Origin of the sequence: Streptomyces sp. NPDC091682 (assembly GCF_044756625.1) — a bacterium.
GTDB lineage: Bacteria > Actinomycetota > Actinomycetes > Streptomycetales > Streptomycetaceae > Streptomyces.
The window spans coordinates 395,816-511,158 of sequence record NZ_JBIVTH010000003.1 but is presented as its reverse complement, the minus strand read 5'-3'; the positions used below and the strand labels follow the sequence as shown (position 1 = coordinate 511,158).

Genomic DNA, 115,343 nt, shown 5'->3' with positions numbered 1-115,343 from the left:
TGCTGCGCCAGAAGCAGATCGACGTGGGCGTGCTCGGCGGGATCCTGCGCGACAAGGCCGTGGCGGGCGGCGGGATCAGACCGCTGTTCAGCGACTTCGACCTGCTCGGCAAGTTCAGCGCCGGCTCCTACATCATGACCGAGCGGTTCATCAAGGAGAACCCGGACACCGTACGGACCTTCGTGACGGGCGTGGCCAAGGCCATCGAGTGGGCCCGCACCACCCCGCGCGAGGAGGTCATCGCCCGGCAGACCGAGATCGTCAAGAAGCGCGGCCGCAACGAGGACACCGCCACCCTCCAGTACTGGCGCTCGTACGGCGTCGCCGAGACGGGCGGCCGGATCGAGGACAAGGAGTTCCAGCTCTGGCTCGACTGGCTCGGCGAGCGCGGCGAGATCAAGCAGGGGCAGCTCAAGGCCGCCGACCTCTACACGAACGAGTTCAACGACTTCGGGAAGGGCTGACCCGACATGGCGAAGATCGTGTTCGAGCACGTGACCAAGACCTTCCCGACCAAGGACAAGAGGAACAAGGGGCGGTTCACCGCGCTCGACGGCATCGACCTGGAGATCGAGGCGGGGGAGTTCGTGGTGGTCGTGGGCCCCAGCGGCTGCGGCAAGTCCACGCTCCTGGACCTGCTCGGCGGGCTGACCCGGCCGTCGTCCGGGCGGATCCTGCTCGACGGGAAGCCGATCACCGGGCCGGGCCTGGACCGGGGCATCGTCTTCCAGCAGTACGCCCTGCTGCCCTGGCGGACGGCGCTCGGCAACGTCGAGTTCGGTCTGGAGGCGACCGGCGTCCCGCGCCGCAAGCGGGCGGCGAGGGCCCGGGAGTTCCTCGACCTCGTCGGCCTCACCGGCTTCGAGGACCGGCACCCGCACGAACTCTCCGGCGGCATGCGCCAACGCGTCGCCATCGCCCGCTCGCTGGCGTACGACCCGGACGTGCTGCTGATGGACGAGCCGTTCGCCGCCCTCGACGCGCAGACCCGCGAGTCCCTCCAGGACGAGCTGCGGCGCATCTGGCAGCGCACCGGCAAGACCGTCGTCTTCATCACGCACGGCATCGAGGAGGCGGTCTACCTCGGTCAGAAGGTGGCCGTCATGACGTCCCGCCCCGGCCGGGTGAAGGAGATCGTCCCGGTCACGTTCGGCGCCCGCGGCGCCGGCTTCCAGGGCGAGGACCTGCGTTCCAGCCCCGAGTTCGCCCGCTACCGCCACGAGATCTGGACGCTGCTCCACGACGAGGTGGCCCGCGCCCAGCAACTGGAGAAGGAGGAGGCCTCCGTATGAGCACCGACATCACCGCGCCCGCCGATGCCGAAGCCCCGGCCGGGCAGGAGACGCTACGGGAGGACCCGGCGCCCGCGGCTCCCGCACCCGCCGACCGGAAGCCCCGCAGCCCCCGTCGTCCCGGCGTTCCGTCCCTGCTGGCACGCCGGCTGCGCCGCGCCGGCCGCTCCACGACCCTTCCCCCGACTTCCGCGGCTACCGCGGCCCCGGACGCTTCGGCCGCGCCTGCGGGCCCAGCGGCCCCTGCGGCTTCCGTCGCTCCGGTGGATCCCGCGGTCGCTCCTGCCGCTCCTGCCGCCCCGGAGGCCCCCGCGACTCCGGCCGCCCCGGACGCCCCTGTGGCTCCGGCGCCTCCCGCCATCCCGGAGGCCCGGGAGGCTCCCGCCGCTCCCGCCGCTCCCGCGGCCCCCGCGGGCCCGGTGGGTTCCGGCGCCGGACCGGATGCAGGGTCGGCGCCGGAGGGTACCCGCCGGGACCCGTCCAGCGTCCGCAAGGCCGCCGGGGCGCTCGGTCGTTGGTTGCGCGCCGCCGCCCTCCGCTCCGCGGCCCTCGTCGTCCTGCTCGCCCTCTGGGAGACCGCCCCCCGCCTCGGCCTGGTCGACTCCACCTTCCTGCCGCCGGTCAGCGAGGTCGCCACGGCCTGGTGGGACCTCCTGGGCAACGGACAGCTCGGCCAGCACACCCGGGCCAGCCTCGCCCGCTCCTTCGGGGGCTTCGGCATCGCCGTCGTCATCGCGGTCCCGCTCGGCCTGCTCATCGGCTGGTACCGGCCGGTCGCCGCGCTGCTCGGCCCACTGCTGGAGGTGTTCCGCAACACCGCCGCACTGGCCCTGCTGCCGGTCTTCGTCCTGCTCCTGGGCATCGGCGAGACCTCGAAGGTCTCGATCGTCGTCTACGCCTGCCTCTGGCCGGTCCTGCTGAACACCATCAGCGCGGTGGGCAACGCCGACCCCACCCTGGTCAGACTGGCCCGCTCGATGGACCTGTCCACCCCGAGGCTCTTCCAGAAGGTGATCCTGCCGTCCTCCGTACCGGCCGTCTTCACCGGCATCCGGCTGGCCGGCGCGGTCTCCATCCTCGTCCTGGTGGCCGCCGAGATGATCGGAGCCAAGGCGGGTCTCGGCTACCTGATCAACGCCTCGCAGTACAACTTCGCGATCCCGCAGATGTACGCGGGCATCATCACCATCTCCGCCGTCGGCGTGGCCTTCAACCAGCTGCTGGTCACGATCGAACGCCGCCTGAGCACCTGGCGCGTCCCCGCCTGAGGCCCGCCCCGCCCCGCCTGACGCCCGCCCCGCTTGACGCCCGCCCGGCCCCGCCCCGCGACGGGCCGGCCGCCACCACACGCAGTGCCACCGAACACAGGGAACAGCCATGACCGCGAACCGCACCCTCCACCTCAACGCCTTCCTGATGAACGCCGGTCACCACGACGCCGCCTGGCGCCACCCCGACAGCCGGCCCGAGCTGATCACCGACCTGCGGTACTTCCAGGACCTGGCCCGCACCGCCGAACGCGGACTGCTCGACTCCATCTTCTTCGCCGACGGGGTCGCCCTCTGGGGCAAGGCCCGCCACAACGCCCTCGGCGGATTCGAGCCGCTCACCCTGCTCTCCGCGATCGCCGCCGTCACCGAGCACATCGGGCTCATCGCCACCGTCTCCACCACCTTCAACGAGCCCTACAACCTGGCCCGCAAGTTCGCCTCCCTCGACCACATCAGCGGCGGCCGGGCCGGCTGGAACATCGTCACCTCCGGCACCGTCGACGAGGCCCGCAACTTCAACCGCGACGAGCACCTGGAGCACCACCTCCGCTACGAGCGCGCCCGCGAGTTCCTCGACGTCGCCACCAAGCTCTGGGACAGCTGGGAGGACGACGCGATCGTCCTCGACAAGGAGCGCGGCATCTACGCCGACACCGACAAGCTGCACCCCGCCGCCCACCGCGGCGAGCACTTCGGCGTCGCCGGACCGCTCAACGTCCCGCGCTCCCCCCAGGGCTACCCGCTGCTCGTGCAGGCCGGTTCCTCCGAGGACGGCAAGGAGTTCGCGGCCCAGTACGCGGAGGCCGTCTTCACTGCCCAGCAGACCCTCGCCGACGGCCAGACCTTCTACAAGGACCTCAAGTCCCGCCTCGCCAAGTACGGCCGCGCCGAGAGCGATCTCCTCGTCCTGCCCGGCATCGCCCCCGTCATCGGATCGACCGAGGCCGAGGCGAAGGCCCTGGAGCAGCAGCTCACCGACCTCCAGGTGCCGGAGTACGGCCTCGCCCAGCTCTCCGGGATGCTGAACGTGGACCTCACCGGCCTGCCGCTGGACGGTCCGCTCCCGGATCTGCCCGAGGAACGGGACGTCAACGGCAACAAGAGCCGCTTCACCCTCGTCGCCGAGCTCGCCCGGCGCGACGGCCTGACCCTGCGCGAGCTGATCGCCCGCCTCGGTGCAGGCCGGGGCCACCGCGTCTTCGCCGGCACCCCCGAGCAGATCGCCGACCAGCTCGAGGAGTGGTTCACCCGGGGAGCCGCCGACGGCTTCAACATCATGGCGCCGGTCCTGCCCACCGGCCTGACCGCCTTCGTCGACCACGTCGTGCCGATCCTCCAGCGGCGCGGGCTCTTCCGCACCGAGTACGCCGGCACCACCCTCCGCGAGAACTACGGCCTCGCCCGGCCCGTCAACCGGCACACCCGGGAGGGCGCATGAGCGACCACGCCACCGACGTCCTCGTCGTCGGCGGCGGACCGGCCGCCACCTGGGCCGCCCTCAAGGCCGCCGAGGCGGGGGCCCGGGGCGTCCTCGCCGACAAGGGTTACTGCGGAACCAGCGGCGCCACGGCCGCGGGCGGCACCGGCGTCTGGTACGTCCCGCCCGAGCCCGCCGCCCGGGAGGCCGCCATGGCCTCCCGGGAGGGCCTCGGCGGGTACCTGGCCGACCGCCGCTGGATGGCCCGGGTCCTCGACGAGACCTACGACCGGATGAACGAGCTGGCCGTGCAGGGCCGGTACCCGTTTCCCACCGGCCCGGACGGGCAGCCGCTCCGGGGCGGGCTGCAGGGCCCCGAGTACATGCGGCGGATGCGCATCCGGATCCGCCGGGCGGGGGTCCGCATCCTCGACCACAGCCCGGTCACCGAGCTGCTCACCGACGCGGACGGGGCCGTCGCGGGTGCCGACGGCTACCGCCGTCAGCTGCGCGAGTCCTACCGGGTCCGGGCCGGCGCCGTGGTTCTCGCCACCGGCGGCTGCGCCTTCCTCAGCGGAGCCCTCGGCACCAACACCAACACCGGCGACGGCGCGCTCTTCGCCGCCGAGGCCGGCGCGGTGCTCTCCGGAATGGAGTTTTCCAACGCCTACGGGATCGCCCCCGAGGGCACCTCCGTCACCAAGACCGCCTTCTACTCCTTCGCCACCCTCTACCAGGAGGACGGCAGCGTCCTGGAGGGCGCGGCCAGCCAGGGCGGCCGCTCGGTGATCGCCCGCGAACTCCTCACCGGGGCCCGGGTCCACGCGCGCCTCGACCGCGCCGACGAAGGAGTCCGGGCCGCGATGCGCCTTGCGCAGCCCAACTTCTTCCTCGCTTTCGACCGGCTGGGCATCGACCCCTTCACCGACCGGTTCGCCGTCACCCTGCTCGCCGAGGGCACGGTCCGCGGCACCGGCGGCATCCGGATCACCGGCGACGACTGCGATACCGGCGTCCCCGGGCTGTACGCCGCCGGGGACGCGGCCACCCGCGAGGAGATCTGCGGGGGCTTCACCGGAGGCGGCAGCCACAACGCCGCCTGGGCCATCTCCTCGGGGAGCTGGGCGGGCCGGGGCGCCGCCGGACATGCCCTGTCCCTCGGCCCCGACCGGGCCGCGGGCCGCCCCGTCACCGGCGCCGGCGGTGCGGGCCTGCGCCCGACGGGGAGCGCGGCCGACGGACCGCACCACCGTGAGGCCGTGGCGCTCGTTCAGCAGGAGGCGCTCCCCTACGACAAGAACTACCTCCGCCGCGGCGACGTCCTGGCGGCTTCCCTGCGCACCCTCGACACGGCGTGGTCGCAGCTGCGCGCGGGCCTGCACGGGGCGGGGGCCGACCTGGTCAGGGCCCGGCAGGCGGCGGCGATGACGGCGCACGCGCGGTGGATGTACGCGGCCGCCCTCGCCCGGTCCGAGACTCGGGGGATGGCCAAGCGCCTCGACCACCCGGACCAGGACCCTGCGCAGCACCACCGGATCCTGGTCGGCGGGCTGGACCGGGTGTGGACCGGGCCGGCGCCGAGGGCGGGGGCGGCGGCGTGATCGAACTCGTCTCGGCGGGGCGCTGCATAGCCTGCGACAAGTGCGTGGAGGTGTGCCCGACGGACGTCTTCGAACGGGGGCCCGAGGGGATTCCGTTGCTCGCACGGCAGGAGGACTGCCAGACTTGCTTCCTGTGCGAGGCGAACTGCCCGGTGGACGCGCTGTTCGTGGCCCCGCTGACCCGCCCCCTTCCGGAGGATCCGGCCGTACGGGACGAAGCGGGGCTAGTGAGCCGGGGGCTGCTCGGCAGCTACCGGCGCCACATCGGCTGGGGCGAAGGGCGGACACCCGGATCGCTGCGGGCGATCGGGCCGGCACTGGGCGGGTCCGCGCCGCCGATCACGTCCTGAGCGGGTGCGCGCCGCCGGATCCCCGTGCTCCGGCGGCGCGCACGTGTGCCGCCGGAGCAGGTCAGCAGCTCAGCAGGTGGGTGTGCAGGCCTTCAGACGGTCAGGACGATCTTGCCGCGGGTGCGGCCCGCGGCGCTCAGCTCCCAGGCCCCGGCGGCCTCGGCGAGCGGCAGCGCATGCGCCACGTTGACCGTGAGCTTCCCCGCGTCGGCCAGTTCCGCCAGGAAGGTCAGGTCGGCGGTGTCCGGGCGCACCCACAGCTGGTGGGCGCCCTTGGCGGCCGCGTCGTAGTCGGCGATGGAGACCACCCGGTGGCGTTCCTTGACCAGGGACTGGAGCGTCTCGATGACGCCGTCGCCGTAGAAGTCCAGGCCCGCGTCGATGCCGTCGGGCGCGAGCTCGCGGATCCGGTCCGCCATCCCCTCCCCGTACAGCACCGGCTCCGCGCCGAGGGAGCGCAGGTACTCGTGGTTGTGCGCGCCCGCCGTGCCGATGACCCGCAGGCCGAGCGCGACCGCGATCTGCACGCCGAAGGATCCGGTGCCGCCGGCCGCGGAGTGGATGACCACGGTCTCGCCGGCCTTGAGGCCGGCGCGGGTGAGCGACTGGTAGGCGGTGAGGCCGGCCAGCGGGAGGCCCGCGGCCTGCTCGAAGCTCAGCTCGCGGGGCTTGCGGGCGAGGGTGCGGACGGGGGCGGACACCAGCTCGGCGTACGTCCCGAGTTCGACCCATTCCTTGCGGACGTAGCCGTAGACCTCGTCGCCGACGGTGTAGTCGAAGGTGTCCTCGCCGACCGCTTCGACGACTCCGGCCACGTCCCAGCCGGGTATGACCGGGTAGCGGACCTCGAGGATCGGGTCGAGGTATCCGGCGGCGAGCTTCCAGTCCACCGGATTGACCCCGGCGGCCTTGACGCGGACGAGCACCTCGCCCGGCCCCACCTTGGGCTTCGGTAAGTCAACGAGCTGGAGCGTGGCGGGAGTTCCGTACGTGCTGTATGTGATGGCCTTCATGATCGTCCCCAACGCGGTTCCGCGGCCGGGTATTCCGGTCCGTCAGGCCGGCAGGGTGTTGCGGTGCGAGCTCCGCCGGGCCGCGCTGAAGAGCGCCTGGATCTGCGTACCGGCCTGCTCGACGTCGTCCAGGGGCGAGGGGAAGGGAAGCCGTACGTCGCGGTGGCCGCGCCGTTCCTCCAGCCGCAGGGTGATCCCGTACCGGTCCATGGCGACCGGCAGCGCGCGGAGCACCGCGGCGGTGGGCAGCGGCCGGACCAGTCGCAGCAGCAGGGTGACCAGGTCGTGGTGGTCGTCGAGGAGGTGCGTGAGCATGCCCGCCTCGTACGGGGACAGCGGGTCGGGGCAGGACGCGTCCAGCTCCTCGAGGCCGACGTGCGAGATGCCTTCCGGCGTCTCCAGGACGGCCCGGTCGAACTCCATGCAGGTGGAGTCGGCGCCGGAGCCCTCGGCCAGGTCCGCGTAGGGGGTGAGCAGGCGGCCCAGCACGGTGACGCGGGCGCGCACCCGGTCCCGCACGGGGGTGGGGGCGACGTCGGTGAACTCCAGCCGGATCGACGGCCGGTACTCGGACTCGCCGCCGGGCTCGGCGGGGTGCAGGTGGAGCCGTCCCATGGGGTCGCTGCCGTCGAGGTGGCGGACCTCGGACCGCTGTCCGTCGGTGATCACGGTCATGGAGTGGGCGGCGGTGAGGATCGACCGGATGCGCTCGGCATCGGTGGGCCGGTCGGCCGGGGTGGCGGGGGCACCGAACAGGCGCATGCGGATCTCTCCTCGTCCGAGTGACTTAGGTATGCCTAACCTAACCTATCTGGCCCGTCGAGAGTACCCGGCGTGCTCGTGTCGTAGTTGGGCTGAACGGGTGAAACGCGAGAGGATGGGGGGATGCACATGAAGCGCACGGCCGAGGCGGCCCGGTGAGCAGGTACGACGTCACCGACGAACAGTGGGAGGGACTCGCGCAGGTGGTCCCCCTGCGCAGTCGCAACGAATGGCCCTCCCGGGTGGACCACCGCACGATTCCGAAGGCGCCCGGCGCGTCGGCGGCGGAGCAGCGGCGCTTCGTGGTGATCAGAGTCCAGATCTTCGCGGACGCGCGGGAGGTGGCGGAGTACCTGATCGCGCAGATCCCGGTACTGCTCGACCTCACCGGGGCGGACAGCGAAGTGGCCAAGCGGATCCTGGACTTCAGCAGCGGCGTGGTCTTCGGCCTGGGCAGCGGGATGCACCGGGTGGACCGGAACGTCTTCCTGCTCGCGCCGGTGGGGACCGAGGTCGAGGGGATCGCGGCCGCGGCCGTCCCCCGATCGTAGGAAGGTCCCCGCGAGGGAACGGTTCGCCGGAGCCGCGGGGGGTCCGGCGGGCCGTACCGTCCCGCGCATGGACGCCACCTTGGACGCGACGGCGGAGCGCACCGCCGTCGTCGTCGCGTTAGCCGACACCCGCACCGATCCCCCCGAGGCCGGACCGGCCGGCGAGCAGCCCGCCGCGGAGCCCCCGGCCGCGCCCGCCCCACCCGAGCCCGCCCCACCGGCTGTGCCGACCGCTTCCGAGACTTCCGAGACTTCCGCGGCCGATACGGCCGATACGGCCGACGCGGCCGGGGCCGTCGGCGGCCCGACCGTGCCGGCGCAGGCGGGCCCCGGCGGCTTCGGGCGCCCTGCCGAGCCCGCGCAGCGGCAGCCCCGGCCCGTCCTTACCGAGCTGCGGCTCTCCGCCTTCGGGACGCACCGCTCGGCGGTCTTCCCGCTCGGCCCCCTCACCCTCTTCGCCGGGCCGAGCGGCAGCGGCAAGTCCCAGGCCCTGGCGGCCCACGAGGCGCTGGCCGGGCTGGGGTCCGGGGCCTTACTGGAGGAGGTCTTCCCGGATCCGCGCGCCCGCATCCCCGACCGGGCCGTCCCCGACGCGCAGCGCCGGCGCGGGTTCCGCCTCGGCTGCACCGTGGACGGACCCGTCGGCCCGGTCCGGCTCGACCTCGCCGTCCAGGCCGAGCCCACGCTGCGCATCGTCGGCGAACGGCTCTCGCAGGACGGGCAGGTCCTGCTCGCCACGGCCCTGCGCGACCCCGGCCGGCGCTCGGTCCAGGCCGCCTGGCTGACCGGCGGCGCCATCGGCGTCACCAGGGCCCCGCTGCCCGACGACCGGCTCGGAACGGCCCTGCTCCCGCTCCGCGTCGCCGGTTCCACCGCGGGCCAACGCCAGGTCCTGGCCGCCGCCGAACAGGTGGTCGTGGCCCTGCGCGCGGTGTTCCCGTGCGACCCCCGCCCGGACCTGATGCGCGCCGCGGTCCCGCCGGGCGAGGGCCGGCTGCTGGGCGACTGCGCCAACCTGGCCGACGTGCTGCGCCGTACCCGCAGCGAATGCGGCACCCGTTACGCGCTGCTGGCGGAGGCGGCCCGCACCGGCTGCGCGGGGCCCGTCGCGGGGCTGGACGTACGGGCTCCCGCGGGCGGCGCACCCGTCGCGGCGGTACTGGACCGGGGCCCCGGCCGGCCCGCCACGGAGCTGGCCCGACTGGGCGCGGGCGAACTCCGCTTCCTCGCGCTGGCGCTGGTCCTGCTGACCGGGCCGGGGGTGCTGGCCGTGGACCCGGCGGCCGAACTGCTCTCCGCGCGGCAGGCGCTGACGGTGCTGGCCGACGACTTCGACCGGGGCCTCGATCGGCGCCAGAGCGCCGAACTGCTGCGCCTCGCCCTGCTGTCCTGCGGCCGCGGTCACATCCGGTTGGTGGCGGCCGTGGGGGAGGGGACCGCAGCCACCGCCCGAGACCTCCCGGGCGTCGCGGTGGTAGACCTGGGGGCATGAACGAGACGCAGCAGCCGCCCCAGCCGCCCCAGCCGTCCGAGCAGTGCCCCGAGGAGCGGCTGGACCGACTGCAGCGCCGGCTCGCGCAGTTCGCGGCGGCGCGCGGCTGGGAGCCGTACCACACGCCCAAGAACCTGGCAGTGGCGCTCAGCGTGGAGGCGTCCGAACTGGTGGAAATCTTCCAGTGGCTGACGCCCGAGCAGTCGGCGAAGATCATGGAGAAGCCGGAATCGGCCCACCGCGTGGCCGATGAGGTGGCCGACGTGCTCGCGTATCTGCTGCAGTTCTGTGAGGTTCTCGGGGTGGATGTGCTGGATGCGCTCGCCGCGAAGATCGAGAGGAATGAACTCCGCTTTCCCGTGCCGGGTACATCGACACCAAATGGTCACTCTTCGGAGTGATGGACTCATCCACAATCACGTTTCTGTCCACATTTTCCGAATACCCCTGGCTTTACTGACTCATTGCCCTCACTCTGGGTAGTGGTGAGGATGGCGGGATGTCGTGCGGACGGGGGACGGCATATGGATGCGGTACGGCTCATCGCGGCCGGCCGGCACGCGCTGGCACAGAGTGGGGCCGCGTGGGACATCGTGGGCGAGGCTTGGCAGGCCCAGGCGCTCGCGCAGGGTATAGGGAGCTATCTGGCGGTCACCGGGCCGCCAGAGCTGAGATCGGAGGCGCGGGGACTGGGGGAAGCGGGAGGCAGAGGCTGCGGGGTGCTCGATCGGGCGGCCCTGAGCGGCGAGGGAAGTGCGCCCGAACATCCGCCGCGGGCAGCGCAGTTGAGCGAGGTGTCGGATGTCCGGCAGGCGCTGCTCGGACTTCAGGAGCTGCTGGGTGAAGTGGGGATAGCGCTGGTCGGGGTGGCCTGCGGGACGGACGACGAGGCCCTCTACTGGCAGTGCATAGAGTCGATCGACGCGGCCGACGAGTCGAGCGACCGGGTACGGGCGATCCTGCGTCGCATGGTGGTTCGTGAGCGGGGATCGGCCTCGGGCGTGGCCTGAGGGCGGCACAGGTGGGGTCCCGCCGTGCGCGGCGGGACCCGAACGGTCAGGAAGACCGGTGGGACGGGCGGCCTAACCCTCGGGCGTGCGGTCCGTGGAGGTCTGGAGTTCGGCATCGAGCTGCGACAGGTCGGCGTTCAGCGCGGCCATCAGGTTCTCCATCTGCTGGAGCGGGCCGTTCGGCGCATCGCCGCCCTGGGCGGCTGCCTCGGGATCCTGACCTGCTCGGTCGCGCGGTGCCTGCGCTGCCCGTCCGGTCGGTCCGGTCGGTCCGGTGTGTCGGCGGGTCTCCGGCACGGCCTCGTGGGACATGGCGGCCTCCTCGGCCCTGTGGCCCTTCCGGGGCGGAAGGGGGAGGTGGACGCACCAGCGGGACGTCGCCGGCGCGCGGGCCGGGCGGTCCGGCTCCGTCCGAGCCAACGATCCCCGTACGGGCCGGTCACTGGCGGGCCCGGGGGTGGGTCGTCCGGTTGACGAAGGTTCACCCTGCCGAGGCGGGAAGTGCAGGATGGGGGTATGGATCTGCGCATTTTCACCGAGCCCCAGCAGGGTGCGAGCTACGAGACCCTCCTGACCGTCGCCAAGGCCACCGAGGACCTGGGCTTCGACGCGTTCTTCCGCTCCGACCACTACCTGAGCATGGGCGCCGCCGACGGTCTGCCCGGACCCACCGACGCGTGGATCACCCTCGCGGGCCTGGCCCGGGAGACCAAGCGGATCCGCCTGGGCACGCTGATGACGGCAGGAACCTTCCGGCTGCCCGGAGTCCTCGCCATCCAGGTGGCCCAGGTCGACCAGATGTCCGGCGGCCGCATCGAACTGGGCCTCGGCGCGGGCTGGTTCGAGCAGGAGCACAAGGCGTATGGGATCCCCTTCCCGGCGGACCGGATGTCCCGGCTGGAGGAGCAGCTGGCCATCGTCACCGGCATGTGGGCCACCGAAGCCGGCGCCTCCTTCGACTACGCGGGCAAGCACTACCAGGTGGAGAACTCACCCGCGCTCCCCAAGCCCGCCCAGACCAAGGTTCCCGTCCTCATCGGCGGCCACGGAGCCAAGCGCACCCCGCGGCTCGCCGCCCGCTACGCGGACGAGTTCAACATGCCCTTCGCGTCGATCGCCGACAGCGAGCGGCAGTTCGCCCGGGTCCGGCAGGCGGCCGAGGAGGCCGGTCGCAAGGCCGATGACCTGCGCTACTCCAACGCCCTCGTCGTCTGCGTGGGCAAGGACGACGCCGAGGTGGCCCGCCGGGCCGCCGCCATCGGCCGCGACGTCGACGAGCTCAAGGCCAACGGCCTGGCCGGCTCCCCGGCCGAAGTCGTGGAGAAGATCGGCGCCTACGGCGCCGCCGGCTCCTCCCGCGTCTACCTCCAGCTCCTCGACCTCGACGACCTGGACCACCTGGAGCTGATCTCCGCCCGAGTGCTCTCCCAGCTCCGTTAGGAAGGCGGCCAACCGATGCCACGCGCGTCCGGCCCGCTCGCCGAAGCCCTGGCCCGCAGGGCCGTGCTCCTGGACGGCGGGCTCAGCAACCAGCTCGCCGCCCAGGGCTGCGACCTCTCCGGCGACCTCTGGTCGGGCCGGGTGCTCGCCGAGCACCCGGACCAGGTGGCGGCCGCCCACGCGGCGTACACCACCGCCGGCGCCGAGGTGCTGATCACCGCCAGTTACCAGGTCGGCTACGCGGCCTTCGCCGCCCACGGCCACGACCGCACGGAGACCACCGCCCTGCTGCGCCGCAGCGTGCACCTGGCCGCCCGGGCCGCCGAGGCCGCCGACCACGAGGTGTGGGTGGCCGCCTCCGTGGGACCGTACGGAGCGGTGCTCGCGGACGGCTCCGAGTACCGCGGCCGGTACGGGCTGGGCGTGCGCGAACTCGCCGCCTTCCACCGCCCCCGCATCGAAGCCCTGCTCGCCGCCGGCCCCGACGTCCTGGCCGTGGAGACCGTCCCGGACAGCGACGAGGCCGAGGCGCTGCTCACCGTCCTCGCCGAGACCGGTGCACCCGCCTGGCTCTCGTACACGGTGGCCGAGGGCCGCACGCGGGCCGGGCAGCCCCTGCGCGAAGCCTTCGCCCTCGCCGCCGCGGCCCCGCAGGTCATCGCGGTCGGCGTCAACTGCTGCGATCCGGCCGATGTCCTGCCCGCCCTCGAAGCCGCGGCCGCCGTCACCGCCAAGCCGCTGCTGGCCTACCCCAACGACGGCTCGATCTGGAACGCCACCACCCGCACCTGGCACGCCCCCGAAACCCCCGCCCCCTGGCCCGCACAGACCTGGTACGCGACCGGCGCCCGCCTCGTCGGCGGCTGCTGCCGGATCGGACCGGACCGGATCGCCGCCCTCGGAGCGCTGCTGCCGGACCGGTCGCGGTGAGCCGGGGGCACCCGCCGGGACGAAAAACCAGGGGCACCCCGAGGAGGTGACCAGCGATAATCGGTCACGTGTTCCTGACGATCTCCACCACCGGCTCCCCCGAACGACCCGCCACCGACCTGGGCTACCTGCTGCACAAGCATCCCGGCAAGACGCAGGCGTTCTCCACCTCCCACGGCACCGCCCACGTGTTCTATCCCGAGGCCTCGGTCGAACGGTGCACGGCGGCCCTGCTGCTGGAAGTGGACCCCGTCGCGCTCGTGCGGCGCGGTCGGGGCAAGGGCCGGGGCGGAGCGCCGGACGCCGCGCTCGCGCAGTACGTGAACGACCGGCCGTACGCCGCGTCCTCGCTGCTGGCCGTCGCACTCAGCGGAGTGTTCCGCACCGCGCTCAAGGGGCAGTGCACCGCCCGCCCCGAGCTCCCGGAGCAGGCCCGGCCGCTGCGCGTCGAGATCCCGGTGCTGCCCGCCCGCGGCGGCGCCGCCCTCGTGCACCGGCTGTTCGGCCCGCTCGGCTGGGACCTCGTAGAAGCCGAGGCCGTAGCGCTCGACGAGCAGTTCCCCGAATGGGGGGACTCCCGCTACGTACGGCTCGTCCTGGAGGGCGAGCTGCGCCTCGCCGACGCCCTGCGGCAGCTCTACGTGTTGCTGCCGGTCCTCGACGACGCCAAGCACTACTGGATCTCCCCCGACGAGGTCGACAAGCTGCTGCGGGCCGGAGACGGTTGGCTCGCCGCCCACCCCGAGCACGGGCTGATCACCTCCCGCTACCTGGCCCGCCACAAGCGGCTGACCCAGGACGCCATCGAGCGCCTGGAACTGGTCCGCCTCGCCGAGGCCGACGGCAGCGAGGTCGAGGAGCTCGACAACGCGGTGGACGAGACCCGCGACACCGAGGAGCGGCCCGTGCCGCTCGCCGTGCAGCGGCGCGAGGCGATCCTCGCCGCCCTGCGGCTGGCCGGCGCCCAGCGGGTGCTGGACCTCGGATGCGGTCAGGGGCAGTTGCTCCAGGCGCTGCTCGGGGACCCGGCGTACTCCGAGATCGTCGGCATGGACGTGTCCGTGCGGGCCCTGCAGATCGCGGCCCGCCGGCTGCGGCTGGACCGGATGGGCGAGCGGCAGAGCGCGCGACTGAAGCTCATCCAGGGCTCGCTCGCCTACACCGACAAGCGGCTGGCCGGCTATGACGCCGCCGTGCTCAGCGAGGTCATCGAGCACCTGGACCCGGAGCGGCTGCCCGCGCTGGAGTACGCGGTGTTCGGTTCGGCCCGCCCCCGCACGGTCCTCGTCACCACCCCGAACGTCGAGTACAACGTGCGCTGGGAGACCCTGCCCGCCGGGCACGTCCGCCACGGCGACCACCGCTTCGAGTGGAACCGCGAGGAGTTCCGGGCCTGGGCCGAGGACGTCGCGCAGCGCCACGGCTACGGGGTCCGGTACGTGCCCGTCGGCGACGACGACCCCGAGGTCGGGCCGCCGACCCAGATGGCCGTCTTCACCCAGCACGACGGCGCTGCCGGCACCGACTCGGCCGGCACCACCCACCCGACCGCCACGGCCGGTACCACCGAAGCGGCCGGCACCACCGGCACGATCCACACCACCGACACCCCGAAGGAGGGCGAGGCAGCATGACCAGCACCGAGACCCCCCGTACGCGCACCCTTCCCGTCACCGACCTGTCCCTCGTCGTTCTGATCGGGGCCACCGGATCGGGCAAGTCCACCTTCGCCCGCAAGCACTTCAAGGCCACCGAGGTCATCTCCTCCGACTACTGCCGGGGCCTGGTCTGCGACGACGAGAACGACCAGAGCGCCAGCCGCGACGCCTTCGACGTCCTGCACTACATCGCCGGCAAGCGCCTCGCCGCCGGCCGCCTGACCGTCGTCGACGCGACCAGCGTCCAGCCCGAAGCCCGCCGGCAGCTGGTCGCACTCGCCCGCGAGCACGACGTCCTGCCGATCGCCATCGTGCTGGACATGCCCGAGCAGGTCTGCGCCGAGCGCAACGCCACCCGCCCCGACCGGGCCGGCCTGCCCCGCGCCGTCATCCAGCGGCACCGCCGCGACCTGCGGCGCTCGCTGCGCGGTCTGGAGCGCGAGGGCTTCCGCAAGGTCCACGTGCTGCGCTCCGTCGAGGAGGCCGAGACCGCCGAGGTGGTCCTCGAGAAGCGGTTCAACGACCTCACCCACCTCGCCGGCCCCTTCGACATCGTCGGTGACATCCACGGCTGTTCCTCCGAGCTGGAGACCCTGCTCGGCAAGCTCGGCTACGAGGACGGGGTCCACCCCGAGGGCCGCACCGCCGTCTTCGTCGGCGACCTCGTCGACCGCGGCCCCGACAGCCCCGGCGTCCTGCGCCGCGTCATGGGCATGGTCAAGTCCGGCAACGCCCTGTGCGTGCCCGGGAACCACGAGAACAAGCTCGGCCGTTACCTGAAGGGCTCCAAGGTCCAGCGGACCCACGGCCTCGCCGAGACCATCGAGCAGCTGGAGGGGGAGCCGGAGGAGTTCGTCCAGGAGGTACGGGAGTTCATCCGCGGCCTCGTCAGCCACTACCTCCTCGACGGCGGCAAGCTGGTGGTCTGCCACGCCGGGCTGCCCGAGAAGTACCACGGCCGCACCTCCGGCCGGGTCCGCTCGCACGCCCTCTACGGGGAAACCACCGGCGAGACCGACGAGTTCGGCCTGCCCGTGCGCTACCCGTGGGCCGAGGACTACCGGGGCAAGGCCGTGGTGGTCTACGGCCACACCCCGGTCCCCGACACCACCTGGATCAACAACACCATCTGTCTCGATACCGGCGCCGTCTTCGGCGGCCGGATGACCGCCCTGCGCTGGCCCGAGCGCGAACTGGTCGACGTACCGGCCGAGAAGGTCTGGTACGAGCCGGTCAAGCCGCTCGTCGCCGAAGCGCCGGGCGGGCCATGGGGGTCCCCCCGGACGGAGTCTGGGGGTGGCCGGCCGCTCGACCTGGCGGACGTGCACGGCCGCCGGGTCGTGGAGACCCGGCACCTGGGCAACGTCAACGTGCGCGAGGAGAACGCCGCGGCGGCCCTGGAGGTCATGAGCCGCTTCGCGGTGGACCCGCGCCTCGTCCCGTACCTGCCGCCCACCATGGCGCCCACGGCCACCTCCCGCGAGGAGGGCCATCTGGAGCACCCGGCCGAGGCCTTCGCCCAGTACCGGAAGGACGGCGTCGCCCAGGTGGTGTGCGAGGAGAAGCACATGGGCTCCCGCGCCACCGTCCTCGTCTGCAAGGACGCCGACGCGGCCCGCACCCGCTTCGGGGTCGACGGTCCGACCGGCTCCGTCTACACCCGCACCGGGCGGCCCTTCTTCAAGGAGCCGGAGGTCACCGAGGAGGTCCTCACCCGGCTGCGCGCCGCGATCACCGACGCGGGCCTGTGGGAGGAGCTCGACACCGACTGGCTGCTGCTCGACGGGGAACTCCTGCCCTGGTCCCTGAAGTCCGGCGGCCTGCTGCGCAACCAGTACGCCGCCGTCGGCGCGGCCTCCGGCGCCGTCTTCCCGGGCGCCATCGCCGCCCTGGAGGCGGCCACCGCCCGGGGCGTCGACACCGGCGAGCTGCTGGAGCGCCAGCGCGGCCGGGCCGCCGACGCGGCCGCCTTCACCGACTCCTACCGGCGCTACTGCTGGACCACCGACGGTCTGGACGGCGTACGGTTCGCGCCGTTCCAGCTGTTGGCGGTGGCCGGGCGGTCGTTGGCCGCGGTGCCCCACGACGAGCAGCTGTTCTGGCTGGACCGGCTGGTCGCCGCCGACGAGGCGGCCGGTACCGGACTGCTCCGGCGCACCGGCCGGATCCTGGTGGACACCGCGGACGAGGACTCCGTACGGGCCGGCACCGACTGGTGGCTGGCGCTGACGGCCGCCGGCGGCGAGGGCATGGTCGTCAAGCCGCTCCAGGCGTACGCCAAGGACGGCAAGGGTCGACTGGTCCAGCCCGGGGTCAAGGTGCGCGGGCGCGAGTACCTGCGGATCATCTACGGCCCGGAGTACACCCGTCCCGACCAGCTGGAGCGGCTGCGCGACCGGTTCCTCGGGCACAAGCGCTCGCTCGCGCTGCGTGAGTACGCGCTCGGGCTGGAGGCGCTGGACCGGCTGGCGGCCGACGAGCCGCTGTGGCGGGTCCACGAGGCGGTCTTCGCGGTGCTCGCGCTGGAGTCGGAGCCGGTCGACCCGCGCCTGTGAGCCGGCGCCGCCGCGCGACCGGGCCGCGTCAGCACGGTCCGTAAAGGGGTGGCCCCCGTACGGCCTCGAATTAGGTCGTATGGGGGAACTTTCGCGGAGAACTCCGGGAAAACCACCGGCGGGATCGTTCATCCAGGGCAGCGGAATGTCCGCGACACTGGAAGGACGGAACGTCACCTATGAAGATGACCGCGCGCGGAAGCATTGCGGCACTCATGACCTGTATGGCTGCGGCCGGAGCGGCCACCCCGGCCATGGCCCAATCGGTGCCGGTCGATCTCCCGCTCGACGCCTTGAAGACCACGCTGGGCGTGGACACCCCGCGCGTGGGCACGGGCGTGCCGATGCCGGTCGTGGGAGCACCCGAGTCGCCCCGCTTCCACAAGGGGAACATGCTCCCGACCCCACTGCTCCCGTCGGTGCCGGTCGGCACCGAGCTCGGCAGCACCCTCGTCACCTCCCCGCTGCCGAACCTGTTGGGCAAGCCGGAGACGGACGGCGAGGGTTCCGTCGAGGCGCCGGCCACCAACCTGCTCGCCCGGACCCCCGGCCTGGTCGCCGGCGGCCTGCTGACGATGCCGGACTCCTCCAACTCCGGGGTGCCGAACCTGACCGCGCCCGAACTGGGCCTGACCACCCCGGAGCTCACCGGCGCCCCCTCGGCGCTTCTCGGCCTCGGTACCCCTCGCTGAGCGGACGCCACGTCAAAAAGCCGTTCGGTCTGGGAATGTGTACGGCATGGGATTCCACGTCGACTCCGAGACCGGGCGGCTTCGCCGCGTCATCCTCCACCGGCCCGACCTGGAGCTGAAGCGGCTCACACCGAGCAACAAGGACGCACTCCTCTTCGACGACGTGCTGTGGGTGCGCCGGGCCCGCCAGGAGCACGACGGCTTCGCGGACGTGCTGCGAGACCGGGGCGTGGAGGTCCACCTCTTCGGTGACCTCCTGTGCGAGGCCCTCGACATCCCGGAAGCGAGACACCTCGTACTGGACCGGGTCTTCGACGAGAAGGAGTACGGGCCGCTCGCCACCGACCACCTGCGGTCGGCGTTCGACGGGCTGACCTCGGCCGAGCTGGCGGAGGCGCTGGTCGGCGGGATGACCAAGCGGGAGTTCCTGGAGCGGCACGCCGAGCCGGTGTCCGTGCGCTTCCACGCCCTGGACCTGGACGGGTTCCTGCTGGGCCCGCTGCCCAACCACCTCTTCACCCGGGACACCTCCGCCTGGATCTACGACGGGGTGTCCATCAACGCGATGCGCTGGCCCGCCCGGCAGCGCGAGACGGTCCACTTCGAGGCGATCTACAAGCACCATCCGCTCTTCACCACCTCCGGCGCCTTCCACTACTGGTCGCAGGGGCAGTCCGACTACCCCTCGACGATCGAGGGCGGGGACGTCCTGGTCATCGGCAACGGGGCGGTGCTGATCGGGATGAGCGAGCGGACCACCCCGCAGGCGGTGGAGATGCTGGCGCGCGGCCTGTTCGCGGCCGGTTCGGCGACGTCCATCGTGGCCCTCGACATGCCCAAGTCGCGGGCCTTCATGCACCTCGACACGGTGATGACGATGGTCGACGGAGATACGTTTACTCAGTACGCCGGGCTCGGGATGCTCCCCTCGTACACGATCGAGCCGGGCGGCGGGCCGCACGAGCTCAAGGTGACCGACCACCCGGAGGACCACATGCACCGGGCCATCGCGGGGGCGCTCGGCCTGGACTCGATCCGGGTGCTGACCGCGACGCAGGACGTGCACTCGGCCGAGCGCGAGCAGTGGGACGACGGGTGCAACGTGCTCGCCGTGGAGCCGGGGGTGGTGGTCGCCTACGAGCGGAACGTGACGACCAACACGCACCTGCGCAAGATGGGCATCGAGGTGATCGAGATCCCGGGCAGCGAGCTGGGACGGGGCCGGGGCGGGCCGCGCTGCATGAGCTGTCCCGTCGAGCGGGACGCGGTCTGAGGCGGGCCGGGCCGGGGGAGGCGTCCCGGGTCCGGGGGGAAGACCCCGGGCCCGGTCTGTATATCAATACAGGGGATCGTATAGACTTCCAACATCCCCTGTCACCGTGACGCTGGAGCGACCCCATGGCCACCGACCTCGCCGGCCGCAGTTTTCTCAAGGAGCTGGACTTCACGGCCGCCGAGTTCCGCGGCCTGATCGAGCTCGCCGCCGACCTGAAGGCGGCCAAGAAGGCCGGGGTCGAGCGGCGCCTGCTCGAGGGTCGGAACATCGCGCTGATCTTCGAGAAGACCTCCACCCGGACCCGCTGCGCCTTCGAGGTCGCCGCTGCGGACCAGGGCGCGCACACCACCTACCTCGACCCCGCCGGCTCCCAGATGGGCCACAAGGAGTCGGTCAAGGACACCGCCCGGGTGCTCGGCCGGATGTTCGACGGGATCGAGTACCGGGGTGACAGCCAGCAGGCCGTCGAGGAGCTCGCCGTCCACTCGGGCGTCCCCGTCTTCAACGGCCTTACCGACGACTGGCACCCGACCCAGATGCTGGCCGACCTGCTCACCATGACCGAGCACACCACCAAGCCGCTGGACCGGATCGCCTTCGCCTACCTCGGCGACGCCCGCTTCAACATGGGCAACTCCTACCTCGTGACCGGTGCGCTGCTGGGCATGGACGTGCGGATCGTCGCGCCCCGGTCCTACTGGCCCGCCGAGTCGGTGGTGGCCGCGGCGCGGGAGCTCGCGGCGCGGAGCGGAGCCCGGCTCACCCTGACCGAGGAGGTCGCCGAGGGGGTCGCCGGGGCGGACTTCGTCGTGACCGACATCTGGGTGTCCATGGGGGAGCCCAAGGAGGTCTGGGACGAGCGGATCGCGGTCCTGTCCCCGTACGCGGTGACCATGGACGTGCTGCGCGCCACCGGGAACCCGGACGTGAAGTTCATGCACTGCCTGCCGGCCTTCCACGACCTCGGCACCAAGGTGGCCCGGGAGATCCACGAGCGGCACGGGCTCGACTCCCTGGAGGTGACGGACGAGGTGTTCGAGTCGGAGCACTCGATCGTCTTCGACGAGGCCGAGAACCGGCTGCACACCATCAAGGCCGTGCTCGTCGCCACCCTCGGTCGACCCGGACGGTCCGGCCAGTCCGGCCAGTCCGGCCGGGGTGACGCATAGTCATACGCCGCGCCGTGCGCCGCGCCCTGCGCGGGCGGGGCGGGGCGATCGCCGCAGTCGCTCGAGGTCGGGGCCTCCGCCCCACAGGGCCCCACGGGGCCGCTGACGGAGCGCATATGTTGCGCTTCTGTGACGGCAGTCACGATCTGGTGATACCGTCGGTGGCGTGAGCCCCTTCACCGGTTCCACACCAGCGACCGAACGGTGGCACCACCTCCGGGTCACCCGGCAGGACGGCGTCGCCACCGTCACCTTCGACCGCCCCGAGAAGCTGAACGCGCTCACCTTCGGCGCCTACGCCGACCTGCGCGATCTGCTCGGCGAACTGTCCCGCGAGCGCTCCGTCCGCGCCCTCGTGCTCGGCGGAGAGGGGCGCGGCTTCTGCTCCGGCGGGGACGTCGACGAGATCATCGGCGCCACCCTCGCCATGGACACCGCCCAGCTCCTCGACTTCAACCGGATGACCGGCCAGGTGGTGCGCGCACTGCGCGAATGCCCCTTCCCGGTGATCGCAGCCGTACACGGGGTCGCCGCCGGGGCCGGCGCCGTCCTCGCACTCGCCGCCGACTTCCGGATCGCCGACCCCACCGCCCGCTTCGCCTTCCTCTTCACCCGCGTCGGTCTCTCCGGCGGGGACATGGGCGCGGCCTACCTGCTGCCCCGGGTCGTCGGCCTCGGCCACGCCACCCGCCTGCTGATGCTCGGAGAGCCCGTACACGCGGCCGAGGCCGAGCGGATCGGCCTGCTCAGCGAGCTCACCGAGGAGGGCAAGGCCCACGTACGGGCCGCCGAACTCGCCGCGCGCCTGGCCTCGGGCCCCGCCCTCGCCCACGCGCAGACCAAGGCGCTGCTCACCGCCGAGCTCGACATGCCGCTGGCCGCATCCGTGGAACTGGACGCCAACACGCAGGCCCTGCTGATGCACGGCGAGGACTACGCGGAGTTCCACGCGGCCTTCACCGGGAAGCGGCCGCCGGAGTGGAAGGGCAGGTAGTCACATGACTCCTGGTGTCATGCGGGTCGCCGTCGTCGGCGGGGGACCGGGAGGGCTGTACGCCGCCGCGCTGCTGGCCCGCCAGGGCCACACGGTGGAGGTCTGGGAGCGCAACGCCCCGGACGACACCTTCGGTTTTGGCGTCGTCCTCTCCGACGAGACCCTCGGCGGCATCGAGCGGGCCGACACCGTCGTCCACACGGCCCTGAGCGCGGAGTTCGTGCGCTGGGACGACGTGGACATCGTGCACCGCGGCCGACTGCTGACCTCCGGCGGCCACGGCTTCGCGGCCATCGGGCGGCGCCGGCTGCTGGAGATCCTGCACGAGCGCTGCGCGGGCCTCGGCGTCCGCCTCCGCTTCCGCTCCGAGGCCCCGCCGGCGGCCGAACTCGCCGCCTCGTACGACCTGGTGGTCGCGGCCGACGGCGTGCACAGCGCGATCCGGGAGGCCGGCGCCGCGCACTACGGGCCGACGCTGACCGGCGGACGCTGCCGCTACATCTGGCTCGCCGCCGACTTCGCCTTCGACGCCTTCCGCTTCGAGATCGCGGAGACCGAGCACGGGGTCATGCAGCTGCACGCCTACCCCTACGCCCGCCCGTCGCCCGACCACCACCCCTCATCGGGGCCCTCCGGGCCGCAGAACCAATTCGGCGCCTCCACGGTGATCGTGGAGATGCGCGACGAAGTGTGGCGGGCGGCCGGCTTCGACCTGTGCGACGAGGGCGAGTCGGCCGCCCGCTGCGCCAAGATCTTCAGCGAGGCCCTGCGCGGACGGCCGCTGCACGGCAACCGCTCCGCGTGGACACAGTTCCGCACCGTCGTCAACGCGCGCTGGTCGCACCGCAACACGGTGCTGCTCGGCGACGCGGCCCACACCGCCCACTTCTCCATCGGGTCGGGGACCAAACTGGCGGTGGAGGACGCGCTCGCGCTCGCCGAGGCAGTCGGCGCCGTGCCGGACGACGTGCCGGCCGCCCTCGCCGCGTACGAGGCGGCCCGCCGGCCGGCGGTCGCCAGTACCCAGCGGGCCGCGGCCGCGAGCCGGCACTGGTTCGAGGAGATCGCCGGTTACGTCGACCAGCCCGCCCGGCAGTTCGCCTTCAACCTGCTCACCCGCAGCCGCCGGGTCACGCACGACAACCTACGGCTGCGCGACGCACGGTTCACACGGGCCGTGGAAAGGGACTTCGGCTGCCCGGACGGCACCCCCGCGATGTTCACGCCCTTCAACCTGCGGGGGCTGACCCTGCGCAACCGGGTCGTCGTCTCACCGATGGACGTGTACTCCGCCGAAGACGGGGTGCCGGGCGACTTCCACCTCGTACACCTGGGCGGGCGCGCCCTCGGCGGGGCCGGGCTGGTGATGACGGAGATGGTCTGCGTGTCCGCCGAGGGTCGCATCACCCCCGGCTGCACCGGCCTCTACACCCGGGAACAGACGGCCGCCTGGAAGCGGATCGCCGACTTCGTCCACGCCTCGGCGCCCGGCACCGCCCTCGGCGTCCAGCTCGGGCACGCCGGCCGCAAGGGCTCGACCCGGGTGATGTGGGAGGGCATGGACGACCCCCTGCCCGAGGGCAACTGGCCGCTGGTGGCCGCCTCCGCCCTGCCCTACCGGCCGGGCGTCTCGGCGCTGCCCCGCGCCCTCGCACACGGGGACCTGGAGGCGCTGCGCTCCGATTTCGCGGCCGCCGCCGTCCGCGCCGCCGACGCGGGATTCGACCTGCTGGAACTGCACTGCGCCCACGGGTACCTGCTCTCCGGCTTCCTGTCCCCCCTGACCAACCACCGTGACGACGAGTACGGCGGCTCCCTGGAGAACCGGCTGCGCTTCCCGCTGGAGGTCTTCGACGCGGTGCGCGCCGTCTGGCCCGAGGACCGCCCGATGACGGTCCGGCTCTCGGCCACCGACTGGGCACCCGGAGGAACCTCGCCCGAGGACGCGGTGCGGATCGCGGCCGCCTTCGCCGACCGTGGCGCGGACGCCATCGACGTCTCGACGGGCCAGGTCGTCGCGGACGAGGCCCCCGAGTACGGGCGCTCGTACCAGACCCCGTACGCCGACCGGATCCGGGCCGCGCTCGGCGTCCCCGTCATCGCCGTCGGAGCCATCTCCTCCTGGGACGACGTGAACTCCCTGCTGCTGGCCGGCCGCGCCGACCTCTGTGCCCTCGGCCGCCCCCACCTCTACGACCCCCACTGGACCCTGCACGCGGCCGCCGAGCAGTCCTACGAAGGCCCCGGCGCGCCCTGGCCGGCCCCGTACCGCGCGGGCAGCCGCACACCGCCGACGGGCCGCGGCTAGGCCGCGGCCCGTACGGGGAGCCGAGTGGTGCGGGGCGTGCCCCTACGGCTGCGGGATCGGGACGAACAGGGCGTTGATGGTCCGGTTCGCGTTCATCGTGAGCTGGTAGTTCGGGTTGTTGCCCTCCAGCTCGATGCCGTCCACCGCCCAGGCGTCGAACTGGAAGCCGGGGTTGGGGACGGCGGTGACGGTGACCTGCGTGCCGGGGTCGTACGGGCCGTACTCGCTGACCCGGACCGTGCCCGCGCCCACGGGGTCGTGCAGCAGGGTGAGGGAGCGGCGGTTGGTCACGAGCGAGGCGCGGTATCCGGCCAGCGTGTCCGCGTTCTGCAGCGCGACGGCGGCGTTGTTGTTCTGGGCGTTGCCCAGGATCTGGCCGTTCCAGGTGCGGTCGGGGGTGGAGTACGAGTTGACCACGTTGCACGCCTGGGGGCAGGCGGTGGAGTACGCCATGAGCGTGCGGTGCTGGCCGTTGGGCGTCACCCAGCCGTAGTTGAACGTGCCCGCGGGAGTGGCGCCGCCCTGGCTGATGACCGTCGCACGGTCGTGCTTCATGCCGAAGTTGTGGCCGATCTCGTGCGCGAGGTTCTCCCAGGCCGTCACGGAGCCGATGCTGGTGACCGAGAACGCGGCACTGTCGGTCGTCGCGGTCGGGCCCGGGTCGGGCAGGCTCGCCGCTCCGGAACTGTCCTCGAAGGGGACGGCGGCCAGGAGCGCCACCAGGTCGCCGCCGTACTGGTTGCGCCGGGCGGCGGCCGTGGCACCGAGGACCGTGTTCGCGGGGTTGCTGATCATGCTGAGCAGGGTGTTGACGTTCTCGTTGGGAACGCCCGTGGCCGCGGTCTGGTAGGTGTGCACGACGTGCACACTGGCCGGCACGTTGTCGGTGGCGAGGGCCCGGTTGAGCTGGTTCACGCCGTAGGAGATGCGGGACTGGACCGCCTGCACACTGCCCATCACCGCGACGGTGGCCGGCGTATAGGCGACGACGATGTCGATGGCGGCCGGGTCGTTGGGCGTGGCGGCCCGCAGACCCGGCTTGTGCGGCTTGTGCGGGTGGTGCGGCTTGTGCGGCTTCTTCGCGGGGACGTTGACCGTGTCGACTCCGATCCCGCTGGGCGGCAGTGCGAGGGAGTCGATCTCCTGCAGCTCGTACCAGCCCGGACGCTCGGCCAGCGGCTGGTAGGCGTACTGGCGGAAACCGATCGTGATGACGCCGGAGAGGGTCACCGGTCCTTCGGTGCAGGCCCCGATGGCGGACACGGAGATGGTGTTCTCCGGGTTCTTCGGGTCGTGGCCGCCCCAGTACACCGTGCCGTCCGGGTCCTGGCGCTGGAAGTCCTGCACCGCGGTGAAGCCCTTTTTGTGGCCGAACAGCGGGAACGTGCGGCGCTCGGGTCTGCCTTCCTTCTGCTCGCCGCACAGCGAGCGGAACGCCTTGGCGTCCGTGCGCTGTGCGGCGGAGCGCACCACCCAGGGCTCGTGCTCGTCCCCGCCCGTTCCGGCGGAGGCGGCGGGTGCGGTGGCGGCGAGTGACAAGGTGGCGGTGAAGGCGGTCGCCGCGGCGGAGGCGGCGAGCAGGAAACGACGGCGCATGAGGGACATTGGCCCCTCTGTGGGGTTTGTCCCGCCGTGTATTCCGTGGCAGGGGCCACGCCACGCCGGTACGACCGCCCCCCGCCCGCCGACCGGGCCGAGGTTCACCCGAATACGGGGCGGGCCCACAAAGGATGCGGCGTCCGGTCAGGCGGCCTGCGCCTTGGGCACCTGCGTGTTCTGGCAGACGGTCAGGAGCCAGCGGCCGTCGTCGTCCTTGGTCATCACGTACGTGGGGACGCCCTCGTCCCCGGGGCCGTCGGCCGAGTGGTAGAGCTGACGGACCTTGACCGCGGCCACGTCCGGGCGGAGGAACTGGAGGTGGGTGACGGTGTAACTGACCCGGCCGTCCCAGCTCGCGCCGGGGAGGACCGCGCGGGTGAACTCGGAGATGGCGTCCAGGCCGATGAGGACCTTGCCGCCGCCGGTGGTCCACAGGGCGTCGGGATGGAAGAGGGAGAGGAAGGCGTCGGGATCCTTGGCCTGCTGGGAGGCCTCGACGGCGGCCACCACCTGGTGAATGGCCTCGATGTCAGCGGTACGGGCCGTGCTTTCGGTCGTCATGTGGATCATCATCGGACCTCAAGGGTGCTTGAGGTCAAGACCCGGCTCGCCCGTCGGTACGGACCCCGCCGCGGGCCGGCCCGTCACGCCGCGACGATCTCGGCGCGGTCCTCGACCGGGGTGTAACCCAGGCGCAGGTAGACGCCGTTGCTGGTGGGGTTGGCCAGGTCCGTGAAGAGGAGGACCTCGGTGGCGCCGGCCGCGTACGCCGCTTCGCTCACCGCGTGCGTGACCCCGGCGGCGTAGCCGCGGCCGCGGTGCTCGGGCGGGGTGTAGACGGGGCCGACGCGGGAGGTCGAGCCGATCGGGCGGGAGAAGCCGGCCAGCGATACGGGGGTCCCGGCGTGCTCCCACAGCCGGAGCCCGCCGTAGGAGATCCGGTCGCGCAGCGCGGCCTCGGAGGGGCTGCCTTGAAGGCCGACCTCCGCTCTGAAGGCCGTGGTCCACTCCAGCAGCAGCGGGAGGTCCGACCCGGTGGCGGACCGGGCCCGTCCGGCCGGAGCGGGGTCCGGGGCGACCAGGCCGGCCAGCCGGTACAGGCGCAGTTCCTCGGCGATCCGGTTGGGGCGCCCCCAGACTTCGGCCAGCGCCTCCGCGTCCGGGCGGCGGGCGTTGAACCGGTGCGTCCCGGCGAGCAGCGGCTCGCCGGCGAGCACGCCCCCGAGTGCCCGGACCGCCTCCCCGGGCAGTACGCCGAGCACGGCAGGGAACGGCGGGGTGCACAGCAGGCCGCCGGCGACGACGCCGTCGGCCCCCGTCCACCAGCCGAAGAAGGGGGTGCCGTCGCCGTAAGCACCGGGCCCGCGGCGCTGCAGCCCGTCGGCCACGGTCAGCAGAAGGGTGTTGGAGACGGGCCGCGCGGCCGCGGCCGGGCCCGCCACGGCCAGATAGGCCGTCAGGTCCGTGGTGAAGGTCCAAGTCATGACCCATCGTGGCGCGGCGCGCGGCCCGCCCGCACCCGGATTTCTCACGCGGGCAGCCACCCCGGCCACCACGGCGGCACGTTGTCCGGCCCGCACCGCTCCAAGTTCCCGGGGTAGCCGTCCAGCGTCCCCTTCGAGGCGAAGAAGACGAGCACCACCACCGCGAGCACGAGCAGGACTGGCACGGGCCGCGACCACAGGGGCAGCGGTCGCGAGAGGAAGGCGATCAGCAGCGCGAGCACGGCGCACCCCGGCACCATCAGCACCAGCAGGAAGGTCATCTCGAACCGACCGCCAGCCTCCCAACCGGCGTCGCAGTACGCGCGGGCGTGCGAAGCGAGTGCGACGGCGGCCCACCCGGCCACGGCTCCGACCAGCGCCGCCGCCACCAGCAGGAGGCCCGTGGCCCGCCGCCCGGCCGGCCCTACCGGTGCCTGGCGCCGGGTCTGCGCCTGGGGCGATGGGTGCCGCGGGGGCGGAGGCGGGGACGGATGCGGGGACGGATGCGGAGGCTGGAACGGGTGCGGAGGGAGATCGGAATGCGCCACACCACCTCGTGACGCGATCCCCTCCGCCTACGGTTGCGCGAACCCGGCCCCGACGTCGCGCAGCCGTTCGTGCAGTTCGGCGAAGACGGCCGCCGCCCGGTCGCCCGGCCAGTCCGCCGGGAGCAGGTCGCGCGGCAGGCCCGGGTCGGCGTACGGCAGCCGACGCCAGGTGTCCAGGGCCCGGAGGTAGTCCCGGTAGGCCTCCTCAGTAGTCGGCTCCGGGCCCGACCGGAGCCGCCGCAGGACGGGTTCGTGCAGGTCGAGGAATTGCTCGTGTTGCTTGGCCAGGGCCGCCAGGTCCCACCAGCGGGCCACCGCCTCGGCGGTCGGGGCGAAACCGAGGTGGGCGCCGCGGAAGAGTTCCACGTACGGGGTCAGGTGCAGCCGCTCCAGGGTGTGCGCGGTTTCCTCGGACAGTCGGGCCGGGGCGATCCACACGCCCGGCGCCACCGCGCCGAAACCGAGCCGGGCCAGCCGTGAGCGGAGCAGGTGCCGCTTGCTCCGTTCCTGCTCGGGGACCGAGAACACCGCCACCAGCCACTCGTCCGTCAGCTGCGGGCTGCCGTAGATCCGTCGGTCGCCGTCGTCCAGCAGCTGCCGGGCCTCCTCGGAGAGCCCGTACGCCGCCGAGCCGTCCGCCGCGCGTTCGGGCAGCAGGAAGCCGCGCCGCTTCAGCCGGGACACCGACGAGCGGACCGACGGGGCGTCCACGCCGGCCGCGCCCAGCAGGCGGATGAGCGCGGCCACCGGGACCGGGCCCTCGAAGGCCCGCCCGTAGGCTCCGTAGAACGTGACGATCAGGGATCGCGGAGTGTGCTGCTCGACCACGGGTTCACTCTAGATCCTGTCGGGCCGGTCGGGTCGGGCTCCGGGATCGCGCAGCCGGAAGCGCTGCAGTTTGCCCGTCGCGGTACGGGGGAGGGCCGGGAGGAAGACGAAGGAGCGCGGGCACTTGTGCGGGGCCAGTTCCGCCCGCATGAAGGTGCGCAGGACCTCCTCCGTCAGCACCGCACCGTCGCGTGCCACGGTGTACGCCACCACGATCTGCCCGCGCCGCTCGTCCGGGAGGCCCACCACCGCCGCCTCCACCACGTCCGGGTGGCGCAGCAGGGTTTCCTCCACCTCGGGGCCCGCGATGTTGTAGCCCGCCGAGACGATCATGTCGTCAGCCCGGGCGACGTAGCGGAAGTAGCCCTCCGGATCGCGCACGTAGGTGTCGCCGGTCAGGTTCCATCCGCCCTGTACGTACTCCCCCTGCCGGGGATCGGCCAGGTAGCGGCAGCCCACCGGGCCGCGCACGGCCAGCAGTCCCGGCTCGTTGTCCGGGACCGGGCGGCCGGCCCGGTCCACCACCCGGGCCTCCCAGCCCGGGACCACCCGGCCCGTCGTACCGGGCCGGATGTCCTCGTCGGCGGCGGAGATGAAGATGTGCAGCAGCTCGGTCGCCCCGATGCCGTTGATGATGCGCAGGCCGGTGCGCTCGTACCAGGCCTGCCAGGTGGCGGCGGGCAGGTTCTCCCCGGCCGAGACGCAGCGGCGCAGCGCCGACAGGTCGTACATGCCCACGTCGTACGGGCCCAGCGCGTCCAGCATCGTCCGGTAGGCGGTGGGCGCGGTGAACAGCACCGTCACCCGGTGCTCCGCGAGGGCGGGCAGCAGCCGGCGCGGCACCGCCTCCTCCAGCAGCAGCGCCGAGGCACCGGCGCGCAGCGGGAAGACGACCAGTCCGCCGAGGCCGAAGGTGAAGCCGAGCGGCGGGCTGCCCGCGAAGACGTCGTCCGGGCGGGGCCGCAGCACGCTGCGGGAGAAGGTGTCGGCGACGGCGAGCAGGTCGCGGTGGAAGTGCATGCAGCCCTTGGGCCGCCCGGTGGTCCCGGAGGTGAAGGCGATCAGGGCCACGTCGTCCGCGGAGGTCGGGGCGGCCGGGAAGGGATCGGGATGTCTGGCGGCCAGCCGGAGCAGGTCCCCCGGGGCCGATCCCCCGTACACGGTGATCCGCAGCCCCGGCACCTCGGCCTTCACCAGGTCGTCCAGCACGTCCGCGTGGCACAGGGCGTGCCCCACCCGGGCCATCGCGCAGACCGTGGCCAGCTCCTGGGCGCGCTGCTGGGGCAGCACGGTGACGGCCACCGCGCCCGCCTTCATCACCGCGAGCCAGCAGGCGGCGAGCCAGGGGTCGGTGGGTCCGCGCAGGAGCACCCGGTTGCCGGGAACCACGCCGAGGTCGGCGGTGAGCGTGTGGGCCAGGCGGTCCACGCGCTGGCGCAGGTCGCCGTACGACCACACCTCGCCCGAGCCGCTGCGGAAGGCCGGGCGGTCGGCGCCGGCCGGGCCGAACCGGGCGATGGTGGCGTCGAGCAGCTCGGCCCCGCAGTTCAGGCGGTCCGGATAGGCCAGCTCGGGCAGCTCGAAGAGGAGCTCCGGCCAGGTGTCCGCGGGTGGCAGGTGGTCACGGGCGAAGGTGTCGGTGTGAGCGGAAGGCTTGAGGTCCAAGGCGGGTCGCCCCCCTTGCAGCGGTCCGGGGTGGGGTGGAGCCGGCCGTGCGGTGGTTCCCCCGGCCACGGCCGGAGGTCCTTCCAGGAGCGTATCGTGATGGTGACGGCAGTCAACAGGACGCGATAGATGCGGGGATGTTCGGATGACCGGATTCGCGCTCGGGGTGGACCAGGAGGAGTGGTGCGGGCAGTTGCGCGCACTGGCGGTGCAGCGGCTGCGGCCACTGGCCGAGAAAGGGGAACCGGGGCGGGTCAACCGGCCGCTGCTGGCGGCGCTGGGGGAGCTGGGCCTGCTGGAGCGGGTGTTCGCCTCGGGCGCGCTGGAACTGTGCCTGCTGCGGGAATCCCTCGCCTACGGTTGCACGGAGGCCGAGACGGCGCTGGCCCTGCAGGGGCTCGGGGCGTACCCGGTCCTGCGGGCCGGGAGCGAGGAGCAGCGGGAGCGCTGGCTGCCGCGGGTGCGCACCGGGCGGGCGGTCGCGGCCTTCGCGCTGAGCGAGCCGGGGGCGGGCTCGGACGCGGCGGCGCTGGCGTTGGCCGCGACAGCCGATGCGGCGGCCGCCGGGGGTGGCTGGCGGCTCAGCGGTGAGAAGTGCTGGATCTCCAACGCCCCCGAGGCGGATTTCTACACCGTGTTCGCCCGAACGGGGGAGGGACCGGGGGCGAAGGGGGTCTCGGCCTTCCTGGTCCCGGCCGACCGCCCCGGACTCTCCGGCGCACCCCTGGACATGCTCTCCCCGCACCCCATCGGCTCCCTCGCCTTCGACGGGGTGCCGGTCGGCCCGCGGGACCTGCTCGGCGAACCCGGACGGGGCTTCCGCGTCGCGATGGACACCCTGAACCTCTTCCGGCCGAGCGTCGGCGCCTTCGCGGTGGGCATGGCCCGGGCCGCGCTGGACGCGACGCTCGCGTACACGGCGGACCGGACCGCGTTCGGCGGAACGCTGAGCGATCTCCAGGCGGTGGCGCACCGGGTGGCCGAGATGGCCACCCGTACGGAGGCGGCCCGGCTGCTGGTGTACGCGGCGGCCGGGGCCTACGACCGGGGGGCCGGGGACGTCCCGCGCCGGGCGGCGATGGCGAAACTGCTGGCCACCGAGACGGCCCAGTACGTGGTCGACCACGCGGTCCAACTGCACGGCGCGGTCGCGCTCCAGCGCGGCCACCTGCTCGAACACCTCTACCGGGAGGTACGGGCACCGCGGATCTACGAGGGGGCGAGCGAGGTGCAGCGCACGATCATCGCGAAGGAGCTGTACGGGGCGGTGGCGGCGCGATGAGCCTGGAGCGGATCAATCCGGCGGAGCTGTCGCCCGCGACGGGTTTCTCGCACGCGGTCGCGGCGACCGGCAGCCGGCTGGTGTTCCTGGCGGGCCAGACCGCCCTGGACGGGGCGGGCAAGGTGGTGGGCGAGAGCCTGCCGGAACAGTTCGAGGTCGCCCTTGCCAACCTCCTGGCGGCCCTGGCCGCGGCGGGCGGCACCCCGGCGGACCTGGCCCGGGTGACGGTGTACGCGGTGGACGTGGCGGCGTACCGGACCCACGCGGCCGAACTGGGCCGCATCTGGCGGCGGTCGGCGGGCCGTGACTATCCGGCGATGGCCGTCATCGGCGTGGTCCGCCTCTGGGACGACGCGGCCCTGGTCGAACTGGACGGGGTGGCGGTCCTCGCCTAGGGGCTCCCGCGGGGGTTGCTGTGCGGTGCGGGGTCGCTGCGCGGTGCTTGGCTGTGGCTGGTCGGGGGTGTTGGGGCTTGGCCCCGTCTCCTGCGCCTCAAGCGCCGGCGGGGCTGGGTGGTGTGGGGCGGTGCCCCGCCGGAGTGTCTCCTCGGCTCGCGCGGTGCGGCATGTCGCGGTGGTGCTCGGTGGTGCGCGCTCGTCCTGCGGGGACACTCCGGCGTGTCCCCGCCCCACGGCAGGGCTCCGACAGTGTCACCCGGACCCACGGACCGCCGGCCTCGTTCCCGGAGCCGGCCCGACGCGTGGGGAGCGGGGACGGGGAGGGGTGTCCCCGCAGGACGAGCGCGCAACCACCGCGCACAGCCGAGACGTGCCCGCCTGGCGCGAGCCGAGGAGACATCCCTCCCCGGCCCCGCGGACCGGCCCACACCGGGCCCGGATCCCGGCCCGCAGGCCGACCCGGACCCGCCCCGCGGAGCGACCCGCACCGGCCTCGCGGAGTGACCCGTCGGTCACCGTTCCAGCAGGTGGCCCATCCAGTCCTCGATGCCGGCCACCGTGCGCGGCAGCGCGCCCGACATCAGGCGGGCGCCGTTCGCCGTGATGACCAGGTCGTCCTCGATGCGGACGCCGATGCCCCGCAGCTCGGCCGGGAGGGTTTCGTCGTCGGGCTGGAGGTAGAGGCCCGGCTCCACCGTCAGGACCTGGCCCTCCTCCAGGACGCCGTCCAGGTAGGTTTCCGCCCTCGCCTTCGCGCAGTCGTGGACGTCCAGCCCCAGCATGTGGCCGCTGCTGCACAGCGTGTACCGCCGGTGCAGGTCGCCCTCCGCGTCCTTCAGGACGCCCCACTCCGCCAGCCCCTCCGCGATCACCCGCATCCCGGCCCGGTGGAAGTCCCCGAAGCTCGCCCCCGGGCGCAGCGCCGCGATGCCCGCCTCCTGGGCGGCCAGGACCAGTTCGTAGACCTGGCGCTGGACGGGGGAGAAGCGGCCCGACAGGGGGAGGGTGCGGGTGATGTCCGCCGTGTAGAGGGTGTCCGTCTCCACGCCCGCGTCCAGGAGGAGCAGTTCCGTCCCGTTCAGCCGGCCGTCGTTGCGGATCCAGTGCAGGGTGCAGGCGTGGGCGCCGGACGCCGCGATCGTCTCGTACCCGGTGCCGTTGCCCTCGGCCCGGGCGCGCAGGCCGAAGACCCCCTCGATCCAGCGCTCGCCGCGCGGGTGCGCCAGCGCGCGCGGCAGGGCCCGTACGACGTCTTCGAAGCCCGCCGTCGTGTGGTCGACGGCCAGCTGGAGCTGCTCGACCTCCCACGCGTCCTTCACCAGGCGCAGCTCCGAGAGGGCGGAGGCGAGTTCGGCGTCGGTGGCCGCGTTGCGGCCGGCCGGTGAGCCGAGTTCGTCCAGGTGGGCGCAGCGGATGCCGGTGAGGCGTTCGGCCTCCGCGAGGTCCGGCCGGCGGCCCACCCAGAACTCCCCGTACCGACGGTCCCGGTAGAACTCCCCGTCCCCGTCCGCCCGCGGCGAGCGCGGCCGCAGGTGCAACACGGCCTCGTGGGCGTGCGGGCCCGACGGCTCCATGACCAGGACGTGGCCCGCCTGGTCCTCGCCGGTGAGGCCGGTCAGCCAGGCGTACGCGCTGTGCGGGCGGAAGCGGTGGTCGCAGTCGTTGGAGCGGACCTTCAGCTCCCCGGCCGGGACGATCAGCCGCTCGCCCGGGAAGCGGGCCGAGAGCCGCGCCCGGCGGGCCGGGGTGACGGCATGGCCGGGGACGCGCGCGGAGTAGGGCAGCGGGGTCGCGGCCCAGTGGCCCGCCATGAACCGGGACAACTCCGGGGACACCGGGCGGTCGTGACTGCCCGTGTTGAGGCGGGTGGACGCGTCGGTCACGAGGACTCCCTCAAGAAAGATGCGAACTGGTGGGCGCACAGGTCTTGTCAGTGCAATTTCACATTACTATGTTACAGCTCACACCGCGGCACGTTAATCCCCGTCAAACGCCGTGTGACGCAGGGCAGTTCACGCACCACCCCCCACCTCGCCTCTCCCTTCAGGAGTCCTCGGTGCTCAAGCACAGAGCTGTGCGCTCTTCCCTCCTCGCCTCCGCCGTGGCCGTGACCCTCCTCGCCACCGCGGGGCAGGCCACCACGCAGGCCGCAGAGTTCGCGGCCCCGGCCACCTTCACCGGCGCACAGGCCGCCCCCGCCACAGCCCCCGGCCCCACGGGGAACCCGTTCGACGAGGTCGACCGCCTGGCCGACCAGAAGGACAACACCCCCGCGCCGGCCCCGGCCCCCGGCGGGCAGGACATCACCGGGCAGGTCCCCGGTGCGGCCACACCCGCCGCCGCGCCCGTCGACGACCTGCAGAAGCGCGGCAAGGCGGTCCAGGCGGCCCCCACCGCGAAGAGCGTCGCCGCGGGCGTCCCCTGCACCCTCGACGGGATCACCGGCCTGACCCCCGAGCAGTTCGCCGACTTCCTCGGCGACCAGGCCGTCCTCGCCGACGGCTGTCTGCGCGGGCTCATCTGGACCTGGGACGCCCGCCTGGCCCCGGTCATGTCGGACGCGCACGTCCAGGCCGTCTCCCGCCGGATATCCGGCTTGGCCGCCGCCCATGACGGGCGCAACTCCTCCCATCTGGAGGAGATGTTCACGTACCTGCACGCGGTCGCCTACCACGACTACTCGCGCTCCGAGATCGACGTCACCGACGCCCCCACCGTCGACGCCATGCGCCGTGCCATCGCCGACTTCGGCGCCGCCGCCCGCACCTTCGACGCGACCCCCAGCAATGCCCGCACCCTGCGCGAGGCCCTTTACGCAGGCAGCGCACCCGGCCTGCGCCAGCACCAGCTCGGCCTCATCAAGAAGGTGCTGGCCACCATGGACCCGGCCCACCCGGCCACCCACCTCGACGCGGGCTGGGCGGGCGCCGCGCTGGCCGCGCTCTCCGTCACCTACCTGGGTGTCTACCCGGGCAACCAGGACGCCGCCTTCCACTCCGCGGTGGCCGCCGACGCCTCCTACCGCGACGCCTTCAAGGCCTTCTCCACCTACACGCACCTCAAGGGCACGGGCAACGCCTGGGTGGTGCGCGACGCGTTGAGCGAGTACGCCCGCTTCGGCCAGGTCGAGGGCCTGCGGGAGCGGGTCGTCGCCGACCTCGGCGCGATGCTCGGCCCCGTCCGCGCCGCCTTCGGCGACGGCAGCGAGCCGTGGGCCAAGGTCGTCTCCTGGCTCAACTTCTACGAGGCCTGCAAACCGTACGGGGTGTGCAAGGAGGACATCGAGAAGCAGCTGTTCCCCTACACCTACTCCTACGACAACGGCGCCATCAAGGTCCGCACCGCCCTGGACCGGGCCACCGTCGACCAGCTGTACTACGCGAGCAAGCAGGTCAAGGCCCAGTACCACCGCGTGCTCGGCACCGACCAGCCGCTCGCGGGCGACCCCAACTCCACGCTCAACATCGTGCTCTACGCCTCCCGCGCCGACTACGTGAACTACCACCCGATCCTGACCGGCTACGGCACCAACAACGGCGGCATCTACATCGAGAACGGCGCCACCTTCTACACCTACCAGCGCCGCGTCCCCCAGGACTCCTCCCTCACCCTCGAGGAGCTCTTCCGCCACGAGTACACGCATTACCTCAACGGCCGCTTCGCGGTGCCCGGCTTCTTCGGCCAGGGCCCCTGGTACGAGGGCGACCGGACGACCGCCATGGACGAGGGCACGGCCGAGTTCTTCGACGGCGCCACCCGCGACAACGGCATCGCCGTCCGCAAGTCCCTCGTCAAGAGCATCATCAGCGACACGGCCGGCGGCGGCCCGCGCATGAGCGTCGAGCAGCTGCTGAACGCCACTTACGACGGCGACGGCTTCCGCTTCTACAGCTACGCGGGCACCTTCTTCGAGTTCCTGTGGACCGAGAAGCCCGCGCTGCTGCGCGAGATGTACGCGCACCTGCGGGCCGACGACGTGGCGGCGTACGACGCCTGGCGCCACCGGACGGGCGCGGACACCTACCTCCAGCGCGACTACGACCGTTTCCTGGACGCGCAGATCGCCAAGGTCGACCAGCTCCACGTGCCGAACACCTCCTTCACCCCGAACGACCGGCTGCGCGACGCGGCGCTCGCCTCGGTGAAGTCCTCCTTCGCCACGGCCACGTACAACACCCCGGACTGCGTGGAGAACGGCGACCCGGGCAAGCGGCGTTTCACCTGCACCGGCCGGATCACCGCGAACCTGAAGAACTGGCGCAGCGACGACCAGAACTTCAAGGACATGTCGGAGACGGTCGACTACTTCATCCTCGACCGGGCGGGCGCGGCCTCGAACAACCTCGCCGACATGAACTGTTCCTTCGGTCCGGTGGAGATCTGGACCAACAAGGTCGCGGGCACCTCCAGTTACAGCTGCGAGGGCCCCCTCCGCAGCTGATCGGCACCCGCCCGGCACCGGACCGGTCCCGCATCCGAGGGGGGTGCGGGACCGGCCCGGGCATCTGGGCAGGCCCTAAAGAATGTGACATATTACTGTCGTGCTCAAGAGACACTCCCTGGACGCCGTGATCATCGGCGCCGGCGTCGTCGGGGCGGCCTGCGCCCACTACGCGGCCCGCGCCGGACTCTCCGTGGCCGTGGTCGACCGGGGCCCCGTGGCGGGCGGCACCACCGGTGCCGGCGAAGGCAACCTGCTCGTCTCCGACAAGGAGGCGGGACCCGAACTCGACCTCGCCCTGCTGTCCACCCGCCTGTGGACCGAACTCGCCGCGGTCCTCCCGCCGGACATCGAGTACGAGCCCAAGGGTGGGCTCGTCGTCGCCCCCGACGAACGGACCGTGAAGGCCCTGCGGCACTTCGCGGAGGGCCAGCGCGCGGTCGGCGTCGACGCGGTCGAAGTGGCGGCGGACACTCTGCACGACCTGGAGCCGCACCTGGCCCCGGGTCTGGCGGGCGGTTTCCACTACCCGCAGGACGCTCAGGTCCAGCCCGCCCAGGCGGCGGCCCGGCTGCTGGCCGCGGCGCGCGCCCCGGGTGCGCCAGGAGCCCCGGCCGCCGAGGTGTACCTCGGCGAGGAGGTGACGGAGATCCTGCTGGACCGGGGCGCCGTCCGCGGGGTGCGCACGCGGCGCCGCGAACTCCTGGCCCCGGCCGTGGTCAATGCGGCCGGCACCTGGGGCGGCCACATCGCCTCGCTGGCCGGGGTCACCCTGCCCGTCCTCCCGCGCCGCGGCTTCGTCCTGGTGACCGAACCGCTGCCGAGGGTGGTCCGGCACAAGGTCTACGCCGCCGACTACATCGCGGACGTCGCCAGCGGCTCCGCCGCCCTGCAGTCCTCGGCGGTGGTCGAGGGCACCCCGTCCGGCCCGGTCCTGATCGGCGCCACCCGGGAGCGGGTCGGCTTCGACCGCACCCTCTCGACGGAGGCCCTGCGCCGCTTGGCCGCCCAGGCGGCGGCGCTCTTCCCCGTCCTGGCCGACGTCCGGGTCATGCGCGCCTACCACGGCTTCCGCCCCTACCTGCCCGACCACCTCCCGGCGATCGGCCCGGACCCGCGGCGCCCCGGGCTGCTGCACGCCTGCGGCCACGAGGGCGCGGGCATCGGCCTGGCGCCCGCCACCGGAGCGCTGATCGCCGCCGCCCTGACGGGGGCCGAACCGCCGCTCCCCGCCCACCCGTTCCGTCCGGACCGCTTCGCCGTGGACCCGGCCGCCACCGACACCCCTGAGGAGCAGCACTGATGCGCAGCCCCCGCGCGCTGGTCGGCGGCAGCCCGGCAGCCGCGCACGAGATCACCTTCGATGGCCGGGAACTGCCCGCCCTGCCCGGCCAGAGCATCGCTGCGGTGCTCTGGAGCGCGGGCGTCCTCGCCTGGCGGACCACGCGGGAGGGCGGCGCCCCGCGCGGAGCGTTCTGCGGGATCGGTAGCTGCTACGACTGCCTGGTCACCGTCAACGGCCGCCCGAACCAGCGCGCCTGCCTGGTCCCGGCCCGGCCGGGGGACTCCGTCACCACCCAGGAAGGAACCGGCCGTGCCGACCTCGCCGTCTGAGCCCGCCGGTCGCGCGGGTCGCGCGGATCCCCCCGCCGCGTCCGCCGCCGTGTCGGAGCGGGCATCTGCCGCCGGTCCCGCGCCCGCCGGCGCGGGTCCGGTCGACCTGGCCGTCGTCGGGGCCGGTCCGGCGGGCCTCGCCGCCGCCGTCACGGCCGCCGGCCTCGGCCTGCGGGTGACCCTCCTCGACGCGGGCGACCGCCCGGGCGGGCAGTTCTACCGCCACCCCGCCCCGGGCCTGGGCGCGGCCCGACCCGAGGCGCTGCACCACGGCTGGGCGCAGTTCGCGACCCGCGAAGCCGCCCTGCGCGCCCACGAGTCGGCCGGCCGGATCACCTACCTCCCGCTCCACCACGTGTGGACGATCGTCCCGGGCGGGGCGGCCGGGGACCGCCGCGGGCACGCCGCGCCCGCCACCGAGTGGATCCTGCACGCCGTCGCCGGTCACGCCCCCGAGGAGCGGGCCGCGACCGTCACGGCCCGGGCCGTGCTCATCGCCACCGGCGCCTACGAGCGGCAACTGCCCTTCCCCGGCTGGACCCTGCCGGGAGTGGTCGGGGCCGGCGGGGCGCAGGCCATGCTCAAGGCAGGGCTGGTCCTACCGGGCCGGCGGGTGGTCGTCGCGGGCAGTGGGCCGCTGTTGCTGGCCGTGGCCGGGTCGCTCGCCGCCGCCGGAGCCGTCGTGCCCGCCGTGGTGGAGGCCGCCGCCTACACCGCGTACGCGGGCCGGGTCCCCGCCCTGCTGCGCAACCCCGGCAAGCTCGTCGAGGCCGCCACCTACGGCGGGGCGCTGGCCCGCCACCACGTCCGGCTCCTCACCCGGCACGCCGTCACCGAGGCGCACGGCACCGACCGGGTCGAGGCCGTCACCGTGGCCCGGCTCGACCGCGACTGGCGACCGCTGCCCGGTACCGGCCGCCGGATCCCCTGCGACGCCCTGGCCGTCGGCCACGGGCTGGTGCCCCAGCTGGAACTCGCCACCGGCCTCGGCTGCGCAACCCGCACCGGCCCGGACGGCACCGTCGCCCTCGTCCTCGACGCCGAGCAGCGGACCTCCGTCCCGGGCATCTGGTCGGCGGGTGAGACCGGTGGCATTGGCGGGGCCCAACTGGCCCTGACCGAGGGCGAACTGGCCGCGCACTCCATCGCGGGTGCGCTGCCCGGGTCCCGGCTCACCCGCGGCCGGGCCCGGCTGCGCGCCTTCGCCGACGTGATGGCCGCAGCCCACCGTCCCGGCGAGGGGTGGACCGGCTGGCTCCGCGACGACGCCGTCGTCTGCCGCTGCGAGGAGGTGTCGGCCGGGCGGATCCGCGAGGCCGTGGGCGACCTCGGCGCGCGGGACGCCCGCAGCGTCAAGCTCCTCACCCGGGCCGGCATGGGTTGGTGCCAGGGCCGGATGTGCGGCCCGGCCGTCGCGGCCCTGGCCGGGGAGGAACCCGTGCCCGACCGGCGGCCGCTGTCCTGCCCCGTTCCGTTGCGCCACCTCGCCGAACTTCCCTGCGCCGAGCACTGATCGGGGCGCCGCGGCCCTTGTGGCCGCGCCACACCCGCTAGTAAAATGTCACACACCACACTAGGGAGCTCTCACATGACCCACGCGCACACCCCCGCGCCCCGCACCCGCCCCTGGCACGGAATCATGGTCGCCACCGCGCTCCCGATGCGCGAGGACCTCACCGTCGATCACGACGCGTACGCCGAGCACGTGGCCTGGCTGATCGCCAACGGCTGCGACGGCGTGGTCCCCAACGGCTCCCTGGGGGAGTACCAGACCCTCACCGACGAGGAGCGGGCGGCCGTCGTGCGCACCGCCGTCGAGGCGGCCGGCGACGGCGCCCGCGTCATGCCCGGCGTCGCCGCCTACGGCAGCGCCGAGGCCCGCCGTTGGGCCGATCAGGCCGCCGAGGCCGGCGCCGGCTCCGTACTCCTGCTGCCCCCCAACGCCTTCCGGGCCGACGAGGACGCCGTACGCGCCCACTACGCCGAGGTCGCCCGCGCCGGGCTGCCCGTCGTCGCGTACAACAACCCCATCGACACCAAGGTGGACCTGACCCCGGACCTGCTCGCCCGGCTCCACGCAGACGGGTCCATCGTCGCCGTCAAGGAGTTCAGCGGGGACGTGCGCCGCGGCTACGAGATCGCCGAGCTCGCCCCCGGCCTCGACCTGCTGATCGGCGCCGACGACGTCCTCCTCGAACTCGCCCTCGCGGGCGCCGTCGGCTGGATCGCCGGCTACCCCAACGCCCTGCCGCGCTCCTGCGCCCAGCTCTACCGGGCCGCCGTCGCCGGGGACCTGGAGACCGCCCTGCCGCTCTACAAGTCCCTGCACTCGCTGCTGCGCTGGGACTCCAAGACCGAGTTCGTCCAGGCCATCAAGCTCTCCATGGACCTGGCCGGGCGCCCCGGCGGCGCCACCCGCCCGCCGCGCTTCCCGCTCACCGGCGAGACCGAGGCCGCCGTCCGCGCCGCTACCGAGAAGGCCCTCGCCGAGGGCCTCAACTAGTCACCGGGGGACCGCACATGCGTACGCGCCACGTCTACCACGCGGTGGACTCGCACACCGAGGGCATGCCGACCCGGGTCATCACCGGAGGAGTCGGGGTGATCCCCGGCGCCACCATGGCCGAGAAGCGACTCCACTTCATCGAGCACACGGACCACGTCCGGACCCTGCTCATGTACGAGCCGCGCGGGCACTCCGCGATGAGCGGCGCGATCCTGCAGCCCCCGACCCGCCCGGACGCCGACTACGGGGTCCTCTACATCGAGGTGTCGGGCCTGCTCCCCATGTGCGGGCACGGCACCATCGGGGTCGCCACCGTCCTCGTCGAGACCGGCATGGTGCCGGTCGTCGAGCCGGTCACCACCGTCCGGCTCGACACCCCGGCCGGGCTGGTGAGCGTGGACGTCCGGGTCGAGGACGGTGCGGCGACCGCCGTCACCCTCACCAACGTGCCCTCCTTCAGCGTCGGCCTCGACCTCAAGACCGAGGTCCCCGGCTTCGGCGCGCTCACCTACGACCTGGCCTACGGCGGCAACTTCTACGCCTTCGTCGAACTCGATTCCCTCGGGCTGCCCTTCGACCGGGCCCGGCGGGACGACCTGCTCGCCGCCGGCCTCGCGGTGATGGACGCGATCAACGCCGGCCCCGACCGGCCCGTCCACCCCGAGAACCCCTCCATCGCCGGGGTCAAGCACGTCTACCTCGCCGCCCCCGGCTCCGACGCCCACCGCTCCCGGCACGCCATGGCCATCCACCCCGGCTGGTTCGACCGCTCGCCCTGCGGTACGGGGACCAGCGCGCGGATGGCCCAGCTGCACGCCCGCGGCCTGCTGGAGCTCGGCGCGGACTTCGTCAACGAGTCCTTCATCGGAACCGAGTTCACCGGCCGGCTGGTCGGAGAGACCACCGTCGGCGGCCTCCCGGCCGTGGTCCCCACGGTCACCGGCCGGGCCTGGATCACCGGCACCGCCCAGTACTTCCTCGACCCCACCGACCCCTTCCCCGGAGGGTTCCTCCTGTGATCACCGTCCGCACGGTGGACTACCACACCGCCGGCGAGCCCTTCCGGATCGTCGACTGCGCACGGGAAGGGATGCCGCCGGTCCCCGGGGACACCGTCGCCGAGCGCTGCGCCACCGTCATCGGCCCGGGCGGTTCCGGGACGGCCCCGCGCCGGGGCGCGCTGGACGACGTACGGCGCCTGCTCGTGCAGGAGCCGCGCGGGCACGCCGGGATGTACGGAGGGTTCGTGGTCCCGGCCGACGACGACGGCGCCCACTTCGGCGTGCTGTTCTGGCACAAGGACGGCTACTCCACCGCCTGCGGCCACGGCACCATGGCCCTCGGGGTCTGGGCCGTGGACACCGGCCGGGTCGCGGCCCCGGACGACGGGGACGCCCCGGTGCGCATCGACGTACCGTCCGGGCGGGTCACCGCCACCGTCCACCGCGGCGGAGGCCGCACCACCGGGGTCACCTTCCGCAACGTCCCGGCCCGGGTCGGGGCCCGCAAGGTGCCCGTCGCCACCTCGTTCGGACTCGCCGAGGTGGACATCGCGCACGCCGGGGCCTGTTACGCCGCCGTCCGCGCGCGCGACCTCGGCCTGGACGTCAACCGGGCGGCGCTGCCCGCCCTGGTGCGGGCCGGACAGGAGATCAGGGCGGCGCTGGCCACCCACCCCGCCACCTGGCACCCGGCCGGCCCGCTGCTCTCCGGGGTCTACGGGGTGATCCTCCACGAGGAGCTGCCCGACACCCCCTTCGGGCCCCACCAGCGCAACGTCACCGTCTTCGCCGACGGGCAGATCGACCGCTCGCCCTGCGGCTCCGGCACCTCGGCGCGGCTGGCGCTGCTCGCCGAGGACGGGCGGCTCGGCCCGGGCGAGGACCTGCTGCACGAGTCGGTCACGGGCACGGTGTTCACCGGGCGGATGCTGGACGGCGGGGTCACCGAGGTCACCGGAACCGCCCACCGCACCGGCGAACACGCCTTCGTGGTCGACCCGCACGACGCCCTCGGCACCGGATTCCTCCTGTGACGGGCGTCCCCCAGCTCGCCGCCGGACCGATGGCCGCCCTGCTCGGTCCGGCGGCGGCCGCCGACGCCGTGGCCGCCGCCCTGCACGGCGGCCTCGACCCGGAGAGCTGCCCGCCGCGTTCCGCGATCGACGTGCCGGGCGGGGGCGAACTGCTCCTGATGCCCGCCGCGTCCGGCGCGTACGCCGGGGTGAAGATCGCCGGGGTCGCGCCCGGGAACCCTACGCGCGGGCTGCCCAGGATCACCGGCTCCTACCTCCTCCTGGACGGGCCCACCCTGCGCCCGCTGGCCCTGATGGACGGCGCGGCGCTGACCACCCTGCGCACCCCGGCGGTCTCCGCCCTCGCGCTGCGCCACCTGGCGCCCGCCGGGCGGCCGCTGCGCCTGGTGCTCTTCGGGTCGGGGCCGCAGGCGCACGGGCATCTGGAAGCGGTGCTGGCCGTGCGGGAGTTGGCCGAGGTGGTGGTGGTCGCCCGAGACCCGGGGGGCGCGGAGCGGCTCGCCGCGTACGCCCGCACCCTGGGCCCGGCCGCCCGGACCGGCACCCCGAAGGCGGTGGCCGACGCCGACCTGGTGATCTGCTGCACCACGGCCCGGGAACCGCTCTTCGACGGGCGCCTCGTCGGGCCGGAGGCCACCGTCGTCGCCGTCGGCTCGCACGAGCCGACGGCCCGGGAGACGGACACCGCCCTCGTGCGACGGGCGGCGGTGTACGTGGAGTCCCGGGCGGCGGCGCTGCGCGAGGCGGGGGACCTGCTGGTCCCGGAGGCCGAGGGGGCCATCGGGCCCGGTCACATCACCGGCACCCTCGCCGATCTGGTGGGCGGCCGGATGCCGGTGGGCGGGCCGCGGAGTTGTCCACAACTCTTCAAGAGCGTGGGCATGGCCTGGGAAGATCTCGCTGTGGCGGTCGCGCTGTACGAGGCCGCCGGAGTGTGAGCAGCGCAACGTGACATTGTACGCTGGTCCTCTCCTCGTCGGCGGTGTACGGGGGTCTCGGAGGAAATGCAATGGGTGACCTGAAGCAGCACAGTCTCATCAAGGCCCAGGAACGCCTCCGCGACCAGGTCGGGCACGCCCTGCGGGCCGCGCTGATAGCGGGTGAGCTGCGCCCCGGGAGCGTCTACTCCGCACCGGGCCTCGCGGCCGAACTCGGCGTCTCGGCCACCCCCGTCCGCGAGGCCATGCTCGACCTGGCCCGGGAAGGGCTGGTCGAGCCGGTCCGCAACAAGGGCTTCCGGATCACCGAGGTCAGTGAGCGCGACCTGGACCAGTTCACCGAGCTGCGCACGATGATCGAGGTGCCGACCATCGGCCGGATCACGAAGATCGCCACGGCCGAGCAGTTGGAGGCGCTGCGTCCCGTCGCCGAGGAGATCGTCACCAGCGCGCGCGAGCACAACCTCATCGGCTACCTGGAGGCCGACCGCCGCTTCCACCTCTCCCTGCTGGCCCTCGCGGGCAACGACCGGCTGGTGGAGACGGTCGGCGACCTGCGCAAGCGGTCCCGGCTCTACGGACTGACCGGCCTGGACGAGGCCGGCAAGTTGGTCTCCTCGGCGGAGGAACACATCGAGCTGCTCGACCTGATGCTGAGCGGCGACGCCGAGGCGGCGATGGAGTGCATGCTCCGCCACCTCGGCCACGTCCGCTCCCTGTGGGCCCAGGGCCGCGACGAACCGGTCGGTCGCGTCCCCGGAGGCCTCGGCTCCGGTCTCCAGTAGCCTCCCGGCGCTCGGCGCCGGATCAGCAGGGCGGGCGGCCGCCGCCGCGGGCCGGAAGCGGCCGGTCCGCCGCGATGATCGCCGCCTCCGGGCGCGGTACCGGGGTGCCGTCGGGCAGGAGCAGCACCGGCGGGTCCACCACGGCGCCCACGTCGGCCGCCGCGGCGCCCGCGTTCGCCGCCGTGACCCGCCCCCTGGGCTGCGGGGCCAACACCCCCGCCTCCCGTACGTACGCCACGAAGCTCTCGAAGTCCCGTTGGTGCCGGTAGGGCTCCTGGAACTCGGAGAGGGCCGGATAGCCGTCGCTCGCTAGGAGCGTGTACGAGGGGGCCGCGAGCCGGTAGCTGCGGCCGAGGTCCAGCGGGAGGCCGTCGATGAAGACCTCCGCGGGATCCACCCGGTCCCCGACCGCCCCCCGCGCGTCGAAGCTGTAGCGCACGTTCCGCGAGACGGCGAGGGGAGCGAAGCGCAGTTCGCCGCCCTCCGCCGTCGTCCACTGCTCCTCCAGCGCGTCGTGGATCCGCTGTCCGGTCACCCACGCGCTGACGATCGGATCGCCGAACCCGATGGCCCGCCAGGCGTTGCCGAAGGTGACGGTGCCGCCCGACGCCGCGTCGAGGACGAGGTCCCCGGCGATGACCGCCTGGCCGACGCGGGGCGCCGCGGCGATCACGGCGAGCTCGGCCGGGACGTTGGGGTGGACGTTGGCGTCGTTCTCGGGGTCGGTGGGCCTGCTGCCCGCCCACAGCGCCCAGTCGGCGGCCAGGTTGCCCATGGTGCTCTCGCCCGCCGAGTTCCGGGTGCGCAGGAAGGAGCCGCTCTGCTGCCCGATCCGGGTCCGGTCGCGCGCGGCGGCCTGTCCGGCCCAGTAGGTGACGACCCCTTGCAGCTCCGGATGAGGGGCGATGTCGCGCGTGTTGGGATGGTTGGTGGACACCGTCAGTTCCCGGACCACCCGGCCGGTGAGCGGGTCGAGCCGCAGGTTGATCTCGTTGATGACCTGGCCGTAGCAGCCGGCCTCGACGAACGGGCGGGGGACGCCGTTCGGGTCGGGGACCATCATGTTGAACCGGGTGTGCCAGTGGCCGGTGACGATCGCGTCGATGTCCGGCGAGACCCGCAGCGCGAGGTCGAGGGCCGGGCCCGAGGGGTCGACGCCGCTGTTGAAGTCGGCTCCCGCCACCGCCCCGTCGTGCAGGCTGAGCACGATCGCGTTCACGCCCTGGCTCTTGAGCAGGGCCGCGTAGTGGTCGGCGGTGGCGACCGCGTCGAGGGTGGCGAGGCCCGGCTGGTAGGAGCCCGGGAAGCGTTCGCTGCCCACGGCGGTGAGGTGGATGAACCCGAGGGGCAGTTCCCGGCCGTCGGCGGTGGGGACCCGCTCGACGTGGTAGGCGGGCAGGACCGTCGTCCCGTCCTGGACCCGGACGAGGTTGGCGCTGTAGTAGCGGAAGTCGGCGCCGTGGAAGCGCAGGCCGGAGGAGTCGGTGAAGGAGGTGTCGCGACCCTCGACCGGGAACGGGACGCCCTGCTCCATGTGGCGCCGGAGCATGGCGGGGGACTTGTCGAACTCGTGGTTGCCGGCCGTCGCGAAGTCGAGCCCCATGCGGTTGAGGGCCTCGATGGTCGGCTCGTCGGCGAAGGCCGCGGCGTCGAACTCCCAGCCGGAGAAGGCGTCTCCGGGGGTGAAGAACAGGGAGTTGGGGTGTCCTTCGCGGAGTCGTTCGAGGTGGGCGGCCATGTACGCGACGCCGCCGACGGTGTAGCTGCGGCCGCCGTTGCCGACGATGACGGAGTTGCTGCCGGGTGCGCCCTGCAGGTAGCCGTGCAGGTCGGTGATGTCGAGGAGCTGGACGTCGACGTACTCGGCGGCGGTGGCTGCGTCCCGGGCATCGGCGGTGGCCCGCGCGGGGACCCCGAGCGCGAAGGTCGCCGCCACGGCCCCCACCGCGGTGAGGAAGTCCCGCCGCCCCGGTTCCGACGGTCCCGGTTGCCGTCGTGAACTCCTGCTCCGCTGCGTGGCCTTGGCCTGCGTGATCACACCCGGCATGTTCCCGCCCGCCGGGTCGGCTGTCGTGCCGACGCGCCGCGACCGGCCGCTTTGGACACGGCTGGATAACGGCGGCACCAACCCCTTGTCAGTGCAATTTCACATTACTATGTTACCGGTCACATCCTAGAGCGCGGCCCTTCACTGGAGTGACCATGACCAAGCGCACCCAACTCGCCCTCGCCACCGCCCTGGTGGCGGCTCTCGCACTCGGCGCCTCGGGCTGCTCCGACACCAAGAAGGGCCCGTCCGGTGCGGGCGGCGTCAACCCCGCCGCCGCCAACGACGGCAAGGTCCTCGGCGGGACCCCGGTCAAGGGCGGCACCCTCACCGTCCTGTCCAACCAGGACTTCGCGCACCTCGACCCCGCCCGCAACTGGACCATGCCGACCATGGACTTCGGCACCCGGCTGCTCTACCGCACGCTCGTCACCTTCAAGGCCGAACCCGGCAAGGCCGGCAGCGAGCTGGTCCCCGACCTCGCCACCGACCTCGGCACCCCCTCCAACGGCGGCCGCACCTGGACCTTCACCCTGAAGGAGGGCGTCAAGTACGAGGACGGCACGCCGGTCAAGGCCCAGGACGTCAAGTACAACGTCGAGCGGTCCTTCAGCCCCGACCTCACCGGCGGCCCCGACTACGCCGCCCAGTACCTGGCCGGGACCGAGGGCTACAAGGGCCCGCTCCAGGGGCAGCACCTGGACTCCGTCAAGACCCCCGACGACCGCACGATCGTCTTCGAACTGAAGCGCCCGGTGGCCGAGTTCTCCGCGACCGCCACCCTGCCGACCTTCGCGCCCGTGCCCCCGGCCCAGGAGAAGGGCACCCAGTACGACGCCCGCCCCTTCTCCTCCGGCCCGTACAAGATCGAGTCGTACGACCGCGACAAGAAGCTGGTCCTGGTCCGCAACGAGCACTGGGACCCGGGGACCGACACCGTCCGCAAGGCCTACCCGGACCGTTTCGTGGTGGTCATGGGCCTCAAGGGCGGCCAGATCGACGACCGGATCATCGCCGGCGAGGGCGCCGACGCCTCCACCGTCCAGTACGCCGACATGCGCCCCGAGAGCGCCCCCAAGGTGCTGCCCAAGCCGGAGATCAAGGCCCGGCTGCTCGCCGAGTCCCAGGGCTGTACGGAAATGCTGCACCTGAACAACTCCCGCGCCCCCTTCAACGACCCGAAGGTCCGCGAGGCCATGCAGTACGCCGTCGACAAGGAGGCCGTCATCACCGCGGGCGGCGGCCCGGCCCTCAACGAGATCGCCACCGCCTACCTCCCGCCGGCCCTCTCCGGAGGCAAGCAGGCCGACGTCCTGAAGATCGCCCCGGCCGGCGACCCGACCAAGGCCAAGGAACTCCTCAAGGCCGCCGGCAAGGAGTCCCTGAAGGTCTCCCTCTCCGTCTCCACCGGCGACAAGGGCAAGGCCGAAGCCATCCAGCAGGGCCTGTCCCGCGCCGGCATCGAGGTCGTCATCGACACCGTCGACCCGGGCGCCTACTACGACGTCATCGGCGACCTCTCCACCACCCCCGACATGACCCTCACCGGCTGGTGCCCCGACTACCCCTCCGGCTCCACCTGGATCCCGTTCGTCTTCGACGGACGCACCATCAAGGAGAAGGGAAACCAGGGCAACTACAGCCAGTTCCGCGACGAGGCCACCACGAAGCGGATCGACGAGATCAACGCCATGGCCGACGCCAAGGAGGCCAACCGGGCCTGGATCGACCTCGACGCCGCCCTGATGGCCAAGTCCCCGAACGTCCCGCTCCTCCTGGAGCGCAAGCCCCTTCTCGTCGGCACCAACATCGCGGGCGCCTTCGGCCACCCGGTGTGGACCGGCACCATCGACTACGGGACCGTCGGCCTCAAGGACCCCTCGAAGAGCCAGGGCTGAGGGCCCGAAGGATCCCCGCGGCCATGACCACCACAGCACCGGCACCGGTCCCCGACCCCGCCCCGGCCCGGCCCGCCGCAGCGCCCGGCAGCAGCCCCTGGCAGCTCGCCCGGCGCGAACTCCGCCGCCGCCCCGCCGTCCGCGTCAGCCTCGGCGTCGTCCTCCTCTTCGTCCTCATGGCCGTCACCGCCCCCTGGCTGGGCGCCCTCGGCGGCTGGTCCCCCAGCGAGTTCGACAAGACCGCCATCGACCCCTACCTCGGGGGACAGCCGCTCGGCACCCTCGGCGGGATCAGCCCCGAGCACTGGCTCGGAGTCGAACCCGTCACCGGCCGCGACCTGTTCGCCCGCGTCATCCACGGCGCGCAGGTCTCCCTCCTGATCGCCTTCGCCGGCACCGCCATCGTGGTGGTCGTCGGCACCGCCGCCGGGATCGCCGCCGGCTACTTCGGCGGACGCACCGACGCGGTCCTGTCCCGGCTCATGGACCTGACCATGTCCTTCCCCTCGCTGATCTTCATGATCGCGATGCTGTCCGTGGCCAAGGACGTCAACCGGATCGTGCTGATGACGGTCGTCATCGGGGTCTTCGGCTGGCCCGGCGTCGCCCGCGTGGTCCGCGGCCAGACCCTCTCCCTCAAACACCGCGAGTACGTCGACGCCGCCCGCGTGCGTGGCTCCGGACCCTGGCGGATCCTGACCCGCGACATCCTCCCGGGCGTCTCGGGCCCGGTCATCGCCTACACCACCCTGCTGATCCCCGGAATGATCAGCACCGAGGCCGCCCTCAGCTACCTCGGCGTCGGCGTCCGCCCGCCCACCCCCTCCTGGGGCCAGATGATCGCCGAGTCCGTGGCCTACTACGAGACCGACCCCATGTACTTCGTCATCCCCAGCGTCTTCCTCTTCCTCGCCGTGCTCGCCTTCACCCTGCTCGGCGACGCCCTGCGCGACATCCTCGACCCGAGGGGCGGCCGCAGTTGATCCTCTACCTCGCCCGCCGGCTGCTCGCCCTCGCCGGCGTGCTCCTCGCCATCGCCGCAGTCACCTTCCTCATCTTCTACGTCCTGCCCGCCGACCCGGCCGCGGCCGCCTGCGGCAAGACCTGCAGCGCCGAACGCCTGGCCGACGTAAGCGCGTACCTGGGCCTCGACCAGCCCCTGTGGCGCCAGTTCACCGACTTCCTCACCGGCATCTTCACCGGCCGGACCCTGGGAACCGGCCAGTACGCCGTCGCCTGCGACTTCCCCTGCCTCGGCTACAGCTACGAGAACTCGCTGCCCGTGTGGGACCTGCTGATGGACCGGCTCCCGGTCTCCGCCTCCCTCGCCGTCGGCGCCGCCGTGCTGTGGCTGCTCCTCGGCCTCGGCGCCGGGGTCACCGCCGCCCTGCGCAAGGACACCGCCACCGACAAGGCCCTGATGGTCGGCGCCGTCGCCGCCGCGTCCCTGCCCGTGTACTTCACCTCCGTCATGCTCATCTACGGCGTCATCCGCATCGCCGGCCTGCTGCCCTACCCCACCTACCGGGCCTTCACCGAGGACCCGCTCGCCTGGGCCACCAACCTGACCCTGCCCTGGATCGCGCTCGCCCTGCTCTACGCCGCCATGTACGCGCGCCAGAGCCGCGGCTCGATGATCGAGGCGATGGCCGAGCCGTACATCCGCACCGCCCGCGCCAAGGGCATGCCCGAGCGCACGGTCGTCGTCAAACACGGGCTGCGCTCCGGCATGACCCCGATCCTCACCATCTTCGGCATGGACCTCGGCGGACTGCTCGCCGGAGCCGTCATCACCGAGTCCATCTTCGGACTCCCCGGCATCGGGCGGCTGTTCTACGGAGCCCTGGTCAACTCCGACCAGCCCGTGGTTCTTGGCGTCACCCTGCTCGCCGCCTTCTTCATCGTCGTCGCCAACCTCCTCGTCGACCTCCTGTACGCCGTCATCGACCCGAGAGTGAGGTACTGATGGCCACGGCCGCTCCGCTCCTCGACGTACGCGACCTGAGCGTCACCTTCACCACCGGGCGCGGGACCGTGCGGGCCGTCGACTCGATCGGCTTCACCGTCGAGGCCGGCCGCACCCTCGGCATCGTCGGCGAGTCCGGCTCCGGCAAGTCCGTCACCTCGCTCGCCGTCATGGGCCTGCACCGCGGCCCGGTCGAGGTCAGCGGATCCGTGGCGCTGGCCGGACGCGAGCTGACCGGGCTGCCGGAACGGGAACTGTCCAAGGTCCGCGGCCGCCGGATGGCCATGATCTTCCAGGACCCGCTCTCCAGCCTGCACCCCTACTACACGGTCGGCGAGCAGATCGCCGAGCACTACCGCGTGCACTTCAAGGCCCGCCGGGCCGCCGCCCGCAGGCGCGCCGTCGACATGCTCGGCGAGGTCGGCATCCCGGAACCGGCCCGCCGCGCCGGGGAGTACCCGCACCAGTTCTCCGGCGGCATGCGCCAACGCGCCATGATCGCCATGGCCCTGGCCTGCGAACCCGACCTGCTGATCGCCGACGAGCCGACCACCGCCCTGGACGTCACCGTGCAGGCGCAGATCCTGGAACTGATCGCCCGACTCCAGCAGGAACGCGGACTCGGCGTCGTGATGATCACCCATGACCTGGGCGTCGTAGCCCGCGTCGCCCACGAGGTGCTCGTCATGTACGGCGGCCGGGCCGCCGAACGGGCCCCCGTGGACGAGCTGTTCGCCGACCCCGCCCATCCCTACACCCGGGGCCTGCTCGACTCGCTGCCCCGCCTCGACACCGCCGACGACGTTCCCCTGCCCTTCATCCCCGGCTCCCCCCCCTCCCTCCTCGCACCCGCCCCCGGCTGCGCCTTCGCCCCGCGCTGCCCCGTGGCCGCGGCCGGCCCGGACGACCGGAGGGCGCGCTGCTCGGCCGAGCGGCCCGCACCCGTCCCGTACGGCGCGTCGGGGCGGCTGGCCGCGTGCCATTTCGCGGGATCCGCCGCGACACCACCGGGCGACCCCGCGCCCGTGTTCCCTACGACCGCCCCGGGGGTGTCCCGATGACCGTCGGAGCCGATCCTTCCGCGAATGCCGCAGATCAGGCAGCAGATCAGGCAGCAGCTCAGGCCGCAGTCCGGGCCGTAGCCGAGGCCGCCGCCGGACCCGACCCGGCCGCGCCGCTGCTGTCCGTACAGGACCTCACCATGACCTTCCCCGGTCGACGATCCGTGACCGGGCGCCGGGGGGCGCCCGTGCGCGCCGTCGACGGGGTCTCCTTCGACCTGGCGGCCGGCCGGACCCTCGGCCTGGTCGGCGAGTCGGGCTGCGGGAAGTCCACCACCGGCCGGATGCTGGTGCGGCTGCTGGAGCCCACCTCGGGCCGAGTGGCCTTCGAGGGCAGGGACATCAGCCGCCTCTCCCCGTCCGCCATGCGCCCGCTGCGCAAGCACGTCCAGATGGTCTTCCAGGACCCGCACTCCTCCCTCAACCCCCGCCAGACCGTGGCCCGGATCATCTCCGACCCGCTGCTGGTGCAGGGCTGGAGCGCGGGGGACGCCCGCCGCCGAGCCGCCGAGCTGATGGAGCTCGTCGGCCTGATCCCCGAGCACATCGACCGCTACCCGCACGAGTTCTCCGGCGGCCAGGCCCAGCGCATCGGCATCGCCCGCGCACTGTCCACCAGCCCCCGACTGATCGTCGCCGACGAGCCGGTCTCCGCACTGGACGTCTCCGTCCAAGCCCAGATCGTCAACCTGATGGAACGGCTGCGCGCCGAACTCGGCCTCGCCTACGTCTTCATCGCCCACGACCTGTCGGTGGTCAAACGCGTCAGCGACCGGGTCGCCGTCATGTACCTCGGCCGGATCGTGGAAATCGGGGACAAGAAGTCCCTCTACGAGAACCCGCAGCACCCGTACACCCGAGCGCTGTTGTCCGCCGTCCCGCTGCCCGACCCGGCGGCGGAGCGGCGGCGGGAGCGGATCGTGCTGCTCGGCGACCCGCCGAGCCCGGCCGCTCCACCCCCGGGCTGCACCTTCCACCCGCGCTGTCCCAAGGCGCAGCAGATCTGTCGCACCGACCGTCCGCTCCTGCGACCCGCCGCCTCCCGCGAGGTGGCCTGCCACTTCCCTGGTGACTGACGGGGACCCATGGGAAGCGGCGGTGCCCCGGGGCCGAAGGCGTCCCCGGGGCACTGCCGTACGGTGCCGACCGCGTGGTTAGGGTCTTGGCCATGACTGCTGATCCGGAGTCCGGGAGGGTCCACCGCAACCCGCTGCGCACGATGACGGCCGCATCGGCGGTCCTCCTGCTGGCGCTGCACACCGTGGCGGGCTTCTTCCTTTACAGCGCGCTGCTCACCGAGTCCGAGGGGCCCTGGGATCGGTCGGTGACGCAGACCGTCCGGCTGATGGCCGTGCTCGGCCTGTCGGTGGAGCTCCTGGCCGTCGCGGTCACGGCGGTCTGCGTGAACACGGGCCGGCTGCGGCGCTGGTGGTACGCGCCGGTGGCAGCCGTGGCCTTCACCGCCCTGATCCGGATGGTCTTCGCCCCGCGGCCCTGACCGTCCGGCCGGCCGGCGGGGCACAAGAGACCGTGCTCAGGACAGTTCCCGACGGAAGAACTCCAGTTCCAGGGCCATCAGCTTCTCCCGGGTGCCGCCCGGGGTCATGTGGGTGACGCCGGGGAGGGCCAGCAGCTGGTGCGGGCGGCCGGCGTCCGTCAGCGCCCGGGAGAGGCGCAGGGTGTGGGACGGGTGGACGTTGTCGTCGGCCAGGCCCGTGATCAGCAGCAGCGGGCGGGACAGCTTCGGCGCGTCGGGTAGCAGCGAGTCCCGCTCGTAGACCTCCGGGTGCTCCTGCGGAAGGCCCAGGTACCGCTCGGTGTACGCCGTGTCGTAGTGCCGGAAGTCGGTCGGCGCGGCCCCGGCCGCCGCCGCGTGGAAGACGTCGGGGCGGCGCAGCACGGCCATGGCTGCGAGGTAGCCGCCGTAGGACCAGCCGCGCACCCCGACCCGGCCGAGGTCGAGGTCGCCGTGGCGGGCGGCGAGCGCGTGGAGCGCCGCGACCTGGTCCTCGAGGGTGACCTCGGAGAAGCCGCGGTACATGGCGTGCGTGTGGGCGGGGGAGACGTAGGGGGTCCCGCGGTTGTCGACGGTGACCACCGCGAAGCCCTGGTCGGCCCACCACTGGCGGTGCTGGCGGCGGCGCGGGTCGGCGGTGACGTCCTGCATGCCGGGGCCGCCGTAGCCGTCGACCAGGACGGGCAGCCGCCGGCCGGGGACGTGATCGCGGGGCAGTACGAGGGCGGTGGGGATGCCGCGCTCGGTGACCCGCTCCAGGACCGCCTCCACCCGGTAGGGCAGCGGCTCGGACAGGTCGGCGGGGGAGAACTCCCGCCCGTCGGGGGTGCGTACCGTGCGGCGTACCCCGTCGGCGTCGGCGGTGGTCAGCAGCAGGGTCCCGGCGGACGCGGACACGGAGTGCACGCCGGGCCCGTCGGCGACCGGGGTCAGCTCCCCGGTCGCCGGGTCCAACAGCAGCACCTGCTGCTCGGACGGGTCGCGCAGGCCCGCCTCGATCAGCAGCCGGCCCTCGTGGACCCCGGCCACGGCGCGGACCTGGATCCCGTCCCCGGTGAGCAGTTCGCCGTCCACCGCGAGGGCGCGGGCGGCGCCGCCCGGGGTGTCGGCGGAGGTCAGCATCCGTCCGTCGGAGAGGCGGGCCGGGGTGCCGGGGACCAGCGGGTCCACCCACTGCGGGTGCGTGGTGCGGGACAGCTCCCGGGTACGGCCGGTGGCCGGGTCGGCGGAGAGCAGCAGGACGCACTGCTGGAGCTGGTCCTGGACGGTCAGCAGGATCTCGTCGGCGGACTCCCAGCCCGCTTCGGAGACGTACGGGAAGGCGTCGGCGTCCCAGTCGAGCCGTATCCGGGTCCCGCCGTCGCCGAGCACCCACAGCTGGACGTCGGCGTTGGGCCCGCCCGCCTCGGGGTAGGCGAAGTCCTCGGCCGGCAGCTCCGGGTGCGCCGGGTCGGCGAAGTAACGCCGCTGGAGGGCGGATTCGTCGACCCGGGCGGCCAGCAGGGCGAGCCCGTCCGGGGACCACCAGTGGCCCCGGTGGCGGCCCAGCTCCTCGGCGGCGGCGAATTCGGCGAGGCCCCAGCGGGCCCCGTCGTCCGGGCTGATCCGGCCGCCCGGGGCGACGTACAGGACGTCGTCGGCGACGTACGCGGTGCGCGAGCCGTCGGCGTTCGGCCGCGGGTCCAGCGCGGGTCCGGCGGCCGGGATCTCCTTCGGGGTTCCGGCGCCGCCCGCGGCGACCTCGAAGAGCCGCCCGTACAGGGCGAAGGCGGCGCGCAGGCCGTCGCCGGACAGGGCGTACGAGCCGATGCCGGCGGCGACGAGCCGGGTCCGCTCGCGCAGTCGGCGCTCGGCCGCGGGAAGGGGACCGGGCTCGGGGCACAGTTCGCGGGGATCGGCGAGCCGGGTCTCGGCGCCGGTGGTGGTGTCGAGCACCCAGAGCGAGTCGAAGGCGTCGGCGGGGCCGGTCGACCGGAGGAACCAGAGCAGCCGGCCGTCGTCCCCGAAGGCGAAGGCGCGCGGGGCACCGTAGGTGAAGCGGGCCGTGCTCGCGGAAAGCCTGAGGAAGTCATCCATGATCGTAGTGTGACATGTGAAATGTCACTACCACTAGGCTGTTCGAGTGGTGACCCCAGAGACGCGGGCTTAGCGTCGAAAAGGTGGATCCGAACGCATCGCCGAGCAACAGCGGGACCGAAGGCAAGGTCCGGGGAAGCGGCAGCGGACTCGCCCTGTTCGTCATCGCCTCCTGTCAACTCATGGTCGTCCTCGACATCACGATCGTGAACATCGCACTGCCGCACATCCAGACCGCCCTCAACTTCTCGACCGAGAGCCTTTCCTGGGTGGTTAACGCCTACACCCTCGCCTTCGGCGGGCTGCTGCTCCTCGGCGGCCGCACCGGCGACATCCTCGGCCGCAAACGGGTCTTCATCTTCGGCGTCCTGCTCTTCGGGCTCGCCTCGCTCCTCGGCGGACTCGCCCAGAACGAAGGCCAGTTGATGGCCGCACGCGCCCTCCAGGGCGTCGGCGGCGCGATCGCCTCCCCGACCTCCCTCGCGCTGATCACCACCACCTTCCGCGAAGGCCCGGCCCGAAACCGGGCGTTCGGCGTGTTCGCCGGCGTCTCGGCCGCCGGCGGTGCGATCGGGCTCCTCGCGGGCGGAATCCTCGTCGAATGGCTCGACTGGCGCTGGGTGCTCTTCGTCAACGTCCCCATCGCCATCGTGATCGCGGTGCTGGCCACGAAGGTCCTGCACGAGTCCGAACGCCACCCCGGACACTTCGACTTCGCGGGCGCGCTGCTGTCCACCCTCGGCATGGTCTCGCTCGTCTACGGCTTCATCAGGGCATCCCAGGAGGGCTGGCGAGACCCGGTCACCCTCGGCTCCTTCGGCGCCGCCGTGGTCCTGCTGACCCTCTTCATCCTCAACGAACGGCGCTCGCCGCAGCCGATCACCCCGCTGCACATGTTCGCCGACCGCAACCGGGCCGGGACCTACGGCATCATGCTCATGCTCGCCTGCGCGATCTTCGGCATGTTCTTCTTCCTGACCCTCTTCGTGCAGATCGTGCTGGGCTTCAGCCCGATCCAGGCCGGCCTCGCCTTCCTGCCGGTCAGCGCGGTGATCGCGGTCGGCGCGGCGACCACCGCGAAACTGCTGCCGAAGTTCGGCCCCAAGCCCTTCATGGTCACCGGTGCGCTGTCCTCGGCGGCCGGCCTCGCCTGGCTGACACAGACCGACGTCGACTCGACGTACCTCGGCAGCATCCTGGGCCCGATGCTGCTCTTCGCCCTCGGCATGGGCCTGCAGTTCGTCTCGCTGACGCTGATGGCCCTGTCCAACGTCACCGACCGGGAGTCGGGAGCGGCGTCCGGACTGCTGAACACGATGCAGCAGGTGGGCGGCTCGCTGGGCCTGTCGATTCTGGTGACCGTCTACGGCACGGCGAGCCGCAACGAGGCCAAGGAGCAGATCCCGGAGTTCCTCAGCACCGCCGGCCCGGTGCAGAAGGCCTTCTTCCAACGCACCGGGCAGCTCCCGAAACCGTGGGGCGACCAGGTCCTCACCTCCGGCATCAGCGCGGCCTTCGTCGTGGCCTCCCTGTTCACCCTGGTCGGTGCGCTGATCGCACTGTTCGTCATCCAGGTGCGCCCCTCGGACCTCGCTCGCCTCCAGGGCAACCACAAGCCGGCGGCCGACCGGACGTAAGGGGCCCGCTACGCCGCTACGCCGCGGTGACGCGGGCCGCGAAGGCGTCCAGGTTGTCGGACATGCGGGCGAGCCGCTCGTCCAGCGTCAGGGACTCCTCGTACTGCCCGGCCCGCAGCTTCGCCTGGCGCTTGCCGCGCACGTACAGGGGGCAGGCGAGGTCCGCGCAGATGTAGGTGCCGACCGTGTTGCCCTCGCGGCCGCGGGCACCCGCGAGCGGCGCGGCGAGCAGGGTGACCCCGGAGGAGGCGTGACCCGTCAGGCAGATCTGACACAGGCTGGACTTCACCACACTGGTGCGGCCGACGGCCGGGACGCGCAGTGAGATCCCCAGCGGACCGTCACGGTCTTCCCGGGGCAGCACGAGATGGGCCCGCAGGGGCGCTCCCGGGTCCACCCACCCCAGGAAGTCCAGGTCCTTCCAGGGCAGTTCGGCGAAGTCGAGCGGCAGGCGCAGCCGCGCCGCCTCGCCCTTCGTGCAGTTCACGAAGGACGAGCGGATCTGTTTCTCGGTGAGTGGTTCCACGGGCATCGACACTATGGCCTGCCCTGACCTGCCCGCATCCCGTATATCCGTGACAAGGGACTACGAGAGGGTGTCCGGGCGTCGGATCCGGCAGCGCGCCGGGCCGGTCGTCCGCAGGGTGATCCCGGCGCCGACCGGGACCTCGGTGTCCACGGCCTCGAAGGCGTAGGCCCGCAGGATCATCGCCAGCGCGATCACCGACTCCAGCATCGAGAAGTGCTGCCCGATGCAGGCGCGCGGGCCCCCGCCGAAGGGGAACCAGGCGTAGCGCGGACGGGCTGCCTCCGCTTCGGGCGTGAAGCGCTCGGGATCGAAGCGGTCCGGGTCCGGCCAGTAGGCGGGGTGGCGGTGCGTCACCCAGGGCGCCAGGATCACGTCCGCGCCCGCGGGGACGGTGTGCTCGCCGATCCGGGTGGTGGCGACGGCCTTGCGCCCGATGACCGGCGCGGCCGGATAGAGCCGCATGGCCTCCTTGAGGACCCGGGTGAGGTACGGGAGCCGCTCCAGGTCGGCGGCGCCGGGCGTACGGTCGCCCAGCACGCGGGAGACCTCCTCGCGGGCCCGGTCCTGCTCCTCGGGGTGGCGGGCCAGCAGGTGCAGGGCGAAGCAGAGGGAGGTGGCGGTCGTCTCGTGCCCGGCGAGCAGGAAGATCAGCACTTGGTCGCGGAGCTCGGCGGCGTCGAACTCCCCGTCGCCCGCACTCCGGGCGGCGGCGAGCAGCGTCAGCAGGTCCTCGCCGGGAGTGCCGGTGCCGGCCCCGGTGCCGGCCCCGGTGCCGGTCTCGGCCCCGGTCTCGGCGCCGGGGCGCCGGCGCTCCGCGATGATCCTGTCGCAGACCCCGTAGAGCTCGTCCATCGCGGCCGCCGCGCGCCGGTTGCCGGGGGTGGGCCATTGGCGCGGGACGTTGGCGGGTGAGTAGCCGCGGCGCAGTACGTAGTCGGTGATGACCGGGAAGCATTCGGCGACGACGTGGGCGGTGGCCTCGACGTCGGTGCCGAAGAGGATGCGGGCGACGGCGCGCAGGGCGAGGTGCGTCATCTCGTCGGAGACGTCCACGATGCCGCCCGGGACCCCGCCCCAGGCGGTGATGACCGCTGCGGTCTCGGCGGCGATCGCCTCGGCGTAGCCGTCCACCCGGCGCCGGGTGAACAGCGGCTGCACGAGCCGGCGCTGGCGCAGGTAGTTCTCGTCCTGACTGGTCAGCAGTCCGTTGCCGACGGACTCCCGGACCTCCTGGTAGAAGCGGTTGTCCTTGCGGAAGCGGGCCGCGTCGGAGGCCAGCACCTGCTGGGCGCCCGCGGGGGAGAAGACGCAGTACAGCTCGGCGCGCATCCCGGGCGGACCGGCCGTGATCCGTACCAGGTCACCGTGTTGCTGCTGGGCCCGTAGATAGGTACCGAGGGAGTCGGACTTCAGGTCGAACAGCGACCCGACCAACGGCACCCCGGCGAGCCCGGGCACCACCTTACCGGTCCCCGCTGCGGAGTTCGTTCCCACGGCCACGGCAGCCCCCTCGTCCTACGGACGCCCGATTCTGCCGCGCGAGCGCCCGCCTGGCCAGGACCGCGTCCCATCGAGCCGCAGAGTGGCCTGATGACCACCTTGCCGCTGGTGGCCCGGCCCGTTCCGCGTGGCGGTCAGCAGGGGGCGCGGCCACAATGGAGGGGTTATCTGCGTTGCACCCCCGAGGTGATGGCTCATGTGCCGATGGCTCGCGTATTCGGGAACACCCCTGCTGCTCGAAACCATCCTCTACAAACCGGCCCACTCGCTGATCGACCAGAGCCTGCACTCCAGGCTGGGTGTGGAGACGACGAACGGCGACGGCTTCGGCGTCGGGTGGTACACGCAGGAGGCCACCGCCACCCCGGCGACCTTCAGGGACATCGGGCCCGCCTGGAACAACCGCAACCTGCGGGAGATCGCGGACCACGTCCGCTCCCCGCTGTTCTTCGCCCACATCCGGGCATCGACCGGCACGGCGGTGCAGCAGACGAACTGTCACCCGTTCCGGCACGGCCGCTGGCTGTTCATGCACAACGGTGCCATCACCGAGTTCCACCGGATGCGGCGGGACCTCACCCTGCTCGTCGACCCGGCGCTGTACCCCGACGTCGAGGGGACGACGGACTCCGAGGTGATGTTCCACCTGACGCTCACCTTCGGCCTGGAGACGGACCCGCCGGGCGCAGTGGCCAAGATGGCGGGCGTCGTGGAGCGCGTCGGCCGCGAGCACGGTGTGGAGTACCCGCTCCAAATGACCCTCGCCATCAGCGACGGCGAACGCCTCTGGGCCTTCCGCTACTCCAGCCAGGGCAAGTCGAGGACGCTGTTCTACAGCAGCCGGGTGGACGCGTTGCGCAGGCTCCACCCCGACATGGAGTTCCTCCAGGAGGTCTCCGACGAAACCCGCCTGGTCGTCTCCGAACCCCTCGGCGACCTCCCCGGCGCCTGGAACGAAGTTCCGGAGAGCACCTTCGGCATCGTCGAACCGGGGAAGGACTCCCTCCACCCCTTCACCCCCCAGGCGGCGTAGGGCCCGTCGGCGGGCCCCACGACGGTCGACCGTGGGCGGGCGGTCAGTAGCCCCAGCGCTGACCCACGCTGTCGTCCTTCCGGCAGTGGATCGTGCGCCCGCCCGCGTCCCGCCCGGACGTGCCGACGTCGGCCTTCCGGCATATCTGACCCGCCTTGTAGCAGTTGCCGGCGTTGGAGCGGGGATAGCAGTCGGTGCTCGCCTTGGTGGGCTCCGGCGCGGGTGCCTGGGTGCGGGCACGGGTGGGAGCCGGCGGGGCGGGGGCGGCCTTGGTGGGTGCCGGTGCCGGCGCCTGGGTGGTGGGCTCGGCGACCGGTGCCGCGGTGGTCGGCGCCGCCGTAGTGGGGTCGGCGCTCGGGGTTGCGCTGGCGCTCGGACTCGGGCTGGTCTGCGCCACGGAGGGGCTGGCGCTCGCGCTCGCACTGGCGGTGACGGTGGCGCTGGTGCTCGGCGTGGTGGCCGGTGCGGCCGGGTCGCAGGCGGCGAGGGACAGAACGGCGGCGATGACGATGAGGGTGCCTCTGTAGCGCTTCTTCGCCGTCATCGACGTGGTGCGGGGCGAAATGGCCATCGGTAACTCCTGGGTAGCGAGTGCTCGTTGAACGGCGTTCAAGATACCCAGAAAGTTGAATTCGATACCAGTATTGACGAGGGGTGAGATGGAGGCGAGTGGTTTCGGCACATCGGTGTCCGTCGCGCCGCTTCAAGTCGGTTGCTGCCGCGCGGGACTCTGTAAGACGCTGGCCACCGGCGTTCGCGCGAGGCCGCGGATGCGTACCCGCCGGCGCGACTCGGATGTCGAACGCCTCGGAGCGAAGAGAGAGAATGCCGCCGATGACCGAGTCCCCGCTGGTCCGCCCCGTTCCCGTCAGCGGATTTCCCGAATGGCTACCTGAAATCCGCAGGGTCGAGCAGCAGTGGCTCGACCTCATTCGGTCGGGCTTCGAGAAGTATGGATTTTGCTCGATCGAGACGCCGTCGGTGGAGCCCCTTTCCGTACTCACCGCCAAGGGCGAAACGTCCAACGAGGTGTATGCACTGAGAAGGTTGCAGGAAGATGCCGATGACGCCAGTGATTCCCGGATCGGCCTGCACTTCGATCTGACCGTGCCGTTCGCGCGCTACACGGCGCAGCACTTTAACGAGCTCGTGTTCCCGTTCAAGCGCTATCAGATGCAGCGAGTATGGCGCGGCGAGCGGGCTCAGGACGGGCGATTCCGTGAATTCACCCAATGTGACATCGACGTGATCAACGTCGACCACCTGCCGCTGCGCTTCGACGCCGAGCTGCCGCGCTTGATCCACGAGGTCATGACCGGCCTGAACCTGCCCGCCTGGACGATCAACGTCAACAACCGCAAGGTCCTCCAGGGCTTCTACGAGGGACTCGGCATCGATGACTCCTTGGCCGTGATTCGTGCGGTCGACAAGCTGGACAAGGTCGGCCCCGAGGGCGTCGCGAAGATCCTCTCCGGTGAAGTCGGCCTGTCCGCGCCGACCGTCGACTCCTGCCTCGCGCTCGCTCGGACGCGCGGCACCGGCTCGGCCGTCGTGGACGACATCAAGGGCCTGGGCGTGACGTCCGAGTTGCTCACCGAGGGCCTGGGCGAGCTGAGCCACGTACTGGATTCCCTCGACGACCTGCCGGCCGGCAGCGTCGTCGCCGACCTCTCGATCGCTCGACTACTACACGGGAACGGTCTACGAGGGGAAGTTCGTCGACTGGCCCGACTACGGCAGCATTTGCTCCGGCGGGCGCTACGAGAACCTGACCGGATCCTTCATCCGGCGCAGCCTTCCGGGCGTGGGCATGTCGATCGGACTGACGCGCATCTTCGCCAAGCTACTGGCGGAGGGGCTCCTGGAGACCGGCGCGAAGTGCCCCACCGACGTCCTCGTGGTCGTCCCGCGGGCCGATCGCTGGAAGGAGGCCGAGACCACGGCCGCGCGCCTGCGCGGGCGGGGGATGAACGTCGAGCTCTACCACCAGGCCGACAAGGTGGCCAAGCAGGTCCGCTACGCATCCCGGAAGGGCATCCCGTTCGTCTGGTTCCCGCCCTTCGAGGAGGGGGCGGCGCACGAGGTGAAGGATCTGGCAACGGGCGAGCAGACGGCGTCCGACCCCACGAACTGGACTCCGACTCCGACTCCGTGACGGCCGCGGCGGCGAGCAGGCTCATCGCCGCGACCGGATCCTCGCAAGGGGAGTGGTCCACGTTCACGCTGTTCAGGCGGCGCTGGTCCGCCTGCGTTGCGCGGTGACGGCCAGCAACGGGATCGGCGTGATCAGGCAGAGCAGTACGACCTGGCTGGGCAGGGAGTCCATGAGGTACGGCTGCGTCAAGATCGCCGTGGTGCGCACGATCGAGAACGCGGCGACGGGGACGAGCCACCGGTGGTCGCCGGTGGCCGCCGTGACGCCCCACGCAGCGATCAACGCGGCGATCTCGATGGCGAACTGGCCGCGCTGGAACCACGGATCACCCGAGGTGAGGTGCAGGGAGCCCGCCACGAACAGGGCACCCGCCAGCGGGACGAGCCAGTCGTAGGAGCGGCGGCGCAACCGGCCCGGCCGGCCGGCCGCCAGTACGGCGCACGTCAGGAGCAGGAGGCCCGAGAGGACCAGGTCGTGGGCCCGCAGCGGAGCGCCCAGCCCGTAGTAGCCGATGCCCACTACTCCCTCGTCACCGAAGAGCGTCGTGCCGGCGAGCCCGGACCCGACACAGAACATCGCGGCCGAGGCCGGCAATGCGATCCAGGCCTTCCCGCGCAGCAGCGCGATCAGACTGACGAGGGGGAGCAGGCCGTAGGGCAGGAGCCTCGTGCGGGTGTCGGGACCCTGCGTCCAGGGGAACCAGCCCGGGTGCTCGAAACCGGTGGTGTGGCCGCCGGGCTCGATGCGCAGGGCCCAGTGCCATACGTCCTGCAGGTACGGCACCAGCGCCAGGGCGGCCAGGGCGAGGGCGGCCAGGTGGAAGCCGTCGAGCCACCACGGCCGCGCCGGGTCCTCGGACACGGCGCGGGCACGGGCCCTTACCCCACCGCGCGCCAGAGCGAGGACCTCCCGCGGCGGTGGCCAGGAGCGGCCCGGGTACGCCTCGTCCAGGCAGTCGAGGATCTCCTTCCCCTGCTGGGCGCGGTACTGCTTGGGGTAGGCGGCGAGCAGTACACGGTTCATGCCTGGACCGCCTTGAGGGAGTGGCGTCCGATGACGACCGCCGCCGCTTTCTGCATGCGCAGGGCCTCCTGGCGGAGCGTGCGCCCGCCGTCGTCGGTGAGCCGGTAGTAGCGCCGTGCCCGCCCGTCCACGATCTCCTCGTGGTCGGCCGCGACCCACCCGGAGCGTTCCATCCGTTCCAGTGCGCCGTAGAGGGTGCCGACGGCGAGGGTGAGCCGTCCGTCCGTGACCCGCTCGGCGGCCTTGATGATGCCGTAGCCGTGCAGGGGGCCCTCCTGGAGGGCCGCCAGGATGAAGTACTGCGATTCCGTCAGCGACGGCGATCGTTTCGTCATGTTGCCGAGCATATATCGCCTGCCGATATATATGTGACGGAGGGTCGGCTCCGGGCCGGGCCGGGGCGGACGGCGGGGACCGGGGGACATCCCCACCGTGATCGGGCCCGCTACCCGGATGGTCGGGCGGATCGAGGACGAACAGGGTGGATGCGTCCGGATCGACGACTGGAGGACCCTGGATGCTCAGCTTGAAGTCCCTGCGCCGCGGCGCGGCGCGCACGGCCGCCGTCGGCGCGCTCGCCGTCGCGGTGTGCGCCACCGCGATGACCGGCAGCGCCGGCGCGATCGTCAACGGGACCGATCCCACGGAGCGTTACCCGTTCATGGCGACGATCCCGGAATCGGCGCCCGAGCTCGGTCTGTACGACGGCACGTGCGGGGCGTCGCTGGTCGATCCGCAGTGGGTGCTGACGGCGGCCCACTGCGTGCAGGGCGACGGCCTCGAACTGGAGGGAACCGTCCGGATCGGCAGCGAGCGCCGGAAGTCCGGGGGAACCGTCCGCGCCATCGAGCGGACCGTCGTCCACCCCGGCTACGCGAACGGTGACGGGAAGGCCGCCAACCGGGACGACCTCGCGCTGGTGCGCCTGGACCGGCCGGTCACCCAGAAGCCCGTCCGGATCGCGGAGCGGGCCGGGCGGCCCGGCACCCCGACCCGGATCCTGGGGTTCGGCACCACCGTCGACACCGAACTGAAGTTCGCTGAGCGGCTGCAGGAGCTCGCGACGCGCAGGGGCGCCGACGCCGAGTGCGCCCCCGGCTATGCGGACCGGACCCGGCTGTGCACGATCAGCCGCGTGCCCGGCGCCATGGCGTGCTTCGGGGACTCCGGCGGGCCACAACTGCGCGAGGGCCGGCACGGGCGGTGGGAACTCATCGGGGTCACCTCGGGCCCGGGCGCCCCGGGCCTCGCGTGCTCGGCCGGGCCGGGCCTCTACACCGACGTGCCGGCCTACGCGGACTGGATCCGGAACACCATCGGGCGCAACGCCTGATCCCTGACGGACTCCCACCCGCAACGGCATGGCCGAGGGCGTGCCCGCGTACGTCGTACGAGATCACGAAGGCGCCCGTGGCCGTGATCCGCGAGACCTGCGACGGCCGGTCCGGCCGTGGGGCCGTCTCCTCAAGGACGGCAATGTCTCGGCGTGTGTGTCACGGCAGTACACGGGCACGGCGGGCAAGGTCACCAACTGCCAGGTGGGAGTTTCGCTGCACCTGGCCTCGAATCATGCTGCCCACTTCGAGGGCCGCACCTGGAACGGGTAGCAAGTGGTCAGACCAGGGACGGCAGGATGCCGCGGGGCCACTGCCCGAGCCAGAACGCGGCGGCCGACGGTTCGTCCTGGCCTTCGGTGGAGCCGTCGTGCAGGAGGTACTCGGTGGGGGCCATGTAGCCCTCTCCGGGGGAGAGGCGTATTCGGATGATGCGGATGGGGCGACCGCTGGCCACGTATTCGCGGTAATCCTGGGTGTGGGGGTAGCGGTGGGCGTGCTCGTCGGGGTGGACGGCCCGGCAGACCGCTTGAGCGTCGATGGCGCCGAGGATGATGTACCGGTTTCCGGGGCCGAGGTTGAGGCAGATCCGGCGGCGTCCGGTGTGTTTGTCGGCGTACGGGAGCTTGTCCCAGTTGTCGAGGTGCAGCCCGAGCAGGCGGCCGTCCTGGTAGTTGTCGGTGGTCGTGGTCATGTGGGGCTTGGCGAGGGCCTGCCCGAGGTACACCGCGTCCGGGTCGCCCAAGGGGCGCGTGAGGTTTTCGAGCGGTTGCCCTTCCGAATAGGGCGGCCGGACGATTTCCACGAGCGTGCTGTCCAGCGGCCTGCGCGGCGCCGTGACGGCCTTGACGTCTGCTTCGGTCATGGGACGCCACTGCCCGGCGGGGACGACCGAACCGGGCTCGTAGGCCGTCTCTTCGGGGCGGGTGGTCCGGACGGTGGCGACCTCGCAGCGGGCGCGGAGCGCGGACGGGTCGCCGTAGGCGATGTGTAGGGGCACGGGGTCCTCCTGGTCAGTCGTCCCCGATGGTGATGTCGAGTTCGTTCACGAGGGCCTCGGCGAGGTCGGTCTGCTGCCCGGGGGCGATGTGCACCTTGGCGAGGTTCGCGACGCCGCGAATTGCCGACAGATCGTTCTCGCGAAGGTCGGTGCTGCGGTAGCGGCCGGCGCCGAACTCGGTCAGTCGGAGAATGCAGTCGGTGAATACGGCGCCGGACAGGTCGCAGTCGGTGAACGTGGCCTCGGTGAGGACGCAGCCGATGAAGGCGACGGGTCCGGTGACGCGGACCTTCTCGAAGGTGGCGAAGTCGAACTTGCAGCCCTCGAACAGCACGTCGTCGAGCACCAGGGCGTCCAGGGCAGCGCCCATCAGCTTGCAGTCCCGGACGTGGACCCGGGTCAGCTTGCTCTCGGTCCAGCGGGCAGAGCCGAGGTCGCTTCCGGTGATCTCCACGCCGTGCAGGTTGACCCCCACGAACTCGACCCGCTTCGCGTGGATGCCCGCGATACGGCCGGTGATGAGTTGGGTGTCCGCGAGGTCGAGTGAGCGCAGGTCGGCGTCACCGTACGCGAAGTCTTGGACGGTTCCGCGGGTGCTGTCGAGGGTGTCGACGTTGCTCAGGTAGAGGCCGGGCTCGTCCAGCTCGGGCAGGGTGACGGTGACGTGGCCGAACGTGCGGGTGGCCATGGTGCTCCTTGTCGTCGGGGTGGGGCGGCCCCGCGTTCTTGCAGGACCGCCCCCGGTTCGGTGTGCGCTACTTGTTCTTCCAGTTGTCCCAGGTGGGCCGGTTGTCGAACGTCGCGGTGGGGTTGTCCCACGTGGGCCGGTTGTCGAACGCGGCGAGCGGCTGGGTGCTGTACGTGACTTGGTTGTCGAACTCGTGGTTGCTCCAGTCGTCGTCCCAGCGGGCGACAGCCGTGGAGCCAGCGGCCTCCAGGAGGGACTCGAATCCCTCCGCCGAGTCCATCACGAGCGTGGTGGCGTCAGTGGGCGTGTGCGCGAGCATGTTGTGTCACTCCTTCGAGTAGGGCGATCTTGGCGGTGGCGCAGTACCGGGTCCTGGTGCCGTCGAACCGGCCGTCGTGCTCGAAGTACCGGTTCGCGGCGTGGGCGCCCCCGCAGAATGCGAAGGCGGGGCAGGTGGCGCGGCATGCGTCCACGCCCTGCCAGAACTCGGGGATCCAGGGGGTGCGCTGCTCGGCTTCAGCTACGAGGACGTCCAAGCCGTCCCTTAGCACGTTGCCGGTGGTGAAGTCACCGAACCGGGCGTCGGTGAATCCGGCCAGTTCGGGGGAGAGCATGACCACTCCGCCGTCGTAGGCGATGGTGGGCATCGGGTCCCACGGAGCGGTGGCGGGGCCGGGTGCGATGTCGTGTCCGACGAGGACGGCGCCGGCGAAGTTGATGACGCGCTGGATCTCCCGGAGCCGGGTGACGGGGTTGGCCCTCCAGGCGTCGGCGAGGGCGGTCCAGAACTCCGCCGTGCGGACAGGATCGGTTTCCTTGGCCACGCGGTTGACCCCCTCCTGCTCTTCGACGTTGACGCCGAGGGTGGTCACGCCCAGCTCGGCGAAGAAGTCGTAGAAGCGGGCCGCGTTCTCGGGCGCCGGGTCGGATACGACGGCGATGGCGGAGAACGGGATGCCGTGACGGCGCAGGCGCTCGATGCCTCGCACGGTCACATGGAATCCGGGGTGGCCGGCGAGCGTCACCCGGTGGGTGTTCATGTCCTCGGGGCCGTCGACGCTTACTCCGACGTGCATCTCGTGTTCCAGCAGGAATTCGCACCAGGCGTCGTCCACGAGGGCCGCGTTCGTCTGCACGGAGTGCTTCACGCCCTTGAAGGGCGCCATGAGGGCGGCCAGATGCTCGCGGCCCGTTGCGAGGGGTTCCCCGCCGTGCCAGACGACCTCGAACGCCGGGTCGTCGGCGGCCCACGGGTTGACGGACGCGGCCACGGCCTCGGTGACGTCCACCGCCATGAGGTGCTTCATCTTCCGGAACGGCAGGTAGCAGTACGTGCAGTCCATGGGGAGGCATTGCGTGGTCGGCTGCATGATTACGGAGCGGGGCCTGGCCGCGAGTCGTAAGGCGCGGTGCATCGTGCTCCTCTCGATCGGTTCGAGTGGTGCGCCCGCCCCGAGCGGTGGCGCTGTAGGAGGTGCGGGGCGGGCGATCAGGGGGTCTACGTGGGCGGTTCGATGTCCGGCGCGGTGGTCGGAAGGGGCGCGTTCGCCTGGACCAGGTCGAGGGCGTGGCCGCTGAGGACCACGGCGGGACCGGTAAGGCCGAGTGCGAGGAGCGCCCCGATCATGCCCCAGCCGGGTTCGGGTAAGTGGCTGCGGTCGGTCATCGGGGGGCCGCCTCGCGCAGGGCCTGGTGGTCGGGGACGATCCACTCCCGGCCGCCGCCCTCGGGGCGCAAGAACACCACTTCGGGGACGATCCGTCGGGTGGCGGGGTCCTCCCACTCGCCGATGAACTGGATGACCCCCTCACGGTCTTCGGGGTCCAGGACGCGGGCGCCCTCGTGAATCCAGCCGGGCAGCCTGTTCATGCCGCACCGTCCGCGCCGGTGTCCCGCAGGAATTGCTGCATGCCGCGCTCGGCACGGGCGCGCAGGGGTGGGCTGGGGTCGGGGGTGCCGAACGGACCTTCCCCGGGGGCGTACTCGGGCTGCTGCACCGTGCTGCCCGGGGTCCGGCTGGGGAGCGGGGGCGCGCCCTTCGGGGGCATGAGGGTGTCGAAGCGGGCGTTCCAGCCCTCCTCGCCTCCGCCCTCGGGGCACAGGCGGTAGACCGTGGTGCCGGTGTCCCCGGGGACGTCGATGACCACGCCCGTGCGGGAGGTGGCGGTGTCGTATGCGAGGTCGCCGCGCAGGGGCCAGTGGGGGTCGGGATCGTCCGCCTGCAGTCGTACGCGGTCATGATCAGTGCGACGCGTAGAGGTCATGTAGCGGAACGTATGCGCTCCGCTACGCACGAATATGAATCCGCGGAATACGTACAGATCAGTCGAGCGAAAAACGTCCGGTCATGCCGCGCAGGCGCTGCCGGGTGGCGACCCGCTCGGCGTAAACGATCTTCCGCAGCGTGGCGCGTGCGACGGGGTGATTACGGACGAGTTGCGGGGCGATGCGCTCGGCGGTCTCCAGCTCGGTCAGAGCCTGGTCGCGGTTGCCGTCCCACAGCCATGCGCGGGCGAGATCCATGTGGTGGTGCCCGAGACGGGAGTTCGGCAGGACCGCGATGTGCGCCGGGTTCGCCTCGCGGTTGAGCCGGAGCGCCTTCGTCTGGTCGCTCATCTCCAGGGCGGCGCTGACGGAGTGGATGATGACGTTGCCGAGGCTGAACGTGACCGAGTGCCGGTCATGGATCTCGGGTCCCACGTAGGCGTTGACCCGCTCACCTGCGGTACGGGCCAGGGCGAGGCGCTCGTCCGAACCGGCTGCGTTCCCACTCCGGGCGCACGAGATCGCGGCCCTCAGGTGCAGGGCGCCCCACATGCGCAGGGCCAACGGATCGCCGATCTCATACTCGGCTTCGATGCTGGCGAGGGCCTTGTCCCCCAGGGCGAGCGCGTCGTCCCAGTCGGCGGAGGCCCACGTGTCCCACATCCGCATCCACAGCGCCATCGCGGGCATCACCGGGTCGCCGGAAAGCTGTGCCGACCATGTTGCGCGCTCGCAGGCCATGGCGACCAGCTCGGGATGTCCGAGGGCGTGGGCGGCGGTGTGTGCGAACTTGCAGGCCACTGCGTAGATCGCGTACGCCTCTTCGCGTTCGTGGCCGGTGGACACCTCGGCGAGGGCGCGGGCCTCGCGCAGCATGTCCGGCAGCTCGCTCAACACGGCACCGTTGGCAGCGGCGTCGCGCAGGCGCAGCAGGCGCTTCATCTCATGCCACAGCACTCTGGAGGGGCGCGGGGTGCCGTCGAAGACCGGCGCCAGGTCGTAGCGGCGCAGCTCTCGCAAGATGGAGGCCGCAGACACCTGCCACTTGGTCTCGGCGCCACCTCCTGTGTACGGCCGGTCGATCAGAGTGTTCGGGTGGCAGTGCAGGGCGGCGGCCACGGCGTTGATCAGCCCGGCCCGGTCCAGTTCGATCCGACCCTTCTCCAGCTTGGACACCCAGCCCTGCGTTCGGCCCAAGGCGGCGGAGAGGTCGGCCTGGGTCATGCCCACGGAGAGCCGCTGGCGCCTGACCCGCTGCCCGATCCGCTCTTGCTCCTCGATGTACCCGCTCACGCCTACCACCCCGATCTGCGACGGCTTCTGACGGGACGGTACCGCCGGGGAGCGGCTGGTGACGGCCCTTGGTCAAGGGATCTCAGAAAGCGGAAGGCCCCGTGGAACCGGAGGGTTCACGTATGCCCGTGGCTCTCGAAGGCCGGCGTTCGTACCCTCGCGAGATGGCCATGGACCAGACGTGCCTGAAGCTGGGCTGCGACCGTCCCTGGATGCTCGGGCCTTTGCGTTGTCGCGGCCTTGGGCGTCGTGCTACTGGTGTTTGACACTGGGCTGGCCGAGGGTAGGTGTAGGCATCGCGCAGCAACTCGGTTGCGCGCCCCAATTGGTGGGATGCCCGTGCGGCCACGCAGGCGAACGTAAGACACGCGACGAGTGACCGCCAAACACCCTGTTGGATCCCAGGCCGTAGCTCTGGCTTGGACTTTTGGTGGCAAAAGGCATGAAGCAACTGAGACCCTGTCACCCTCCGTAAGGGGTGACAGGGTTCGGATCGACACTCGAGGGCTGATGGAGTGTCAGCTAGCCGCCTGTTCGTTGCCCAGTTCTTGCGCAAGGTGACGGAAAGCGCCGGAAGATGTCGAGAGGTGCCGAAAGGTGTTTTCGCAGGTCAAGGGCTAGTTTCCAAGCCTCCAGGCTATGCCCTGATTGATCCCCACGTGTCCGGCTTCCTAGATGTCCCGGAAGATCTCGATCTGGGCGCCCACCGAGTTGAGGCGCTCGGCCAGTTCCTCGTAGCCGCGGTTGATCACGTAGACGTTGCGCAGCACCGAGGTGCCCTCGGCCGCCATCATCGCCAGGAGGACGACCACCGCGGGGCGCAGGGCCGGCGGGCACATCATTTCCGCCGCGCGCCAGCGCGTGGGGCCCTCGACCAGGACGCGGTGGGGGTCGAGGAGTTGGAGGCGGCCGCCGAGGCGGTTCAGGTCCGTCAGGTAGATGGCCCGGTTGTCGTACACCCAGTCGTGGATCAGGGTCTGGCCCTGCGCCACGGCGGCGATGGCCGCGAAGAAGGGGACGTTGTCGATGTTCAGCCCGGGGAACGGCATGGGGTGGATCTTGTCGATCGGGGCTTCGAGCTTCGAGGGGCGGACCGTGAGGTCGACCAGGCGGGTGCGGCCGTTGTCCGCGGTGTACTCCGCCGAGCGGTCGTGGTCCAGGCCCATCTCTTCCAGGACCGCGAGCTCGATCTCCATGAACTCGATCGGCACCCGGCGGATGGTGAGTTCCGACTCCGTGACGACCGCGGCGGCGAGCAGGCTCATCGCCTCGACCGGGTCCTCGGAGGGGGAGTAGTCCACGTCCACGTCGATGCTCGGGACGCCGTGGACGGTGAGCGTGGTGGTGCCGATGCCGTCGACCCGGACGCCCAGGGCCTCCAGGAAGAAGCACAGGTCCTGGACCATGTAGTTGGAGGAGGCGTTGCGGATGACGGTCACGCCATCGTGCCGGGCCGCGGCCAGCAGCGCGTTCTCGGTGACGGTGTCCCCGCGCTCGGTCAGCACGATCGGGCGGTCCGGGGAGATCCCGGGGACGACCTTCGCGTGGTAGATGCCCTCGGTCGCGGTGATGTCCAGGCCGAACCGGCGCAGGGCGATCATGTGCGGCTCGATGGTGCGGGTTCCGAGGTCGCAGCCGCCCGCGTAGGGGAGCCGGAAGGTCTCCATCCGGTGCAGCAGCGGGCCCAGGAACATGATGATGGACCGGGTCCGGCGGGCCGCGTCCGCGTCCATGGCCTCCATGTCGAGGCGGGCCGGCGGGATCAGCTCCAGGTCCACGCCGTCGTTGATCCAGCGGGTGCGCACGCCGATGGAGTTCAGGACCTCCAGCAGGCGGTAGACCTCCTCGATGCGGGCCACCCGCCGCAGCACCGTGCGGCCCTTGTTGAGCAGCGACGCGCAGAGCAGGGCGACGCAGGCGTTCTTGCTCGTCTTGACGTCGATGGCGCCGGAAAGGCGGCGGCCGCCCACCACGCGCAGGTGCATCGGGCCGGCGTAACCCAGGGAGACGATCTCGCTGTCGAGCGCTTCGCCGATTCGGGCGATCATCTCAAGGCTGATGTTCTGGTTGCCGCGCTCGATCCGGTTCACTGCGCTCTGGCTGGTGCCGAGGGCGTCGGCGAGCTGACTCTGTGTCCAGCCCCGGTGCTGCCGGGCGTCACGGATGAGCTTGCCGATGCGTACGAGGTAGTCGTCTGCCATGGGGGCACGCTATCTCAGATATGAGATGACCCTTGCGTTGGGTGCGGCAAATGGGTGAATTGAGTGGAAGTTACCGGCCATCAGATCCCATGACGGGGTCTCCGTACGCGTGATGGTCGACGATGCGGCCCAGTAGGCGGGTGAGCTGCTCGCGCTCCTCGATTGACAGCGGGGCCAGTAGTTCCTCCTGGGCCGCGGCGAGGATCCGTTCCAGTGTGCGCAGGTGTCGCCGACCGGGCGGTGTGAGGGTGATGACGTTGCGCCTGCGGTCCTCGGGGTCGGGGGTGCGCTCCACCAGTTCGCGCGCGGCGAGTTCGTTGATGACGGCGACCAGGTCGCTGCGGTGGATGCCGGTGCGGGCGCTGAGGGCGGCTTGGCTCGCCGGGCCTGACTCTTCGAGGGCGACCAGGGCCGCGTAGTGCCATTTGCGGGCATCTGCCCCACTTAGCCCCTCGGTCACGAGTCGCTGCGCGTGGGTGGACGCCTGTCCCAGCAGTCGGCTGGGTAGTTCGCGCAGTCGTGCGGGGACGAGGGGTCCGTTCTCTTCCGTGGTCATGGGGTGATGCTACCCGTTGCGTTAGTGACACTAACGATATAGCTTCGTTTGTGTTGCAAACGTTAGTCAGGCCAACGATTACGGAAGGGGCCTTCCATGCCCACGATCGACGTACTCGACTCGACGATGTACTACGAGGACCTCGGTGACGCCGGCGCGCGCTCCGGCGGCGTCCCCTTCGTGTTCCTGCACGGCAACCCGACCTCCTCCCACCTCTGGCGGGGCGTCCTGCCCCGGATCGGGGGCGGGGTCCGGGTCCTGGCCCCGGACCTCATCGGGATGGGCCGCTCCGGAAAGCCGGGCGGGGAGTACCGCTTCGAGGACCACGCCCGCTACCTGGACGCGTGGTTCGACGCCCTCGGGCTCCACGAGGTGGTGATGGTCGGTCAGGACTGGGGCGGGGCGCTCGCCTTCGACCGGGCCGCCCGTCACCCCGACCGGGTCCGCGGCATCGCCTTCATGGAGACGATCGTGCGGCCGCTGAGCTGGGCGCAGTACCCGCCCGCCGCGCGAGCCCGGTTCGAGGCGATCCGCACCCCGGGCGTGGGGGAGGAGATGGTCCTGGACCGGAACGTCTTCATCGAGGACAGCATCCGGCAGACGGTGCTGAACCCGATGGGCGAGGCGGACCGCGCCGTCTACGCCGCCCCCTACCCGACCCGCGGGAGCCGGCTGCCCATGCTGCGGTGGGCCCGCTCGCTGCCGATCGACGGCGATCCGGCCGATGTGCACGCCGTCGTCGAGAGGTACGACGCCTGGCTGGCCGACAGCCCGGACGTGCCCAAGCTGCTGCTCACCTTCGACGGCTCACCGGCCCTGATGGTCGGCCCCGAGACGGTCGCCTGGTGCGAGGAGAACGTTTCGGCGCTGGAGAGCGAGTACTGCGGCCCGGCCGCCCACCTCTGCCCCGAGGACCGGCCCGAGGAGATCGCCGCGGCACTCAACTCCTGGGCGGCCCGCCACGGCCTCGCGGTGGGCTGAGCCAGGCGGGGCGCCCCATCGGCGCCCCGCCGGCCCCCGCTCAGTGCTTGCAGGCGTGGTGGCGCCCCCCGGCGTGCACCGTCGCGTACGAGGCCGGGCGCGGGCCCGAGGCGGCGCCCGCAACCCGCGCCGAGGCCGCCCTGCCCGACGCCGAATCCGCGTCGTGCACCACGCGGCCGCCGACCAGGGTCATCCGTACCCCCGTCCCGCTGATGTCGGCCACCGGGCAGCGCGTCACGTCCCGGTCCAGCACCACCAGGTCCGCCGCCCGGCCCGGCTCCACCGTGCCCGTCAGCTCCTCCTGGCGCAGCTGCCACGCCGTCCCCGACGTGTGCATCCGCAGGACCGCGTCCCGGCCGAGCCCCTCCAGTTCGCGGTAGAGCGGGCCCGCCCCGAAGGCGCCCTGGCGGTCGATCGCCGTCCGCAGCTGGTTCCACACCTGGAGGGCGTCCACCGGCCAGTCGGAGCCGCCCGACAGCCGCGCCCCCGCCTGCTCCAGGCTCCGCGCCGGGTACATCCACCGGTGCCGCTCGGGTCCGATGTAGGGCAGGAGCGCCTCCATCGTCCAGGTGTCCTTCGCCGCCCACTGGAGCTGCATGCACGCCGTGACCCCCAGCTGCGCGAAGCGCCGCAGGTCCGCCGGGTCCACGAGCTGCAGGTGTGCCACGGCGTTGCGGGCGTCCCGCAGGCCCGTCACCCGCTTGGCGTACGCGTACCCGTCCAGGGCCGTGCGCACCGCACGGTCGCCGAGGCCGTGGGCGTGCATCTGCCAGCCCGCCCGGTTGAAGGCGGCGCTGAGCCGGCCGTAGTCCGCCGCCGAGGTGTAGAGCTCGCCCCGGTTGCCGGTCGGCCGGCCCTGTCCGTCGAGATAGGGCTTCAGCAGCGCGGCGGTCTGCGCCGGGTACTCGATGACCCCGTCCAGGAACACCTTGACCATCCCGAACCGCAGCCCCCGTACACCGGCGAACTCCCGCCGCAGGCCCTGCGCGTACGCCAGCGATCCCGCCGGGTCCTTGGTCTGCTCCGCCTCCAGCCGGATCGCCGGGACGATCCGCTGCGGCAGCTTCCCCGCCGCCGACAGGGCCTGGTACAGCTCCAGTTCGTGCCGTCCCACCAGGGCGTCCATCATCGTCGTGACCCCGGACGCGGCCGCCAGCTCCAGCACCTTGGCGCACGCCGCGACCAGGTCGGCCCGGGTGGGCTCGGGGACGTGCCGCCGCACCAGGCCCTGGGCGTCGTCCTTCAGGACGCCCGTCGGTCGCCCGTCCGCGCCCTTGACCACCTTGCCGCCGACCGGGTCGGGCGTGGCCGCCGTGATCCCGGCGATGTCCAGGGCCCGCTGGTTGGCCCACAGGTTGTGCCCGTCACCGCCGACCAGGGCGATCGGCCGCCGGGTCGGGAGCGCGTCCAGCATCGTGTGGTGGGGGTTGGTGCCCACGGGGAGCAGCCCGACCGGGTTCCAGTCCTCGACCACCAGCCAGCGGTCGGGCTCCGCGCCCGCGCCGCCCGTGTCGGCCAGGAAGCCGGTCAGGATCTCCTGGAGCTCGGCCAAGGTGGTCTCCGCGCCCTCCAGCGAGGGGGACAGCGAACGCTCGCCCGCGCCGAGCGGGTGGACGTGGCCGTCGTGGATGCCGCTCATGACCGTGTTGCCCCGGGCGTCGACGACCTCGGTGTCCCGGCCCACGTACCGGCGCAGCGCCGCGTTCGTGCCGGTGGCCCAGATCTTGCCGTCCCGGCCGACCGCGACGGCCTCGACGGGCGCCCGGCCGCCGGTCCCGGTGAACACCGAGGCGTGGTGGACCACCAGGGCCGCCGAACCGCGCCCGGGGGAGGGAGCGGCCGAGGGCGCCGGGGAGGCCGCGGCCGGAGCGGCCCCCAGCAGGCCCGTGGCCCCGGCGACCCCGGTGATCCCCGCGGCGGCGAGGAGTCCCCGGCGGGAAAGGTGCGAAGAAGACGTCATGCCCACTCCAAACGTTGGTGTGGCCAGGACACTGTTTGATTAACCGCTTAACCAGAAGCCGCCTCCGGCGACGAAATCCGTACGATGGCCGCGTGCCAGAGCACCCACCCGCGCCGGGACCGACGCCGGGACCGACGCCAGGACCGACCCTCGCCGACATCGCGCGCGCCGCAGAGGTCTCCACCGCGACCGTCTCGCACGCGCTCAACGGCACCGGCCGCCTCGGCGAGTCCACCCGGCGACGGGTCCGCGAGGTGGCGGGCGCGCTCGGCTACGGAGCCCGCCGCGGTCCGCGCACCCGCACCCTCGGGGTCGCGGTGACCACGTACGCGGGGGACGCCTGGGACTTCGTGCGGATCGCCTACTTCTCCCGCTGGCTCACCGCGGCGACCTCGGCCGCGCACGCGCACGGGTACGCCCTGACCACCCTGCCCGCCGACCGGGGGGCCGAGCCGCTGTGGCACACCCTCGCCGTGGACGGGATGCTGCTGCTCGACAGCCCGGCCGGCGACCCGGTGCTGCGGGCCCTGCGGGCGCGGGGTCTGCCGGTGGTCTTCGACGGGCGGCCGCCCGACCCCTGGCCGGGGGACGTGTGGGTGGACAACGACCACACCGCCACCACCCGGGAGGTGCTCGACCATCTCGCGGGGTCCGGGGCCCGGCGGATCGCACTGCACTCGGGCTACGGCCGGGAGTTCTACACCGGGGCCGTCACCTCGACCTACGAACAATGGTGCGCGGAGCGGGGCCTGGCTCCCCTCCTGATCCCCTTCGACCCGGACGACGCCGCGGGGCACGCCTTCGACTCCGCCTTCGCCGGGCCGGACCGCCCCGACGCCGTCTACTGCGTGTACGACCCGGGGGGCCGGCAGGTGCTGGCCGCCGCAGCGCGCCACGGCCTGCGCACACCCGGTGCGGCCGGCGCGCCCGGCAATCCCGGCATACCGGGATTCCCCGGCAACCCGGGGCACGACGGGCTGCTGCTCGTCTGCGCCAGCGAGGATCCGGCGTACGCCGAGACCGAACCCGCCGTGACCACCGTCACCCTCGATCCCGAGCGGATCGCCGCTTCGGCGGTGTCTGTCCTGGTCAACCTGATCGAATCCGGGCATGCGGAATCGCCTGGTCAGCTGACGGTCCCGGCAGGACTGCGGGTGCGCGCCTCGTCCCTCCCCCCGGACATGTACTAGAGTTATCTCGACATCGAGATATCTGCCAAAGGCGTACCGCAGCCGCCCCCGCTGGTAAGGGTTACCTAACTTAGCCCTACCTTAGCGGATTGGCCAAGGGGCGTGGCGGCAGGATTGCGGTAATACGCGCGAATTCATGCATGAAGGAGACTGTCGTGTCGGCGAACAGCTTCGACGCCCGCAGCACGCTGCAGGTGGGCGACGAGTCGTACGAGATCTTCCGGCTGGACAAGGTCGAGGGCTCCGCCCGCCTGCCCTACAGCCTGAAGGTGCTGCTGGAGAACCTGCTCCGCACCGAGGACGGCGCGAACATCACCGCCGACCACATCCGGGCGCTTGGTGGCTGGGACTCGCAGGCCCAGCCCAGCCAGGAGATCCAGTTCACGCCGGCCCGCGTGATCATGCAGGACTTCACCGGCGTCCCCTGCGTGGTGGACCTCGCCACGATGCGCGAGGCCGTGAAGGCGCTCGGCGGCGACCCGGCGAAGATCAACCCGCTCTCGCCCGCCGAGATGGTGATCGACCACTCGGTCATCGCCGACAAGTTCGGCACGAAGGACGCCTTCGCGCAGAACGTCGAGCTGGAGTACGGCCGCAACAAGGAGCGCTACCAGTTCCTGCGCTGGGGCCAGACCGCCTTCGACGACTTCAAGGTCGTCCCCCCGGGCACCGGCATCGTCCACCAGGTCAACATCGAGCACCTGGCCCGCACGGTCATGGTCCGGGGTGGCCAGGCCTACCCCGACACCCTCGTCGGCACCGACTCGCACACCACCATGGTCAACGGCCTCGGCGTGCTGGGCTGGGGCGTCGGCGGCATCGAGGCCGAGGCCGCGATGCTCGGCCAGCCGGTCTCCATGCTGATCCCGCGGGTCGTCGGCTTCAAGCTGACCGGCGAGCTGCCCACCGGCACCACCGCCACCGACCTGGTGCTGACCATCACCGAGATGCTGCGCAAGCACGGTGTCGTCGGCAAGTTCGTCGAGTTCTACGGTGAGGGCGTCGCCGCCACCTCCCTCGCGAACCGCGCCACCATCGGCAACATGTCGCCGGAGTTCGGCTCCACCGCCGCGACCTTCCCGATCGACGGCGAGACCCTGAAGTACCTGCGCCTGACCGGCCGCTCCGAGCAGCAGGTCGCGCTCGTCGAGGCGTACGCCAAGGAGCAGGGCCTGTGGCTGGACCCGGCCGCCGAGCCGGACTTCTCCGAGAAGCTGGAGCTCGACCTCTCCACGGTCGTCCCCTCCATCGCCGGCCCGAAGCGCCCGCAGGACCGCATCGTCCTCGCCAACGCCGCCGAGCAGTTCGCCGTGGACGTGCGCAACTACGTCGAGGACGACGACGAGGCGGGCAAGGAGTCCTTCCCGGCCTCCGACGCCCCGGCCGCCACCAACGGCGTGCCGACCCGCCCGACCCTGGTCACCCTGGCCGACGGCTCCTCCTTCGAGATCGACCACGGCGCCGTCACCGTCGCCGCGATCACCTCGTGCACCAACACCTCGAACCCCTACGTCATGGTCGCCGCGGCGCTCGTGGCCAAGAAGGCGGTCGAGAAGGGCCTGTCCCGCAAGCCGTGGGTCAAGACCACCCTGGCCCCGGGCTCGAAGGTCGTCACCGACTACTTCGACAAGGCCGGCCTGACCCCGTACCTCGACAAGATGGGCTTCAACCTCGTCGGGTACGGCTGCACCACCTGCATCGGCAACTCCGGTCCGCTGGACGAGGAGATCTCGAAGGCGATCAACGAGCACGACCTCGCGGTCACCTCGGTGCTCTCGGGCAACCGCAACTTCGAGGGCCGGATCAACCCCGACGTCAAGATGAACTACCTGGCCTCCCCGCCGCTGGTCGTCGCGTACGCCATCGCGGGCTCCATGAAGGTGGACATCACCAAGGACGCCATCGGCACCGACACCGACGGCAAGCCGGTCTTCCTCGCGGACATCTGGCCCTCCGAGGCCGAGGTCAACGACGTCGTGGCGAACGCCATCGGCGAGGACATGTTCAGCAAGTCCTACAGCGACGTCTTCGCGGGCGACGCCCAGTGGCAGGCGCTGTCGATCCCGACCGGCAACACCTTCGAGTGGGACCCGCAGTCCACCTACGTCCGCAAGCCCCCCTACTTCGAGGGCATGACGATGGAGACCACCCCGGTCTCCGACATCGCCGGCGCGCGCGTGTTGGCGAAGCTGGGCGACTCGGTCACCACCGACCACATCTCCCCGGCCGGTGCGATCAAGGCCGACACCCCGGCCGGCAAGTACCTCACCGAGCACGGCGTCGAGCGCCGCGACTTCAACTCGTACGGTTCCCGCCGAGGCAACCACGAGGTCATGATCCGCGGTACCTTCGCCAACATCCGCCTGCGCAACCAGATCGCGCCGGGCACCGAGGGCGGCTTCACCCGCGACTTCACCGTCGACGGCGCGCCGGTCTCCTTCATCTACGACGCCTCGCAGAACTACCAGGCCGCCGGCATCCCGCTGGTCATCCTGGCGGGCAAGGAGTACGGCTCGGGCTCGTCCCGTGACTGGGCGGCCAAGGGCACCGCGCTGCTCGGCGTCAAGGCCGTCATCGCCGAGTCCTACGAGCGCATCCACCGCTCCAACCTGATCGGCATGGGCGTCCTGCCCCTGCAGTTCCCGGAGGGTGCCACCGCGGCTTCCCTCGGCCTCACCGGCGAGGAGACCTTCGCCTTCACCGGTGTGGAGGAGCTGAACAACGGCACCACCCCGCGCACCGTCAAGGTGACCACCGACACCGGTGTGGAGTTCGACGCGGTCGTCCGCATCGACACGCCGGGTGAGGCGGACTACTACCGCAACGGCGGCATCATGCAGTACGTGCTCCGGAACCTCATCCGCGGCTGAGCCACGGCATAGGCGCCGAAGGGCCGTACCCCCGTCCAGGGGGTACGGCCCTTCCGTTCGTCCGGCGGCGTGTCCATGTGACGGACAGGTCTCAACTCGGAAAAACTGGTGGCCATAAATGTGCATGATCTTGCTCACACGAGCGCAAGTGGACTATACCTGTGCCCGTCCGGATCACCGCGAGACGAGTGGTTCCGGGCCGGGGGACGGGCGGGGCCCTGTGGTGATGTCCGCGTGCACGGCCACCACCGTGAATCTCCGGCCTCCTTCACACTTCTGACGAAGGCGAGGACAAGAGCATGGGATCCACTGGTGAGGGCCTCGGACGCCGCGACCTGATCAAGCGCTCCGCAGCACTCGGACTGATCACGGTACCGACGATGAGCTTCCTGTCCGCCTGTGCCTCCGGCGGTGCGGAGAACTCCACGAAGGGCCCGGACAAGGCGGCGGTGACCAAGGAGAACCCCTTCGGCGTCGCCAAGGGCGGCAAGCTGGACGTCGTCGTCTTCAAGGGCGGGTTCGGCGACGACTACGCGAAGGCCTGGGAGGCCGCCTTCGACAAGAAGTGGGGCACCACCAGCTCCCACCTGGGCACCCAGGAGATCACCGCCAAGCTGCAGCCCCGCTTCAACGGCGGGACCCCGCCGGACGTCGTCGACGACTCCGGCGCCCAGAAGATCCCGCTGGACGTGCTCGGCAAGGGCGGCCAGTTGGCCGAGCTCAACGCCGTCCTCGACGCGCCCTCGCTCGACGACCCGAGCAAGAAGGTGCGCGACACCCTGGTGGACGGGGCCGTCGAACAGGGCATGCTGGGCGGCAAGTACCTCGTCCTGAAGTACGTGTACGCCGTGTTCGGCTTCTGGTACTCGGGCAAGCTCTTCAAGGAGAAGGGCTGGGCGCCGCCCAAGACCTGGGACGAGTTCCTCGACGTCTGTACGAAGGCCAAGGACGCGGGCATCGGCGGCCTCGCCCACCAGGGCAAGTTCCCGTACTACATCAACGTCGTCATCATGGACCTGATCGCCAAGAAGGGCGGTCCGGACGCGGTGAAGGCGATCGACAACCTCGAACCGAACGCCTTCGAGGGCAACGCGGCCGCCCTCGCCGCGGTCGAGGCGGTCTACGAGGTGGTCGAGAAGGGCCTGCTGATGCCGGGCACCAACGGCCTCACCCACACGGAGTCCCAGACGGCCTGGAACCAGTACAAGGCCGCCTTCATCCCCTGCGGGTCCTGGCTGGAGAACGAGCAGCTCAAGCAGACCCCGGAGGACTTCGACATGAAGTTCCTGCCGGTGCCCCTGCTCGCGGACAGCAAGATGCCCCTCGCAGCCATCCGGGCCGGCGTCGACGAGCCGTTCATCGTCCCGGAGAAGGCCGCCAACAAGGCCGCGGCCCTGGAATTCCTCCGTTCGATGCTGTCCCGGGAATGGTCGACGATTTTCGCCCAGCAGGCCAACTCGCTCACGGTGGTCAAGGACGGCGTGGACCCGGGCGTCAAGCTGCGGCCCGGCACCCAGGCGGCGGTCGAGGCGCTCAAGGCGGCGGGCACCAACACCTTCAGCTATCGCTACCCCGACTGGTACAGCGAGATGGACACGGAGATCCAGAACGCGTCCAATGAGCTCATGGCGCAGCGGATCCAGCCCAAGGAGTGGATCAAGCGGGCACAGGCCGCGGTGAACAAGGCGGCGCAGGACCCGAACGCCAAGAACAACAAGCGCAGCTGACCACTGCGGGGACGGACACCATGAGCCACGTAGCCCAGGGGAGAGGGAAGTGCGGTTTCATCGCCGGCTTCCTCTTCGCGCCCCTCGCACTGTACCTGACCTTCGTCATCTGGCCGTACGTGCAGACGTTCGGCTACTCCTTCACCAACTGGACCGGGCAGTCACCGACGTTCGACTTCGTCGGCACGGACAACTACGCGGCCCTGCTCAAGGACGAGGTCTTCCGCGGCGCGCTCTGGCACAACCTGCTGCTCCTGGTGTTCGTCCCGCTCGTCACCATCCTCCTCGCCCTCTTCTTCGCTTTCATGGTGAACGCGGGCGGGCGCGGCGGGGCCGGCGGAGTGCAGGGGGTCGGCGGCTCGCGCTTCTACAAGGTCGTCTACTTCTTCCCGCAGGTCCTCTCCCTCGCCATCCTCTCCGTGCTCTTCGGCGCGATCTACCGCAGCGACGAGGGCGGCCTGCTCAATGGCTTCCTGACCGGGCTCGGCCTGATCGACGCGAACCACCCGGTCGAATGGCTCAACGAGCCGAACCTCGTCCTGTGGTGCCTGCTCCTCGTCGTCGTCTGGCACGGCGTCGGCTTCTACCTCGTCCTCTTCTCCGCGGCGATGCAGTCGGTCCCCAAGGACGTCTACGAGGCCGCGCTCCTCGACGGCGCCGGGCGCGCCCAGACCTTCTTCAAGGTCACCCTGCCCCTGCTGTGGGACTCCGTGCAGACCTCCGCGGTCTACCTGGGCATCGCCGCGATGGACATGTTCGTGCTGGTGTCGACCATGACCTCGGGCCAGTTCGGCGGCGGCCCCGACCACCACAGCGAGGTCATGTCGACCGTGCTGATGCGCAACTTCCTCTACTTCGGCAAGAGCGGATACGCCTGCGCCATGGGCGTGGTCATGCTCGCCCTGACCATGATCCTCTCCGTCATCACGCTGCGCGCCACCCGCCGCGAGCGCATCGAGTTCTGAGGGGAGTTCCACGATGACCACACCGTCCACAGTGATCAAGGCTCCGGGCGAGCAGGCCCCGGAGCGGTCCGGCGCCACCGGACGGCCGGGGAAGCGGGAGGGGCGCCGTTCCGAGGGCACGACCCTCAACGTCTTCTCGCACGGCTTCCTGGTCGTCTGGGCCATCATGATCGTGCTGCCCCTGCTCTGGCTGGCGCTCGGCGCCTTCAAGACCGACGCGCAGATCGGCGGCTCGGCCCTGAGCTGGCCCTCCAACTGGCACTTCGACGCCTTCGGGCGGGCCTGGACGAAGGGCATCGGGGGCTACTTCGCCAACACCCTCATCGTGCTGGTGTTCTCGGTCCCGCTGACCATGCTCTTCGGCTCCATGGCCGCGTACGTACTGGCCCGCTACCCCTTCACGGGCAACCGGCTCATCTACTACTTCTTCGTCAGCGGGGCGATGTTCCCCGTGTTCCTGGCGCTCGTACCGCTCTTCTTCATGGTCAAGCGCTTCGACATGCTGAACACCTACCAGGGCCTGGTCCTGGTGTACGTCGCCTACTCGATGCCCTTCACGGTCTTCTTCATGCACTCCTTCTTCCGGACGCTGCCCACCGCGATCCACGAGGCGGCGGTCATCGACGGGGCCTCCGACACCCGGATCTTCTTCCAGGTGATGCTGCCGATGGCCAAGCCCGGCCTGATCAGCGTCGGGATCTTCAACGTCCTGGGCCAGTGGAACCAGTACATCCTGCCCGCCGTGCTGATGCAGCCGCAGAGCAGCGCCGACCCCGAGCGGTACATGCTCACCCAGGGGCTCATCCAGCTCCAGTACCAGATGGGCTACGAGACGGACCTGCCGGTGCTGTTCGCCGGCGCCACCATCGCGATGGTCCCGATGCTGGTGGTCTACCTTTCCTTCCAGCGTCAGATCCAGGCGGGCCTCACCTCGGCGACGCTGAAGTAGCGCCCCCGAACCCGGGGCTGTCGGAGGCCTTGTCCAGCCTGTAGAGATCTCCGGAACCCGGGCCGCCGATGTGCTGGATGATCCGGGGGTCCTCGGCGGTGCCGCCGACCTCCCAGGCGGGCCAGTTGCAGCCCGGGATGTCTATGTGGACCCTCTGCGTCCGGACGTCCCGGCCGCCCTCGTAGACCCAGGTCCCGGAGCCCCAGCAGCCCGGCGACGGGTCGTTGGGGTAGTCGGAGGCGAAGCGCCTGCCGACGCCGGTGGCGGCGACCCGGCCGTCCGAGGTGAAGACCAGGTCGTGGCCCATGCGGTCGTTCCAGAGGCCGACCATGGTCTGCGGTCCGATCGCCGGCGGCTCGTACGCGGGCAACAGGCCGACGGCCAGCCCGAGCGCGCCGAACATCCCCGTCCCCACCACCACCCCCGTGCCCCACCGCGCCACCCGCCCCAGCAGCCGGTCGCCCCGGGGCAGGGCGATCAGTGCGCCCGCCGAGAGCGAGGCCGTGGCCGAGACCCAGAAGAGCAGCGTGGCCCGCGTCTGCGTGTCGTTGTACGCCGCGTAGCCGAAGACGGGGGGCGCCAGCAGGGCCGCCACGATCAGCGGCGCCGACCACCAGGCCGCGTGCCTGCCGAGCCATCGGCCGAGGAGGTCGGCCAGCGCGACCGCCGGCAGGACGAAGACCAGCGACAGCAGGAACGAGATGAAGCCGATGAGGGGCACGGTGGCGACCAGGTCCGCCCCGATCTCGACCCAGTCCGGGGCCCTGTCCGGCGGCGGCTGCGTCCGCACGTACAGCACGACCACCACGACGGTGAGTGCGACCTCCAGGAGTCCCACCAGCGTCGAGACCACCAGCACGACTGCGTACGACCGTTTCTGATGCACGATCAACCCCCCCTCGTGGCACGGCGGACCCACGGTCCGCCCGGCTGGCGACGTCCTGGATCCATAGTGCCAGCCGGGCTGAACGTGTTCAATTAATTCTGCGCGTTCCGCCCTCTCCTACAGCCAGGTGCCGAACCGGCGGACGTACCAGGTCTTCACGAGCTGGGTGAGCGTGCAGTACGCGAGCAGTACGCCGATCAGCCACGGGAAGTAGCTCGCCGGCAGGGCCACGAAGCCCAGCGAGGGCGCCAGCGGCGAGAAGGGCAGCCAGAGCCCGGTCAGCACCGCGAGGGCGGTCATCACCATCACCGGCCAGGAGGCGCGGGACTGGATGAAGGGGATCTTCCGGGTACGGATCATGTGGACGACCAGGGTCTGCGAGAGCAGGCCCTCGATGAACCAGCCGGACTGGAAGAGGGACTGGCTCGCCTCGCTGTTCGCCGCGAAGACGTGCCACATGATCAGGAACATCGAGATGTCGAAGATCGAGCTGATCGGGCCGATGGTGACCACGAAGCGGCCGATGCCCTTGGCGTCCCAGTTGCGGGGCTTGCGTAGGTACTCCTCGTCCATCCGGTCCCAAGGGGTCGCCAGCTGCGCGATGTCGTAGACCAGGTTCTGGACGAGCAGCATGATCGCGAGCATCGGCTGGAAGGGGATGAAGGCGCTCGCCACCAGGACCGAGAAGACGTTGCCGAAGTTCGACGACGCGGTCATCTTGATGTACTTGATCGTGTTGCCGAAGGTGGTCCGGCCCTGGACGACGCCCTGCTCCAGGACGGTCAGGTCCTTCTCCAACAGGATGATGTCGGCCGACTCCTTGGCGATGTCCACCGCAGTGTCCACCGAGATGCCGACATCGGCGTCGCGCAGCGCGGCCGCGTCGTTGATGCCGTCGCCGAGGAACCCCACGGTGTGTCCCTCGGCCTGCAGGGCCCGGACGATCCGGGCCTTCTGGACCGGGTTGACCTTGGCGAAGACCGTCGTACGGGCGGCCAGCCGGCGCAGTTCCGCGTCGTCGAGGGCGTCGGTCGCGGGGCCGAGCACCACCTGCCCGACGTCGATGCCGACGTCGGCGCAGACCCGGGCGGCGACGAGGTCGTTGTCGCCGGTGACGACCTTGACCGCGATGCCCTTGTCGGCCAGGCCCGTCAGGGCCCGGGCGGCGTCGGCCTTCGGCGGGTCGAGGAAGGCGAGGAAGCCGACCAGCGTCAGCCCGTCCTCGTCCGCGACCGAGTAGGTCTCGCGCGGGGTGTCCATCGTGCGGGTGGCGACGGCGAGGACCCGCAGGCCCCGCCGGTTGTTGTCCTCGGCGATCCGGGTGACGTGCCACCGCAGCTGTTCGGTCAGCTCGACCTCCGCACCGCGGTCCCTCATGTGGGTGCAGAGGTCCAGGACCTCCTCCACGGCACCCTTGGTGATCATGATGTGCTCGTGGCGGCCGAAGTCGCCGACCACGGAATTGCGGTCCAGGACCACGGACATCCGGCGCCGGGCGAAGTCGAAGGGGATCTCGTCGACCATCGAGAACCGTGCGTCGACGACAACCTCCTCGGCCTCGTCCACGCGGTCGATGACCGCCTGGTCCATCAGGTTCTTCAGGCCGGTCTGGAAGCGCGAGTTGAGGTAGCCGTACTCCAGGACCTCGCCGTCCTCGTTTCCGTGCACGTCCAGGTAGCGGTCCAGGACGATCCGGTCCTCGGTGAGGGTGCCGGTCTTGTCCGTGCAGAGCACGTCCATCGCGCCCAGGTTCTGGATCGCGCCCAGCCGCTTGACGACCACCTTCCGCCGGGACATGGCGACCGCGCCGCGCGCCAGGTTGGCGGAGACGACCATCGGCAGCATTTCGGGGGTCAGCCCGACGGCGACGGCGATGCCGAAGAGGAAGGCCTCGTCCCAGTCGCCCTTGGTGAAACCGTTGATCATGAAGACGACGGGGACCATCACCAGCATGAAGCGGATCAGCAGGAAGCTCACCCGGCGCACGCCGGTGTTGAAGTTGGTCTGCGGGCGCTCGCCGACGAGCGAGCCGGCCATCGAACCGAAGTAGGTGTCGGCGCCGGTGGCGACCACGACCCCGACGGCGGTGCCGGAGGTGACCGAGGTGCCCATCAGGGCCAGGTTGTCGGCCTCCACGGGGTCGGTGGTCTCCTGCTGGCCGAGGTCCTGTGCACGGGTGTCGGCCTTGGCCACCGGCAGGGACTCGCCGGACAGCGCGGCCTGGCTGACATTGAGGTCCTTGGCCGTGACGATGCGCAGGTCGGCCGGGATCAGGTCGCCGGCCGCCAGCTTGACCACGTCGCCCGGGACCACCTGGTCCATGGGCACCTCGAACGTGGCGGGAGCGGAGCCGCTGCCGGGCCGGCGCTGCACCTTGCACGTGGTGGTGACGAGCTCCTTCAGCGCGTCGGCGGCGCGGCCCGAGCGGAACTCCTGCCAGAACCGCAGCAGACCGCTGATCCCCACCATCACGGAGAGGATGACGACGCCCGGGTCCGCGGGGTCCTGCCAGTACATGACCGCCGCCAGGAAGACCAGGACGGCGATGAAGGGGTTGCAGTAGGCCCGTGCCAGCTGGAGGTGCCAGCGGGGGGCACGCTCGTGCGCGACGGTGTTGGGGCCGTGCCGCTCCAGGCGCAGCGCGGCCTCATCGTGGGTGAGGCCGGCCGGGGAGGTGTCCACCTCCTGGAGGACCTGGACGCCCGAGCGGGCGCTGATCGCGGCCAGCCGCTCGCCGACGAGCCGGGTGCGGGCCTGGAGCTCGGCGGCCTTGCGCTCGCGACGGGTGGGGCCCGGCGGTGCGAGCGTGGTCGGGGTACGGGGGGTGAGCATGGTCATGGCGAATACCTCCCTCCACGGTGTCCGGGCAGCGCGGAGCCGATCGGTCACGTGGAGTGATCAGGGGTCGGCGCACGGGGACCCCGAGGGGCCGCGTCCACGCCGACGAGCACGGATGACGCACGCCCGGCGGAGTTGGCAGGGCATGCGGAAGGAAGGGAGTGTGGAAGAAAGGAACGCGCAGCAACGCGAGCGCGCACGGGGACAGCGGTCCACCGCTGCCGTGCGTACGCAGGGAAAGGTCAGCCGGTCACAAGGTCAACCGACGAGAGCGCTGCAAGGACTTCGATCGGGACTCATCCCGAACACCTCCTTGTGTAGCGCGGTCATTACGAAACGCCCGATCCGGCCGGAAAGGCCACAGAAGATCGGCGTCCCAGTGACCGTAACACGATCCAGGGGGCCGCTTCTCTCCCCTTTTAGGTCAGTAGTGGCCGTTTCATGCCGCGTCAGCCTCTTGACGTCTGGATGTGCAAAGGCTCGACTTAAGGTTCACAAGTTGGAGAGATGCCGGGTCTCGGAGCGTGAAGCCGTGACGTGCCCCGGCCGGGGGGCGACGGCTGGCCGTCGCTAATGGGCAGGAGTGGATGAGTCGTGCAGACTCCCGGATCGCAGTCGTCGCTGCACCGCGCGAATCTCGAACGGGTCGTGCGGGCGGTGCGGCTCGCGGGATCGCTGACCCAGGCGGAGATCGCCCGCGCCACCGGACTGTCGGCGGCCACGGTCTCCAACATCGTCCGGGAGCTGAAGGACGGCGGGACCGTCGAGGTCACCGACACCTCGGCCGGCGGTCGCCGGGCGCGCAGCGTCTCGCTCAGCGGCGACGCGGGCATCGTCATCGGTGTCGACTTCGGCCACACACACCTGCGGGTGGCGGTGGGGAACCTGGCCCACCAGGTACTGGCCGAGGAGACCGAGCCGCTGGACGTCGATGCGTCCTGGGCGGACGGCTTCGACCGGGCGGAGGCCCTGGTCGGACGGCTGATCGCGGACATCGGCGTGGGGCTGGAGAAGGTCATCGGCGTCGGACTCGGCGTGCCCGGCCCGATCGACGTGGAGTCCGGGACCCTGGGCTCGACCGCGATCCTGCCGGGCTGGGCGGGCATCAACCCCCGCCAGGAACTCTCGCAGCGCCTCGGGGTGCCCGTGTACGTGGACAACGACGCGAACCTCGGCGCCCTCGGCGAACTCGTTTGGGGGAGCGGCCGGGGAGTGAAGGACCTGGCCTACATCAAGGTGGCCAGCGGCGTGGGTGCGGGCCTCGTGATCAACGGCCAGATCTACCGCGGACCCGGCGGCACGGCGGGCGAGATCGGGCACATCACCCTGGACGAATCGGGCCCGGTCTGCCGCTGCGGCAACCGCGGCTGCCTGGAGACCTTCGCGGCCGCCCGGTACGTACTGCCGCTGCTCCAGGGCACGCACGGCCCCGAGTTGACGATGGAGAGGGTGGTCGAACTGGCCCGTGAGGGGGACCCGGGCTGTCGCCGGGTGATCACGGATGTGGGTCGGCACGTCGGCAGCGGGGTGGCCAGTCTGTGCAACCTGCTGAACCCCAGTCGGGTGGTGCTGGGTGGCTCGCTGGCGGAAGCCGGCGAACTCGTCCTCGCCCCCATCCGCGAATCGGTGGGAAGGTACGCGATCCCCAGTGCGGCCCGGCAATTGTCGGTGCTGACGGGGAACCTCGGCGAGAGGGCCGAAGTGCTCGGCGCGCTGGCGCTCGTCCTCAGCGAGATGGGCGATTCGACACTTTTGTCAGACCATGGAAGTGGAGTGCGAGCTCCAGCCGTCTTGCCTTCAGGTAGATAACGAATGGCACCGTTGTCATCTCGTTAAGAATTCACTCCTTGACGGCAAAACGCGGCCGGGGTTGACTCACATCCACCTCGGCCGCGCCGCTGCGGCCTCGTCAGGGAGGTTCAAGTAATGAACACGCGTATGCGCAGAGCCGCCGTAGCTGTCGCCGCTGGTGCCATGGCCGTTTCGCTCGCCGCTTGTGGCAGTGCGAAGGAGGCCGGCGACACGACGAAGGCGTCTTCCGGCGCTGCCAAGGGCGATGCGATCAAGGTCGGTCTGCTCCTTCCGGAGAACCAGACCGCGCGTTACGAGAAGTTCGACAAGCCGCTGATCGAGAAGAAGATCGCCGAACTCACCGGTGGCAAGGGCGAGGTCGTCTACGCCAACGCCAAGCAGGACGCGACCACGCAGAACTCCCAGGTCGACACGATGATCACCAACAAGGTGGACGTCCTGATCATCGACGCGGTGGACTCCAAGGCCATCGCCGGCTCGGTCAAGAAGGCCAAGGACGCCGGCATCCCGGTCGTCGCTTACGACCGCCTGGCCGAGGGCCCGATCGACGCGTACACCTCCTTCGACAACGAAGAGGTCGGCAAGGTCCAGGGCAAGGCCCTGCTGGAGGCGCTGGGCGACAAGGCCAAGGACGGCCAGGTCGTCATGATGAACGGCTCGGTCACCGACCCGAACGCCAAGCTCTTCAAGTCCGGTGCCCACTCCGTGCTCGACGGCAAGGTGAACGTCGGCAAGGAGTACGACACCGTCGAGTGGAAGCCGGAGAACGCCAACACCAACATGGCGGCCGCGCTCTCCGCGCTCGGCAAGGACAAGGTCATCGGCGTCTACTCCGCCAACGACGGCATGGCCGGCGGCATCATCACCGCCCTCAAGGCCGCCGGCGTCTCCCCCCTGCCGCCGGTCACCGGTCAGGACGCCGAACTCGCCGGTGTGCAGCGGATCGTCGCGGGCGAGCAGTTCATGAGCGTCTACAAGCCGTACGCCCCCGAGGCCGAGGCCGCCGCGAAGATGGCCGTCGCCCTCGCCAAGGGCGGGAAGGCCGAAGGCTCCACGTCCACGGTCGACAGCCCGACCACCAAGGGCGTCGCAGCCGTCCTGATCCCGGTCGTCTCGCTCACCAAGGCCAACATCAAGGACACCGTCGTCAAGGACGGCGTCTATTCGGTGGACGAGATCTGCACCGACAAGTACGCGGCGGCCTGCGCCGCCGCCGGCCTGAAGTAGCGGCCCCCGCCGCCTCCCCGAGGCGGCCCCCGTGCCTGACCGGCGCCCCGCCACTTACTCCCCGCCACCCGGCGGGGCGCCGGGCAGAAACGTTCCCCCATTCATCCCGCTCCTGCTCTTCTGCACGACATCCCCGCCGGTCAGGCGGCGAAGGAGATGGTTCATGTGTCCGCTGCGCCCGTGCTGGCGTTGCGAGGGGTCTCGAAGCGGTTCGGCGCCGTTCAGGCCCTGACCGACGTAGAACTCGAGATCCACTCCGGTGAAGTGGTCGCCCTCGTCGGCGACAACGGCGCCGGAAAGTCCACGCTGGTCAAGACGATCGCCGGCGTGCACCCCATCGATGAAGGTGTCATCGAGTGGGAAGGGCGTCCGGTCTCCATCGGCAAGCCCCACGACGCCCAGAACCTGGGCATCGCGACGGTCTACCAGGACCTCGCGCTGTGCGACAACATCGATGTCGTCGGCAACCTCTTCCTCGGCCGAGAGCTCAAGAGCTTCGGCATCCTCGACGAGGTGGAGATGGAGCGGCGCGCCCGCGAGCTCCTGACCACCCTGTCCATCCGGATCCCCAGTGTCCGGATCCCCATCGCGTCACTCTCCGGCGGTCAGCGCCAGACCGTGGCCATCGCCCGTTCCATGCTGGGCGAGCCCCAGCTCGTCATCCTCGACGAGCCCACCGCCGCCCTCGGCGTCGAGCAGACCGCACAGGTCCTCGACCTGGTGGAGCGGCTGCGCGAGCGCGGCCACGCCGTCATCCTCATCAGCCACAACATGGCCGATGTGAAGGCCGTCGCCGACAAGGTGGCGGTCCTGCGGCTGGGCCGCAACAACGGTGTCTTCAACGTCGCCGACACCTCGCAGGAAGAGATCATCTCCGCCATCACCGGTGCCACGGACAACGCCGTGACCCGCCGGGCGGCCCGCACCTCGGAGGCCGGCAAGTGAGCACCCAGAACCCCCTGGATAAGGGCTCCGTCGACCAGCAGGAGCACATCGACCCGGTCAACCCGGCGGCCGCGCACGACGCGATCCCGGCCGTGGACCCCCGCCTGCTCGTGCGGGAGGAGGGGCTCGCCGGCTACTGGGGCGAGTTCAAGCGCAAGATGAAGGCCGGCGACCTGGGTTCCCTCCCGGTCGTCATCGGCCTGATCGTGATCTGGTCGATTTTCCAGGGGCTGAACTCGAACTTCCTCTCCCCGGAGAACCTCACCAACATCGCGATCACGATGACCGGCACCGGCATGATCGCCATCGGCATCATCTTCGTGCTGCTGCTCGGCGAGATCGACCTCTCGGTCGGCTCGGTCAGCGGTGTCTCGGGTGCGATCGTCGCCGTCCTCGCCGTCACCCACGGCGTGAACGAATGGCTGGCCATCCTCGCGGCCATCGTCGGAGGCGCCCTGATCGGCTCCATCCACGGCTTCTTCTTCGCCAAGGTCGGCGCCCCGGCCTTCGCCGTCACCCTGTCGGGCCTGCTCTTCTGGCTCGGTGCGATGCTGCAGATCCTCGGCAGCAACGGCACGATCAACATCGACTCCGACGGCGTGGTCGGCCAGCTGACCACGTACTTCTTCTCGGACGTGGCCGTCGCCTACGGGCTGGCCGCGCTCGCGGTGGCCGGCTACTTCCTCGCGGCCTTCCTCGACGCGAGGCGTCGCGAGGCCGCCGGGATGCCCTCCCGGCCGCTCGCCGAGATCCTGCTGCGCACCGGCCTGCTCGCGCTGTGCACCTTCGGCCCCGCCGTGCTGTTCAACCAGTACAAGGGCCTGCCGCTCGCGGTGGTGCTCTTCCTGCTGGCCCTGGTCGTCACGGACTTCCTGCTGCGCCGCACGACCTTCGGGCGCAACGTCTTCGCACTGGGTGGCAGCGTCGAGGCCTCCCGCCGCGCGGGCATCAACGTGACCCGGATCCGGATCACGGTCTTCGCGATCTCCAGCACCTTCGCGGCGATCGGCGGCCTGTTCTGGGCCTCCAAGATCGCGGCGGCCAACCAGAGCGCCGGCGCCGGCGACCTGCTGATGAACGTGATCGCGGCGGCCGTCATCGGCGGCACCAGCCTCTTCGGTGGCCGGGGCCGGACCTGGAACGCCCTCCTCGGCGTCATGGTCATCGTCTCGATCCAGTACGGTCTGGCTCTGGAAGGCATCGCGACGCCGATCCAGTACATGATCACCGGCGCGGTGCTGCTGGCTACCGTGGTGATCGACTCGGTGACGCGCAAGACCCAGAAGACGGCCGGACGCGCCTGATCGCGCGCCCGACCTCGCGCCGGAGTGACGTCCGGCGGTAAGACCGGTCACAGTGCCCGGCGCCACTTCTCGTGGCGCCGGGCATCCGTGCGTGCATGTACGGGGTACTCATGTACGGGTATACGCCCGTATGTGATGTGTGGCCGTCAGGCCGTGCGTACATGTATGACAAAGGTGTGACGCCCCCGGGACGGCCCGATGACCGCGGCCGGGGACGGAACATTAGACTCGACAGACCAGCAAGCAACTGCAAGGAGGCACGGGTGCTGCTGACCCGCATCAAGGGACCGCGCGATCTGGACCGGCTCAGCCAGGAGGAGCTCGACCAGCTCGCGGCAGAGATCAGGTCCTTCCTCGTCGACGCCGTCTCCAAGACCGGCGGGCACCTCGGCCCCAACCTTGGCGTGGTCGAACTGACGATCGCCCTGCACCGGGTCTTCGAATCGCCCAAGGACAAGGTCCTCTTCGACACCGGCCACCAGGCCTACGTCCACAAGCTGCTCACGGGCCGCCAGGACTTCGGCAACCTGCGCTCCAAGGGAGGCCTGTCCGGCTACCCCTCGCGCGCCGAGTCCGAGCACGACGTGATCGAGAACTCGCACGCCTCCACCGTGCTCGGCTGGGCCGACGGCCTCGCCAAGGCCAACGAGGTGCTGGGCCGCGAGGACCACCACGTCGCCGCCGTCATCGGCGACGGCGCGCTGACCGGCGGCATGGCCTGGGAGGCGCTGAACAACATCGCCGCCGCCAAGGACCGCCCGCTGGTCATCGTCGTCAACGACAACGAGCGCTCGTACGGCCCCACCATCGGCGGCCTCGCGAACCACCTGGCGACCCTGCGCACCACGGACGGCTACGAGCGCTTCCTGGCCCGCGGCAAGGAGATCCTGGAGCGCACCCCGGTCGTCGGGAAGCCGCTCTTCGAGACCCTGCACGGCGCCAAGAAGGGCCTCAAGGACTTCATCGCCCCGCAGGGCATGTTCGAGGACCTCGGGCTCAAGTACATCGGGCCCATCGACGGCCACGACATCGAGGCCCTGGAGTCCGCCCTGCAGCGCGCCAAGCGCTTCAGCGGCCCGGTCATCGTGCACTGCCTCACCCAGAAGGGCCGCGGCTACACCCCGGCCCTGGAGCACGAGGCGGACCGCTTCCACGCGGTCGGCGTGATCCACCCGGACACCGGCCTGCCGGTCAGCACCGACGCCGCCAGCTGGACCTCCGTCTTCGCCGACGAGATGGTCAAGCTCGGCCAGGAGCGCAAGGACATCGTCGGCATCACCGCCGCCATGCTCCAGCCGGTCGGCCTGAAGAAGTTCGCGGACGCCTTCCCGGACCGCATCTACGACGTCGGCATCGCCGAGCAGCACGGCGCCACCTCGGCGGCGGGCCTCGCCACCGGCGGCGCCCACCCGGTCTTCGCGGTGTACGCGACCTTCCTCAACCGCGCCTTCGACCAGGTCCTGATGGACGTCGCGCTGCACAAGTGCGGGGTCACCTTCGTCCTGGACCGTGCCGGCATCACCGGCACCGACGGCGCCTCCCACAACGGCATGTGGGACATGTCCATCCTCCAGGTCGTCCCGGGCCTGCGGCTCGCCGCTCCGCGCGACGCCGAGCAGCTGCGCGCGCAGCTCCGCGAGGCCGTCGAGGTCAAGGACGCACCGACCGTCGTGCGCTTCTCCAAGGGCGTCGTCGGCCCGGCCGTCCCGGCCGTCGGCAAGATCGGTGGCATGGACGTGCTGCGCGCCCCGGGCGCCGAGGTCACCCGGCCGGACGTACTGCTCGTCTCGGTCGGTGCGCTCGCCCCGATGTGCCTGGAGATCGCCGATCTGCTGGACAAGCAGGGCATCTCCACGACCGTGGTCGACCCCCGCTGGGTCAAGCCCGTGGACGAGGCCCTGGCCCCGCTCGCTGACCGGCACCGCGTGGTCGTCACCGTCGAGGACAACGGCCGTACCGGTGGTGTGGGCGCCGCCGTCTCGCAGGCCCTGCGGGACGCGGGCGTCGACGTACCGCTGCGCGACTTCGGCATCCCGCAGCGCTTCCTCGACCACGCCCAGCGCAAGGAGATCATGGCCGAGATCGGCCTGACCGCGCCGGACATCGCCCGGCAGGTCACCGGCCTCGTCGCGAAGCTGGACGGCCGCTACGAGAGCGAGCCGGCCGCCGCCGTCGACTAGTCCGGATCTCGCCACGCGCGCCGTTCGTAGATCGACGCGCGGTTGCACGTCACGGGCCGGGAGATCACTCTTGAAGAGTGGGCCTCCCGGCCCGTTCGTGCGTCGTCACCTCTCGGAGGCGTCGGTGAGCAAGGATCTGAACAGCCCATTCCGTACCAAGACGGTGGAGCAGTCCATCCGCGACACGGAGGAGCCGGAACACGCGCTCCGCAAGTCGCTCTCCGCCTGGGACCTCACGGTCTTCGGTGTGGGCGTCATCATCGGCACCGGCATCTTCGTCCTCACGGGCATTGCCGCCCGGAACAACGCCGGTCCCGCCACCGCCCTGGCCTTCGTGGCCGCGGGCATCGTCTGCGCCCTGGCGGCGCTCTGCTACGCCGAGTTCGCGTCCACCGTCCCGGTGGCCGGGTCGGCGTACACGTTCTCGTACGCCTCGATCGGTGAGTTGCCCGCCTGGATCATCGGCTGGGACCTGGTGCTGGAGTTCGCGCTCGGCACGGCGGTGGTCGCGGTCGGCTGGTCCGGGTACGTGCGCCACCTCATGGACACCAACCTCGGCTGGACCCTGCCGACCTCCCTGTCCGGCCCCGATGCCGGCGGCCACTTCGACCTGCTGGCGTTCCTGCTGGTCCTCGTGCTGACGTGGATCCTGGTCGTCGGGACGAAGCTCTCGGCCCGCATCACCGCGGTCGTCGTCGCCATCAAGGTGACGGTCGTCCTGCTGGTCATCGTCGCGGGCCTGTTCTTCATCAAGGCCGACAACTACTCGCCGTTCATCCCGCCGGCCCAGCCGCAGGCCGAGGGCGTCAGCGGCTGGCACTCGCCCCTGGTCCAGTTGCTCTTCGGCTACGAGCCCACGAACTTCGGCGTCATGGGCATCTTCACGGCGGCCTCGCTCATCTTCTTCGCCTTCATCGGCTTCGACGTGGTGGCGACGGCGGCCGAGGAGACCAAGAACCCCCAGCGCGACATGCCGCGCGGCATCCTAGGTTCGCTGCTGATCTGCACCGTGCTCTACGTCGCCGTGACCCTGGTGGTCACGGGCATGCAGAAGTACTCGGAGATGTCCCCGACCGCGCCGCTCGCCGAAGCCTTCAAATCGGTGAACCAGCCGTTCTTCTCGGGCGCCATCAGCCTCGGTGCGGCCGTCGGTCTGATCACCGTGTGCATGATCCTGCTGCTCGGTCAGACCCGCGTGTTCTTCGCGATGAGCCGTGACGGACTGCTGCCGCGCGTCTTCTCCGTGACGCACCCGACGTACCGCACCCCCTACCGGGCGACCCTGCTGCTCGGTGGGATCATCGCGGTCGTCGCCGGTTTCACCAGCCTGGAGACCCTCGCGGAACTGGTGAACATCGGCACCCTGTTCGCCTTCGTGGTGGTCGCGCTGGGTGTGATCGTCCTGCGCAAGACCCGCCCCGACCTGCACCGGTCCTTCCGCACCCCGTGGGTGCCCTTCATTCCGATCGTGTCGATCGCGGCCTCGTTCTGGCTGATGCTCAACCTGCCGGCCGAGACCTGGCTCCGCTTCGGCATCTGGATGGTCGTCGGCGTCATCGTCTACTTCGCCTACGGCTACCGCAACAGCCGCCTGCACAAGGTCGGCCAGGACGCGGAGTTCTAGGACGCGAAGCACCAGGACGCGAAGTACCAGGGCGTGAAAGCCGGAAGCCGGCCGTACGGGTCATCCGTACGGCCGGCTCCGTGTGTGCGTGGCCCGTCAGCCCGTGGCGGGGGACTTCTTCGCCGAGGCCGGGATCTTCTGGTCGTTGCGGAGGGCTTCCCACAGCTGGGTCGCCTGCGGCTCCGCCGTGATCACGCGGTTCGGGTCCACCTTGTCGTAGGCGACCGGCAGCATGATCGTCTCCATGGTCTCCGGGTCCACGCCCTTCATGCTCCGCGCGAAGTCGGACAGCGCGGTGAGCGAGGCGAGCTCGGAGTCGGTGGTCAGCGACTTGGTCCCGGCGTCGGCGAGCTTGTACAGCCGCGCCGGGTTGCCGAAGGCGTCCTGCTTCTTGATCTCGGACAGCATCGCCATCATGAACTGCTGCTGGAGGCCTATGCGCCCGAGGTCGCTGCCGTCGCCGTAGCCGTAGCGGGTACGGACGAACTTGAGGGAGTCGGTGCCGTTGAGCTTGTGCTCGCCGGCGTCGAGCTTGAGGCCGCCCTTGGCGCCGCTCATCGGCTTGTCGAGGGTGACGGTGACCCCGCCCAGTGCGTCGACCAGACCCTTGAAGCCGGCGAAGTCCACCTCAACGAAGTGGTCGATGCGGACCCCGGACATCGTCTCCACGGTCTTGACCACGCAGGCCGGGCCCGCGAGCGAGTAGACGGAGTTGAACATGACCCGGTTCGCGGACTTCACGGTCTTGCCGTCGCCGTCCTTGCACTCGGGCCGGGTGATCAGGGTGTCGCGCGGGATGCTCACCGCGGTGGCCTTGGCCCGGCCCTCGGGTATGTGCACCAGCATCGCGGTGTCCGAGCGGGCGCCGCTGACGTTGCCGTGGTCGAGGTCGCCGTTGGCCCCGGCCCGGGAGTCGGACCCGAGCACCAGGATGTTCTGGGCGTTCGCGACGACCTTCTGCGGGCGGTCGTCACCGATCGCCTTGTCCAGGTCGACGCTGGAGATGTTGCCGTCGAGGCTGCTGTACAGCCACCAGCCGGTGCCGCCGACCGCGAGGACGAGGACGGCGAGGGTCAGCAGGAGGACCCGCCTGACGCGCTGTCCGCGGGTCCGGGCACGCTTGCGCCCGCGCCCCTCGGAGGGGCCGCGGGGAGTCTCGCGGCCCGGTGTCATGACGTCCTGGCTCATCCTGTGAGTCCTCAATGGTGGTGGTCGGCACGGGCGTTGGCGGGCGCGACGTCCGGGCGCGGGAGAGGCCGCTCCGGGATGCCCGCGCTGGCCGTGCATTATAGACAGTTAATGAGATGAGTGTGCGACTTGATGTCCTGAATCGTACGTCCACCTGTCGCACTATCATTCGCCTCGATGGTGGCCCCCCGGGCCGGTCAAGCAGGTCTAGGGAAGGGTCGCGGCACGGTGAGCGAATTCGTCGTCGACGGGCGCTGGCTCGCCCTGGGCAAGGACGGGCGGCTCACGGCCTTCGTCCGTACCCGCGGCGGTCTGCTGCGGTGGACGGAAGAGGCTCCGGGCGGACCGAAGTGGACCGGCCCCGACTTCGTGGAGACTCCCGAGCTCAGCCACGTGACGGTGGTCCAGGGCGCCGACCGCTACCTGCACCTGCTGGGCCGCCGTACCGCGCACGGCGCCGACGGGACGCCGGTGGTCGACTTCGTCCAGGCGACCCAGTTCCAGACGGGCCGCCCGCTCACCGACTGGCGTGCGCTCGGCAGCCCGTCCAAGGACCCGGCGCGCGCCGCGATGGCGGGCCCGCCGGCCGGCACGGTCTCGGCGTCCGGGGCGGTGTACCTGTTCGTCCGGCACGCCGGCGGCGGAGTGTCGATGCGCCGGGAGGGCCGTCGCGGGGCCTGGGAGTCGTGGAAGAACCTCCAGGGCCAGCGGGGCCTCGACGGCCTGGCCGCGGTGACCGCGTCCACGGGCCTCATCGAGCTGCTGGCCCCGGCGGACAACGGCCGCACCATGCACTGGACGCAGTCCGTGCCGGACGGTGACGTCGAGCGCCGCCCGAACATCCGCGTCGCCCCCGCCGCGGGCAGCCCCGTGGCGCTGGAGACCTCGCCGGGCCGGGTCACCTACTACTGGACCGACGCCGAGACCGGCGGCATCCTCGCCCACCGCATCGGCGACTGGATCATCCCCCTCGGCGGGGCCCCCGCGGAGGGGCGGCTCGCGGCCGTACGCGCCGTCCTCGACGGGTACGACTGCACGGTGCTCGCCCACTGGGGGTACGACGGCCAGGTCATGCTGGCCGCCTGCGGCTCGGAGAACGAGGGCGCGGGCGTGTGGTGGTCTGCCACCGGCGAGACCACGGTCTGCCCGCCCGCACTGGCGCTCGACGGCTACGGCCGCGTCGTGATCGGCACGGTGGACCAGGCCGGCCGGCTGCGGATCGTGCGGCAGAGCGACGAGCCGGGCCTCGTGATGAATCCTGCGATTCAGTTGTAAATCCGCAAAATCTCCACCTATCGGGCTTCGGGTGGCCGAAACTCATCGAAAGGATCTTGTGAGCTTGTTCACAAGGTGTTTGCGAAAGCTTGAACATGTCCCGAATGTGGGCCTGTTGACGTGTCCGGGCGACGGACGGCAGATGGACAACGCGTGGCCTCAAGTGTGAAGATCCGATAGGCGTCCGGGGGGGCGTGGAACGGGGGAGGTTCGCGGCGCGGCATACCGAGTCCGGAGCGACCGGTCGGATATGGCCACTTGCGATGTGGACGGATGCGGATACGTGGTGAGCAACCCAGAGGCCAGTAATCTCGTGGCGGGCTACCGCTCGCTGGTTCCTGTTCAGGCCCGCAGGCGCATCGTGCGCTCGGTACCCAAGCCCATGCGCACCGGCGTGATGAAGAGCATGACCCTCGTCGACTCGGCCCGCTCGGCCGTCGTCGTGCGCGCCATGGGGGGCAGTGCGGACCGTGCCGGCAAGGCCGACGACGCCTCCCTGCGCGTCGTCCGCGTCCAGGGCAAGCACGTACACGCGATGGTCGTCGCCGGCGCCACGGAATGGGCCGCGCAGGCCCGCAACCTCCACCTGCTCGTCGGCGTGCTCGAAGAAGCCGGCATCGACCACTTCTGCGTCCGCGGCACCGGCAAGCCCAATCCCTGCGTCGCCGTGCCCGCGAGCCAGCGCGACGAGGTCGAGGACGTCCTCGAGTACTCCTTCGGGATCAACCCCGGCTACGTCGCCGACGCCTCCGGCGGTCACCACCGCCCGGGCTCCGCCGCCAAGACCTGGCGCCGCAACCGCTCGCGCGACGTCCTGCGGCTGTTCTGGATCGTCTGCGACCCGACGGGGAACCTGGTCTTCGGCCAGGACTCCGGCGTCGACCTGGAATTCTGGGACGAGTCCGACGGCCGTCTCGTCGCGCCCCGGCCCAACAGCGTGGTCACCGAGGTCCCGGCGGACGGCCCCCGCACCTGGGCGCCGCAGCAGCTCTTCAGCCCGGTGCCCGCCCCCTACTGGAGCGGCGAGGCACGCACCCTTGCCGAGTTCACCGCCCCGCTGCCCTCCGACCACCTCTTCCCGATCGACGTCGTCTACACCTGGGTGGACGACTCCGACCCGGTGTGGCGCGCAGGCAAGGACGCCGCCCGCCGCGGCATCACCTCCGGACGGACGACCGCCCCGCTGCACGAGCAGGCGGCCAACGATGCGCGCTTCACCAGCCGCGACGAGCTCCGCTACTCGCTGCGCTCCATCCACCAGTACGCGCCGTGGATCCGCCAGATCTTCCTCGTCACCGCCGGCCAGGCGCCGGGCTGGCTCAACACCGAGTACCCCGGTCTGCGGGTCGTCGACCACCGCGAGATCTTCTCCGACCCGGCCGCGCTGCCGACGTTCAACTCGCACGCCATCGAGAGCCAGCTGCATCACATACCGGACCTTTCGGAGCACTTCCTCTATCTGAACGACGACGTGTTCTTCGGCCGCCCGGTGCGCCCGGGGCACTTCTTCCACTCCAACGGGCTGTCGAAGTTCTTCATGTCCAAGGCCCTGATCCCGCCGGGCGGAGTCAGCCCCGAGGACCTGCCCGTCAACGCGGCCGGCAAGAACAGCCGCGGCCTGATCGCCAAGCAGTTCGGCACCTTCATCTCCCAGAAGATGAAGCACACCCCGCACTCGCTGCGGCGCAGCGTCCTCTCCGAGATCGAGCACGTCTACGCGCGCTCCCACTGGGTCACCCAGCACTCGCGCTTCCGCTCCCCGCACGACGTGCCGATCGCCTCCTCGCTGCACCACTACTACTCATACCACTCGGCCCGCGCCACGATCGGCGACCTGCGGTACGTGTACATCGACATCGGCCACAACGGGGCGCAGCAGCGCCTCGACCGGCTCGTGGCCCGCCGGGACTTCGACACCTTCTGCATCAACGACACCGTTGCGCCCAAGGACAAGGACGCCCAGGCGCGCATGGTCGAGCGGTTCCTCGACTCGTATTTCCCCGTACCGAGCCCCTACGAGCTGCCGGACGCCGTGGGGACCCCCACCCGGCGCACCGCCGAGCTGGGAAGCACGCACTACCGATGAAGAATTTCCTCAAGAGGCTACTGCGTTCGCGCGAGACGTTCGTGGCCGCCCTGGCCCCGCGCCTCGTCGTCATCCGCTCCTGGCTGATGGTGCACGTGTTCCTGCCCCGGCGCATCGGCCGGGCCGCCGTGCTGCAGTACGCGCAGGTCCTCGACGGGCACACCATGAACCTGCACGCCGAGCTGCCCGACTCGGCCCCGCTCGGCGAATCCGCCGAGCTGGAGCTGAAGCACGGCCGGCGCACCTACCGGACGACGGTGCGGCTCTACGAGGACCGCGAGGACCGGCTTCTGATGGACGCCGCCGTGCTCCTCGGGGCCGGCCCCGGCGGCCTGCCCGTCACCAGCGGCCGCTGGAAGACCACGCTGCTCGTCCAGGACGGCCGCAAGACCCGCAAGTACAAGCTGCTGCTGGTCGAGCCGCCCGTGCCCTACGCCGGACCGACCAAGCCGATGAACGCCTCGCCCGTCGACGGCCTGCGCCACCGCCTCGGCCGTACCGTCGCCGGCAGCCTGACGGTGGTCACCTCGAACCCCAAGCCGCTGGCCGAGGTCATGCGCATCGACCTCTCGCACTCCTCGATGGTCCTCGACTTCCGGATGCTCGGCGCGCGGCTCGAGGACCCCTGGGCCGAGTTCACCGCCTCCCGCCGCCGCATCCAGCGACCGCTGGAGGCACTGCCCGGCGGGGCCTGGCGGGTCGTCGTACCGCTGGAGGAGATGCCGCCCGCGCGTGCCACGGACCACTGGGACGTGGCCGTCGCCTCGAAGGGGTCGCGCACCCTGCGCATCGGCCGCCGGCTGCACGACGTCCGCAACCCGATGCGCGTGTTCACCATCAACAAGGCCGTCGTCGCCCCGCGCGGCCTCGCGCCCATGATCGTCCATCCCCGTTACACCCCCGCGGGCAACCTCCGGGTCACCTGCAGCCGTATGCCCGAAGCCGGGCGGAGAGCCTGATGAAGATCACTTTTCTGCTGACCACTGCCGACGCCGTGGGAGGCACCGAACGAGCTGTCTTCAACCAGGCCGCCGAGCTGGCGTCGCGCCACGACGTACGGGTCCTCAGCATCTTCCGCAGCCAGCCCGAGCTGTTCTTCCCGCTCGACGAGCGGGTCCGGGTCGACTACCTCATCGACCAGACCGGTCCCGTACCCCGCCCGGTACGCGGGGTCGAGCTGGGCGACGACGCGTACGCCGTCCTCTCCAAGCAGTCCAGCAGCCTGGTCGACCGGGCCTGGGAGGCCGCGTTCAACCGGCTGTCGGACATCGAGCTCGAACTCGCGCTCCAGCACACCGACACCGACATCCTCATCACGACCACTCCGGCCCTGATGGCGCTGGCGGTCCAGCTCGCCCCCAGCCGGGTCATCACCGTGCACCAGGAGCACCGCGTCTCCGAGCTGCGCGGCACCAGCGGCGAGCCGCTGCTGAAGTACTCGGCGCGGCTCGACGCCCTGGCCGTGCTCAGCGGCCGCACCCGTGACTGGTTCGCCGAGACCCTCGGAGCCAGCGCGCCGCGGATCGAGGTCATCCCCAACGCCCTGCCCACCGGGTTCCGGCCGCGCTCCACCCTGGAGACCCGAACCGTCGTCACCGCCGGGCGGCTCGTCGGCGAGAAGCAGCTCGACCACGCGATCAACGCCTGGGCGCAGATCGCCCCCCGCCACCCCGACTGGATCCTGCGCGTCTTCGGCGACGGCCCGCTCTCCGGAGTGCTGCGCCGCCAGATCAACCAGCTCGGCCTGCACGACAGCATCCAGCTCAACGGCAACACCCCGCACCTCGCCGAGGAGTGGGCCAAGGCCAGCATCGCGCTGATGACCTCCCGCAACGAGGCCTTCCCGCTCGTCCTCATGGAGGCGCAGGCCGCGGGCGTGCCCGTGCTCTCCTACGACTGCCCCAACGGGCCCAGCGAGATCATCCTGGACGGCCGCTCGGGCATCCTCGTCCCGCACGGTGACGTCGAGGCCCTCGCCCTGCAGCTCAACCGCCTCATCGAGGACCAGCAGCTGCGCCACCGGATGGGCGCCGAGGCCGCGCACACGATCCACCGGTTCGACCCGCCGCAGATCACGTCGCAGTGGGAGAAGCTCTTCAAGGAACTGGCGGGCCACCGCGAGAGCGGCCGCCGCGACGCCGTCAAGGCCGACCGCCTCGCCCTGCACGCCGTCCACAGCGGACTCACCGGCGCGGCGACCGCCGCCGCCCCCGCCCCGGCCAGCCAGTCGCGCTCGGGCAACCAGCGCCAGCTGGAGCAGCAGGTCGCCAAGCGCCGGCGCGAGCTCGTCCGCGACGGCGGTCAGCTCTGCCGGGTCACCGACTCCGAGTCCCCGTTCGACGTCGTGCAGGCGAACCTGGCGCTGGCCGCCGACGCCCTGGAGGCGGCCGGGGTCCCGTACCTCCTCACCCGCGACACGATGGTGCGCAAGACCATCGCCGTCCACGCCTCCTACCGCGAGGGCGTGCTGAAGGCGCTGGCCGCGGCGTACGGGCAGGAAGCCGTCTACGCGGCGTTCCTCAACGAGCGCCAGGACGCCATCACCACCGTCCTCGCCGGACTGTGCGAAGACCACCTGGCGCTGCCGTGCACCGGTGTCCGCGTCTACCAGAGCGTCGTCACCACCTCGCGCACCCTGCGCATGGGCGCCGTGTACGGCTGCACCATCTCCTTCTGGGAGACCGACCCCGAGGAAGAGGAGTTCGTGCGGACCCCCGCCCGCACCCTCATCGGCGACCGGATCTCCCAGTACTCCATGAGCCGGGTCCCCACGGTCCTCGCCGGACGCACCTACCCGACCATCGCGCCCTTCGCGCAGCCCCTGCACGCCGACGTCAACTTCCCCATCGACGCCGTCTACACGTGGGTCGACGGCTCGGACGTCAACTGGCTGGAGCGCAAGAACCAGGTGCTGTCCGGGCTCGGCCTGGAGACGGTCGACGCCGCCGCCAGCGCCGCGCGCTTCCGCAGCCGCGACGAGCTGCGCTACTCGCTGCGCTCGATCGACATGTACGCGCCGTGGATCCGGAACATCTACATCGTCACCGACCGGCAGGTGCCGGCCTGGCTCGACACCAACCACCACCGGGTGCGCGTCGTCGACCACACGGAGATCTTCGGCAACCGCGGCGCGCTGCCGACCTTCAACTCGCACGCCATCGAGAGCCAGCTCCACAACATCGAGGGCCTCGCCGAGCACTTCCTCTACTTCAACGACGACTTCTTCATGGGCCGCACCGTGCTGCCCAACCTCTTCTTCGAGGGCAACGGGCAGGCGAAGCACTTCCTGTCGCCGACCGCCATCCCGATGCTCCCCACCCGCCAGGACGACGACTTCAACATCAGCGCGGCCAAGAACAACCGCGCACTGATCGCCGGATCCTTCGGCCAGGCCCTGACGCACGGCTTCCTGCACGCGCCGTACCCGATGCGCCGCAGCGTCATGGCCGACCTGCACCAGACCTACCCCGAGGTCATGGCCCAGACCGCCGCCAGCCGGCTGCGCTCCCACAGCGACGTGTCCGTCGCGTCGTCGCTGCACCACTACTTCGCCTACCAGACGAGCCGGAGCATTCCGGGCCGCATCGCGTGCGGATTCGTCAACGTCGGCCTGACCGAGCACCGCACCCGGCTCACCCGCCTGATGACGGCCCGCCCGCACGACGTCTTCTGTCTGAACGACTACCACGACGGCGACGTACCGGAGGAGGAGCAGGACGCGATCCTGGCCGCCTTCCTCCCGAGCTACTTCCCGGTGGCGAGCCAGTTCGAGTACGGGGCGCCGAGGAACCAGCGCTACCACGCCGGACGGATGCCCGAGTGGCCGCTGTAGGGCACAGCGGAAGGCGTGGAGACATGAGCGTGAAAGAGGAGAAGTCGTGACCAAGCTTTGCATCATCGGGAATTCCGTCGCGGCGTCGAGGACGCCCAAGGAAGCGCCGTTCGCCGGCTGGGGCCAGTTCCTCGGCGAGTACCTCACGCCGTACTTCGAGGTGAAGAACTACGCGCGCGATGCGATGACGGCTCGCTCCTACTACACCGAGCGCTTCCTGACGCTGCTCAACCAGCTCACCCCCGGTGACGTGGTCGCGGTCGACTTCGGCGGCGTCGAGCAGCGCATCGACAAGCCCGGCCTCTACCACAGCCACCGCGAGCTGCGGGAGTTCCTCCACCTCTACCTGGCGGCCATCCGCACCGAAGGCGCCGTGCCCGTCCTCCTGACGCCCGCCGTGCGCTGTGTCTTCGAACCCGACGGCACGGTAGCCGACACCCGCGACGGCTACCCCCAGGTGGTGCGGGAAGTGGCGGCGGAGACCGGCACGCCCCTGGTCGACCTGAACCTGATGACCGCGCGGATGTTGCACGAACTCGGCCCGCAGCGGGCCCGGCAGTACTACCGCTGGGTCGACGCGGGCGAGCACCCGAACCACCCCGACGGCCTGATCGACGCGTCCCACTTCAACGAGGCCGGTGCCCGCGAGGTCGCCCGGCTCGTGGCGATCGGCCTGCACCAGGCGGCGGGCCTCCCGTACGGGATGGTCAACACGGAGGCGGTCGCCGTCGCCCCGGGATATCCGCCGCTGCTGACCGAGTTCACGGTCGAGTCGCCCGAGCGTGCCCTGCAGAGCCCGGGCGGCGTCGTCGCCGAGCCCGTCTTCGCCGGACCCAGGCCCGGCCAGGCCGTGAGCGCGATGCAGAAGTTCTGGGGCACGGCCGCGCCCGGTACCTCGTACCTCCTCTTCTTCGAGCAGGGCGTGTACATCGGCGGGACACGGGTCAACGCCGAGGGCAAGTGGACCTGGCGCCGTGCGGTCAAGTGGGTGGCGGGCGAGCGGGTCATCCAGGCCGTCGGCATCACCGACCAGGGCCTGTCGGCGGTCGCCACGCTCCCCTTCGCGGTGTGGGACAGCGTCCCGCCGCCCATCGTCCTCGGTCCCCGTGAGGGCAACATCAGCGGTCCGCGACCCCGGTTCTCCGGTACGGCCGTGCCGGGGGTCTCCCAGGTGATGATCATGGAGGGGGACCGGCTGATCGCCGCCGCCCCGGTGCAGAAGGACGGCACCTGGAAGGTGACCCACCAGCACGACTGGCGGCCGGGCAGCTACTCCCTGGAGTTCGTCGCGATCTTCAGCGCGATCCACTCCAAGCCCGCCCCGTACACCCTGCGCGTGCACGGCGTCCCCGAGGGGAACTGGATCCGGGAGTCGACGATGTCCCGCGTGCCGTGCGACGACAAGTGCGACCACATGCCCTTCGCCGGCCGCTGGTGAGCGGACGCCGCCGGCTCTCAGGGGCCGACGGCGGCGCGTGTCCTCACTTGGTGATCCTGACCGTCGCGTAGACGGGGGCGTGGTCGGACTTGCCGTTGGGCGGCGTGTCCTCCTCGTTCGGCGTCGTGTCCATCCGCGTACGGTCCACCCCGCACGAGGAGAATCCCGCCCGGGCACCGCCGGCTTCCGGGCTCGCGAAGATGTGGTCGAGATTGCGGTACACGTGCTTCTGGGCCTTGATGTCCCACGCGTGGTGCGTGGTCTCCTGCTCACGGGTCAGCTGCCGGCACTCCGACAGCGCGGACGTGAGCGGCGCGAGCTCGGCGGACTTCGAGTTCCGGTTGAAGTCGCCCGTCAGGATGTACGGCTTCCCGTCCGTCGCCATCCGCAGGGCGATGCGCGCGGCCTGCTCGGCGCCCCGCTTGTCACTCGAGGGCACCAGGTGCGCGGTGCACACCCGGTGGGACCAGCCCTCCACGTCCACGCACAGCAGCGGCGACACGCGCTCACCGCTCTGCGGGGGCTGGTCCGAGAGCGTGTTGCTGTCCGAGGACGCCGTGATCTTCCCGCGGACCGCGATGGCCACCCCCAGCTCCCCCTTGAGTGAGCCCCGGCACTCCGCGGCGCCGTCGGGCCGCGTGCCGCGTGCCCGGACGAAGCTCCAGCCGTCGCCCAGCTCCCGTTCCAGCAGCGCCAGATGGCTCCCCGCCGCCCCGCCGCAGACCTCCTGCAGGGTGACGACGTCGGAATTGCGCTCGGCGACCATCTCGACGATCTCGGCCACCGTCAGGTCGGGCCGGTTGCGGTTGGGGCAGAAGCCGCGCTGACCGCGCAGCCCGCCAGCCTCCCCGCAGATGTTCCAGTCCAGCACGTTGAGGTGGCCGGGCCCGGTCTCCGGGGCGGGGGCCGGCTTCGGCGCCGGGTCCGCGCGGGTCATGGCGTACACCGCGACCCCCAGCAGCAGGGCGACGACCGCGCTCAGCACCGTCACGACGACCGCCGTCGGGATCCGGGGGACCCGGGGGGAAGGCCGTGGACTGCTGTTTCGCGGGTACATCCCTTGATTATCCGAGGTCGCACGCGGTGTTCGAACAGCGGGGCCGGGAAACCGGAACGCGGAAACGGCGGCGGCGCCCGCCCTCACGTACGAGGACGGGCGCCGCCGGTTCCGCGGTGCTGCGTACTGCCTCAGACCGGGATGCTCGCCAGGCCGGGGGCGAGGAACTTCTTGCCGTTCACGCGCTCCGAGACGCCTTCGCGGTCCAGGTACGGCGTGATGCCGCCCAGGTGGAAGGGCCAGCCGGCGCCCGTGATGAGGCAGAGGTCGATGTCCTGGGCCTCGGCCACGACACCCTCCTCCAGCATCAGGCCGATCTCCTGCGCCACCGCGTCCAGGACGCGGTCGCGGACCTGCTCCTCGGTCAGGACCGAGTCGCCCTGCACCAGGAGGGCGGCGACCTCGGGGTCCAGCTCCGGCTTGCCGGAGTCGTAGACGTAGAAGCCGCGCTTGCCGGCCTTGACGACGGCCGCCAGGTTCGGGGAGACGGTGAAGCGCTCCGGGAAGGCGCGGTTCAGGGTCTCGGAGACGTGCAGACCGATCGCCGGGCCCACGAGCTCCAGCAGCACCAGCGGGGACATCGGCAGGCCGAGCGGCTCGATGGCCTTCTCCGCCGTGACGACCGGGGTGCCCTCGTCGATGACGTTCTGGATCTCGCCCATGAAGCGGGTCAGGATGCGGTTCACGACGAACGCCGGGGCGTCCTTGGTGAGGACCGCGGTCTTCTTCAGCTTCTTGGCGACGCCGAAGGCCGTGGCCAGCGAGGCGTCGTCGGTCTGCTCACCGCGGACGATCTCCAGCAGCGGGAGGATCGCGACCGGGTTGAAGAAGTGGAAGCCGACCACGCGCTCCGGGTGCTGGAGCTTGGAGGCCATCTCGGAGACCGACAGCGAGGAGGTGTTGGTGGCGAGGATCGCGTGCGCCGGGGCGACCGCCTCGACCTCCGCGAACACCTTCTGCTTGACGGACATCTCCTCGAACACGGCCTCGATGATGAAGTCCGCGTCCGCGAAGCCCTCGGCCTTGTCCAGGACGCCGGTCACCAGGGCGGTCAGGCGGTTGGCCTTGTCCTGGTTGATGCGGCCCTTGCCGAGCAGCTTCTGGATCTCGGCGTGGACGTAGCCCACGCCCTTGTCCACGCGCTCCTGGTCGATGTCGGTGAGGACCACCGGCACCTCCAGGCGGCGCAGGAAGAGCAGCGCCAGCTGCGAGGCCATCAGGCCCGCGCCGACGACGCCGACCTTGGTGACCGGACGGGCCAGGGACTTGTCCGGGGCACCGGCCGGGCGCTTGGCGCGCTTCTGCACCAGGTTGAAGGCGTAGATGCCCGAGCGCAGCTCGCCGCCCATGATGAGGTCGGCCAGCGCCGCGTCCTCGGCGTCGAAGCCGGCCTGGAGGTCACCGGACTTGGCCGCGGCGATGATCTCCAGCGCGCGGTAGGCGGCCGGAGCGGCGCCGTGCACCTTGGAGTCCGCGATGGCGCGGCCCTTGGCGACGGCCGCGTCCCAGGCCTCGCCGCGGTCGATCTCCGCGCGGACGACCTCGGTGGTGCCGTTCAGGACGTTCGCGGTCCACAGGAGCGACTGCTCCAGGAAGTCCGCGCCCTCGAACAGCGCGTCGGCGATGCCCAGGTCGAAGACCTGCTTGCCGCGCAGCTGCTTGTTCTGGTTGAGCGAGTTCTCGATGATCACCGAGACCGCGCGCTCGGCGCCGATCAGGTTCGGCAGGATGGCGCAGCCGCCCCAGCCGGGAACCAGGCCGAGGAAGACCTCGGGCAGCGAGAAGGCCGGGATGGCCTTCGAGACGGTGCGGTAGGAGCAGTGCAGACCGACCTCGACGCCGCCGCCCATGGCCGCGCCGTTGTAGTACGCGAAGGTCGGGACCGCCAGCGCCGCGAGGCGCTTGAAGACGTCGTGGCCGCCCTTGCCGATGGCGAGCGCCTCGTCGTGCTTCTTCAGCAGCTCGACGCCCTTGAGGTCGGCGCCGACCGCGAAGATGAACGGCTTGCCGGTGATGCCCGCGCCGACGATGGAGCCGGCGATGGCCTCCTGCTCGACCTGGTCGATCGCCGCGTTCAGGTTGGCGAGCGACTGCGGGCCGAAGGTGGTCGGCTTGGTGTGGTCGAAGCCGTTGTCCAGCGTGATGAGCGCGAAGCGCCCGGCGCCGAACGGCAGGTCCAGGTGGCGGACGTGCGCGGACGTGACGACCTCGTCCGGGAACAGCTCGGCCGCGCCCTTCAGGAGCTCAGCGGTGGTGCTCACTTGGAGTCTCCCTCGGCGTTGAAGTTCGGGTTCTCCCAGATGACCGTGGCGCCCATGCCGAAGCCCACGCACATGGTGGTCAGGCCGTAGCGGACGTGCGGCTGCTCCTCGAACTGACGGGCCAGCTGCGTCATCAGGCGCACGCCCGAGGAGGCGAGCGGGTGACCGAAGGCGATGGCGCCGCCGTACTGGTTCACGCGGGCGTCGTCGTCGGCGATGCCGTAGTGCTCCAGGAACGCGAGGACCTGGACCGCGAAGGCCTCGTTGACCTCGAAGAGACCGATGTCCTCGATCGTCAGGCCGGCCTGGGCCAGGGCCTTCTCGGTGGCCGGGATCGGGCCGTAGCCCATGACCTCCGGCTCGACACCCGCGAAGGAGTACGAGACGAGGCGCATCTTGACCGGGAGGTTGTTCTCCCGGGCGAAGTCCTCGGACGCGATGATCGCGGCGGTGGCACCGTCGTTGAGACCGGCGGCGTTGCCCGCGGTGACCCGGCCGTGCGTACGGAACGGGGTCTTCAGGCCGGCCAGGTTCTCCAGCGTGGTGCCCGGGCGCATCGGCTCGTCGGTGGTGACCAGGCCCCAGCCCGTCTCACCGGCCGCCTCGTTGGTGTTGCGCACCGAGATCGGGACCAGGTCCTGCTGGATCTTGCCGTCGGCGTACGCCTTGGCGGCCTTCTCCTGCGAGCGCACGGCGTACTCGTCGGCGCGGAGCTTGGTGATCGTCGGGTACCGGTCGTGCAGGTTCTCGGCGGTCATGCCCATGAACAGGGCGGACTCGTCGACCAGCTTCTCGGAGACGAAGCGCGGGTTCGGGTCCACGCCCTCGCCCATGGGGTGGCGGCCCATGTGCTCGACACCGCCTGCGAGGGCGACGTCGTACGCACCGAAGGCCACGCCGCCCGCGACGGCGGTCACGGCGGTCAGCGCGCCGGCGCACATGCGGTCGATGGAGTAGCCCGGGACGGACTGCGGCAGGCCCGCGAGGATGCCGGCCGTGCGGCCCAGCGTCAGGCCCTGGTCACCGATCTGGGTGGTCGCGGCGATGGCGACCTCGTCGATCTTCTTGGGGTCCAGGTCCGGGTTGCGGCGCAGCAGCTCCCGGATCGCCTTCACGACGAGGTCGTCGGCGCGGGTCTCGTGGTAGATGCCCTTCGGGCCCGCCTTGCCGAACGGGGTGCGGACGCCGTCGACGAAGACGACGTCCCTGACGGTACGAGGCACGTTGGCTCTCCTCCAGGTGCGGGGTGGCACTGCTGCGCGGGGGCGCATTCGGCACAGGTAGCTGAGCGCCCGCTCACCCGACCATGCTACTTGCGGGTAACCAATGTGCACACCCCCTCCCGGAGGAGCGGCGAAGGTCACACTCGGGCCGTGGCGCCACGGCCCCGCGCCCCCACCGATCGGACCCCTCCGGCCAACCCGTTCAGGTCACGCGCACCCGGCCCCCGGCCGTGATCGTGGCGCCGCCCCCGGCCAGTCCCGATCCTGACCGGGCCGGAGCGTCCCCTCCGGCCCGGTCGACGGAGGATGCGAGCAATGGCCACCACCACGCCCACGGACCACAAGGTCCCGCACGTCTCGACGGTCCCCGCCAACGCGGGACAGAACGTCCACCTGTACGTGCGGGAGTACGACGGCACCCCACCCGGCCCCAACGCGCAGCGCAAGGTCGTCCTGATGCTGCACGGCCGGAGCGTTCCCTCGGTCGTGGCCTTCGACCTCCAGCACGACGGCGGCAAGTACAGCTGGGCGCAGCACCTGGCCAAGGCCGGGTTCGACGTGTTCCTCATGGAGCTCACGGGCTCCGGCCTGTCGCCGCGTCCGGAGATGGACAAGCCCTGCAACGCCAACCCGCAGCACCAGGAGATCCTCGACCCGAACCCCCTGACGTACACCTGCACCCCGCCCTACCCGCACGAGCTCGGCAACTCGGAGAGCGAGTGGGGCGAGGTCGACGCGGTCGTCGAGTACATCAAGGCGAAGAAGGGCGTCACCAAGGTGGCCCTCGTCGGCCAGTCCGCCGCCGCCTTCGTGTTCGGGCCGTACGCGATCCAGCACCCGGGGAAGGTCGAGAGCCTGCTCCTCCTCGCGCCGATCTACCCGCCCGCCGGCCGGGCCAGCGTGCCGCCGAAGAGCTTCGGGGCACCGGTCGCGTCCTTCCCCGTGTCCGCCCCGGCCTCCCTGTTCGGCTTCCCGATGAACCTGTCGAGCCGGACGGGTCTGGAAAGCGCCTGGGACAAGGAGGTGCGCTCCCCCAAGCAGCGGGCGGCGGGCATGGTCGACGCGGTGTGGAAGGAGCTCATGGCCGTCGACCCCGTCGGCAAGGCCTGGGGCGGCCCGACGGCCGGGGCACCCGAGGGCGTGCTGCGGTTCCGCAACTCCTACTGGTGGGGCTGGAACCAGGACACCGTCCCGCTCGGCGGCGTGCTCGGCGACAAGGTTCCGGTGATGATCGTCTACGGCGAGCACGACGCGACGGCGAATTCACCCACGTTCTCGGTCCCGGCCTTCTACGACGCGGTCCCGGGCGTGCGCAAACTGATGTTCCGGGTGTCCTGCGCCGGCCACTCCATGGTCTGGGAGCGCCAGTCCAAGGTCCTGCACCGGCTGTCCACGCAGTGGCTGGGGCACGGGAAGGTCGACGACCTGGAGAAGGGCAGCTTCTCCGTGGACGAGGACGGCGCCTACGCGGACACCATTTAGGCGCGCGCCCTCCCGGCGGCGGTCGGCGAACGGCGAGAGCCCCCGGCACCGGGCCGGGGGCTCCTACGGGTGGGACCGGATCCCGGTCCGCCGGTTCAGGCGGTCGCGGCCAGTGCCGTGACCAGCACCGGGGTCACCAGTTGGACCTGCCAGGGCCGGGCGCCGTAGCCCGCCAGGGCTTCCGCCACCGCGTCCGCGTGCAGCCGCTGCGGCGGCTCCCAGCACAGCCGACGGACCGTGTCCGGGGTGATCAGGTTCTCCTGGGGCAGGTTGAGCGACTCCGCCAGCGCCGAGACGGCGGTACGGGCCGCCGAGAGCCGGGCCGCGGCCGCCGGGTCCTTGTCGACCCAGGAGCGCGGCGGCGGGGGACCGGCCGGGGTCGCCCCGGGCTGCGGCAGCTCGTTCTCGGGCAGGGCCTTCGCCCGGTCCACGGCGGCCATCCACTGGTCCAGCTGGCGCCGGCCCATCCGCTGCCCGTAACCGGGCAGCGCGGAGAGGGTGTGCACGTTGGTCGGCAGGGCGAGGGCGGCCTCGACGATCGCGGCGTCGCCCAGCACCTTGCCCGGCGACACGTCACGCCGCTGAGCGATCCGGTCCCGGGACTCCCACAGCTCCCGTACGACCGCCATCTGCCGGCGCCGGCGCACCTTGTGCATGCCCGACGTACGGCGCCACGGGTCCTTGCGCGGCGGGGCGGGCGGGGCGGAGGCGATGGCGTCGAATTCCTGGTGGGCCCATTCGAGCTTGCCCTGCCGGTCCAGTTCCTTTTCCAGTGCGTCCCGCAGGTCCACCAGCAGCTCCACGTCCAGCGCGGCGTAGCGCAGCCACGGCTCGGGGAGCGGGCGGGTGGACCAGTCGACGGCGGAGTGGCCCTTCTCCAGTGCGTAGCCGAGCACGCTCTCGACCATCGCGCCGAGTCCGACCCGGGGGAAGCCGGCGAGGCGGCCGGCCAGCTCGGTGTCGAACAAGGAGGTGGGCACCATGCCTATTTCCCGCAGGCACGGCAGGTCCTGGGTGGCGGCGTGCAGGATCCATTCGGTGCCGGACAGGGCCTCGCCCAGTGCGGACAGGTCGGGGCAGCCCACCGGGTCGATTAGCGCGGACCCCGCACCCTCACGGCGCAGCTGCACCAGATAGGCGCGCTGGCCGTAGCGGTACCCGGAGGCCCGTTCGGCGTCGACGGCGACGGGCCCGGTGCCCGCGGCGAAGGCCGCGACCACTTCGGCGAGGGCGTCCGCGTCGGCGACCACCGGAGGAATCCCCTCGCGGGGCTCCAACAAGGGAGTCGGCAGCCCACCGGGCGGAACAACGACGTCGTCCGGGGGGCCGCCCCCGGTGGTGGTGCGCAGGTCTGCTGCGGGATCTTGGGCGTCGGTCACCGGTCAAGGGTATCCGTGTATACGACGCGCCCGTCGCCGGAACGTTCCGTCGACGGGCGCGAGCGGTATGCGGGGAGTTTTCCCGGGGTATTCCGGGGGTATTCCGGCAGGTTTCCCGGCAGCGGTTCCCGAGGTGGATATCCGGGGGCTGCGGCCCGCGGTCAGTGGATGATCCCGGTGCGCAGCGCCACGGCGACCATTCCGGCGCGGTCACCGGTGCCCAGCTTGCGGGCGATCCGGGCGAGGTGGGACTTGACGGTCAGGGCGGACAGGCCCATCGAGACGCCGATGGCCTTGTTGGACTGGCCCTCCGCGACGAGGCGCAGGACCTCGACCTCGCGGCCGGAGAGCTCTCGGTAGCCGCCCGGGTGGCTCGGGGCACCCGGGGGGCGGCGGTGCATGCGGGCGGCGGCAGCGCCGATGGGGGCGGCGCCGGGCCGGGTGGGGAGCCCGATGTTGGTCCGCGTACCGGTGACGACGTAGCCCTTGACGCCGCCCGCGAGGGCGTTGCGCACGGCGCCGATGTCGTCGGCGGCGGACAGGGCCAGGCCGTTGGGCCAGCCGGCGGCCCGGGTCTCGGAGAGCAGGGTGAGACCGGAGCCGTCGGGCAGGTGTACGTCGGCCACGCAGATGTCGCGCGGGCTGCCGACGCGGGGGCGGGCCTCCGCGATGGACGACGCCTCGATCACGTCACGTACTCCGAGGGCCCACAGATGGCGGGTCACGGTGGAACGGACGCGCGGGTCGGCCACGACGACCATGGCCGTCGGCTTGTTCGGGCGGTAGGCGACCAGGCTTGCGGGCTGCTCGAGAAGAACGGACACCTAGGCCTCCTGGGGGAGTGGCGGGACGGCCGGCTCGGGGAAGGAAGCCGGTGCGAACCGTGCGGATGGTCACCCACTCCTTCGGCACGTCACCCGCCCGGCTTTAGGGAATGATCACGATTTGGTGAGTAACAATTCGGGCAATTCGGACGCACGATCGATCATCGGTTGATCAGAAGCCCGCAAGGGACGCCGTCTTTCGACAGCCCGCCCAGTTCTTCGATCAGTCGTTCTGCGCCGGACGTCGATTCCGGCGGCCGTCCGGCCCTGCGGCTACGGGTGGTGCGGACCGCGACGCTGTGGCAGGGAGACCACGCCCGTCGCCGTGTCCGTCGGACCCACCGGCGGCAGTCCGGCGATCTGGCACAGCAGTTCGCACCACGCCGACAGGTGCGCCGAGGTGTCCGGCACCCCGCCCACACCCTCGCGCGGGGTCCACGAGGCCCTGATCTCGATCTGCGTGGCGGGCCGCCGCTCCGCGAGCCCGCCGAAGTAGTGCGAGCCCGCCATGGTCACCGTGCCGCTCGCCTCCCCGTACGCCAGCCCGCGCGCCTCCAGCGCCCCCGTCAGCCAGGACCAGCACACCTCGGGCAGCAGCGGGTCGGCGGCCATCTCCGGTTCCAGCTCCGCGCGCACCAGCGTCACCAACCGGAAGGTGCCCTGCCAGGCGTCGTGCCCGGACGGATCGTGGAGCAGGATGAGCCGGCCGTCGGCCAGATCGTCCTCGCCGTCCACCACCGCGGCCTCCAGCGCGTAGACGTGCGGCGCCAGTCTCTGGGGTGGTTTCGTGGGATCGATCTCGATCCCCGGACGCAGTCGGGCCTTCTTCAAGCCGTCGACCGCCCGCCGGAACGGGAGCGGGACGGAGCTCTCCTTCGCGCTGTCCGTACCCTCGGCGCCATCTGAAAATCGTCCCTGAGCCGCAGCCATGCGGGGAAGACTAGGCGGAACGAGCGCCCGTGCGGCGCAGGGACACCCTCGCCGGGTCGGACACTTCTTCGTACGTGCGAAGATTTGGGTCGTGAGCGCCAATACCCGCCCCACGGGCCAGCCGAGCCAGACGTACGATTCCGCCTTCATGAAGGCGTGCCGGCGGGAGCCGGTGCCGCACACGCCGGTGTGGTTCATGCGGCAGGCAGGGCGCTCGCTCCCGGAGTACCGCAAGCTGCGCGAGGGCACGCAGATGCTGGAGTCCTGCATGCGGCCCGACCTGGTCACCGAGATCACGCTGCAGCCGGTGCGCCGCCACAAGGTGGACGCGGCGATCTTCTTCTCCGACATCGTGGTCCCGCTGAAGGCCATCGGCGTCGACCTGGACATCAAGCCGGGCATCGGCCCGGTCGTCGCCCAGCCCATCCGCCGCCGCGAGGACCTCGCACAGCTGCGCGACCTCACCCCGGAGGACGTCTCGTACGTCACCGAGGCGATCGGCATGCTCACGGGTGAACTGGGCTCCACGCCGTTGATCGGATTCGCGGGCGCGCCTTTCACCCTCGCGAGCTACCTGGTCGAGGGCGGTCCCTCGAAGAACCACGAGCACACCAAGGCCCTCATGTACGGGGACCCCCAGCTGTGGGCCGACCTCCTGGACCGCCTCGCGGAGATCACCTCCGCCTTCCTGAAGGTTCAGATCGAGGCCGGCGCCTCCGCGATCCAGCTCTTCGACTCCTGGGTGGGCGCCCTCGCCCCGGCGGACTACCGCCGCTCGGTGATGCCCGCGTCCGCGAAGGTCCTGGAGTCCGTCGCCTCCTACGGAGTCCCGCGAATCCACTTCGGCGTGGGCACCGGCGAGCTCCTCGGCCTGATGGGCGAGGCCGGCGCGGACGTCATGGGCGTCGACTACCGCGTCTCGCTGGACGAGGCCGTGCGCCGGGTCGGCCCCGGCAAGGCGCTCCAGGGCAACCTGGACCCGGCCGTGCTCTTCTCCACCCCGGAGGCGGTCGAGGCCAAGACGGACGAGGTCCTCGCGGCCGCCGCCGGCCTGGAGGGCCACGTCTTCAACCTGGGCCACGGCGTCCTCCCGACGACCGACCCGGACGCGCTGACCCGCCTGGTGGACTACGTCCATACCCGCACGCAGCGGTAGCGACCCCTGCGGGCCGTCCGCTGGGGAAAGCGGCCCGCAGGGCTACACCCCCGCCGAGCGGACCGCGGCGAC

Annotated in this window: 97 protein-coding genes and 2 pseudogenes (2 of these 99 running past the window's edge); 61 read left to right on the top strand and 38 right to left on the bottom strand. The window is 71.5% G+C overall.

Features of this window, described 5'->3' with window-relative positions; all coding sequences use genetic code 11:
• The 6 genes from ACIQK6_RS10350 to ACIQK6_RS10325 form a co-directional block, all read left to right on the top strand.
• Positions 1-464, top strand: partial view of an ABC transporter substrate-binding protein gene (locus tag ACIQK6_RS10350; RefSeq protein ID WP_402694655.1) — the 3' end only. It extends 571 nt beyond the left edge of the window; only the last 464 of its 1,035 coding nucleotides appear in the window; its start codon lies off the left edge, out of view; it ends in the stop codon at positions 462-464.
• Positions 465-470: 6 nt separating this feature from the next.
• Complete coding sequence (locus ACIQK6_RS10345) at positions 471-1,292, top strand: ABC transporter ATP-binding protein (protein ID WP_329098402.1); 822 nt, start codon at positions 471-473, stop codon at positions 1,290-1,292.
• The gene (locus tag ACIQK6_RS10340) at positions 1,289-2,560 is read left to right on the top strand and encodes an ABC transporter permease (protein ID WP_402694654.1); all 1,272 of its coding nucleotides are present in this window, start codon (positions 1,289-1,291) and stop codon (positions 2,558-2,560) included. Before ACIQK6_RS10345 ends, ACIQK6_RS10340 begins: the two co-directional genes overlap by 4 nt.
• Positions 2,561-2,669: 109 nt before the next feature.
• Positions 2,670-4,001 (top strand): LLM class flavin-dependent oxidoreductase, encoded by a 1,332-nt coding sequence (locus tag ACIQK6_RS10335; protein ID WP_329098399.1) that lies wholly within the window; start codon positions 2,670-2,672, stop codon positions 3,999-4,001.
• Positions 3,998-5,581 carry an FAD-dependent oxidoreductase gene (locus tag ACIQK6_RS10330; RefSeq protein WP_402694653.1) on the top strand — a complete coding sequence of 528 codons (1,584 nt, stop codon included), beginning with the start codon at positions 3,998-4,000 and terminating at the stop codon, positions 5,579-5,581. The genes ACIQK6_RS10335 and ACIQK6_RS10330 overlap by 4 nt, the downstream gene beginning before the upstream one ends.
• A complete protein-coding gene (locus ACIQK6_RS10325) occupies positions 5,578-5,931 on the top strand; it encodes a ferredoxin family protein (protein ID WP_329098395.1) in 354 nt (117 codons plus the stop codon). The genes ACIQK6_RS10330 and ACIQK6_RS10325 overlap by 4 nt, the downstream gene beginning before the upstream one ends.
• A gap of 92 nt (positions 5,932-6,023) precedes the next feature.
• On the opposite strand, the gene ACIQK6_RS10320 is transcribed toward ACIQK6_RS10325, so the two are convergent.
• Complete coding sequence (locus ACIQK6_RS10320; protein WP_329098392.1) at positions 6,024-6,944, bottom strand: NADP-dependent oxidoreductase; 921 nt, start codon at positions 6,942-6,944, stop codon at positions 6,024-6,026.
• A 42-nt stretch (positions 6,945-6,986) separates the two neighbouring features.
• On the bottom strand, positions 6,987-7,706 hold the full coding sequence (locus ACIQK6_RS10315) for a DUF2470 domain-containing protein (protein ID WP_329098390.1): 720 nt from the start codon (positions 7,704-7,706) through the stop codon (positions 6,987-6,989).
• A gap of 155 nt (positions 7,707-7,861) precedes the next feature.
• Here ACIQK6_RS10315 and ACIQK6_RS10310 point away from each other — a divergent pair, with 155 nt between their 5' ends.
• The 4 genes from ACIQK6_RS10310 (at position 7,862) to ACIQK6_RS10295 (ending at position 10,759) form a co-directional block, all read left to right on the top strand.
• Entirely contained in the window at positions 7,862-8,257 is a 396-nt protein-coding gene (locus ACIQK6_RS10310; protein ID WP_189739116.1) for a cell division protein SepF, read from the top strand.
• A gap of 67 nt (positions 8,258-8,324) precedes the next feature.
• Positions 8,325-9,749, top strand: a complete 1,425-nt coding sequence (locus ACIQK6_RS10305) for an ATP-binding protein (protein WP_402694652.1) — start codon at positions 8,325-8,327, stop codon at positions 9,747-9,749.
• The gene (locus tag ACIQK6_RS10300) at positions 9,746-10,150 is read left to right on the top strand and encodes a nucleotide pyrophosphohydrolase (RefSeq protein ID WP_329098387.1); all 405 of its coding nucleotides are present in this window, start codon (positions 9,746-9,748) and stop codon (positions 10,148-10,150) included. Before ACIQK6_RS10305 ends, ACIQK6_RS10300 begins: the two co-directional genes overlap by 4 nt.
• 123 nt (positions 10,151-10,273) lie before the next feature.
• Positions 10,274-10,759 carry a DUF6099 family protein gene (locus ACIQK6_RS10295; protein ID WP_329098385.1) on the top strand — a complete coding sequence of 162 codons (486 nt, stop codon included), beginning with the start codon at positions 10,274-10,276 and terminating at the stop codon, positions 10,757-10,759.
• Between the two features lie 72 nt (positions 10,760-10,831).
• Here ACIQK6_RS10295 and ACIQK6_RS10290 read toward each other — a convergent pair whose 3' ends face one another.
• On the bottom strand, positions 10,832-11,071 hold the full coding sequence (locus ACIQK6_RS10290) for a hypothetical protein (protein ID WP_329108307.1): 240 nt from the start codon (positions 11,069-11,071) through the stop codon (positions 10,832-10,834).
• A gap of 204 nt (positions 11,072-11,275) precedes the next feature.
• On the opposite strand from ACIQK6_RS10290, the gene ACIQK6_RS10285 reads away from it, so the two are divergent.
• From ACIQK6_RS10285 to ACIQK6_RS10245, 9 genes are all read left to right on the top strand, one after another.
• Positions 11,276-12,199 (top strand): LLM class F420-dependent oxidoreductase, encoded by a 924-nt coding sequence (locus tag ACIQK6_RS10285; RefSeq protein WP_329098383.1) that lies wholly within the window; start codon positions 11,276-11,278, stop codon positions 12,197-12,199.
• A 15-nt stretch (positions 12,200-12,214) separates the two neighbouring features.
• Positions 12,215-13,129 carry a homocysteine S-methyltransferase gene (mmuM, locus tag ACIQK6_RS10280; protein WP_329098380.1) on the top strand — a complete coding sequence of 305 codons (915 nt, stop codon included), beginning with the start codon at positions 12,215-12,217 and terminating at the stop codon, positions 13,127-13,129.
• Positions 13,130-13,197: 68 nt separating this feature from the next.
• Entirely contained in the window at positions 13,198-14,763 is a 1,566-nt protein-coding gene (locus tag ACIQK6_RS10275) for a 3' terminal RNA ribose 2'-O-methyltransferase Hen1 (protein WP_329098378.1), read from the top strand.
• Positions 14,760-17,342, top strand: a complete 2,583-nt coding sequence (locus tag ACIQK6_RS10270) for a polynucleotide kinase-phosphatase (RefSeq protein WP_329098376.1) — start codon at positions 14,760-14,762, stop codon at positions 17,340-17,342. Before ACIQK6_RS10275 ends, ACIQK6_RS10270 begins: the two co-directional genes overlap by 4 nt.
• Positions 17,343-17,557: 215 nt before the next feature.
• A complete protein-coding gene (locus ACIQK6_RS10265; RefSeq protein ID WP_329098374.1) occupies positions 17,558-18,034 on the top strand; it encodes a hypothetical protein in 477 nt (158 codons plus the stop codon).
• A 46-nt stretch (positions 18,035-18,080) separates the two neighbouring features.
• On the top strand, positions 18,081-19,307 hold the full coding sequence (locus ACIQK6_RS10260) for an arginine deiminase (RefSeq protein WP_327382764.1): 1,227 nt from the start codon (positions 18,081-18,083) through the stop codon (positions 19,305-19,307).
• A gap of 125 nt (positions 19,308-19,432) precedes the next feature.
• Positions 19,433-20,479 carry an ornithine carbamoyltransferase gene (argF, locus tag ACIQK6_RS10255; protein WP_329098371.1) on the top strand — a complete coding sequence of 349 codons (1,047 nt, stop codon included), beginning with the start codon at positions 19,433-19,435 and terminating at the stop codon, positions 20,477-20,479.
• Positions 20,480-20,645: 166 nt separating this feature from the next.
• Positions 20,646-21,473, top strand: a complete 828-nt coding sequence (locus ACIQK6_RS10250; RefSeq protein ID WP_329098370.1) for an enoyl-CoA hydratase family protein — start codon at positions 20,646-20,648, stop codon at positions 21,471-21,473.
• 4 nt (positions 21,474-21,477) lie between these two features.
• Positions 21,478-23,781, top strand: a complete 2,304-nt coding sequence (locus ACIQK6_RS10245; protein ID WP_402694651.1) for a bifunctional salicylyl-CoA 5-hydroxylase/oxidoreductase — start codon at positions 21,478-21,480, stop codon at positions 23,779-23,781.
• Between the two features lie 42 nt (positions 23,782-23,823).
• Here ACIQK6_RS10245 and ACIQK6_RS10240 read toward each other — a convergent pair whose 3' ends face one another.
• The 6 genes from ACIQK6_RS10240 to ACIQK6_RS10215 form a co-directional block, all read right to left on the bottom strand.
• The gene (locus ACIQK6_RS10240; protein WP_329098366.1) at positions 23,824-25,377 is read right to left on the bottom strand and encodes a M12 family metallo-peptidase; all 1,554 of its coding nucleotides are present in this window, start codon (positions 25,375-25,377) and stop codon (positions 23,824-23,826) included.
• Between the two features lie 147 nt (positions 25,378-25,524).
• Entirely contained in the window at positions 25,525-25,950 is a 426-nt protein-coding gene (locus tag ACIQK6_RS10235; protein ID WP_384834741.1) for an SgcJ/EcaC family oxidoreductase, read from the bottom strand.
• Positions 25,951-26,024: 74 nt separating this feature from the next.
• Complete coding sequence (locus tag ACIQK6_RS10230; protein WP_329098365.1) at positions 26,025-26,864, bottom strand: GNAT family N-acetyltransferase; 840 nt, start codon at positions 26,862-26,864, stop codon at positions 26,025-26,027.
• A gap of 44 nt (positions 26,865-26,908) precedes the next feature.
• Positions 26,909-27,253 (bottom strand): hypothetical protein, encoded by a 345-nt coding sequence (locus ACIQK6_RS10225; RefSeq protein ID WP_329098362.1) that lies wholly within the window; start codon positions 27,251-27,253, stop codon positions 26,909-26,911.
• Between the two features lie 186 nt (positions 27,254-27,439).
• Positions 27,440-28,240 carry a PaaX family transcriptional regulator C-terminal domain-containing protein gene (locus ACIQK6_RS10220; RefSeq protein WP_329098360.1) on the bottom strand — a complete coding sequence of 267 codons (801 nt, stop codon included), beginning with the start codon at positions 28,238-28,240 and terminating at the stop codon, positions 27,440-27,442.
• Between the two features lie 9 nt (positions 28,241-28,249).
• A complete protein-coding gene (locus tag ACIQK6_RS10215; protein WP_402694650.1) occupies positions 28,250-29,905 on the bottom strand; it encodes an AMP-binding protein in 1,656 nt (551 codons plus the stop codon).
• A 145-nt stretch (positions 29,906-30,050) separates the two neighbouring features.
• Between ACIQK6_RS10215 and ACIQK6_RS10210 the strand changes: the two genes are divergently transcribed.
• Together ACIQK6_RS10210 and ACIQK6_RS10205 are read left to right on the top strand one after the other, a co-directional pair.
• A complete protein-coding gene (locus ACIQK6_RS10210) occupies positions 30,051-31,187 on the top strand; it encodes an acyl-CoA dehydrogenase family protein (protein ID WP_329098356.1) in 1,137 nt (378 codons plus the stop codon).
• Positions 31,184-31,582 carry a RidA family protein gene (locus tag ACIQK6_RS10205; RefSeq protein WP_329098354.1) on the top strand — a complete coding sequence of 133 codons (399 nt, stop codon included), beginning with the start codon at positions 31,184-31,186 and terminating at the stop codon, positions 31,580-31,582. The genes ACIQK6_RS10210 and ACIQK6_RS10205 overlap by 4 nt, the downstream gene beginning before the upstream one ends.
• Positions 31,583-32,097: 515 nt before the next feature.
• Here the strand turns inward: ACIQK6_RS10205 and ACIQK6_RS10200 are convergent.
• Positions 32,098-33,468: an aminopeptidase P family protein gene (locus ACIQK6_RS10200; protein WP_329098352.1), complete on the bottom strand. Its 1,371-nt coding sequence runs from the start codon at positions 33,466-33,468 to the stop codon at positions 32,098-32,100.
• 173 nt (positions 33,469-33,641) lie between these two features.
• On the opposite strand from ACIQK6_RS10200, the gene ACIQK6_RS10195 reads away from it, so the two are divergent.
• The 9 genes from ACIQK6_RS10195 (at position 33,642) to ACIQK6_RS10155 (ending at position 43,904) form a co-directional block, all read left to right on the top strand.
• Positions 33,642-36,026 carry a collagenase gene (locus ACIQK6_RS10195; RefSeq protein ID WP_402694649.1) on the top strand — a complete coding sequence of 795 codons (2,385 nt, stop codon included), beginning with the start codon at positions 33,642-33,644 and terminating at the stop codon, positions 36,024-36,026.
• Positions 36,027-36,126: 100 nt separating this feature from the next.
• Positions 36,127-37,329, top strand: a complete 1,203-nt coding sequence (locus ACIQK6_RS10190; protein WP_329098349.1) for an FAD-dependent oxidoreductase — start codon at positions 36,127-36,129, stop codon at positions 37,327-37,329.
• On the top strand, positions 37,329-37,640 hold the full coding sequence (locus ACIQK6_RS10185) for a (2Fe-2S)-binding protein (protein ID WP_329098348.1): 312 nt from the start codon (positions 37,329-37,331) through the stop codon (positions 37,638-37,640). Before ACIQK6_RS10190 ends, ACIQK6_RS10185 begins: the two co-directional genes overlap by 1 nt.
• Positions 37,641-37,689: 49 nt before the next feature.
• Positions 37,690-39,153 (top strand): NAD(P)/FAD-dependent oxidoreductase, encoded by a 1,464-nt coding sequence (locus ACIQK6_RS10180; protein ID WP_402694681.1) that lies wholly within the window; start codon positions 37,690-37,692, stop codon positions 39,151-39,153.
• 75 nt (positions 39,154-39,228) lie between these two features.
• Positions 39,229-40,143, top strand: coding sequence for a dihydrodipicolinate synthase family protein (locus ACIQK6_RS10175; RefSeq protein ID WP_329098347.1), 915 nt, complete (start codon positions 39,229-39,231; stop codon positions 40,141-40,143).
• A gap of 17 nt (positions 40,144-40,160) precedes the next feature.
• Positions 40,161-41,165: a proline racemase family protein gene (locus tag ACIQK6_RS10170; protein ID WP_329098345.1), complete on the top strand. Its 1,005-nt coding sequence runs from the start codon at positions 40,161-40,163 to the stop codon at positions 41,163-41,165.
• The gene (locus tag ACIQK6_RS10165; protein ID WP_329098343.1) at positions 41,162-42,181 is read left to right on the top strand and encodes a proline racemase family protein; all 1,020 of its coding nucleotides are present in this window, start codon (positions 41,162-41,164) and stop codon (positions 42,179-42,181) included. Before ACIQK6_RS10170 ends, ACIQK6_RS10165 begins: the two co-directional genes overlap by 4 nt.
• 29 nt (positions 42,182-42,210) lie before the next feature.
• On the top strand, positions 42,211-43,119 hold the full coding sequence (locus ACIQK6_RS10160; protein ID WP_329107566.1) for an ornithine cyclodeaminase family protein: 909 nt from the start codon (positions 42,211-42,213) through the stop codon (positions 43,117-43,119).
• A 71-nt stretch (positions 43,120-43,190) separates the two neighbouring features.
• Complete coding sequence (locus ACIQK6_RS10155; protein ID WP_329098342.1) at positions 43,191-43,904, top strand: GntR family transcriptional regulator; 714 nt, start codon at positions 43,191-43,193, stop codon at positions 43,902-43,904.
• A 22-nt stretch (positions 43,905-43,926) separates the two neighbouring features.
• On the opposite strand, the gene ACIQK6_RS10150 is transcribed toward ACIQK6_RS10155, so the two are convergent.
• Entirely contained in the window at positions 43,927-45,849 is a 1,923-nt protein-coding gene (locus tag ACIQK6_RS10150; RefSeq protein WP_402694680.1) for a bifunctional metallophosphatase/5'-nucleotidase, read from the bottom strand.
• A gap of 257 nt (positions 45,850-46,106) precedes the next feature.
• Between ACIQK6_RS10150 and ACIQK6_RS10145 the strand changes: the two genes are divergently transcribed.
• From ACIQK6_RS10145 to ACIQK6_RS10120, 6 genes are all read left to right on the top strand, one after another.
• A complete protein-coding gene (locus ACIQK6_RS10145; RefSeq protein WP_329098340.1) occupies positions 46,107-47,849 on the top strand; it encodes an ABC transporter substrate-binding protein in 1,743 nt (580 codons plus the stop codon).
• Between the two features lie 23 nt (positions 47,850-47,872).
• Positions 47,873-48,832: an ABC transporter permease gene (locus ACIQK6_RS10140; RefSeq protein ID WP_402694648.1), complete on the top strand. Its 960-nt coding sequence runs from the start codon at positions 47,873-47,875 to the stop codon at positions 48,830-48,832.
• The gene (locus tag ACIQK6_RS10135) at positions 48,829-49,815 is read left to right on the top strand and encodes an ABC transporter permease (protein WP_329098336.1); all 987 of its coding nucleotides are present in this window, start codon (positions 48,829-48,831) and stop codon (positions 49,813-49,815) included. The genes ACIQK6_RS10140 and ACIQK6_RS10135 overlap by 4 nt, the downstream gene beginning before the upstream one ends.
• On the top strand, positions 49,815-50,876 hold the full coding sequence (locus ACIQK6_RS10130; RefSeq protein ID WP_329098334.1) for an ABC transporter ATP-binding protein: 1,062 nt from the start codon (positions 49,815-49,817) through the stop codon (positions 50,874-50,876). Before ACIQK6_RS10135 ends, ACIQK6_RS10130 begins: the two co-directional genes overlap by 1 nt.
• 140 nt (positions 50,877-51,016) lie before the next feature.
• Positions 51,017-51,952 carry an oligopeptide/dipeptide ABC transporter ATP-binding protein gene (locus ACIQK6_RS10125; protein WP_329107562.1) on the top strand — a complete coding sequence of 312 codons (936 nt, stop codon included), beginning with the start codon at positions 51,017-51,019 and terminating at the stop codon, positions 51,950-51,952.
• 92 nt (positions 51,953-52,044) lie between these two features.
• Positions 52,045-52,374 (top strand): hypothetical protein, encoded by a 330-nt coding sequence (locus ACIQK6_RS10120; protein WP_402694647.1) that lies wholly within the window; start codon positions 52,045-52,047, stop codon positions 52,372-52,374.
• A gap of 36 nt (positions 52,375-52,410) precedes the next feature.
• On the opposite strand, the gene ACIQK6_RS10115 is transcribed toward ACIQK6_RS10120, so the two are convergent.
• A complete protein-coding gene (locus tag ACIQK6_RS10115; RefSeq protein ID WP_329098331.1) occupies positions 52,411-54,468 on the bottom strand; it encodes a prolyl oligopeptidase family serine peptidase in 2,058 nt (685 codons plus the stop codon).
• Positions 54,469-54,551: 83 nt separating this feature from the next.
• Here ACIQK6_RS10115 and ACIQK6_RS10110 point away from each other — a divergent pair, with 83 nt between their 5' ends.
• Entirely contained in the window at positions 54,552-56,105 is a 1,554-nt protein-coding gene (locus ACIQK6_RS10110; protein WP_402694646.1) for an MFS transporter, read from the top strand.
• Between the two features lie 16 nt (positions 56,106-56,121).
• Here the strand turns inward: ACIQK6_RS10110 and ACIQK6_RS10105 are convergent, their stop codons facing one another.
• Positions 56,122-56,631 (bottom strand): FBP domain-containing protein, encoded by a 510-nt coding sequence (locus tag ACIQK6_RS10105; protein ID WP_329098330.1) that lies wholly within the window; start codon positions 56,629-56,631, stop codon positions 56,122-56,124.
• A gap of 60 nt (positions 56,632-56,691) precedes the next feature.
• Positions 56,692-58,134: a cytochrome P450 gene (locus ACIQK6_RS10100; protein ID WP_402694645.1), complete on the bottom strand. Its 1,443-nt coding sequence runs from the start codon at positions 58,132-58,134 to the stop codon at positions 56,692-56,694.
• 196 nt (positions 58,135-58,330) lie between these two features.
• Here ACIQK6_RS10100 and ACIQK6_RS10095 point away from each other — a divergent pair, with 196 nt between their 5' ends.
• Positions 58,331-59,167 carry a class II glutamine amidotransferase gene (locus ACIQK6_RS10095; protein WP_402694644.1) on the top strand — a complete coding sequence of 279 codons (837 nt, stop codon included), beginning with the start codon at positions 58,331-58,333 and terminating at the stop codon, positions 59,165-59,167.
• 43 nt (positions 59,168-59,210) lie between these two features.
• On the opposite strand, the gene ACIQK6_RS10090 is transcribed toward ACIQK6_RS10095, so the two are convergent.
• The gene (locus ACIQK6_RS10090; RefSeq protein ID WP_402694643.1) at positions 59,211-59,738 is read right to left on the bottom strand and encodes a hypothetical protein; all 528 of its coding nucleotides are present in this window, start codon (positions 59,736-59,738) and stop codon (positions 59,211-59,213) included.
• A gap of 224 nt (positions 59,739-59,962) precedes the next feature.
• Here ACIQK6_RS10090 and ACIQK6_RS10085 point away from each other — a divergent pair.
• Positions 59,963-60,835, top strand: a pseudogene (locus tag ACIQK6_RS10085) (ATP phosphoribosyltransferase regulatory subunit); the annotation flags it as partial.
• A gap of 142 nt (positions 60,836-60,977) precedes the next feature.
• Complete coding sequence (locus ACIQK6_RS10080; RefSeq protein ID WP_402694679.1) at positions 60,978-61,322, top strand: His/Gly/Thr/Pro-type tRNA ligase C-terminal domain-containing protein; 345 nt, start codon at positions 60,978-60,980, stop codon at positions 61,320-61,322.
• A 72-nt stretch (positions 61,323-61,394) separates the two neighbouring features.
• Here the strand turns inward: ACIQK6_RS10080 and ACIQK6_RS10075 are convergent, their stop codons facing one another.
• Both ACIQK6_RS10075 and ACIQK6_RS10070 read right to left on the bottom strand, forming a co-directional pair.
• Positions 61,395-62,345 carry a hypothetical protein gene (locus ACIQK6_RS10075; protein ID WP_402694642.1) on the bottom strand — a complete coding sequence of 317 codons (951 nt, stop codon included), beginning with the start codon at positions 62,343-62,345 and terminating at the stop codon, positions 61,395-61,397.
• The gene (locus ACIQK6_RS10070) at positions 62,342-62,680 is read right to left on the bottom strand and encodes a helix-turn-helix transcriptional regulator (protein WP_329098323.1); all 339 of its coding nucleotides are present in this window, start codon (positions 62,678-62,680) and stop codon (positions 62,342-62,344) included. Before ACIQK6_RS10070 ends, ACIQK6_RS10075 begins: the two co-directional genes overlap by 4 nt.
• Before the next feature lie 182 nt (positions 62,681-62,862).
• Here ACIQK6_RS10070 and ACIQK6_RS10065 point away from each other — a divergent pair, with 182 nt between their 5' ends.
• Together ACIQK6_RS10065 and ACIQK6_RS10060 are read left to right on the top strand one after the other, a co-directional pair.
• Positions 62,863-63,678 carry a serine protease gene (locus tag ACIQK6_RS10065; RefSeq protein ID WP_329098321.1) on the top strand — a complete coding sequence of 272 codons (816 nt, stop codon included), beginning with the start codon at positions 62,863-62,865 and terminating at the stop codon, positions 63,676-63,678.
• Positions 63,679-63,808: 130 nt separating this feature from the next.
• Positions 63,809-63,910: pseudogene (locus ACIQK6_RS10060) on the top strand (transposase); the annotation flags it as partial.
• 49 nt (positions 63,911-63,959) lie between these two features.
• Here the strand turns inward: ACIQK6_RS10060 and ACIQK6_RS10055 are convergent.
• From ACIQK6_RS10055 to ACIQK6_RS10010, 10 genes are all read right to left on the bottom strand, one after another.
• Complete coding sequence (locus ACIQK6_RS10055) at positions 63,960-64,679, bottom strand: hypothetical protein (RefSeq protein WP_402694641.1); 720 nt, start codon at positions 64,677-64,679, stop codon at positions 63,960-63,962.
• Between the two features lie 13 nt (positions 64,680-64,692).
• Positions 64,693-65,367: a pentapeptide repeat-containing protein gene (locus ACIQK6_RS10050; protein ID WP_329098316.1), complete on the bottom strand. Its 675-nt coding sequence runs from the start codon at positions 65,365-65,367 to the stop codon at positions 64,693-64,695.
• Between the two features lie 67 nt (positions 65,368-65,434).
• On the bottom strand, positions 65,435-65,686 hold the full coding sequence (amcA, locus tag ACIQK6_RS10045) for a multiple cyclophane-containing RiPP AmcA (protein ID WP_329098315.1): 252 nt from the start codon (positions 65,684-65,686) through the stop codon (positions 65,435-65,437).
• On the bottom strand, positions 65,664-66,737 hold the full coding sequence (gene amcB / locus ACIQK6_RS10040; protein WP_329098314.1) for a cyclophane-forming radical SAM peptide maturase AmcB: 1,074 nt from the start codon (positions 66,735-66,737) through the stop codon (positions 65,664-65,666). The genes amcA and amcB overlap by 23 nt, the downstream gene beginning before the upstream one ends.
• Before the next feature lie 128 nt (positions 66,738-66,865).
• Entirely contained in the window at positions 66,866-67,033 is a 168-nt protein-coding gene (locus tag ACIQK6_RS10035; RefSeq protein WP_329098312.1) for a hypothetical protein, read from the bottom strand.
• The gene (locus tag ACIQK6_RS10030; protein WP_329098310.1) at positions 67,030-67,236 is read right to left on the bottom strand and encodes a hypothetical protein; all 207 of its coding nucleotides are present in this window, start codon (positions 67,234-67,236) and stop codon (positions 67,030-67,032) included. The genes ACIQK6_RS10035 and ACIQK6_RS10030 overlap by 4 nt, the downstream gene beginning before the upstream one ends.
• Positions 67,233-67,631: a hypothetical protein gene (locus ACIQK6_RS10025; protein WP_329098308.1), complete on the bottom strand. Its 399-nt coding sequence runs from the start codon at positions 67,629-67,631 to the stop codon at positions 67,233-67,235. The genes ACIQK6_RS10030 and ACIQK6_RS10025 overlap by 4 nt, the downstream gene beginning before the upstream one ends.
• A 58-nt stretch (positions 67,632-67,689) precedes the next feature.
• Complete coding sequence (locus tag ACIQK6_RS10020; protein ID WP_329098306.1) at positions 67,690-68,925, bottom strand: helix-turn-helix transcriptional regulator; 1,236 nt, start codon at positions 68,923-68,925, stop codon at positions 67,690-67,692.
• Positions 68,926-69,596: 671 nt separating this feature from the next.
• The gene (locus ACIQK6_RS10015) at positions 69,597-71,126 is read right to left on the bottom strand and encodes a UDP-N-acetylglucosamine 1-carboxyvinyltransferase (RefSeq protein ID WP_329098304.1); all 1,530 of its coding nucleotides are present in this window, start codon (positions 71,124-71,126) and stop codon (positions 69,597-69,599) included.
• Between the two features lie 70 nt (positions 71,127-71,196).
• On the bottom strand, positions 71,197-71,682 hold the full coding sequence (locus tag ACIQK6_RS10010) for a MarR family transcriptional regulator (RefSeq protein WP_329098303.1): 486 nt from the start codon (positions 71,680-71,682) through the stop codon (positions 71,197-71,199).
• A gap of 96 nt (positions 71,683-71,778) precedes the next feature.
• Between ACIQK6_RS10010 and ACIQK6_RS10005 the strand changes: the two genes are divergently transcribed.
• On the top strand, positions 71,779-72,663 hold the full coding sequence (locus tag ACIQK6_RS10005) for a haloalkane dehalogenase (protein WP_329098302.1): 885 nt from the start codon (positions 71,779-71,781) through the stop codon (positions 72,661-72,663).
• Between the two features lie 40 nt (positions 72,664-72,703).
• On the opposite strand, the gene ACIQK6_RS10000 is transcribed toward ACIQK6_RS10005, so the two are convergent.
• Positions 72,704-74,623 (bottom strand): amidohydrolase, encoded by a 1,920-nt coding sequence (locus ACIQK6_RS10000; protein ID WP_402694640.1) that lies wholly within the window; start codon positions 74,621-74,623, stop codon positions 72,704-72,706.
• Between the two features lie 92 nt (positions 74,624-74,715).
• Between ACIQK6_RS10000 and ACIQK6_RS09995 the strand changes: the two genes are divergently transcribed.
• The 5 genes from ACIQK6_RS09995 to ACIQK6_RS09975 all read left to right on the top strand — a co-directional run bounded on the left by ACIQK6_RS09995 (position 74,716) and on the right by ACIQK6_RS09975 (position 82,324).
• Positions 74,716-75,813 (top strand): LacI family DNA-binding transcriptional regulator, encoded by a 1,098-nt coding sequence (locus tag ACIQK6_RS09995; RefSeq protein WP_402694639.1) that lies wholly within the window; start codon positions 74,716-74,718, stop codon positions 75,811-75,813.
• Positions 75,814-75,968: 155 nt separating this feature from the next.
• Positions 75,969-78,683, top strand: coding sequence for an aconitate hydratase AcnA (gene acnA / locus ACIQK6_RS09990; RefSeq protein ID WP_329098297.1), 2,715 nt, complete (start codon positions 75,969-75,971; stop codon positions 78,681-78,683).
• A gap of 299 nt (positions 78,684-78,982) precedes the next feature.
• Positions 78,983-80,410, top strand: coding sequence for an N-acetylglucosamine/diacetylchitobiose ABC transporter substrate-binding protein (gene ngcE / locus ACIQK6_RS09985; RefSeq protein WP_329098295.1), 1,428 nt, complete (start codon positions 78,983-78,985; stop codon positions 80,408-80,410).
• Positions 80,411-80,430: 20 nt separating this feature from the next.
• Positions 80,431-81,375 (top strand): carbohydrate ABC transporter permease, encoded by a 945-nt coding sequence (locus ACIQK6_RS09980; protein ID WP_402694638.1) that lies wholly within the window; start codon positions 80,431-80,433, stop codon positions 81,373-81,375.
• Positions 81,376-81,388: 13 nt separating this feature from the next.
• On the top strand, positions 81,389-82,324 hold the full coding sequence (locus ACIQK6_RS09975) for a carbohydrate ABC transporter permease (protein WP_329098292.1): 936 nt from the start codon (positions 81,389-81,391) through the stop codon (positions 82,322-82,324).
• Here ACIQK6_RS09975 and ACIQK6_RS09970 read toward each other — a convergent pair.
• Both ACIQK6_RS09970 and mgtA read right to left on the bottom strand, forming a co-directional pair.
• Positions 82,302-83,210, bottom strand: coding sequence for a hypothetical protein (locus ACIQK6_RS09970; RefSeq protein WP_329098290.1), 909 nt, complete (start codon positions 83,208-83,210; stop codon positions 82,302-82,304). The genes ACIQK6_RS09975 and ACIQK6_RS09970 overlap by 23 nt on opposite strands.
• A gap of 117 nt (positions 83,211-83,327) precedes the next feature.
• A complete protein-coding gene (mgtA, locus tag ACIQK6_RS09965; protein ID WP_402694637.1) occupies positions 83,328-86,048 on the bottom strand; it encodes a magnesium-translocating P-type ATPase in 2,721 nt (906 codons plus the stop codon).
• Between the two features lie 594 nt (positions 86,049-86,642).
• On the opposite strand from mgtA, the gene ACIQK6_RS09960 reads away from it, so the two are divergent.
• The 6 genes from ACIQK6_RS09960 (at position 86,643) to ACIQK6_RS09935 (ending at position 95,140) form a co-directional block, all read left to right on the top strand.
• Positions 86,643-87,857, top strand: a complete 1,215-nt coding sequence (locus ACIQK6_RS09960; RefSeq protein ID WP_402694636.1) for an ROK family protein — start codon at positions 86,643-86,645, stop codon at positions 87,855-87,857.
• A 117-nt stretch (positions 87,858-87,974) separates the two neighbouring features.
• Positions 87,975-89,087, top strand: coding sequence for a substrate-binding domain-containing protein (locus ACIQK6_RS09955; protein ID WP_329098284.1), 1,113 nt, complete (start codon positions 87,975-87,977; stop codon positions 89,085-89,087).
• Between the two features lie 156 nt (positions 89,088-89,243).
• On the top strand, positions 89,244-90,032 hold the full coding sequence (locus ACIQK6_RS09950; protein ID WP_030008680.1) for an ATP-binding cassette domain-containing protein: 789 nt from the start codon (positions 89,244-89,246) through the stop codon (positions 90,030-90,032).
• 14 nt (positions 90,033-90,046) lie between these two features.
• Entirely contained in the window at positions 90,047-91,336 is a 1,290-nt protein-coding gene (locus ACIQK6_RS09945; RefSeq protein WP_402694678.1) for a sugar ABC transporter permease, read from the top strand.
• A gap of 263 nt (positions 91,337-91,599) precedes the next feature.
• Complete coding sequence (gene dxs / locus ACIQK6_RS09940; protein ID WP_329098282.1) at positions 91,600-93,516, top strand: 1-deoxy-D-xylulose-5-phosphate synthase; 1,917 nt, start codon at positions 91,600-91,602, stop codon at positions 93,514-93,516.
• A gap of 124 nt (positions 93,517-93,640) precedes the next feature.
• Positions 93,641-95,140, top strand: a complete 1,500-nt coding sequence (locus tag ACIQK6_RS09935) for an amino acid permease (protein WP_329098280.1) — start codon at positions 93,641-93,643, stop codon at positions 95,138-95,140.
• Between the two features lie 96 nt (positions 95,141-95,236).
• On the opposite strand, the gene ACIQK6_RS09930 is transcribed toward ACIQK6_RS09935, so the two are convergent.
• Positions 95,237-96,328 (bottom strand): LCP family protein, encoded by a 1,092-nt coding sequence (locus ACIQK6_RS09930; protein ID WP_402694635.1) that lies wholly within the window; start codon positions 96,326-96,328, stop codon positions 95,237-95,239.
• A gap of 228 nt (positions 96,329-96,556) precedes the next feature.
• Here ACIQK6_RS09930 and ACIQK6_RS09925 point away from each other — a divergent pair, with 228 nt between their 5' ends.
• The 5 genes from ACIQK6_RS09925 to ACIQK6_RS09905 all read left to right on the top strand — a co-directional run bounded on the left by ACIQK6_RS09925 (position 96,557) and on the right by ACIQK6_RS09905 (position 104,959).
• Positions 96,557-97,603 carry a hypothetical protein gene (locus ACIQK6_RS09925; RefSeq protein ID WP_329098279.1) on the top strand — a complete coding sequence of 349 codons (1,047 nt, stop codon included), beginning with the start codon at positions 96,557-96,559 and terminating at the stop codon, positions 97,601-97,603.
• A gap of 382 nt (positions 97,604-97,985) precedes the next feature.
• Entirely contained in the window at positions 97,986-99,689 is a 1,704-nt protein-coding gene (locus tag ACIQK6_RS09920) for a stealth family protein (protein WP_402694677.1), read from the top strand.
• A complete protein-coding gene (locus ACIQK6_RS09915) occupies positions 99,686-100,648 on the top strand; it encodes a hypothetical protein (RefSeq protein WP_329098278.1) in 963 nt (320 codons plus the stop codon). The genes ACIQK6_RS09920 and ACIQK6_RS09915 overlap by 4 nt, the downstream gene beginning before the upstream one ends.
• Positions 100,648-103,521, top strand: coding sequence for a stealth conserved region 3 domain-containing protein (locus ACIQK6_RS09910; RefSeq protein ID WP_329098276.1), 2,874 nt, complete (start codon positions 100,648-100,650; stop codon positions 103,519-103,521). The genes ACIQK6_RS09915 and ACIQK6_RS09910 overlap by 1 nt, the downstream gene beginning before the upstream one ends.
• Before the next feature lie 46 nt (positions 103,522-103,567).
• Positions 103,568-104,959 carry a GDSL-type esterase/lipase family protein gene (locus ACIQK6_RS09905; RefSeq protein ID WP_329098274.1) on the top strand — a complete coding sequence of 464 codons (1,392 nt, stop codon included), beginning with the start codon at positions 103,568-103,570 and terminating at the stop codon, positions 104,957-104,959.
• Positions 104,960-105,002: 43 nt separating this feature from the next.
• On the opposite strand, the gene ACIQK6_RS09900 is transcribed toward ACIQK6_RS09905, so the two are convergent.
• From ACIQK6_RS09900 to ACIQK6_RS09890, 3 genes are all read right to left on the bottom strand, one after another.
• Positions 105,003-105,950, bottom strand: coding sequence for an endonuclease/exonuclease/phosphatase family protein (locus ACIQK6_RS09900; RefSeq protein ID WP_402694634.1), 948 nt, complete (start codon positions 105,948-105,950; stop codon positions 105,003-105,005).
• A gap of 197 nt (positions 105,951-106,147) precedes the next feature.
• Positions 106,148-108,277 (bottom strand): 3-hydroxyacyl-CoA dehydrogenase NAD-binding domain-containing protein, encoded by a 2,130-nt coding sequence (locus ACIQK6_RS09895; RefSeq protein WP_402694633.1) that lies wholly within the window; start codon positions 108,275-108,277, stop codon positions 106,148-106,150.
• A complete protein-coding gene (locus ACIQK6_RS09890; RefSeq protein ID WP_202199161.1) occupies positions 108,274-109,500 on the bottom strand; it encodes an acetyl-CoA C-acyltransferase in 1,227 nt (408 codons plus the stop codon). The genes ACIQK6_RS09895 and ACIQK6_RS09890 overlap by 4 nt, the downstream gene beginning before the upstream one ends.
• Positions 109,501-109,815: 315 nt before the next feature.
• On the opposite strand from ACIQK6_RS09890, the gene ACIQK6_RS09885 reads away from it, so the two are divergent.
• Positions 109,816-110,982: an alpha/beta fold hydrolase gene (locus ACIQK6_RS09885; RefSeq protein ID WP_402694632.1), complete on the top strand. Its 1,167-nt coding sequence runs from the start codon at positions 109,816-109,818 to the stop codon at positions 110,980-110,982.
• Between the two features lie 95 nt (positions 110,983-111,077).
• Here ACIQK6_RS09885 and ACIQK6_RS09880 read toward each other — a convergent pair whose 3' ends face one another.
• From ACIQK6_RS09880 to ACIQK6_RS09870, 3 genes are all read right to left on the bottom strand, one after another.
• Positions 111,078-112,361: a ribonuclease D gene (locus ACIQK6_RS09880; RefSeq protein ID WP_329098263.1), complete on the bottom strand. Its 1,284-nt coding sequence runs from the start codon at positions 112,359-112,361 to the stop codon at positions 111,078-111,080.
• A 161-nt stretch (positions 112,362-112,522) separates the two neighbouring features.
• Complete coding sequence (locus ACIQK6_RS09875; RefSeq protein WP_007267191.1) at positions 112,523-113,185, bottom strand: response regulator transcription factor; 663 nt, start codon at positions 113,183-113,185, stop codon at positions 112,523-112,525.
• Positions 113,186-113,458: 273 nt separating this feature from the next.
• Positions 113,459-114,115 carry a DUF3000 domain-containing protein gene (locus ACIQK6_RS09870; RefSeq protein WP_329098261.1) on the bottom strand — a complete coding sequence of 219 codons (657 nt, stop codon included), beginning with the start codon at positions 114,113-114,115 and terminating at the stop codon, positions 113,459-113,461.
• 91 nt (positions 114,116-114,206) lie between these two features.
• Between ACIQK6_RS09870 and hemE the strand changes: the two genes are divergently transcribed.
• On the top strand, positions 114,207-115,271 hold the full coding sequence (gene hemE / locus ACIQK6_RS09865) for a uroporphyrinogen decarboxylase (protein WP_329098259.1): 1,065 nt from the start codon (positions 114,207-114,209) through the stop codon (positions 115,269-115,271).
• 42 nt (positions 115,272-115,313) lie between these two features.
• Here the strand turns inward: hemE and ACIQK6_RS09860 are convergent, their stop codons facing one another.
• Positions 115,314-115,343: the 3' end of an FAD-dependent oxidoreductase gene (locus ACIQK6_RS09860; protein WP_329098257.1), read on the bottom strand. It continues 1,353 nt past the right edge of the window; only the last 30 of its 1,383 coding nucleotides appear in the window; its start codon lies off the right edge, out of view; its stop codon occupies positions 115,314-115,316.

Bases quoted from the DNA above. Each gene is read 5' to 3' on its own strand.
- ACIQK6_RS10345 (WP_329098402.1), top strand. From the start codon at position 471: ATGGCGAAGATCGTGTTCGAGCACGTGACCAAGACCTTCCCGACCAAG.
- ACIQK6_RS10340 (WP_402694654.1), top strand. From the start codon at position 1,289: ATGAGCACCGACATCACCGCGCCCGCCGATGCCGAAGCCCCGGCCGGG.
- ACIQK6_RS10335 (WP_329098399.1), top strand. From the start codon at position 2,670: ATGACCGCGAACCGCACCCTCCACCTCAACGCCTTCCTGATGAACGCC.
- ACIQK6_RS10330 (WP_402694653.1), top strand. From the start codon at position 3,998: ATGAGCGACCACGCCACCGACGTCCTCGTCGTCGGCGGCGGACCGGCC.
- ACIQK6_RS10320 (WP_329098392.1), bottom strand. From the start codon at position 6,944: ATGAAGGCCATCACATACAGCACGTACGGAACTCCCGCCACGCTCCAG.
- ACIQK6_RS10315 (WP_329098390.1), bottom strand. From the start codon at position 7,706: ATGCGCCTGTTCGGTGCCCCCGCCACCCCGGCCGACCGGCCCACCGAT.
- ACIQK6_RS10305 (WP_402694652.1), top strand. From the start codon at position 8,325: ATGGACGCCACCTTGGACGCGACGGCGGAGCGCACCGCCGTCGTCGTC.
- ACIQK6_RS10300 (WP_329098387.1), top strand. From the start codon at position 9,746: ATGAACGAGACGCAGCAGCCGCCCCAGCCGCCCCAGCCGTCCGAGCAG.
- ACIQK6_RS10295 (WP_329098385.1), top strand. From the start codon at position 10,274: ATGGATGCGGTACGGCTCATCGCGGCCGGCCGGCACGCGCTGGCACAG.
- ACIQK6_RS10290 (WP_329108307.1), bottom strand. From the start codon at position 11,071: ATGTCCCACGAGGCCGTGCCGGAGACCCGCCGACACACCGGACCGACC.
- ACIQK6_RS10285 (WP_329098383.1), top strand. From the start codon at position 11,276: ATGGATCTGCGCATTTTCACCGAGCCCCAGCAGGGTGCGAGCTACGAG.
- mmuM (WP_329098380.1), top strand. From the start codon at position 12,215: ATGCCACGCGCGTCCGGCCCGCTCGCCGAAGCCCTGGCCCGCAGGGCC.
- ACIQK6_RS10270 (WP_329098376.1), top strand. From the start codon at position 14,760: ATGACCAGCACCGAGACCCCCCGTACGCGCACCCTTCCCGTCACCGAC.
- ACIQK6_RS10265 (WP_329098374.1), top strand. From the start codon at position 17,558: ATGACCTGTATGGCTGCGGCCGGAGCGGCCACCCCGGCCATGGCCCAA.
- ACIQK6_RS10260 (WP_327382764.1), top strand. From the start codon at position 18,081: ATGGGATTCCACGTCGACTCCGAGACCGGGCGGCTTCGCCGCGTCATC.
- argF (WP_329098371.1), top strand. From the start codon at position 19,433: ATGGCCACCGACCTCGCCGGCCGCAGTTTTCTCAAGGAGCTGGACTTC.
- ACIQK6_RS10245 (WP_402694651.1), top strand. From the start codon at position 21,478: ATGACTCCTGGTGTCATGCGGGTCGCCGTCGTCGGCGGGGGACCGGGA.
- ACIQK6_RS10240 (WP_329098366.1), bottom strand. From the start codon at position 25,377: ATGCGCCGTCGTTTCCTGCTCGCCGCCTCCGCCGCGGCGACCGCCTTC.
- ACIQK6_RS10235 (WP_384834741.1), bottom strand. From the start codon at position 25,950: ATGATCCACATGACGACCGAAAGCACGGCCCGTACCGCTGACATCGAG.
- ACIQK6_RS10230 (WP_329098365.1), bottom strand. From the start codon at position 26,864: ATGACTTGGACCTTCACCACGGACCTGACGGCCTATCTGGCCGTGGCG.
- ACIQK6_RS10210 (WP_329098356.1), top strand. From the start codon at position 30,051: ATGACCGGATTCGCGCTCGGGGTGGACCAGGAGGAGTGGTGCGGGCAG.
- ACIQK6_RS10205 (WP_329098354.1), top strand. From the start codon at position 31,184: ATGAGCCTGGAGCGGATCAATCCGGCGGAGCTGTCGCCCGCGACGGGT.
- ACIQK6_RS10185 (WP_329098348.1), top strand. From the start codon at position 37,329: ATGCGCAGCCCCCGCGCGCTGGTCGGCGGCAGCCCGGCAGCCGCGCAC.
- ACIQK6_RS10175 (WP_329098347.1), top strand. From the start codon at position 39,229: ATGACCCACGCGCACACCCCCGCGCCCCGCACCCGCCCCTGGCACGGA.
- ACIQK6_RS10170 (WP_329098345.1), top strand. From the start codon at position 40,161: ATGCGTACGCGCCACGTCTACCACGCGGTGGACTCGCACACCGAGGGC.
- ACIQK6_RS10160 (WP_329107566.1), top strand. From the start codon at position 42,211: ATGGCCGCCCTGCTCGGTCCGGCGGCGGCCGCCGACGCCGTGGCCGCC.
- ACIQK6_RS10155 (WP_329098342.1), top strand. From the start codon at position 43,191: ATGGGTGACCTGAAGCAGCACAGTCTCATCAAGGCCCAGGAACGCCTC.
- ACIQK6_RS10145 (WP_329098340.1), top strand. From the start codon at position 46,107: ATGACCAAGCGCACCCAACTCGCCCTCGCCACCGCCCTGGTGGCGGCT.
- ACIQK6_RS10140 (WP_402694648.1), top strand. From the start codon at position 47,873: ATGACCACCACAGCACCGGCACCGGTCCCCGACCCCGCCCCGGCCCGG.
- ACIQK6_RS10130 (WP_329098334.1), top strand. From the start codon at position 49,815: ATGGCCACGGCCGCTCCGCTCCTCGACGTACGCGACCTGAGCGTCACC.
- ACIQK6_RS10125 (WP_329107562.1), top strand. From the start codon at position 51,017: ATGACCTTCCCCGGTCGACGATCCGTGACCGGGCGCCGGGGGGCGCCC.
- ACIQK6_RS10120 (WP_402694647.1), top strand. From the start codon at position 52,045: ATGACTGCTGATCCGGAGTCCGGGAGGGTCCACCGCAACCCGCTGCGC.
- ACIQK6_RS10115 (WP_329098331.1), bottom strand. From the start codon at position 54,468: ATGGATGACTTCCTCAGGCTTTCCGCGAGCACGGCCCGCTTCACCTAC.
- ACIQK6_RS10095 (WP_402694644.1), top strand. From the start codon at position 58,331: ATGTGCCGATGGCTCGCGTATTCGGGAACACCCCTGCTGCTCGAAACC.
- ACIQK6_RS10090 (WP_402694643.1), bottom strand. From the start codon at position 59,738: ATGGCCATTTCGCCCCGCACCACGTCGATGACGGCGAAGAAGCGCTAC.
- ACIQK6_RS10080 (WP_402694679.1), top strand. From the start codon at position 60,978: ATGTCGATCGGACTGACGCGCATCTTCGCCAAGCTACTGGCGGAGGGG.
- ACIQK6_RS10075 (WP_402694642.1), bottom strand. From the start codon at position 62,345: ATGAACCGTGTACTGCTCGCCGCCTACCCCAAGCAGTACCGCGCCCAG.
- ACIQK6_RS10070 (WP_329098323.1), bottom strand. From the start codon at position 62,680: ATGACGAAACGATCGCCGTCGCTGACGGAATCGCAGTACTTCATCCTG.
- ACIQK6_RS10065 (WP_329098321.1), top strand. From the start codon at position 62,863: ATGCTCAGCTTGAAGTCCCTGCGCCGCGGCGCGGCGCGCACGGCCGCC.
- ACIQK6_RS10050 (WP_329098316.1), bottom strand. From the start codon at position 65,367: ATGGCCACCCGCACGTTCGGCCACGTCACCGTCACCCTGCCCGAGCTG.
- amcA (WP_329098315.1), bottom strand. From the start codon at position 65,686: ATGCTCGCGCACACGCCCACTGACGCCACCACGCTCGTGATGGACTCG.
- amcB (WP_329098314.1), bottom strand. From the start codon at position 66,737: ATGCAGCCGACCACGCAATGCCTCCCCATGGACTGCACGTACTGCTAC.
- ACIQK6_RS10035 (WP_329098312.1), bottom strand. From the start codon at position 67,033: ATGACCGACCGCAGCCACTTACCCGAACCCGGCTGGGGCATGATCGGG.
- ACIQK6_RS10030 (WP_329098310.1), bottom strand. From the start codon at position 67,236: ATGAACAGGCTGCCCGGCTGGATTCACGAGGGCGCCCGCGTCCTGGAC.
- ACIQK6_RS10025 (WP_329098308.1), bottom strand. From the start codon at position 67,631: ATGACCTCTACGCGTCGCACTGATCATGACCGCGTACGACTGCAGGCG.
- ACIQK6_RS10015 (WP_329098304.1), bottom strand. From the start codon at position 71,126: ATGGCAGACGACTACCTCGTACGCATCGGCAAGCTCATCCGTGACGCC.
- ACIQK6_RS10010 (WP_329098303.1), bottom strand. From the start codon at position 71,682: ATGACCACGGAAGAGAACGGACCCCTCGTCCCCGCACGACTGCGCGAA.
- ACIQK6_RS10005 (WP_329098302.1), top strand. From the start codon at position 71,779: ATGCCCACGATCGACGTACTCGACTCGACGATGTACTACGAGGACCTC.
- ACIQK6_RS10000 (WP_402694640.1), bottom strand. From the start codon at position 74,623: ATGACGTCTTCTTCGCACCTTTCCCGCCGGGGACTCCTCGCCGCCGCG.
- ngcE (WP_329098295.1), top strand. From the start codon at position 78,983: ATGGGATCCACTGGTGAGGGCCTCGGACGCCGCGACCTGATCAAGCGC.
- ACIQK6_RS09980 (WP_402694638.1), top strand. From the start codon at position 80,431: ATGAGCCACGTAGCCCAGGGGAGAGGGAAGTGCGGTTTCATCGCCGGC.
- ACIQK6_RS09975 (WP_329098292.1), top strand. From the start codon at position 81,389: ATGACCACACCGTCCACAGTGATCAAGGCTCCGGGCGAGCAGGCCCCG.
- mgtA (WP_402694637.1), bottom strand. From the start codon at position 86,048: ATGACCATGCTCACCCCCCGTACCCCGACCACGCTCGCACCGCCGGGC.
- ACIQK6_RS09955 (WP_329098284.1), top strand. From the start codon at position 87,975: ATGAACACGCGTATGCGCAGAGCCGCCGTAGCTGTCGCCGCTGGTGCC.
- ACIQK6_RS09950 (WP_030008680.1), top strand. From the start codon at position 89,244: ATGGTTCATGTGTCCGCTGCGCCCGTGCTGGCGTTGCGAGGGGTCTCG.
- ACIQK6_RS09930 (WP_402694635.1), bottom strand. From the start codon at position 96,328: ATGAGCCAGGACGTCATGACACCGGGCCGCGAGACTCCCCGCGGCCCC.
- ACIQK6_RS09920 (WP_402694677.1), top strand. From the start codon at position 97,986: ATGCGCACCGGCGTGATGAAGAGCATGACCCTCGTCGACTCGGCCCGC.
- ACIQK6_RS09915 (WP_329098278.1), top strand. From the start codon at position 99,686: ATGAAGAATTTCCTCAAGAGGCTACTGCGTTCGCGCGAGACGTTCGTG.
- ACIQK6_RS09910 (WP_329098276.1), top strand. From the start codon at position 100,648: ATGAAGATCACTTTTCTGCTGACCACTGCCGACGCCGTGGGAGGCACC.
- ACIQK6_RS09885 (WP_402694632.1), top strand. From the start codon at position 109,816: ATGGCCACCACCACGCCCACGGACCACAAGGTCCCGCACGTCTCGACG.
- ACIQK6_RS09870 (WP_329098261.1), bottom strand. From the start codon at position 114,115: ATGGCTGCGGCTCAGGGACGATTTTCAGATGGCGCCGAGGGTACGGAC.